This is a genomic window from Mesorhizobium sp. B2-5-7 (genome assembly GCF_006440875.1).
In the GTDB taxonomy this organism is placed as follows: Bacteria; Pseudomonadota; Alphaproteobacteria; order Rhizobiales; family Rhizobiaceae; genus Mesorhizobium; species Mesorhizobium australicum.
In genome coordinates this window covers 164362-272754 of the sequence record NZ_VFUO01000004.1, presented here as the reverse complement: position 1 = coordinate 272754, position 108393 = coordinate 164362, and the positions used below count along the sequence as shown (strand labels likewise).

Here is a 108393-nt window from a genome sequence, read left to right as displayed (position 1 = left end):
GAGCGATAAACGCACAACCTGCCTTTGCACCGGCCGAGCCTCCGCCAAGTGTGGCAGCCGGAGCATAGCCCGGCCTGCTCGCAACGTGCCGAGCCCTCCGCCAAAGCAGGCCGGGCTCCTTTCTGAAAGGGTCACAAACGGACCGCGATTTCCACGGGCAGCGGTGAGCGCTGGTTGCGCAGCGAGGGCAAGGCCCGATCAGCGGGGTGGCGGAAAGCGCGCCGGTGCCGTCCGCCTTGCTCCACGGCGACAAAGGCGCGATTCTCCTCCCTTTGGCGGCTAGCCAGCATGGTCAGATTGGGCCAGCATGGTCAGGTTGGGATTGTATGGACGGATCTGTTGTCCCATGGCCTCAACTCGACCCCACGATTGGCGGTAAAGGCAGCAGGGCTGCTACCAGTTCAAAGTAAGGCTGACGAGCAGGACGGCGATCAAGGCCGACAACGGGACCGCCATCACCAGCGCCGCCTCCATAAGGCGGGTTTCCTTGTCGCTGAACATTAAACCTCCTCACTTATCGGCTGACGCCGAGGGTTTAGGGTTCGCTCACCGCCTGAAGCAGTGAGCGAACCCTATTGGCGCAGGAAGGGACGTAGCTGCGCCAATTCGCAAAAGACACACCCGCAGTGCCCGACATCCGTCAGGTATCCGCGATGAACTTGCAGCGAACAACGAGCGCGAAAGACGGCCGTTCCCGGCGGCGGCGCCGGCAGGACTATTGCGTTTTTCGATGGGACCTAAGTCCGGTGCTGGCCGGACCGAAGCCCAAGCCTGGAACATTCAATCATGCCTGAAGTTCGATCCGGCAGCGCGGTGACAATGTTGTGCTGTGCAGGTTTCAGATGGAGGTACTCATGAAAAAAGATCTTGCCGCCGTAGCCGCCGTTCTCTTGCTCGCAGGTGTCGGCGCAGCCGCTGCCGAGGACGTCGTCATCCAGCCCGAGCAGGAAACAGTGATCAAGGAGTATGTGCATAAGCAGCCCCTGGCTTCGGTCAAGGTTCCCGGCGTGGAACTCAACGTCGGCACGGCCTTGCCCGATACCGTCGAGCTTCACGAAGTCCCCAACGTCAAGTATCGCTACACCGTCGTCGACGACCGGACCGTGATCGTGGATCCAAGCACCCGCAAGATCGTCAAGATCATCCAGTAGCGGCGCCTGGCCCGCTGCCGGCTGGCGGCGGGCCAACCGTGCAAATGCGTTGCCTGACAATCAGAATTTGTGTGAGTGGATGCCGGCCTTGCGCAAGCTGAACGGGTGTGCGAACGCCGCCTTGAATGGGATCCAGAGTCAACGCGACAGGTCCAGCTCTCGCTCCTGGTGCCGCCGGGCGAGATCGCGGATCCGATCGGCGACCTTGCTGTCCACCGGATTGTAGACGGTCAGGCTCAGATCCGGCCGGCCATCCACCGCGAAGGCTGAATATTCCAGCTCGATGTCGCCGAGTTCGGGATGCTTCAGGCGCTTTGTCCCGTCGCCATGGCTGAGCACGTCGTTTTCCCGCCACAGCGCGTCGAATTCCGGGCTGGCGCTGCAAAGCTCCTCCACCAGTTGGGCGACCTCTGACACCGCGCCGGCGCGCGCCGCATCGGCCCGGAACGCGCCGACCACGAAACGGGCGAGGTTCTCCCAATCGTGCTGCTTGGCGCGGATGGTGGGGCTCAGGAACATAAACCGCAGGATGTTGCGCTGGCCAGCGGGCAAGGTGCTGTAATCGGTCATCACGACTTGCGCGGCGCGGTTCCAGGCGACGACATCCCAGGTCGCCGTCTTGATCAGGGCCGGGCTTGCCTCGAGCGTGTCGATAAGGCGCTGCAGCCTGGGGCTGACGCCGTCGGCGCCGATGTAGCGGACCTCGGGCGGGCGCCCGAGCCCCAGCATGAAAAGATGTTCGCGCTCGGCCTCGGTCAGCAGCAGGCCCTTGGCGATCCGGTTCAGCACGTCGGCCGAAGGCGCGCCGCCGCGTCCCTGTTCCAGCCATGTGTACCAGGTCGGGCTGATGTTGGCGCGTTGCGCGACCTCTTCCCGGCGCAGTCCCGGCGTGCGCCTGCGCCCGGAAAAGCCGAACGATGAGGGGTCGAGCCGGGTGCGTCTGTCTTTCAGGAATGCTGCGAGCGAACCGGCGGAAGTGTTGGACATCCTGTTAGCCATTATACCATGATAAGATCACTACTTTAATGGAATAATAGAGCAGCGATAGTACGCAGGCAACTGTGCAGGAGATTTTGCATGCGTATCTTTTTAACCGGCGCGACCGGTTTCATCGGTTCGGCCATCGTTCCCGAACTTCTTCAGGCCGGCCATCAGGTCGTCGGCGTCACCCGCTCCGATGCCGGTGCCGAGGCGTTGGCCGCCGCCGGCGCCGAGGTGTATCGGGGAACCCTCGAGAATCCCCAAGGCCTGCGCGACGGCGCGGCGGAGGCGGAAGCCGTGATCCACACCGCGTTCGACCATGATTTTTCGCGGTTCGCCGAGAATTGCGAAAAGGACAGCCGTGTCATCGCCGCGCTCGGCCAGGCACTCGCCGGCTCCGACCGGCCGCTGGTGATCACCTCGGGCGTCGGCATGGGCAGTCCCGGCCACGGCCAACTGGCCGTCGAGGATGTCTTCAACCCCGATCACCCCAATCCGCGCATCGCCTCGGAACTCGCCGGGAATGCGTTGCTGGAGGCGGGCATCAACCTGTCGGTGATGCGCCTGCCGCAGGTCCACAACACGCTTAAGCAGGGGCTGATTTCGCCGCTCATCGAGATCGCGCGCCAGAAGGGCACCTCGGCCTATGTCGGCGAGGGCCGCAACCGCTATTCGGCCGGCCATGTCGCGGACGCCGCGCGTCTTTACCGGCTCGCGGTGGAGAAGCGGCAGCCCGGCGCGCGCTATCACGCCGTCGGCGAGGAAGGCGTCGAGGTACGCGCGATCGCCGAGGCGCTTGGCCGGGGACTGAACCTGCCGGTGGTTTCGATCGCGCCGGAAAAGGCGGCGGAGCATTTCGGCTGGATGGCGATGTTCGCCCCCATGGACCTGCCGGCCTCCAGCGCGCTGACCCAGGCGCGGCTCGGCTGGCGTCCGACCGGCCCGACGCTGATCGCCGATCTGGACGCGATGCGATACTGAGGCGCGCAAGACGCGGCCTTAGCCAGGGGTGACGGCATAGCGCAAATGGACGAGCCCATGCGCGAGGGCTTTGCAATCCTTGAGCGACAACCGCACCTTGTCGGCAAGGCCGCTTTCACCGAACTCGACAAAGCCCTGGTTTGCCGCCCGCGCGTCGAGCGCGGGGGCAATGAGAAGGCTGAGTTCATCGACCAGCCCCGCCGCCAAGAAGGAGCCGTTGATGCCGGCGCCGCCTTCGAGCAGCAGACGGCGGATGCCGAGCTCACGGGCAAGCACGTCCAGCATGGCGGCGAGATCGATGCCGGGCGTTTGCGACACGATATAAGACACGCCGTCAGTGGCGAGCTCGGCCAGATGGCTGTCGGCCACATCATACCCGAGCAGCACCACGACATGGTCGCCGCCGATATCGGGTTTGGCGAAGTGCAGCTTGCCCGAGGCATCGAGCGCCACGGCAAAGCTGCCCGCGTCGCGCCGCGCGAAATGATGCGGCCGATCGACCTTGCCCACATGCTCGGGCGGATGCGCGGCGGCCTTGCTCATCTCGGCCATGGTGACGCGGCCGACGATCCAGGCGTCACCTTCGAGGTCGTTGTGGATCTTTTCATAGAGGCCCGACCACTCCGCCCGGCTGCCGTCGGGGCTTTCAGTATAGCGGCTTGGATGAAGGCTGCCGTCGAGCGAGGCAAGCATGTGGCAGATGATGCGCGGCTTCATATGGTGTCTCCATTTCGTCGGCCTGGCCGTCCCAAAGGTAGTGGCGCACCGGGAAAATGGAAGCCGCTGCGGTGTGCCTTGAGGCTGCACGCCCCGGCAGGTAAAAAATGACTGGATCTGCGCGACCTAGGGGCCGGTGCATGACGGACATCATCCTGTTTCACTCGGTTCTTGGCCTTCGCCCGATCGAGCGTCATCTTGCGGAATGCCTTCGCGCCTGCGGCCATGCGGTCGCACTGCCAGACCTTTATCAGGGTGCGGCGACGGATGATCTGGATGAAGGTTTCGCGATCAAGGCGCGGATCGGCTGGGGTGCCATCTGCCTGAAGGCGCGAGAGGCTCTGGCCTCGACGCCGGGGGATGCGGTGCTGGCGGGTATCTCGATGGGAGCCGGCGTGGTGGCGGAATTCTGGGCGTCGCGGCCGCTGGCAGCGGGTGTTCTGCTGTTGCATGGTTTGGCGACCGTGCCTGCCAACACACGACCCGGCTTGCCCATCCAACTGCATGTCGCGGACACCGATCCACTGTTCCCCGAGCCCGACGTCACTGCCTGGCAGGAAAGCGCGGAGGCAGCGAGAGCGGATGTGCAGGTTTTCCGCTATCCAAACGCGGGACATTATTTTTCCGACCCGGCACTGTCCGATTACAATGCAACGGCGGCCGCGCAGCTCTGGAGCCGCTCCTTGGCGTTCCTGACGTAGAAGGCCTTCGGACCGAAGAGTCCAAAATTCAGACAATTCCGACAAGTTGCTGTCCTGGCTGTTATATCGATGTTGCACAAATGGTTGACCCTGGGTTAGCATCCTCTTGTTGACGCCGATCGGAGGAATTTAGGCGGCGGTCAGCTGGAGCGGCATGCGTTCTTGGCGCAAGGAGGATGCTCCAACACTTTAACCGGCGCATGATCCTTCCTGAAACCGGTCCCGGTTTTTAGGGGCCGTGCGCTTCTGTGGAGGAGGAACCCATGAACAGACGCGAATTCCTGATGACGTCCGTGGCCGCGGGCGCCATGATGCTCGCCGCACGCTCGGCTTTCGCCGAGGACAAACTCACCATACTGGGCTCGGTGCCCAGTCTCGGCTTTCCGTTCTTCGTGCACATGCTGAACGAGATCAAGGCCGAAGCGCAGGCGCAAGGCGTCAACCTGACCGAGAGCGACGGCCAGAACTCGGCCACCAAGCAGACCGCCGACATCGAGGCGGCGCTGGTGCAGAAGGTCAACGCCATCGTCATCTCGCCGCTCGACGTGAACGCGCTGGCGCCAGCCATCGAGGAAGCGGTCAAGGCCGGCGTTCCCGTGGTGACGATCGACCGCCGCGTCGACGGTGTCCAGGGCATTCTGGCCCATGTCGGCGCCGATAATGTCAAGGGCGGCGAGGCGGAAGCCCAGGCCGTGGTGGCGGCGTTCCCCAATGGCGCCAAGCTGTTCCACCTGCAGGGCCAGCCGGGCGCGGGTCCCGCGATCGACCGCAACAAGGGCGTGCACAATGTGCTCGATCCGCTGAAGGACAAGTACCAGATCGTCTACGAGCAGACCGCCAACTTCGCCCGCGCCGAGGCGCTGACGGTGACGGAAGCCGGCCTTGCCGCCAACGGCAAGCCGGACGCCATCATCTGCGCCAATGACGACATGGCGCTGGGCGCGCTCGAAGCGTGTGCCGCGCGCAATTTCAGCGACGTCAAGATCTACGGCTTCGACGCGCTGCCGGAAGCGCTGGTCGCCGTGCGTGACGGCAAGCTCGCCGGCACGGTCGAACAGTTCCCAGGCAAGCAGTCGCGCACCGCCGTGCAGATCGCGGTCGCCTACGCCAAGGACAAGACCGAGCCGAAGGAGAAGCTGGTGCTGCTGACGCCGATCGTCATCGGCAAGGACAATCTCGATAAGGCGGAGAGGTTGAGCGAGACGAAGTAGGGGCGGGTGGACATCGGCCGATTGGCGAGGCGGGCAGGACAGCACCCCCCTCTGTCCTGCCCGACATCTCCCCCGCAAGGGGGGAGATTGACTGTTCGTCTCCTTTCGCCAACCTCAAACGTGGCAGGAAAAGCGCGGTCAGAGACACTGGTGATCTCCCCCCTTGCGGGGGAGATGGCCGGCAGGCCAGAGGGGGGTGTTCAAGCACAGCCTGAACCGCATCAAGGAGCACTCCTTGTCTCCATCTGAAGCCGCATCCCCCGTCCTGCTTTCCGTCGAAGGCCTCACCAAGCATTTCGCCGGCGTCACCGCGCTGAGCGATGTCTCGCTCGATGTCCGCGCCGGCGAAATCCTTGGCCTGCTTGGCGAAAACGGCGCGGGGAAATCGACGCTTCTGAAAATCCTGTCGGGCGTCATGCCACCGTCCGGCGGCCGCATCACCTTCGACGGCGCCGACTACCAGCCGGCGAGCCCGCAGGAGGCCAAGCGGCTGGGCATCGTCACCATCTACCAGGAACTCAGCCTGATCCCGACGCTGACCGTGGCGGAGAACATTTTCATCGGCCGCGCGCCGATCGGCCGGCTTGGGCTGGTGAGTTGGCGCAAGATGGAACAGGATTCCCGCGCCATCATTGCCCGTGTAGGCCTTACCATCGATCCGATGACGCCGGTTTCGGCGCTGTCGGTGGCCGAGCAGCAGCTGGTCGAGATCGCCCGTGCGTTGTCCTTGAAAAGCCGGCTGATCATCATGGACGAGCCGACCTCGGCGCTGACCGAGACGGAGGTGCAGAGGCTGCTGTCGATCATGGACCGGCTGCGCAAGGACCATGTCGCGATCATGTTCGTCACCCACCGGCTGGAAGAGGCATCCGCCATCTGCGACCGCATGACGGTGCTGCGCGACGGCAGGCTGGCGGGACATCTCGAGCGTCAGGGTGGGCCGGTCAAATTGCCCGCCATCATCGAAAAGATGGTCGGCCGCGCCGCTTCCGAACTTTACGCCCGTCCGGCGCAACGCGCGGCGGCCGGCGATGTGGTGCTGTCGGTTCGGGGCTTGCGCACCGTGCGCGATCCCGAAGCGCCGCACGCCATCGTGCTCGACGGTGTCGATATCGACCTCAAGGCGGGCGAGATCCTCGGCGTTGCCGGCCTCGTCGGCTCTGGCCGCACGGAGCTGGCGCGCGCCATTTTCGGCGCCGACCGCATCGCGGCGGGAACGATCACGCTCGACGGCAAGCAGATCGCGCCCGCATCGCCGGCCGACGCCATCGCGCTCGGCATTGGGCTCGTGCCGGAAGACCGCAAGCACCAGGCGATCTTCGCGGCACTTGGTATCCTGCCGAATTTCTCCGTCGCCTCCCTCGGGCGCTTCAGCAACGGCTTCGGCTTCATGGCCGAGCGGCGCGAGCGCGACGCGCTGTCGGGGTTCAGGAAGATGCTGTCGATCCGCATGGCTTCGGCCGAGCAGGCGATCGAGGGCCTGTCGGGCGGCAACCAGCAGAAGGTGATCCTGGCGCGCTGGCTGGCGCGCGACCCGAAAGTGCTGATCGTCGACGAGCCGACGCGCGGCGTCGATGTCGGCGCCAAGGCGGAGGTGCACCAGATCCTTGTGCAACTGGCGGCGCGCGGCATCGCGGTGATGATGATCTCGTCCGAATTGCCCGAGGTGCTGGCGGTGTCGGACCGCATCGTCACCATGCGCAAGGGGCGCATCACCGGCGAAATGCCGGGCGTCGAGGCAAACGAGGAAAGATTGATGGAACTGATGGCGCTCGACAGGCAGGATACGCCGGCACAGGATGCGGAGGGGCAGGCACGATGAGCATCGCCGAGGAACAGAGCCAGCGCGGCGGCGTGACGATCGCGCGGCTTTTGATGAGCTTTGGGCCGCTGCTGTTCCTGGTGGCGCTGGTCATCGTCTTCACCGTGCTGAAGCCGAGCTTCATCGACCCGATCAACCTGTTCAACATCACCAGGCAGATCTCGATCACCGGGCTGATCGCGCTCGGCATGACCTTCGTCATCCTCACCGCCGGCATCGATCTTTCGGTCGGCTCGCTGCTCGCCTTCTGTGGCATGGTGGCGGCCGTGGTCGCCAAGGGCGGCACCGCCAACACGCTGTCGCTGTCGACGTCAGGCACGCAGGGTTTTGGCTGGTTCGCCGCCCTGCTGGCCGCTGTCGTGGTCGGTGCGCTCGCCGGCGGCGTGCAGGGGTTCGCCATCACAAGGCTGAAAGTGCCGCCCTTCGTCGTCACGCTGGGTGGGCTGACGGTGTTCCGCGGGCTGACGCTGACCATTTCCAATGGTGGCCCGATCTCCGGCTTCGACGCCTCGATGCGCTGGTTCGGCACCGGGCTGATCGGTCCGGTGCCGGTGCCGGCGATCATCTTCGCCATCGCCGCCATCCTGTGCCATATCGTGCTGCGCTACACCCGCTATGGCCGCGCCGTCTATGCCGTCGGCGGCAATGCCGAGGCGGCACGGCTGTCGGGCCTGCGCGTCGACCGTATCCTGGTCTCGGTCTATGTCATCGTCGGCTTCTTCGCCGGGCTCGCCGCCTTCGTGCTGTCGGCCAGGCTGAATTCTTCCGAAGCGGTCGCCGGCATCGGCTACGAATTGACTGTGATCTCCGCCGTCGTCATCGGCGGCACCTCGCTGTTCGGCGGCATCGGCTCGGTCGGCGGCACGGTGGTGGGTGCTGCCCTGATCGGCGTGCTGCAGAACGGCCTGCAGTTCAACAACGTCTCGTCCTACACGCAAAGCATCGTCATTGGGCTGATCCTGATCCTGGCGGTGGCGTTCGACCGCTGGCTGAAGTCGCGGGTGAGGCGATAGGAGCGAGAGGTTGTGCGCTCACCCCAGCCATTTGCCAGGAAGCTGCCCCATTTCTTGCAAAACATCCGCGCCTTGCTAGAAAGGCTTCGCGCGGGGCAGCGTGAAAGAATCTCATGGTTGCCGACATCATCGGGCCGATCAGCTTGAGTTTTTCGCTGCTGCGGCGCTTCTGGCCGCAGCTCGTGGCGCTGGTGCTGGCCGGGGTGCTGGCCGGCGATCTCCTGCTGCAGCTGGCTGCCAGGGTGGCGCTCGCCAACCATTTCGCCGGGCTTGCCATGCTGACGCTGGTGGCGCTGGGGCAGCTGGTGGTGACGGTTGCGATGTTCCATGTGCTGCGGCCAGGCCTGCCCAATGTGCTGGCCGCGCAGCGCGGCGCGGACAAGGCCGCGGCCTCCGAGAGCGAAGTCGCTGGCAAGGAGGCGAGAGGTACTGACCGGCGCGGCTCGCGGCTGGTGCGCATGATCACCATCGCGCTGCTGCCGTTCTTTGCCTATTACGCCGCCTGGGGGTTCCTCGGCGATATCGTGCGCCAATATTCGCGCGCCTCGCTCGAACAGGCCGATTTCGGCCAGAGCGGCAATGTGCTCGACGTGCTCGATTCGCGCTGGCTGCTGATTTCGGTCGCCGTGTCATGGCTGATCCGCCGGTTGGCCAAGTTCATGCAGACGAAGACGACGGCAACGTCGTTCTGGCAGATCGTGGTGGTGATCTGCGAGACCAACTGGATCTTCGTCGGTCTCTACGTCATCAGCCGCTGGAAGGACAGCGCGCTGCACTGGCTGATGAGCCGCAATCTCTGGTCCGTGCTGCAGGCGTCCATCGACGGGCTGGCGAGCCCGGTGACGGCGACGAGCGCCGCACCTGTGGTGACGGCGACGAGCGCCGCACCTGTGGTGACGGCGACGAGCGCCGCATCTGTGGTGCCGGTCGAGATCACCTCGATCGCGCCCTCGACGGTGGCGGTCAATCTGTTTTTCTACATGCTTTTGCCGCTGATCTGGCTGGTGATGGCGGCGCTGATCTATGGCTATGATGTGCGCGACGACGCGGCGTTGATGCGGGTCGACAGCCGCGTCGAGCGGTTCGGCCGGCGCTATGCCGGACTGCCGAAATTCCTGCGCGATTTCGTCGAGCATTTCATCGCCGGCTACCGTTCGCGCTACCTGCCGATCGCCAATGGCGTGCGGCTGACGGTGAGTTCCAGCCTGGTGCTTTTGTGCACGCTGATCGTCGGCTACCGCCTGCTCGACTGGGGCGCGGCCTGGCTGTGGCTTGGCGCGACGCGGCTGATTGGCCCGCACGAGCTCGATGTCTGGCAGATTTTCTCCCATGGACTGACGCTGCTGTTCGGCAGCCCGTTCCAGGATTCCTCCACCGGCATTTTGATCGAGCCGATCAGGATATGTTTTCTCGCCGCCGTGCTGGAGACGGCGTTCTCGCTGCCCAAGCGGGTGACCGGGACTGTCGAAGCGCGGAAGTAGAGGATTTGTTGGCGCCGGCCTTGCAGAGCCGAGCCTGGGGCGCTGTCACTTCGGCGGCCGCTGGAAACGCAGATACCACGGCCGTTCGCTGCCCAGCCCGACGGCGGGGCGAATGGTTTTCACCGCGTCCTCGGGCACGATGAAGGTGTCGCCGACGGTGATGACATCGCCTTTTTTGGCGCCGGAGAAGATGGCCGAAGCGCAATTCATCACGCCGTCGGGCAGGCTGACGCCGCTGATGAAATCGGGCAGCCATCGGCGCCCGGCGGCGTCGGTCAGCATCAGCTTGCAGCCCAGCCATTGTTTCTGCAGGTCTGGGTCGCCAATGGTCACGGTGAAGGTAGCGATGACGGCGAAGGCGTGGTTGGGCAGGCGGCCGGCCTTGCCGCCGCGCAAATCGGCCAGTTTCCAGCCGCTGCCGCCGAACGGCACGGATTGGCCGAACTCGACATCCCTGGCGATAAGGTCCTCGCCATGCAGCCATTCGCGGACGCTGTCATGGCTGGTCTCGGCCAGTGTCAGCGGCAGCAGGATGGCGAGCGCCATCAAGCCGCGCCGGCGCCATCGTCGCTCGGATTGCCGGTCCACGGTCGGGGTGTCTGTCGAAACGGCGCTCATGTCTTGCCCTGCGGTGTCTTGTCCTGCGGTGTCAGGCCCGGCGCCCCGTCGAGGTCGAATTCCGGCAGGATGTCGGCCGGCTGGCCGTCAGCGCCGGTCGGCAGCGCGTCGAGGCTGATGCGGGCCTGCGCGTCGAGCGGGCCGAACTGGCGCGCTGATATCAGCAGCCTGGCGCCGCGGATCTGGTCTGGTGGTACCTCGAAAACGAACAGGCTACGCTTGTCCAGGCCCGGATCGACGCCGTGCGGCGGCATGTCGGGGCGGTAGCCCAGCCGCTCCGTCTGGTGATAACGCAGCCCGGTCGGGCCTTGCCAGAAGCCGTCGGCGACCGCGGTGGAGGTGCTGGTCGCGGTGAGGTTTGTTGTTACCACCGCCCATAGGCCGCTGGTCGTCAAAAGCTTCTCCTGGCCGAACTGATTGGTCTTGAGCTGGCGCGCGAAGATCACCTTGTCCAAGCTGACAGCGAAGCTGCGCGCGCGCACCGTGTCATGCATCGAACCATCGATGGGGATAGGTGCGGTGAGGTCGGCATAATGCGGCTTCGTCATCTGCATGCCGTAGCTCAGCACCACGGTGGCGCAAAGGATCGCGAGATTGCCAAGCACGCGTATCCTCATGGGCCGCTTTCCGGCTGCCCACTCTGAGACTGCCCACTCTGCGACTGCCCGGCCGTCGGCAGGTCGGCGACCGGCAAGGTGACGGTGCCGAGCCGGTAGGGGTTGTACCAGCCTGGTGTGCCATAGAGATTGTCGCGCGGCTTGAAGATCTCGGCGGTGACGCCGAAGGCGAGGCTTGCCGGCACGGCGGCGTCCCCGGCAAGCGGCCAGACATAGGCCATGCGCTCGGTCATGCCGGGATGCAGTTCCGGCGTCATCGTGGGATCGCGTGTCAACACGATCATCGGCACGGGATCGGACAGGATGACGCCGTCCGGCGCGAAGACGTTGAAATAGCCCTTGTCGGATTGCGCGGTGCGGTTGGTCATGTCGACTTCCAGCACCAGCGCCTTCTGGCCCGGCTTCAGCGGCACGCCGTGGACCCTGGCATGGCCGACATAGGCGCGCACCGGCTGCAGGCGCCAGCGGCCGGCCTCGATGACGGCGTCTGGCGGCAATTGTGGTGGATCATGGGCGGGCAGGGCGCCGAATGCCCCCATCAGGCCGGCGACGAACAAGGCGGCAATGGTTCCCGCGCCGGCCGTTATCCAGGTCTGAACTTTTGAGCGGGCAGTCTTGAACATTCCAGATTATGCGCGTCGAACGAACAGCCACCCCAGGCGCAATCTAGAAAGAAAAATCAGGGATTGGAACCCGCAAATGGCTCGGTCCAGCCGTGCTCGGGCCTCAGGCTGCTTCGAGTACCCAAAGACGATGGCCGAAACGGCGGAAGAAGCGCGCCACGAGCCGCTGCTGCTTCGCCCTGGCGAGATCGGCCAGGCGCCGTTCCTGGCGCCAGCGCGGCATGTTGCGCCAGCCGGCGATGAAACGGGCTGCATCCTCGACGGCTTCGTGCGCCGACAGCGCCGGGCCGATCGCGGCCAGGAACAGCGGCTCGGCGCGCTTCAACTCGTCGATGGCGGCCTTGCGCCTGAAATGATCCAGGCGGGCCTGCGCGATGCCGGTGCGGCGGATCGCCTCGAAGGCTTCGAGCAAGGCGGGACTGTCGCCGGTGTAGCCGCAGGCGCGGGCGAAATCGGCGGCATCCATTCTTGCTCCCGGATCTGGCGCGAGGTGATCCCGCGCCGACTCACATTTGCAAGTGTGATATAAGCATAACTCAAACGTACATAGAAGGGAGACTTTTGGAGGAGTTTGGAAACTGCGACTCGACTCCTGCTTCGAAACACCGGAAGATAGGAACAAAGCACGAACAAAAGGACGGAGAAGTGATGGCGTTGCCAGGCAGGGAAGCAGTGATCGCGCAGGTCGCCTCGCTGTCGGTCGAGTGCGCCGATTGCGGCCGCAACAGGTGGTGGCGGCCCGATCAGTTGAAGCGCTTCGGTGTGAATGGGAGCACGCCGCTGGCCGCGCTGTCGGGCCGCATTGTCTGCTCGGCCTGCCGGGCCGACGGGCTGCCTGGCACGGCGATCTCGATCCAGGCCGCTTTCATCGACGAGCGCCAGCGCGTGCGCTCGGAAGCGCGCATGCTGAGCGGCCGCGACGTGCCGCTGGAGGGGTCGAGGCGGGCTTGAGGGCGCCGGCTGGCCAAGTCGTCAGCAGACGTCGTCTTCGTCGAAGAGGGCAACGTCTCGCCCTGCGTGAAAGGCTTGCAGATCGTCACGGTGTTGTCCCTGATGTTGAATGCTATCGTGGCTCGCGGGCGATAGCCCGCGGTACGCAGGCCCGGCCTAGTATCCCAGCAGTTCCTTCAGCGGAATCACCCGCCAGACGTGCTTGATGGCGTAGCGATTGAAGGTCAGCGTCTTGGGCGGATTGTACTGCTCGACCACCAGCTCACCCGCCGTGCGCCGGACCAGTTTCTTGATGAAGGCCTTGCCGTTCTTCTCGTTCTCGTCGGGAAAGGTCTCGATCACCACATGGTCGCCCGGCACCGCATCGCGGCCGCCGCAATAGATCATGTCGCCGGGTTCGTAGCGCGGCACCATGGAATCCGAGAGGACATGGAGCGCGAATACTCTCGGCAGGTTGCGGACCCCTGGCGGACGCTGCACGTATCCTGCCGGCTCGCCGTTGAAGGTGAAGTCGCCGTCGTCGCCGCCGACGGCGGCGCCCAGCACCGGAATGTCCATCGCTCCGGCCGGCAGCGGGCCGGCGTCGGTGACGATCTCGGCGTCCGCCACCGGGCCGGCATCGTCGAGGAAGACGACCTGCCCTTGGCCCAGCGCCACGGGGTCGACGCGCAGGAAGGCGGCGGTCTTCAGCAAGTTTTCGGTCTTGGGCAGGTTGCGCCCGGTTTCCCAGTTGCCGACGGCGGCGACATCGGTGTCGTTGTGCTCGGCGATGTGGCGCATGACCAGGCCACGCTGCTTGCGTGCCTGGCGGATCGCGGCCCCGACCCTGATCGACAGTTGCGTTTTCACCATGGCCTCATGTGACCGGCAAGTCCCGCTTTCGTCCATGAAAGAATGGCTTGCATCATTTTTTGAGTTATGCTTATATCAACTCATGCAAAAGCTCAACCCTCTCAGAGTCGACAGCACCTCCAGACCGGCCTTGCCGGCCTGCCCTCTCCCTTCCGCCCCGGCCGCCTCCTCCCCGGCCGGGGCGAAGCGCGAAGCCGATTGCCTTGGTGCATCGGCCTTGCGTCCGGTCCGCCCGTTCCCGGCGGCCGGAACGGCCGGAGCCGCCGCTCCCCGCGGCTCCGGCCCCCCATTCGACCCGGCCGCGGGTGTTGCCTGTCGCACGCAGAACGGCACCGTAGATCCTGTACGAGCCGATGACGGGCAGGGCTGGTTCGGCCCCCCGATAGAGACCTGGCGCGGGCGCGGCTTGCGCGCCTCGCCGCAGGTCGCCCGGCGAGGCTGAGAGCCGGCTCGTCCACAGCAATCCCAGCGGCCGACAGGCCGACCAGGCCCGACAGCGCCATGACGGCCGCGGGCAAACCGACGCTTGCCTGACGGCGCCGTCCACGGCGGCCGCTGGCCGCGCAATGGAGACGGACATGGCAAGCTACAGTGACAGCGAATTGCAGGCGATTGCCGCCTGGCTCGGGGATGGGCTTTCGGCCTCCAGGATCGCGGCGGCGTTCAGCGCACAGCGCGGCAGCCCAGTATCGCGCAACGCCATTATCGGCATCGTCCATCGCAATGCCATGCTGGGCGCGATCGGCTTCGCCAATGGCAAGGGCCCGTCGGCAGCCGGCACGGCGATGGCCAAGGCGGCGAGCCGAGCCGCCAAGGCGGAACCTCCAACGAGCCGTGCCGGCGCCATCCCGCAGCCGGGGAGCACACCGGCCGTGCGGCCGAAGCAGGCCCCTTCGCCCGTCCGGCCACGGCTTTTCCAACGCGAGGCGGGCGTGCTGATCGCTGATGGGCAAACCTACCGCTTCAAGGTGCCGGCGTCGCCGCGCGGTCCTATCGGCCGGCAGCCGCATGGCGTGGCCATGCGCTTCATCGATTGCCTGTTCACCCGCTGCCGCGCACCGCTCGACCTGGCGCTGGAGGAAGATGCTAAAAATGGTCAGCCCCGCGGACGGCCCGGCCAGGACATGCTGTGCTGCGGCATGCGCACCACGGCGTTGAAAAGCTACTGCAGCTATCATCAGGCGCGCTTTCACCGCCCTGTTTGCGAAGCCGGGTGAAGCTCGGTCCCTTCTCCCCGTTGAATGGAGGAAAAGGCGCTTCTCACGCCGCCGTCACCAGTTTCGATCGCCGCCGATACCGGGAGAATTACCGTGAACGCCTATCGCGCCGCACCGCTATTTCGGCATCTGGCGCCCTTGTTTGGGCGGCTGCACCGCCCGTCGCTCCAGCATCGTCGCCGGGCCGCCGCCGGCAACCAGAATGCCGGCAACCCGGGCAAAGCCGGTGAACACTTTCATCGCATCGGATTGCGAGATCTGCGCCGCGATGGCGGCGCTGCAGGCGTTGAGGGCGCTGCGATAGACGTGGCCCCGCCGCTCGATCGGCCAGCGCTGCAGGAAATCGGCGGCCTCGCTGACAGTCTCGATCTCCTCGACATGGCCGTCCAGGCAGACTTTGAGCGGCACTCCGGTCTTCATCGTACCCACGGCATTCACCTTCGGTGCGGGCGCGGCTTTCGAGCCGACGCTCATAAACGCACAAGGCCTGCCGCCGGTTGCATCGCGGCCGTCTCAGGGGCTCGCTGCCGCGTCGAGCCACTCATGTGCGCGGCTTCTTGGCTTGGCCACCAATATGCCTTGTTGCCTGGCCGCCTCGCGGAAGGCCTCGAAGGCGGGCCGCGGACAGCAAGTACCCTCGACCGCGAGCCGGACGAGCCGTGCCGCCTCGAGATAGCCCGGCGCGGTTTTGTCGGGCCATTGGTGACGAAGCGCTGTCGCCGCATCGGCCACCGAGCCGACCAGCATGGTCTTGTTGTCGCAGAAACGCAGGGTCACCGGCATGAAAGCCGTCATGGGCAATCCTCCCTTGGGCATGGACGCGTCACAACGTCCGGACCGGCGGCGGGTTCCATTAGCGCGGCTGTAAGAACGAGGTGGTGCACGGCATGAGCGAACGGCCCTTCATGCAGCTCTACGTCTCCGATTTCGTCGGCGACACGCTGCAACTCTCGACCGAGCAGATCGGCGCCTACATGCTGCTGCTGATGGCGATGTGGAATGCCGGGGGAAGCCTGCCCGATGATGACGCGAGGCTGGCGCGCGTGGCGCGCCTGCCGTTGAAGCGATGGCGCGCGATCAGTGCCGAGCTGCTCGCCTTCTTCGAGCGCGAGGGCGACGAGATCGGACACAAGAGACTGACGAAGGAGCTGCGCAAGGCGCGGCTCAAGAGCGAGGCGAGAGCGGCCGCCGGCGCGCGCGGCGGAGCCGCCACCGCCTTGAAAACAAAGGCGCATACCCAAGCAAATGCCGATGTTTTGACGCGGCATTCTCCAGAGTCCAGAAACCAGATGGAAAAAGCTTCGGCTTTTTCAGCGCGCGAAGGGCGCGAAAGACCGGGCCGGCTCAAAAAGCCGCCGGGCTGGACCAGGCCGAAAACCCACGGGGACGCCGCCAACGCCATCATCGAGGAGATCCGCGGATATGACCACGGCCGAACTGCAGCAGGCAACGAAGGCGCTGGCGGCAATGTTCTCCTGCTTCCCGCAATCCGCCCTGACTGACGTCGAGATGCAACTGCGCGGCTACCTCGGCGCGATCAGGGATGCCGAACTGGGCGACCTGCAGGCCGCCATCCAGCGCTTCGTGCGCGGCGAGGTGAGGAGTTGCAACGCGCAGTTCTGCCCTTCGAGCGCGCAGCTCTGCATCGAAGTGCGCGAGCGGCGGGTGATGCGGGAGTTGCTGGCGCGGAGGGGCGCCGGCCTGGTTTCCTCGCCTGTGCGAAGCGGGGGAGAGGCGGCCCGGCGAAGCCGGGACGGAGAGGGGGACGCCGTCGGCCACGCCAGAGCCGACTGAGAATTGGCCACCACTCGAACACAACCAAGGAGCCACCCATGCCCAAAAAAACCAAGGCCGCCAGGCCGCAAGCGCCGAAACTGCCGAGAGGCGAGGCCGAGCAGGTGCGCATCCGTCGCGAGGTCGGCCATGATTTCGCGCTGAAGGACGATGCCTTCGGCCGCAAGCGGCTGACACCGGGCACGGCCGAGGCGCGGCGCGTCTACGAGGTGTCGAATGACGGCCACACTTCCACCGGCGGCATCGTGCGGGTGCGCAATGTCGACCCGCTGCTGGGCATCACCTCGCTGACCCGCCAACAGCGCGAGGCCGGCATGCGCTACCGCGAGCACTTCCGGTGCAGCCAGCAGGCCGATATCAAGCCGATGCGCTGGACGGAGCGCGTCGACGGCGGCCGCATCGGCGGCGGCATCGCCGACAGCGTGCTCAACGCCGGCCGCACGCACGCCGCCGCGACACGGGCGCTCCGGCATTGGGACGTGGCGGCAATCGTGCGGAAGGTCGTCTGCCTGGAACAGCCGGTGAAGACCGTGGCCGAACAGGATGGCGAAGGCCGCGACGTGGTGACAAGGCTGTTGAAGGTAGGGCTCGACCTGCTGGCCGTGCACTATGGGATGATGATGGGGCGTTAGGGTTAGTTCAACCCCGACGATGCGGGCGCGCCGGCAGATGCTGGTGTTTTACGCAAGCCGGACGGCAATATTGATCCGGCCGGCTAACGCCGGCCGGGCCAAATCCCAAGGTCAGTAGCCGCAGACCCGCACTCTCTCGATTACACGGTGGTGGTGGCGCCAATGCTTCACCAGCTCGGTGTGGCAGCGGCGATGGTACATGCCGTAATAGCGCGGCCGGTAGCCGTCGTCGTACACGCCATAACGATAGTGGTGACGGCGGTAATAGGCACCATCATCGGAGTAGCCACCGTAATAGTCGCTATCGTCGGAGTAGTGACGGTAATAGTCGCGATGTCTGGGAACGTAGTAGTCGTCATCATAGCCGTTCCCGATGCCGAGCGTGATGCTGGCGGCATTTGCCGGAGCGATCACCGCCATCGCCGAAGCGACCGCGATCACGGATGCAAGCAAGAGCTTTTTCATGACAACCTCCTTCTTAAGGTGTGCCTAATAAACGCTGCAGCCGCGGCCCTGTTCCCATAAATCGGTGAATCGACGGTTAGAGCTGGTGCCGTGGCGGCAAAGGACCTGTCGGGCGATGCCGCCCTGGCCATACCTGTCAGCATGGTGAGGGGCGTTTTGAACCTTGGCCGCCGCCGTCCATTTCCCCTGGATGCAACGGGGCCGAGTAAGCGGGCGCGCTTCCTTTTCCCACAAGGGGAAAGGAACCCTCTAAAACAGCGCCTTTTCCAGCGGTCCTGCCAATGTCTCAGCAAAGGCCGTCGCCAGATGATGCCTGTCGCGGAAGGCGAGCTTGCCGTCGATGAAGACGTGGCATTCGGTCGGGCCGCAGAAGCGGTCGGTGAGGTCGACATAGAGCGTGTCGGGGATGCTTTTCACCACCGCGCGCTCGGCGGCGGCCACGTCGTCATTGGCGGCCTCGGCCCTCGGCGTGTCGCACAGCGACGGCGCCTCGCGCCACCACAGCGCGCGGGCGACGCAGGCGTTCGCGAAGCTGTCGCCGATCGGCGTGTCGCGGATGACGGCGGCCTCGACGCCAGCCTGGCTGAAGGCCTCCAAGGTGGAGCGCAGGCCAGCCTGCCAGCGAGCTATCTCGGCCTTGCGGCTGGCGGCGGACATGTCGCGTGTCAGATTGCCGATCGAGAACTCCGAGATCACCACCAGGCGCGGCTTGCTGCGGATAATGTCTGAAATCGCCTGTTCGCGCCAGGCGTCGCATTCGGTGTAGTCGCGCTTGAGCACGGCGTTGAAGGTCGACAGGCGTGAAGCGCGGCACGAGGATTTGAGGTAGGTGATCACTTTGGTGTCGTTGCGTTTTGCTGCCTCGACCAGCGGCGTCGACCAGTGGTCGGCATGCGAATCGCCGAACAGCACGATGGTGTGGGCGGCGTCGGCCGGCCCGAAGGTGCAAGGTTTCGGATCCACCGTGTGAAAATCGAGCAGGCAGTCCTTGTCGACGGCGCGCGCGATGGACGGCTGTTCGGCGGCCTCTTCGATGCCGCGCTGGGTGGGGTCGATGTTGCGCGTGGCCAGATGCGCGTTGGCGTAGGCCGCAGCCACGCCGGCGGCGGTCAGCACGAGGGCCGGGGCGAGGGCAAGCCCGGGGAAAAGCCGAAGCGGTCCTGCGGCCGGGCTGGCGTCGAAGCGAAAGGCTCTGGCTGTCGCCGCCAGCCAGTCGCCGCGCCGCGCGGGGTTTTCGATCAGCCGGTAGGTGGCCGCCGACAGCGCCAGCGCCAGCACGGCGCAGCCGATGCGCTGCGCCACGCCGAGGTCGGGCTGCAGCATGGTGGCATAGACGATGACGGGCCAATGCCAGAGATAGAGCGAATAGGAGAGCGTGCCGACCCACTGCAAGGGCGGCAGCGAGAGCATGGCGGCGGGCGCCAAGGCCCGCCAGCGAGTCCTGGCCGGGGCATCGCCCTGCTCGCCGGCGCCGTTCAACAGCACCAGCACGGAGCCGGCAACTGGCAGCAGCGCGTACCAGCCGGGGAAGGGCAGGTCTTCGCTCAAACAGAGATAGGCGACGGCGATTAGCGCCAAGCCCAACCATCCCTGTGCCGCCCGCAGCCAGGATTGATGCCGCCACAAGATTGGCGCGGCAAAGGTCGCCAGGCCGCCGGCGGCGAATTCCCAGGCCCGCAGCGGCGAGAAATAGAAAGCCCAGGCCGGCGAGAGACTGGTGAGCCAGAGGCACGCCGCGAAGGAGGCGAGGCCGACGGTACCGATCACGACCACCGTCATCCGCCGGCCCCGATGCAGCCAGGCGGCGAAGACAAGCAGTGCCGGCCAGACGAGATAGAACTGCTCCTCCACCGACAGCGACCAGAAGTGGATGAAGGGGTTGCTCAAGGCATCGGCGGCGAAATAGTCGAACGACCAGCGCAGCAGCCACAGATTGATGGTATAGGCCGCGGCATACATGGCGCCGCGCGAATAGAGCGCCTGTTCCTGCGGCGCCATGATGAAGGTGCCGATGGCGAGCGTGATCAGGATGACGAAGATGGCGGCCGGCAGAAGGCGCCGTGCGCGCCTGGCATAGAAGCGCCAGAGGTCGAGCCGGCCGGTCTCGGTGATCTCCTGCATCAGATGCGTGGTGATCAGCCAGCCGGAAATGACAAAGAAGATGTCGACCCCGGCAAAGCCGCCAGGCAGCGCCGTGAGGCCAAAATGGTAGGCGACGACGCCGCCAACCGCCAGCGCGCGCAAGCCCTGTATGTCAGGCCGAAACGATGCCGCCACGACAGCTCCTTCGTTTGCGCCCAGCCGTCACCTGTCCGGCCGGGTAGCCGATATTGCAATGCAGCATATATTTCGCAGTGCAACATGGCCAGAGCAAGGACGCTGTTTTTTCCTCTTCTTGAAAAAAGCGGGAAATGTGTTGATCGAGGCAAAAACTCGTGGGGTCAGGCACTTGGAGTGGGGGCCGAATGAGTAGCGGCAGGGCAAAGCACGGCGGTCACGAAAACAGCCCCGCGAACGGGGCTGTTTTCACGGCTGCGGCGCGTTATCAACTGCCGCCGTTCAATTTCACGCTGCTGCAGAACTCCGGATGCGTGTTGGTCGGGTTGGCGTTCTTGGCCTCGTCGGCGCAGGCGGTCTTCATGGCGGTCTGGTCCTCGGGCGTGAGGGCCTTCCAGGCTTTGACGAAGTCATCATTGCCGACCATCTTCTTCATGCCTGAGTCCGTGTAGAACGGCTTCATCTTGGCAGGATCGTCGAGAGCGGATGTTCCCGTGCTGCCTCCCGCGAGAGCCGAACCGGTGGCCATCGAAAGCGCCATCGCGCCAAGACAGATCATCTTGATGTTCATGACTGGATCCTTCCCTGTTGCTTTGTGATCGTCGAAGCAACGATCAAGGTTATAACGAAACAGGTTGCCCGAAAGTTCCGGTTTATCAGACCAAGATTCCCTAATTCCACCAAAATGTGTTCTGTCTAACCTTCCAAATATTTGCAATATTTGGAACGCGAGCCACGGCTCCAGGCGACTGCTTGGTTTTGAGCAATCTTCCCCGCTGCTGCTCATCGCCGTTGACGCTGGACGACCAGGCTTCAGGTCGTCTGGACAACTTCGCGGCTCGCGGATGGTTCCGGGTTCCGGCAGGACGGCCTTGTCGCCGCACAAAAAAGGCCTCGCGGGCGCAGCCAGCGAGGCATTGATTGGAGGGACTTGTCATCGCCTCAGGAAGCGATTGCGCAGCAACGAGGCCGGCTTGCGGAAAGTTTCAGCGCCCAGCGACCGTCAAGCGCCTCTGCTACGAAACCCAGCTTGCCGGCACCTTGCAGACTTCGTCTGAGCCTACAACTTCGCTCGAACCTAGGAGGAAGCCTCGCTATCCCGCTGGATCAGCGTGCGCGCCGCGTCTGCCCCTGCCGCCAGGATGCGTTCCGAGAGTTCCGTTCCGTCCACGGCGCGGGCCATCTGAAGGGCGCCGATAAGGGTCGCAAAGATGCCCAGCGCAACGCTTTCCCGATTCCGGGTCCGCGGCGGCAGTTCCGCCGCCACCTGGCGCACCTGGGTCAGCAAGCGCTCGGTATAGAGTTGACGTGTTTCGGAAGGCTCGCGTGCGATCTCCGGCAGCAATGCGGCGGACGCGCAGCCCTGTCCCGGATTGTCCCGGTGTGCCGTCGACAGATAAGCGTCGATGGCCATATCCAGGCCGCCGGCAGCCAAAGCTTCGCGGATCTGGTCCGACTGATCCTCCAAGGCCGCTGCCACGGTTTCACGGACAAGCGCCGCCTTGGATTGAAAGTGCGGATAGAAGGCCCCGTTGGTCAGGCCGGCGTCTTTCATGATGGTTGCGAGCCCGGACGCGGCGATACCGTCACCGCGAAAACGGTTGGCGGCAACCTCCATGATCCGGCTGCGCGAGGCGTCCTTCCGGCCTTTTTCATAGCGCATGGCTGCGATTCCTTTCTTCTATTGCATTATGAGTGTAATGTGATATTACGAGCATAATTCTAACGAGGCGAAAAAGCTAGCCCTCATGATTTTGGAGCACCAAATGAACAGGAATTCGGGAAAGACCGCGCTCGTCACGGGAGCCTCCTCGGGCATCGGCCGCGCCAGCGCGGAAGCGCTGGCGCGAGCGGGATTTACCGTGTTCGGTACAAGCCGCCGCAAGCTCGGCGACAGCCCGAACGGAGTAACCATGCTGGTTTGCGATGTGACCGACGACAAGGCCATCGATGCACTCGTTTCAACCATACACGCGCAGACCGGCCGCATCGATCTGCTGGTCAACAATGCCGGCGTCGGCATGTTTGGAGGAGCCGAAGAATCCTCGATCTCGCAGGTGCAGGCGCTGTTCGACGTCAATCTGTTCGGCGTCATGCGCGTGACCAATGCGGTGTTGCCGTCGATGCGGCGGCAGGGCGTAGGACGCATCATAAATATCGGCTCGATCCTGGGATTGGTACCCGCGCCATATTCGGCGCATTACTCCGCGGTCAAGCACGCGCTCGAAGGTTATTCGGAATCGCTCGATCATGAGATTCGTGCTTTCAATATTCGCGTCTCGGTCATCGAGCCGGCATTCGTGCGCACCGTCTTCGACCAGAATGGAATAGAACCGGATTCCGTGCTGAAGGAATACGATCGGGCGCGAGCCGGCTTCAAGGCGTTGCTTGCCGATGTGATGCCCAAAGCCGATCGGCCGGAAGTGGTGGCGGATGTGGTCGTCAAAGCGGCGACCGCCAGCCAGCCGCGCCGGCGCTACACCGCGGGCAAGGCGGCCCGGCAGGTCAGCCTGCTGCGTCGCTTCGCGCCCGCCGGGATGTTCGACAAGACCTTGCGCAAGCAGTTCCGCTTGCCTGCCTGAGCAAACGATTTTCAGAAAGTGACCATGATGAAAGCCTTTGTCGTCGACAAATATCAGAAGAAGGGCGCCCTGCGGCTGGCCGAAATGCCAGAGCCGGATCCGCGGGACGATGATGTCCTGGTCGAGATCCATGCCGCCGCCGTGAACCTCCTGGATGCCAAAGTCCGGGACGGAGAGTTCAAACCCATCCTGCCCTATCGCCCGCCCTTCATTCTGGGCCACGACGTGGCAGGGATCGTCGTGCGGGTCGGATCGAAAGTCCGCGGCTTCAAGCCAGGCGACGAAGTCTATGCCCGGCCGCGCGATGGCCGGATCGGGACATTCGCGCAATCCATAGCCATGAACGAAGCCGACGTGGCCCTGAAGCCAAAAAACCTCAGCATGGAAGAGGCCGCCTCGATCCCGCTCGTCGGCCTGACTGCCTGGCAGGTGCTGGTCGAGAAAGCCAAACTGAGGAAGGGGCAGAAAGTCTTCATCCAGGCCGGTTCCGGCGGGGTGGGGACCTTCGCCATCCAGCTGGCGAAGCATCTCGGCGCGACGGTCGCGACAACAGCGAGCGCGGCGAGCACCGATCTGGTCAAAAGTCTCGGCGCCGATATCGTCGTCGATTACAAGAAGGATGATTTCGAAAACGTCCTGCAGGGCTGCGACGTTGTCCTGAACAGCCAGGACGCCAAGATGCTCGAAAAATCGCTGCGCGTTCTGAAGCCGAGCGGCAAGCTGATCTCCATCTCCGGCCCCCCGGATTCCGACTTTGCCAGGAAACAAGGCCTCAACATCGTCCTGAGGCTGATCGTGGGCCTGCTCAGCCGTGGCATACGCCGCAAGGCAAAACGCGCCGGTGTCGACTATTCGTTCCTGTTCATGTGGGCGCAGGGCGACCAGCTGGGCAAGATCACGTCGCTCATCGAATCCGGCGCCGTACGCCCCGTCGTCGATCGGGTCTTCCCATTCGAACAGACCAACGAAGCATTGGCCTATGTCGGGACCGGACGGGCAAAAGGCAAGGTCGTCATCAAGGTCAGATAGAATGGCGCGGCAGCGGCGCGTCACCTGTACCCCGGCACTGTCCGTCATCATCCTTAGCCGGCGTCGCGGCCCACCGGTCCCATCTCGACCTCCCTGAGATAAAACGCCTTGCTCGGCTGCAGGTGGTCGACGCAAAGCTGCGCCAGCACCCAATTGTCGCTGCGCTTCAGCGCCTCGATCATCATCAGATGATGCTGGCGCGAGATTTCGAGCTTGTCCCGGTCGGCCAGCGAATTCGCCCGTACCGGCAGGCTGAGGCGCATATAGTGCTCGATCGAGGACACGAGATAGGCGTTGCCGCAGGCCGAGAACATGGTGAGGTGGAAGCGGTCGTTGGCCTCATGGATGCCTCTGAGGTAGCCGGCGTCGACATGGGTGCTGTAGACGCGGTGGATCTCGATCAGCTCGGCGATCAGCGCCTCGCTCGCCGGCAGCCGGATCATCAGCGCGGCCTGGCGCTGCAGCATCTCGCGCACCTCGTAGATCTGGCGGACTTCCTCGGGGGCGAGCCGGCGCACCGTGGCGCCCTTGTTGCGCTCGCGCGTGGCGACGCCAAGCCTTTCCAGCTGGTAGAGGGCCTGGCGGATGGTGTGGCGCGAGACCGGGAAGCGGGCCAGCAGCACGTCCTCGACCAACCGCGTGCCGGGCGCCAGCCGGCCAAAGATGATGTCTTCCTCCAGCGCATGGACGATATCGGCTTCCTTGCCGCCATAGTCGACCGTGTTGAGCATCGCGATCCTCTTGCTGGCCCGGCCAAATCGTCATTGGCCCCGACCACTCTAGCGTTCGCGCGCGAGGCTGGCCACAAGCTGGTCGAGGCGCGTGTCATCGAGGCTGACGACGCCGCACATCCGCATCGCGTGGCGCAGGCTGATCCTGCCGACTTGCTGGCGCATGATGACCGGCAGGCAGCCCGGCCCCGCTCCGGTCAGCACGAAGGCCTGGCCGACTAGGACCGGTTCGGAGAAGGGCGCCCACTGCACGGCCACGAATGGGACCTTCGGCCAATATCGCTGCTGGACATGGAAAGGCCCGCCACCGACGCGACTCGTGACGGGCCTTCCGAGTACGCCGGGCTTCCCACCGCCCGGCCATTTGCAAAACCAGCCGGCGGCGCGATCGTTCCATCAGGAAGCGCGGGCATCTCTGGGAGACGGGCTCACCGACCTTTGCGGGTCACTATTTGTGGATGAGCCATTCTATCAAGCCGGTCTCGGCCAGCTCGCAGCCGGTAAACTCGTGAACCAGGCTTTTGGCCAGATCGCGCCATTGACACTCGGGCACGTTCGCTTGCGAGACCAGATCTCGAAATACAGCGCGCAGAATGTCGGCATCGAACGCTGAGACGGCAACGGGAACCGGGTCTGTAGCTTCCCAGGCTTGACCGTTGTCATCGCGTTGGAAAAGGCGTTTCAGAAGCTCGCGCGATTGCGCGATCGCGCGCCTGGAATGGTCCATTTCGCGGCGAAAGGCGATGTTTCCAGCAATGGAACGATGTCGTAGCAGGAAGCTGGCTTCGATAGCTGCCCGCGCCACGTCTATATGGCTTCCAACCATCGCTACCTCCCTGAGGTTGTTTTTTACGCCTCCGAAGGTGCATCTCAAAGGGGATTCAGAGTACGGTTTGGTACAAAACCCGCCTATGCGGTTGAGCACACCCGCGCGGTTGCTCAATTCCTGTCGGACGGCTTCGAACGCATCCTCGACACCGTCTCGCGCTCGGCGCGTTTGGAGCGCAGCGGCGGCAGGCCACGGTCGATCAGGTCCATGTCCTCCAGCACCATGTCGCCCATGCGTTTGAAGGCGGTGTCGAGGGCGCCGGCGCGATGGGCGGAGCGCAGGAAGCCGGGCAGCGCGCGCACGGGATGGTCGACTGCCAGCGGCTCCTCGGGAAAGACATCGCTGGCGGCAAGGATGTGGCCGCTCTTCACAGCCGCCATCAAGGCGGGGAAATCGACCACGCCGGCACGGCTGAGCAGGATGAAGGCGGCTCCCTTGCGCATCCTGCCAAAAGCATCGGCGCCCAGAAACCCCTGGTTCTCGGAGGTTACCGAGGCGACGACGAAGACGAAGTCGCTTGATGACAGCACCTCGTCCAGCGAGGCCGGCTCGACGCCGTTTTCCCTCAGGATCGACGGCGGCAGCCAGGGGTCGAACACCTTCGTGTGGGTGCGGAAGCCCGACAGCAGGCGGTTGAGGGCGCGGCCGAGATCGCCGAAGCCGATGATGCCGACATCGGCTCCTGAAAGCAGCCGCGCCGTCTGGTTGCCGTCGCCGCCCCACAGTTCCTCGCCTTTGCGGAAAGCAAGGTCGGCATCGACGATGCCGCGGGCAAGGTTGAGCGCCATGGCCAGGCCGAGCTCGGCTACCGGCTCGGCGAAGACTAGGCCCGTCGTGACGACATGGACACCCCGTGCGAACAGTGTTTCGTAGGGCATGTTGTCGAGGAGGTTGCTCTCGACATTGAAGACGCAGCGCAGCGCCTTCATCGCTTCAAGCGTCCGCGGGGAGATCGGGGGCTGGCCGACGATGTAGCGGGCCTCGGCCAGCACCTGGGCCGGCAGCCGCGCCACGCCGTCGGGCGTCGTCTCGACGATGCGATAATGCGCCTTGAGGCGCGCCAGCTGCGGCGGCGTGAAGATCAGTTCGAGCGTGCGCGGCTCGGGCGCGCTGATCACCAGCGGCAAGGCGGTGTCTGACATTGGCAAGTCCTCCCACGCGCCTTGTGGCGCTTTCTCGATCCTAAATCTATCCCGTGCCGGCGGATTTGAAAGCACGGTAGACCAATTCACCCGGCGCGGGGCGTTTCGAACAATCACCACGGCCGTCCTGGTACGATTGACATTGGCGGCGAAGCCGGTCTTCTCTGCGGTTTCCAACAAGGGGAGATGGCTGGTGAAGAAATACGAGAAGCCAACCTGGCAGAAGCGCGAACGGCTTTCGGCCGTCACTGCTCTCGCTGGACCTTCAGGGTTACCGACCTGAACGCATTCGCCTGCTGAAACAAAGGCGCGATCGACCGATCGCGCCTTTTGCCTTTGCGAACGAGCAGGCCGTCACCCACGCCGCTTCGGCGGTGCGGGCTTCTGTCGCTCGCCGCTTGGCTCCGCGGACAGTCGCTGCTTGCGAAGGCGCTCGGTCTTTGCGTCGCGGGCCTGCCGTTCGGCGTCGAGGATGAGCCGCGACTCGCGATCGGCTCTCTCAAGCTTATGCTTGTCGACCAATCGGGCCACTTTGTCCTCCGGCAGCGTGTCGCATTCCATGAAACCAACGCCGTTCGGCAAGGTTCCGTTGGGTCCGAGCTTTGAGATCGCGTCAGGATTCTGCGTGGTCCGATCGCTCGGCGCGATGACCGGTCTGCCAACTGGTGAGTTGGCGCTCGGCCTCCGATATGGTCACGCTCATCAAGCCGTCAAATTCGGCCATGGCTTCCATATGCCCATGATCAATGATGGATTTGCGAAGAATGCGCATTGCCAGAATAGCATCCTGCAACGCGCGGTCGATATTCTTGACCATGACAGGATCTCCTGCGGGAATAACCTGTCGGCAAGCCGCTTGTTCCCACCGAACGGCACTGGATCTGCTTTTTGAGCGCGATGTCGCTGTCCCGGTGAAGCGCTCCAGCGGTTTCCTTCTCCGGGAGGGGTGGAGCCAGGTTAGAGGTACGGCCCTCAGGACAGAACCACGATGACGATAGAGGGTGGAAAGCCCCCTCACGCCATGCCCGGCTCCCGCCGCATTCCCAAATGGCGCACCTTGCGGCCGATGATCATCAGCCTGCGTGCCGTGTTGTTGCGCAGGCGCCGCGCGCGCCATTCCAGCCCGGTTTCGGTGGTGATCCGCCTGGCATAGACACTCACACGCATGCCGGCCTCATCGGAGGCCAGCTTGACCGGATCGTCATAGAAAGCGGCGATCTTGTCCGCCGCCATGCCTGGCGTTTCCAGCCAGCGTGGAATGTGAACGGAATGGAGCTGATCGACGTCGATCATGACCCGCCCTATGCCGACGCCCGGCGTCGGGCATGTCGTCCAGAACGCGTCACCGATGAAGACGACCCCGTCGCGGCGATGGCCTTGCGTCGTGGTCAGGTTGATCTGCCGGACCTCGACGGGACTTGAGACAGCGAAGTTGCCGCATTGCGCCGATATTTCAGGCATCAATTCGCAAAGCATTTTCTGCGGATTGGCCCGAAAGTCCCTCGTCCATTGTTCGGCCACGGTGCGATAGACGAACATGTTGGCCCGCATCTTGTCGCCGAGAGGAAAGACGGTGATGTAGGCGACGCGGTCGCTGGCCCGCCTGCCGTAGCAGGTGACGGCCTGGTAGCCGCATTCGCGCGGCGGAATGGCGAGGTCGAAACCCATCGACAGCGAATGAGCTTTCGATTGCTCGACCCGCTCGACGCCGATGGCGCGCCGCACCGCTTCGCTGTGACCGGTGGCGACCACCAGCAGGCGAGCCGTGATGACCCTGCCGTCGTTCAGCACAAGGCGCTGCCGGTCCGGTCCGGTCGAGACCTCGGCGACCTTGCCGACCGTTATCGGCACTTGCGGGGGAAGGGCATCGCGCAGCCCGTTGATCAACGCTCCATAGGAAAATGCGTATTCGGGCCTGCGCTCACGCGCGAACAACTGGCCAAGGCGGAAGACATGAATGTCGTCAAACGGCGTGACGAGCCGCATGATCGTTTTGTCGAGGCCGAGCTTCTCGAACAGCCGTATCTGATCGGTACCGATTTTTTCGGCCCGGAACTCGTCGTGATGAACGCGGTGCGGATCGATCAGTGCCACCTTGCGGCCGGCTTTTGCCAACACGGTTGCCAGCGTGGTGCCGGCCATTCCGGCGCCAACGATCGCCACGTCGACTTCGATGGGGTCAGCGTCGGCGGGGGTGATTTCGCTGCCCTTCATGCTGGTCATCTTCTGTCTCCACAATCCGTGGTGGAAAATATCTTCCGGACCATAATCAACCTCAAGCAACCAGCGCGGGTGGCCGGTAGTAACAAACGTTTAGGTTAACCACCGCCACCTCTTTTCCAGCGCGGCGCGATCGCCGAGCCGTCGATGAACTCCAGGCCGCCCGCCTCGTTGAGCGTGTGCAGCTTACGCCCACTCCATAGCGCGCCGGGGGTTAAGATCGTCTCGACACGCTGCTCCATGCCGTTCAAATCAAGGTGAGTGACGCGTGCGATGCCAAGGGCGCCGCCGTAGCTCCTGCGGCAGTCCTGTACCGGACGCAGCAACTGGCCGTCACGTTCGACCATGCGTCCGGCCGGCCGCGCCGAGGCGATGTCGATCAGCACCGGATTCCTGGGATGCGGCGTCCAGGGGCCGCGAAAGTCAGGCGCCGACCACAGATGCAGCGCGTCCGAGAAGGCGCCGCCGCCGTCCCGGGCGCTGCCTTCACCGTCCCGGACGGTGGCGAACAGCCACCACGAGCCGCCATGCTCGACCAAGGTGGCGTCGCTGGCGACGATGTCGGACAGCAGCGTCGCTTCCTTGACCCATCCGCCCGGGAAGGCCGTGGCGCGGTAGAGATCCACCGTCCGGTTGGCGCAGCTTTCCGGCACCATCCAAACCTCGCCATCACGCTCGAAGACGAAGGGGTAGGAGAGATGGTAGGGCAGATCGAGCACCGGCTCCGGACGGCCGATCGGCCCCGACGGACCAAACGGCACGGCGGAAATGATGGCTCGGCCCAGGCGGTGGATATAGTCCTCGACGAACAGGGTTACCTGTCCCTGATGAAGGATCGGGAACGGATCGGCGTAGAAGCGGCTGCCGTCGTCGGGCAATTCTCGCCAGCCAGAGGCCGGATGCGCGCGCAGGTCGAACAGATCCCGCCCGCCGGTCTGGCGCCAGCCGACCTTCCAGTGCGGGGCGTTGTAGCAGAGATGGTAGATCTTCTGGACGACGCGGCGCGCCAATGCCTTGCCCGCCCTGACGCCGAGCTTGCCGGCCGAGGGCAGCGATGGCGGCCCCCTGCCGTCCTCCGGCTCGGGCAGGGCGGGCAGGGCGCCCCGCGCCGCGCCCGTCACCGCCGCCAGGATCAGGCTTGCCGTGCGCGCCAGCATGTCTTGGAACGAGGCGAGCGCGATGCCGCCATATTCGGTGCCCAGGCGTCCTTCGGCGACGACGGCGCCGTTCTCCTCGATGCAGGCCCGCGGGGTCCGGCCATCGAGGATCGACGCCAGCAGGGCCGCTTCGCCGCCGGCGCCGTCATAGGTCACATGCCAGACGCGTGTTCCTTCCATTCGCACATCGCCGCAGAGGTCGAGCACGAGGTCGGGCGCGGCGGCGGGCTGCGTGCGGTAGGGTGCCAGCGCCGACAACGGCAGGCGCTTGGCCAGTCCGTCCGCGGGCAAGCCATGGATGACCGTTTCAAGCTGGAACAGTGCCGCGACGCTGCCTGGAATGCCGCTCCCGGCTGGGCGTGCGTCGACGCTGACCGCGACCTCGGCGAGCGCGGCCAGGCGCTGCAGCAGCAGCAGGTGAAAGGCACGGAGGCAGTCGCTGTCCAGGCGCAGGCTCACCTGCATGTCGCACCCCTAGAATTCTGATATTCGGTATTGGCCGGTGTTCGATTTTTAGGCACGATCGGTGGGCGACGGTCGGACTGGAGGAAGATGTTGCTCCATTCCATTCGTTTCCCGCTCGCTCGCGCCCTGTCAACACGGCCCATGCCTCTGCTACGCAAACTCCGTGCCAAAAATCAGAAGAGCTCCCAACATAATTAACAGTGTTTTAACAGTTGGAGTAGTAGCTAAGCTTAAGCCGCAATTTAAGCTTTTGGGGCACATGGAGTGTTGTCGGAGCGACCTTTGCAATCATCCCTGCTCTCGTTGCCGCAACAACACGCTCCAGAGGTGATGCAATATGCGCCGGAGCCACCGCCGGCCGCGTCCTATCCGTCCTCGACCGTCGAGCTGGGTGACCTGAAGCGCATTCTGGTGCGCCGCCGTTTCCTGATCCTCGCCACCGCCGCGCTGCTGACCCTCGGGGCGCTGCTCTATGGACTGTTCACGCCGGCGCTTTACAGCTCGGTGGCGGAGATCATCGTCGATCCGCAGGACCTGCAGGTGGTCACCAACGACGTCAATCCGAGCCGCGTTCCGCCTGATGGCGGCATCACCATGGTGGAAAGCCAGGTTGCCGTCGTCCAGTCGAGCGGCGTGCTGCTCAGGGCAATCGCGGCGACCAACCTGACCGAGGACCCGGAATTCAACGGGCAGGGCGGGTTGTTGAGCCGCCTGCTCGGCGGCGTGCTGGGCTCGGGCTCGGCCGAAACCGACAAGGCGGGCAAGACGCTCGATGCGCTGCGCCGGCGGCTTGCGGTCAAGCGGGCCGACAAGGTGCTGGTCCTCGACGTGATCGTTACCGCCAAGAGCGCCGACAAGGCGGCGAAGCTCGCCAATGCCATCGCGCAGGCTTACCTGGCGGATCAGGCGAGCGCGCGCGCGAAGATGGCCACGGATGCTTCCGACTCGATCACGGCGCGGCTGGACGAGCAGCGCAAGCGCGTCCAGCGGGCCGAGAATGCGGTCGAGGCCTACAGGTCGGCCAACAACATGGTCATGGCCGCCGGCAATCTGGTCAGCGACCAGGAACTGACCGAGATCAACACGCAGCTCGCCGCCGCGCAGAGCCGCACCGCGACGCTGAAGGCGCAGGTCGACCAGTTGCGCCGGTCCGGCGGCGCGCCGGACGCGACCTCGGAAGCGATGCGCTCGGCGGTGATTTCGAGCCTGCGGGCGCAGGAGGCGACACTTGTCGACCAGGTTTCGCAGCTCGGCACGGAGCTCGGGCCGCGCCATCCTTCGATGATGGCGGCCCAGCAGCAATTGCGCGACACGCGCGCGCTCATCGCGCGCGAACTCGGTCGAATCGCCGCCGCCGCCGAAACCGACTACGAGCGCGCGCTGGCCAACCAGCAGGCGCTGGAAGCGAAGGTCGCGGGCATGAAGAGCAAGTCGCTCGACACCGACCAGGCCTCGGTCAAGCTGCGCGAACTGCAACGCGATCTCGAGGCGGTGCGCTCCGTCTATGCCACTTATCTGCAACGGGCGCAGGAAACGCGCGAGCAGGTCAATGTCGACAGCACCAATGCGCGCATCATCTCCGACGCCATGCCGGCCCTGAAGAAGAGCTGGCCGCCGCTGTTGCTGCTGGTGTTCGGCGCGTTCTTCGGCGGGCTGGGGCTCGGCACCGGCATGGCGCTGATCGCGGAATATTCATCGCCGACGGTGCTTTCCAGCGCGCAGATGCAATCGGCCATCGACGCGCCCGTGGTGGGCGTGCTGCCGGCAAAATCAGCGCGCCGCCGCTGGTGGCCTTTCGGCGGCGCCGCCGCGCCGGCCGGACAGAAGATGGACGCCGTCGCCGGCCTGGCGTTGAGACGCCTGTTCTCCTCCAGCCGGCGCCCGCCGAACTGGCCACTGGTACCGTCGATCCTGGTGACGTCGGCGCCAGAGGACGCGGCGCAGCGGGGCCGGGTGGCGCGCCTGCTGGCCAACGCGGCGGCTGCCAGGGGCAGCCGTGTCCTGTTCATCGACACCAACAATACCGGCGGCAGCCAGAAGGAGCCGCAGCCAGGTCTCCTCGACGTGCTGCGCGGCGAATACGCCTTCGAAGCGCTCAGCCAATACGCGCCCGGCAGCAACGTCGCGCTTCTGGGCAAGGGTCGGCCGAAGGCTGCTTTTTCCGAGGCGCAGGGCGTCTATTTCACACAGCATATGCTGGCCCAGGCGAGCCGCAATTTCGAACTCGTCGTCGTCGACGGCGGCGCGCTGGCCGACAATCTCAACGCCTCACCGCTGGTCGCCATGGTCGACGAGATTGTGCTCGTCGCCACGCTGAACGCAACGCCGATGCGCGACGTCACGGCGGCCTCGCAAGCCATTTCGGTCATGGGGCGGTTGCCGACCGGCGCCTTGCTGGTCGACGAGGCGGCCTGACATGGCTGCCATCCGGGGCGCCGCCCGGTCCGCCACCCCGGCGGCCGGCTGGGCCGGCCAGGGTCAAGCCCCGACCGCGCCCCGCACCGGCAATTCCGTGGACTGGGTGACCGGCTACGGCCTTGTGGCGGTGGTGGCGCTGCTGTTCAGCATTTCGGGTGGCATGCTGTGGCTGGTGGGCTACAATTACGACGGCCTGACCGGCAATCCGGCGACCAAGATCCATCCTTCCACCTATCTGCTCGTGCTGATGTTTGCCTGGCGCGCCTGCACGTTCGGCAACCCGGTAGGCTATACGCTGGCCATCGCCGACAGGCGGCCTGCCAGCGCGCTGCTAGCCGTCATGTCGATCATGCTGCTGGTCGTCGTCATCGTCAGGCAGCGCCCCGGCATGGCCGGCATGATCGACACGTTCGTGGCGGCGGCGCTGCTGGCGATGATGCTGGCCGAGGCCGACGAAAAGACGTTCGCCCGCATGCAAACCGTGGTGCACGCGGTGATGACGGTCAACGCGCTGCTGGCGCTGTTCGAGTTCGCCACCAAGACGCTGGTCTTTCCCTACCGGCTCGACGGCGAGGTGTTCATGAACGACCTGCGCTCGACGGCGCTCCAGGGCCATCCTCTGTCCAACGCCACGATCACCTCGATCTATGTGCTGGCGCTGCTCTCCGGTTCGAAATCCCTGTCCATGCCGCTGCGGCTCGGGCTGATCGGCCTGCAATGCGCGGCGCTGGTGGTATTTGGCGGGCGCTCGGCGATGGTGACGACGATCGCGCTCGGCGGCATCTATCTGCTTTTCAGTGGCGTGGCTTATCTGCGGCGAGGACGCATCAGCCTGCCGGGTGCCGCCCTTGCCGTCATGCTCGCCTCGCTGCTGCCGGTCGTGGTGGTCATGCTGTTCTCCTACGGCTTCTTCGACGCGCTGCTGGAGCGCTTCGTGTCCGACAGCGGCAGCGCCAATGCCCGCGTCGAAATGTTCGAGTTGTTCAAGCATTTCGAACTGCGCGACTTGATTGTGGGGCCCGACATCGATCTCATCGAAAGCCTGCGCCGCATCAACGGCCTCGAACAGGGTATCGAGAACCCGATCATCCGCCTGCTCCTCTATCAGGGCGCCTTCTTCACCCTGCTGTTGTTTTTCGGCTTCGCGCTGTTCATGCACGAAGTGGCACGCCGCTGCCATCCCGGCATCTGGCTGCCGATGCTGGGCTGGCTGATCCTGCTCAACACCTCCGAAAGCCTGGCGTCCAAGACGACGCTGATGACCAAGTTCGTGGTGATCGCGCTGGCGCTTTACAGGCCGGTGAAGGTGGCGGGGCGTCCGGGCGCACAAGGGGTGCCGAGGTAGCGCTGCTCTACGGCGACAAGGAACTCGGCCGCATTTGGAAGGCGGTTATTCCGGCATCCTCAACCCGAGTGCATCCACCATCGCCGGGTCGAGCGAGCGGGTTTTGTCGTCCATCATGCCCATGCCGTCGAACAGGTCCCAGAAGGCCCAGGGGAAGCCGGATGCCTCGGCGCTCTGCCTGACATCGGCGATGTAGCGGGCGCGGTCGGGATTGGGGGCGGCGACGTAGCGGGCGTCGGTGCGCAGCGCGCCGAATTCGCCCATGATGACGCGCGTCGGGGCGATGCCGTGGCTGTCGGCCCAATCGCGCGCCTGGCCGATATATTTGTCGACCAACCAGCGATCTGGCCTGGCGTCGAAATAGACCTTCAGCACGCGTTCGGTTTCAGCATAGGCGGCCTGCTTGTCCGCTTCCGAGGTTTCGGTGTCCCCGGCCATGCGGGCCCTGACCGAGGCCAGCGTCCGTTCGAGCGAACCGGCGGAGGCTGGCCATGGCACGTTGTTTAGCGCGCGGTAGACCGGCTCGCGCATCCAGGGTGCGCCCTGATGGCTGAACAGATAGGGTTCGTAGAAATGGAAGGTGAACAGGATCGGCTCGAAGGCCACCAGCGGTTCCGGATCGAGCGCGGCAAGCCCGCTCACCATCGAGCCGCAGCCGCCGGTGACGACCAACGGCAACGTCTGGGATGACGCCCTGGCCGCCGTCAGGAGGGCCGCCTGGACGTTCGACCAGACGTTGGAGGAGCAGGATTGCGGCGGTTCGTTGACCGGCTCCAGTGCTACCATGCCCGAAGGGAACCGCTGCAGCCTGCCGGCAAGCGTGCCGACCACCGCGCGATAGGCTTCGAATTCGGGCGCGGCCGTGCTGGAGACCATGCGGTCGGGATTCCAGTAATGAGTGGCGCCGTTGGCCTGCACGTTGACGATGATGCCGAGATCCGCATCGATGACTGCCGCGACGGCATCGTCCAGCATCGCCAGCAATTTTGTGCGCGTGGCGGCATCGGCGGCCAGGAACGGGCCGGGATCGACCGGCAGGCGGACGAAGTCGAGCCCGGTCCGGCGCAGCCGGCGAAGGTCGTCCGGTGTCGGCACCGGCCGCTGCGACTGGAAGGGCGGCCAGTCATAGTCGGTGCGCGGCGCGGGAAACTCACGCGTCAGCGCGAACCAGGGCCAGGCGTTGACGCCGCGGTGAAAACGCCATTCGCCGGTGGCGGCCAGCGCGGGCGATGCGGACGAGAGTGCTGCCGTGGCGGGCACCAGCGCCGTCGACAGCGCGGTCCTCAGCAGCCGCCGTCGCGACCAGCCCGTCATACGGCGCCGGGCGAGGGACGGTCGACGGGCTGGGCTGCGGCGGCGCTCACGCCCAGAAGCCGGTAAGCTTCGGTTTCATAGGCAAGCAGGACATCGTCCCAGCGGAAAGCTTCGTTGGCGCGGGCTCTCGCGGCCGCGCCGCAGGTCCTGACCAGCGCGTCATCCTCCATCGCCTGCCGCATCCGCTCGGCGCAACTCCGCGCATCGGTGAAATAGATGGCGGCCGCGCCGGCGGTCCATCTGTTATAGGGATTGTCGTGAGCGATCACCATGTTGCCGGCGGCCAGCGCCTCGACCAGCGACGGGTTGGTGCCGCCGACGGTGTGGCCATGCAGATAGGCGCGCGCGTGAAAACGCAGCGCCTTCACCGCCGCCTGGTCGTAGATGGCGCCGGGCAGCACCACCGAGGCGTTCGCCGCCTTGCGGACGGCGGCATGGTAAGGGATATCGGGGGAAAGCGTGCCCAGCACCACCAGCCTCATGTCGCGCTTCTGGCTGCAGAAGGCCTCGACCATGGGCAGGATGTTGTTGTCGGGCTCGATGCGCGCGATCGAGATCAGGTAGTTGCCAGGCTCAAGGCCGAGCGCGCGCACCGGCGCCTCCGGGGCCGATGTCACCGGGTCGGCGCCATAGGTGATGGTGGCGATGGCGCTGCGCGGCCGGCGCGTCGCCAGGTGATCCGCGATCACCGGATGGTCGGCGACCAGGCGGTGTGAGGCCCAGGCGCCGATCCATTCGTTTAGCCAGAACCATGTGCGCGCAGCCATACCCCATTTTGGCCGGCGCCACTCGATGCCGTCCATGTTGGTGATGATCTTGCGCCGCATCAGCCTCAGCCAGGTCAGGAAGACCGCGCCATTATAGCCGAGCACCAGGCAGATGCCGGGCCGCCGGGCGGCGTCGAGCACGCATTGCCAGTCGAATTCCAGCGTCGCGCGGGGACCTTTCGAGGCGACCTGGACATGGATGAGATCGATGCCGTTCCAGGTGTCGACACGCACCCTTTGGTCGACCCGCTCGACCTCCTCCTGGCAATAGACGCCGACCTTCCAGCCGCGCCCGGCAAGAAACAGCGCCAGCCTCTCGGCGAAGGTTTCAAAGCCACCATGGGCCGCTGGAATGCCGCGCGTCCCGAGGATCAGGATGGTGGGAATTTCAGGTTTCATGGCTGCTGGCGCTTTCAAGTCCGCTCGATTCCGCAATGCGCGGCCGTCCCTCTGGAAACACAGCCCAGCGAATATCCGTGCCAGACTCAGTTCCAGCCATCATCGCACCGGGGTGTAAAATATTTCTTCCAGCGGCCGGAGTTGTTTCACTATCGGTCAACTATCCCAGCGTATGTGTATCGAAACAAGGCAATGCCGCGACCGGGCGACCTGCAGACGGAGAAATCAGGGCCGGCATGATCCTTGCTCGTGGACTTCTGTGCGCCACACCGGCGGAGGACGTGCAGCATTTGGTATGGTGATCCGGGTTCTACATCCGCTCGTCACCATGCCGGCAACAAGTGAAGTCCAAAGGGGTGTTGGGCTTGAAGTCTCCAGTCGCCTGTTCTGTCAGGCGGCGGGATCGTCAAACTACCCCTGGCAGAAAGATGCATGGGAATATGCGGATTGCATGCGTCCATCAGGGCTATGAACTCTATGGTTCCGATCGCAGCTTCGCGGAGAGCGTCGCCGCGTTGCGCGCCGCGTTTCCTTCAGCCGATATCGAGGTCGTCCTGCCGCGCAGCGGACCGATCTTGCGGATCCTCGAACCGCATGCGACCCGGATCGTCTTCGAGCCGCTCTGGGTGCTGAGGCGCCAGGCGATTGCGCGCCTTGCCACCATCGAGATGGCGCGGCTGCCGGTCGCGGTGCTGAGGGCCTGGCGGCGGCTCCGGGATTGCGATCTCACCTATGTCAACACCTCGATCGTGGCCGACTATGCGCTTGCCGCGCGCCTGCTGCCGCACAAGGCCGTGCTGCACATCCACGAAATTCCCGAAGGCGCCATGCGCAGGATCCTAGTCGGCCTGATGCACTGGAGCCATGCCGATCTCATCTTCAACTCGCGCGCCACACGCGCCGCGTTCGGCGAGCCCAGATACGCGCGCTCCCATGTGGTCTATAACGGCGTTGCCGGCCCGGCCGCGGCCGAAGCGACGACCTATGACGGCAAGCGGCCGCTCAAGGTGCTGCTGCTTGGCCGCATCAACAGGATCAAGGGCCAGGAAGTGCTTTTGGAGGCGATCGCCTCGTTGCCGGCGGAACTCAAGTCGAGGATCGAGGTGCGGCTGGTCGGCGGCGCCTTCGAAAGTACCGAGCGCGAACGCGCGCTCGCCGAACTGGTCGGCAGCATGGGGCTCGGCGGACGCGTCAGCGTGCTGCCCTTCATCCCCGATCCCTCCGAGCATTATCGCTGGGCCGATATCGTCACCGTGCCCTCGCGGCGTCCCGAATCGCTCGGCCGCGTCGCCATCGAGGCGATGGCCTACGGCCGGCCGCCGCTGGTGTCGGCGATCGGCGGGCTGGTCGAGGTGGTGAGCGACGGTGAGACCGGCTGGCATGTTCCGCCCGGCGATGCCGCCGCCCTTGCAGCCAAACTCGAGGAGATCATCCTGCGGCCCGAGGCCTGGCGCTCCTTTGTCGCTGCCGGGCGGGCGCGCTACGAGGCGGTCTTCAGCGAACCGGTCGCGGCGGCGGCGATCGCGGCGATAGCCGCCGACAAGCTGAAGACAGCCATCGCCAGGCCGGGGCGGACGGCAACCGCCCGCCAGGCGGAGACACGGCCGTGAAACTTCCTGGCCATCTGGTGCGGCGTCTCGTGCTGATGATCGGCGGCGAGGCGATGCAGAGCGGCTTCCACTTCGCCCTCAACATCGCGCTGCTGCATATGCTTTCGGCGCAAGGCTACGGCCTCTTTGCCATCGGCATGGTGATGGGCGGCGTCGGCCTGTCCTACATCAGGTCGCTCACCGCCGTTCCGGCCTCGATATGGATGGGCAAGAGCACCAACAGCGCCGGCGTCGATGCCTATGACGTTGCCTTCGGGACGGCGGCGCTGGTTGTTGCCTTGCTGATGGCCGTCGGCACGGCGATCGTGATGCGTCTCTTGGGCGACCCCAGCGGAATTGCCGCGGGCTGTTTCGTCGGCGCATGGTCGCTGCGCAGCCACATGCGCACGGCCTTCTTCGCGCGCCGCCAGCAGGTGATCGTTTCCGTCAGCGATGCCGCCTTCACGATCGCCGGCACGGTCATGGCCGGCCTGGCGATCTGGCTGGCCAAGGACGCGCTGCAGACCGTGTTCTATGCGCTCGCGGCGGCCAATGTGTTTGGCATCTTCGTCCTGGTCAGGCTGGCGCGCCGCACGATGCGCATCAGCTTCCGCATGCCGACACGGCGGCGCTATGCGAGGCTGTGGTCCCAGCTCTGCTGGTCGGCATTCAGCGCCACCACCACCAACATCCAGGGGCAATGCCTGGCGCTGCTGGTCGCGGGGATTGCCGGGCCGGCCGCCTATGCGCCGCTGGCGGCGGTGCTGGTGCTGTTCGCGCCGCTGCGCATCAGCAGTCTTGCCTTCGTGAACATGACGCAGCCCGAACTCGCCAAGCTGATGCGCAACAACGAAACGCGCCGTGTCTGGGCGCAGGCAAAGCTGTGGGCCGTTGTCATGGGCCTTGGCGCGGTTGTCTATGGATGCGCCATCCTGTTCGTCCTGCCGATGATAAAGTCCCAGGCTCTCCAGGACGCGTCGGTGGGATTTATCGGGTTTTTCGTCATCGCGAATTTCGTTCCGATCATGCTCTACATCATGCCCCGCATCGTGCTCGAGATAATGGGTGACTTCCGCATCGTCGCGTTCATCACACTGGGCGGCGCCATCGTCGGGCTGGCGTTGATCGCCATCCTGCTGTCGATCGCCTCCCCGCCATGGGCGCTGCTGGGTTCGGCGGTGTCCGAGATCTTCGTGCTCGTGGCATCATGGTATTTCGTGCATCACCGCATGTGGAACATCGAACACCCGGACCAGCAGCGCGACAGCCGCCTGGGCTCCTGGCGACGGGCGGTTTCGTTCGCCGCGGTCAAGCGATAGGAGAAGGATGTGACAGGCCACGCAGTGCAAATTGCCGCGATGACCGACTTGCCTGGCGGGCAGGTCTCGCATCCCACCTCCGTCGCGGCGAACGACGCCTATACGGCAAAACTGCACACCAGCCTCGAGGCGGTCAGGCCACTCTGGCTGCGCCTCCAGGAAAGCGGTGTGTGCACCGGCCACCAGAATTACGCCTGGGCGGAAGGGATCGCCACGCGGCTGCTGCCGGAAGGCGCCGAACTCCTCATCGTCGAGGTGGGCGACGCCACGACTGGCGAACCCAGGATGCTGGTGCCGCTGATGCGGCGCAGGGCCTTCCATCATTGGGTGGTCGAATGGTTGAGCTGTGGCGTCTGCGACTATTCGGCACCGCTGCTGGCCGATGCCAGCCCGTGGACGCGACAATCCGCGCAGGCTGCGTGGGCGGCGGTGCGCTCGGCGCTGCCGCCGGCGGACCGCGTCCACATCGTGGGGATTCCCCGACAGATTCAGGGCGTCGCCAATCCGCTGGCCTTGCTGTCGGCCACACGCGATTCCATCCAGACCACTTTCGGCCTCGCCATCGACGGCGATCCCGAAACAGTGCTCAAGCGTCTCTGCAGGCCATCCTTCGTCAAGGAATTCGGCAAGGACTGGCGCCGCCTCGAACGGCTTGGCAGCGTGGAACTGGTCGAGGCCGGGGCGCCGGCCGAGGTTGACCGTATCTTCGGCGAACTGGTGCGGATGCGGCTCGACCGCTTTCGCGAGCTTGGTCGCTTCGATCTGCTGACCCAGGAGAACATCGTCGAATTTTACCGGAACGCGGCTGTTCAGGGCCTGTTGGACGGTTCGGTGCGGCTTTTCGGGCTGCTCGTCGGCGAGGCTCTGATCGCGGTTCAATATCTGCTCGTGCATCAAGGGACTGTTCATGCTCTGCTGATAGCAATGGACCAGGGCGTCGTGCCCAATGTCTCGCCGGGGCTTGCAATCATGGGCAGGTTGATCGGCTGGGCGCGCGAACGAGGCTTTGGATATTTCGACCTGTCGGTCGGCAACCAGAGCTACAAGGAACATATGGGCGCCAAGGGTTCGGTATTGGTCGAACTCTGCCATGGGTTCACGATGCGGGGCAGTGTGGCGACCACCGCCATCGAGTTCCGCAGGCGGGTCGAGGCTTTCGTACGCTCCAGCCCAAGGCTGCTCAACGCGGTCCAGGGAACAATGCGGGGTTTTCGGCGCTTGCGTGGATAATGCCCATGCGCCCCAGAACGAATGGGAGAGGCATGTGGCAAGCCAGGCAGTGCGGTTGGTCGCGACAGCGGATGCACCGGTTCAACCGATTTCGCCGGTTAGAGCAGGCATGGGCGCCACCGCGCACTATACGGCGCGGCTGCACACCAGCTTCGACACCGTAAGGCAGCTCTGGCAGCGTCTTGAGGAGACCGGTTTGTGCACCGGCCACCAGGGCCTTGCCTGGGTGGAAGGGATCGCCGGGCGGCTGATGCCCAAAAGCGCCGCGCTGCTCGTCGTCGAGGTCAATGATGCCGCCACGGGCGCGCATGTCATGCTGCTGCCGCTGATGCGGCGCCGGGCGCTCGGCCACTCCGTGATCGAATGGCTGAGCTGCGGCGTGTGCGATTATTCGGCGCCGCTGCTGGCCGATGCCAGGCCTTGGACCAGGCAAAACGCCGACGCCGCCTGGGCCGCGGTCCGCGCCGTGCTGCCGCCGGCCGACCGCATCCATATTGCGGGGATTCCGCGGGAAATCCACGGCGTGGCCAATCCGCTGGCGCTGCTTTCGGCGGCGCGCGACTCCATTCAGATCGCCTCGGGTCTGGTCATGGATGGCGAGCCGGAGACGCTGGTCAAGCGTATCTGCAAATCCTCCTTCACCAAGAATTTCAACAAGCACTGCCGCCGCTTCGAACAACTCGGAGGCCTCGCACTGGTCGAAGCCGAGACGCCTGAGATGATCGAGGAGCAGTTCGGCAGGCTGCTCGACCTCAGGCTCAACCGCTTTCGCGAACTCGGGCGCTTCGACCTTTTGACGCAGGCGCCGATCGTGGAGTTCTACCGCAACGCCGCGCTGCAGGGGCTTTCCGACGGCTCGGTGCGGCTGTTCGGGCTGCGCGTCGGCCAGGCCTATCTCGCTGTCATGTACGTGCTGGTCATGAAGGGCACCTTGCACGCCCTGCTGCTCGGGATCGACCAGGACGCGGTGGCCAACGTCGCGCCGGGCCTGACGATGATCGGCAAGCTGATGGTGTGGGCACGGGCGCAAGGGCTCGGCTATTTCGACCTCTCGGTCGGCGGACAGGGATACAAGCAGCATATCGGCGCCTCGAACTCGGTGCTGGCCGAACTGTGCGAGGCGATGACGCTGAAGGGCAGGGGCTCGACCGCCTATATCAGGCTGCGCTGCAAGGCCGAGCTGTTCGTGCGCTCCAAGCCGCGGCTTTACAAGGCCGTGCAGGGCGTGATGCGCCGTTTGCGGCGGTTTAAGACCTGAAGGACGCCGCCCGCGAAATTGACAGGCGCGCGTGTCTCGGCCATCCTTGGGGCCAGTCGCCGGGCCGCCAAAGGCGGCCGAGTTCCGTGTCAGGCGACCGAGGGCGAAGCGCATGTCCACTGCCGTGAACGGCCAGAACTCCAAGCGCGCCGCGGTGCGCAAGGCACTTGACCGCCACAAGGTCTACGTCACCGCGCAGCGTTTCTCAGGCGGCACCTACAGTGCGCGCGTGCTGGTCGACGGCGAGGCCTACTGGGTGGATGAGTTTCGGCTGAGCCAGTTGCAGCAGGGTTTGTCGCCGGCCGAGCTGGAGCTGACGCCGGCGACGGACGACTGAGACCACGTGATAAATCGCGAGCGGTGCCAAGATAGCGCCCCACGGCGCGAAGGAACGAGGCGGTTGTTGGTTTCCGCCAGGCTCGGCTTTTGACATGCCGCCCGCCAAGCTCGGATCCTATCGCGCCAAGCGCGAATTCTCGAAGACGCCGGAGCCGGCCGGCGGGCTGATGACTGGGGGCGGCAACCGCTTCGTCATCCATAAGCATCACGCCACGGCGGACCACTACGATCTGCGCCTGCAGGTTGGCGATGTCTTGAAAAGCTGGGCGGTGCCGCGCGGGCCATCGCTCAACCCAGCCGACAAAAGGCTGGCGGTGGAGACCGAGGACCATCCGCTCGAATACATCGATTTCGAGGGCGTCATTCCCGAAGGCGAATATGGCGGCGGGCCGATGATCGTCTGGGACACCGGCAGCTGGGCGCCGATGGACGACGTCGACAAAAGCCTGCGCACCGGCGCCTTCAAGTTCCGGCTGGCCGGCGAAAAGCTCAATGGCGGCTGGATGTTGACCCGGCTGAAGCCAAAGCCCGGCGAAGACGAGAACAAGAAGAACTGGCTGCTGTTCAAGGAGCGCGACCTCGCCGCCGACACGGGGCTGAATATCCTCGAAGCGCGGCCGGAAAGCGTGAAATCCGGCTTGCGCATCGAGGAGCTGGCAGCGCCACCTAAGCCGGCCGCGAAGTCCGCGCCAAAGCCCGGTTCGCTGAAGCCGGGCGACCTGCCGGGCGCGGCCAAGGCGCCAGCGCTGAGCCGCATCGAGCCGCAACTGGCGAGCCAGGTGCCGAAGCCGCCGGGCGGCGAAGGCCTTGCCGAGAATACGAACGAGCTCTGGCTGCACGAGATCAAATTCGACGGCTACCGCACCATGGCGCATATCTCCGACGGGCAGGTGCGGCTGATCACGCGCGGTGGCATCGACTGGACGAGACGCTATGGCGACTTGCCAGATGCGTTCGCCAAGCTGCCGTGCCGCGAGACGATCATCGACGGTGAGATCGTCGTGCTCGATGCCAAGGGCATTTCCCGCTTTGCGCTGTTGCAGGACGCGCTGGCAGCGGGCGCCGGCAGCAAGCTGCATTTCTACGCCTTCGACCTACTGCATCTCGACGGCTGGGACCTGATCAAGGTGCCGCTCATCCGGCGCAAGGCGCTGTTGGCCGAACTGCTTGGCGGGCTTGGCGCCAACTCCGCCATCCAATTCTCCGACCATGTCGAAGGTTCCGGGCAAGCGCTTTACGACCAGGTGACGGAACTCGGCCTGGAGGGCGTGGTCTCCAAGCGCGCCACCGCGATCTATCAGAGCGGCCGCACCAAGAGCTGGACCAAGACCAAGGCACTCGAAAAGGACGATTTCGTCATCGCCGGCTACACCATTTCGGACGCGGCCGAGGGGCTGGCCGCGCTCGGCATGGCCGAGTGGGTGGACGGCGAACTGCACTATCGCGGCAAGGTCGGCACCGGCTTCGATGCCGGGACCGCGGCCGACCTGCTGGCCCGGCTTGGGCCGCTCACATCCGGCGCCACGCCGCCGGAAGGCGTGCCGCGTGAAATCATGCGCGAGATGCATTGGGTCAAGCCGCTGTTTTCGGCGCGCATCCACTACGCCAATCGAACCGCGGACAATTCGTTGCGCCACGGTGTGTTCCGGGGCCTCAGGGATGTCGGCCTGTCGACGCCGGTCTCCTCGACGCGCAAGCGCCTGATCGCCGAAGCCGATCTCGCCACCATCTGGGTGACAAACCCGACGCGGCGGCTGTTCGGCAAGACCGGCCCGACCAAGCTCGACATCGCCGTCTATTACGCGCTGGTCGGCGACTTCATGCTGCCGCACATCCTTGGCCGCCCGGTGTCGCTGGTGCGCTGCCCGACCGGCCTGCCCAAGGACTGCTTCTTCCAGCGTCATGCGTTCACCGGCATGCCGCCTTCGGTGGTGACATTCCAGGCGACCAATTCCGAGGGCGAGACCAAGTCCTATCTCTCGGTCGAGGGCGCGAAAGGATACCTGGCGCTGGCGCAGTTCGGCGTCGTCGAGTTCCACACCTGGGGCACGCATCGCTCGAGCCTCGACAAGCCCGACCAGATCGTCCTCGACCTCGACCCGGGCGAGGGGATTTCCTGGCGCGAGGTGGTGGAGGCCGCCGTGCACATCAAGGGCGAGCTGGAGGGGCTTGGCCTGGTGCCGTTCGCAAAAACCTCCGGCGGCAGCGGTATCCACATCACCGTGCCGGTGACGCAAAAGCAGAACTGGAAGAAGCTGCATCAGGCAACCAGCGCCATATCAACGCATCTAGCGGCCACCGCGCCCGACACCTTCACCACCACAATGGGCAAGGAAAACCGCAAGCGGCGCATCTTCATCGACTATCACCGCAACGCGCGCGGCCACACCTCGGCCGCGCCCTATTCGCTGCGCGCCCGAACCAACCTGCCGGCCTCGACACCGGTGAGCTGGGCCGATCTGGAGGCGATCGATGCACCGCAGGATTTAAATTATGCGTCGCTGCCGGGGTTGCTGGAGACGTCGGGCGATCCGTGGGCTGAGATCGACGACTTCGCCAGGGATCTGCCGGTGGTCTCGGGAAAGGTAAACGGGCTTTGAGGCGCCCTTCGACGACCAGGGCTCCTGAACTTCGTCATCCTAGGGCGAAGCAGGAGCGAAGCTCCGTCGCGAAGACCCTAGGATGACGAAGCGTGGAGCGTTCGCTGTGGTCGCCGGCGTGTCGGCTCAAACGCCATCGACGCTTTCGACAATTTGAATTATCTTGTCGCCGGTCCTCTCGCAGCCCCGGCGGGAGGATTTCGTCAGGGATTTGTCGGTATTGTGCGGGGTCGGTGTAGGATTTGCGCAGCCTTGTTCGTCCTTCGGACGAAGCGCTGCGAAGTAACAGTCAGTGCATGGCCGCGTAGGAGTTCATCATGGCGCCCAGGGCAAGTTGGAAGGGTTACCTCAAACTCAGTCTCGTCAGCTGTCCGGTGCGGCTATATCCCGCCACCAGCGCCAGCGAGCGCATCTCGTTCAACCAGCTGCACAAGAAGACCCACAACCGCATCAACATGAAGCCGGTCGACCCTGAACTGGGGCTCGTCGAGCGGGCGGATCTGGTCAAGGGCTACGAGTACGAGGACAAGCAGTACATCATCATCGACGATGCCGACCTCGACGCGGTGCGCATCGAATCCAACCACACGATGAACATCGAGGCTTTCGTCGATGAGGACGAGGTCGACGTCATCTACCAGGACGCGCCCTATTACATGGCGCCGGACGGGGCGATGGCGGAAGAGACTTTCGCCGTGCTGCGCGAAGCGATGCGCAAATCCGGCAAGCTCGCCATCGCCAGGCTGGTGCTGTCCAGCCGCGAGCGCGTGGTGACGATCGGCGCGCGCGAGAACGGGATGTTCGTGTGCACGTTGAGGAACCCGAACGAAGTGCGTGGCACGGCTGAATATTTCGGCAACATTCCAGCCGGCAAGCCTGACCCGGAAATGCTGCAGCTTGCCGAAGCGCTGATCAAGCAGAAGGAAACCACCTTCGATCCGAAGAATTACGAGGACCGCTACGAGGTCGCGCTGATGACGATGATCCGCGAGAAGCTGAAGGGCCACAAGCCGATCATCGCGGCGGCACCGGAGCGCGGCAACGTCATCAACCTGATGGATGCGCTGAAGGCCAGCCTGTCTCAGTCGAAGCCGCCGGCCAAGTCGAAGAGCAAGGCCGACGAGCCCGCCAAGCCCGCCGCGAAGAAGGCGGCTGCGGGTGGTGCGCCTGAAAATCCGCTCAAGGCCAACCTGCTCAAGGCGGTCGGCAAGAGCAAGAAATGACGGCTCCGGCCGTTCCGGGCGCTGTCTTCGGCACGATCGGCGCACTGGCGGCGTTTCCGCTCAGGCTTGCCGCACGCGAGGTGGAGCGCCAGCACGGCCAGCTCAGGCGCGGCGTCACCCGCCGCACCACGCATGTCGTGTTCGGACGCGCATTGTTGGTCAAGGCGGGGCTGACCAAGGCCGGACTAACCAAAAATAGCGATAGCGAGATCGAACGCCGCGTTGGCGCCGAGCGCGCGGCCGGGCGCATTCTCATGAGCGAGAACGGTTTCCTGCGGCTGCTCGGGCTGATGAAGGCGCCCGAGGCGTCTTCGCTGTCGCGCCAATCGCTGATCGACCAGTCAAGGCTGTCCGGCGCCGATCTCGACAGGCTCAGCCTGTTCGACGCCTTCGAGCATGATGGCGAGCCCCATTCCTTCCGCGACCTGATCCTGGCGCGCAAATATGCCGGGCTGATCGCCGGGGGTGCGACATGGGGTGCGATCGCGCGCTCCGTCCACCGCTCCGGCCCGGTGGCCTCGCTCACCGCCAAGTCGCTCAATGTCGGCTCGCGGCACGGGCGGCCCGACGCGATCTACCTCGAAGGCGGCCAGAGCGAGCTCGACGGGCAGCTGCTGTTCGATCTCGGCGCCGCGGCAGAAGGCGACGACACGCTGGAAGATTTGTTCGCCGAGGCGGAAGCCGCCGAGGAGGGCGGGGACCATGACGGGGCCGCCGCACTCTATCAGCGCTGCCTCGCCATCGATCCCACTGACGCCATCGCCGCCTTCAACCGCGCCAACTGTTTGCGCGGGTCCGGGCGCGTGGCGGAAGCCGCGCATGATTATGCCAGGGCGATCAAGCTCGATCCGGCCTTCGTCGAAGCCTGGTTCAACCTGGCCGGGCTGATGAGCGAGCAAGGGCGCGACGCTTCGGCGCGAAGGCATTTGCAGAAGGCGATCGCACTCGACAAGACTTATGCCGACCCGGTGTTCAATCTGGCGCGGCTGGAGTTTGACGCCGGCAATCTGCTCGAGGCGCGGCGGTTGTGGATGCGGTACCTGGAGCTCGACGCGGTCTCGGAATGGGCAGGGGTGGCTGCCAGGGGTGTGCAGTTCGTGGACATGCAGCTGGCGAAGTCGGCGGGGTGACGATGGTGGGCGAAGGCCGCGATGACAGCCGATCTCTCGCTTCGTGGGGGGAGATCGGCAGCTTCGCCGTCGCGCGGGGTGTCACATCATGACCAGCTTCCTCTTCGACGGCCACGAGACCGCTCCCGTCACCATCCTGCTTGCCCATGGCGCCAGCGCTTCAATGGACTCTCCCTCCATGACAGCCACCGCAAAGGCGCTGGCCGCCGCTGGCTTCCAGGTCGTGCGCTTCGAGTTCCACTATATGGCCGCGCGCCGCTACGGCCAGCGCAAGCCGCCGCCGCGTGCCGAGACGGTGAACCCGGAATACATCAAGGCGATCGCCGACCTCAGGGCGAAGGGCGTGACGGGCAAGCTCATCATCGGCGGCAAGTCGATGGGCGGGCGGGTCGCCTCGATGATCGCCGACGAGATGTTTTCCAAGGGCGAAATATTAGGACTGGTCTGCCTCGGCTATCCCTTCCATCCGCCTGGCAAGCCCGAGCAATTGCGGACAAAACATCTCGCCGGGCTGAAGACGCCGACGCTGATCTTCCAAGGCACGCGCGACGAGTTCGGCACGAAGGACGAGGTTGCGACCTACAACCTTTCCAATGCAATCGAAGTGATCTGGCTGGAGGACGGCGACCATGATTTGAAGCCGCGCAAGAGTATTTCGGGTTTCTCGATCGCGGATCATCTGACGACGCTGGCGGAGACGGTGAGGGCTTGGATGGGCAGGATCGCGCCCTGATCCCAATGAAGATCGCCAGCTTCAACATCAACAACATCAACAGCAGGCTGGACAACCTGCTGTCGTGGCTCGGCTCCGCAAAACCCGATGTGGTCTGCCTGCAGGAACTGAAGGCGCGCGACACGCAGTTTCCGCGTACCGCGCTTGCCGATGCCGGCTATGGCGCGGTGTGGAAAGGCGAGCCGACCTGGAACGGCGTCGCCATACTCGCGCGCGGTGCCGAGCCGGTGCTGACCCGCGATGTGTTGCCCGGCGACGATGCCGACCGGCAGAGCCGCTACATCGAGGCGGCGGTGAACGGCATCGTCATCGCCTGTCTCTATGCGCCCAACGGCAACCCGCAACCGGGGCCGAAATTCACCTACAAGCTCGCCTGGCACGCAAGGCTCGAAGCGCATGCCGAACAGCTCATCGACACCGGCCTGCCGGTGGTGCTGGCCGGCGACTACAACATCGTGCCCGAACCGCGCGACATCTACGCCACACGCTCCTATGACGACAACGCGCTGGTGCAGCCGGAAAGCCGCGCTGCCTTCGCCGCGCTGCTCGAACAAGGCTGGACCGATGCGTTGCGCAAGAAATACCCGAAGGAGACGCTCTACACCTTCTGGGATTACCGACGGAACCGCTGGCCACGCAACGCGGGCCTGCGGCTCGACCACATCCTGTTGTCGACGACGCTGGTGCGCAAGCTCAGGGCGGCAGGCATCGATCGTGACGTGCGCGGACAGGACGGCGCCAGCGACCACGCGCCGGTCTGGGTGGAATTGGGGTGAAGGCCGTCGCGACAGTCGTCGCGTAAACCACGCGACGGCAACGCTGTCACGGCCTCAAGAAAGACAGAGCATCCCTGCCTGCCGATCGGACAGTGCCCCCAACATTATTGGCGGATATGTTCCCGGGTACTGAAATCAGCCTGGCAGTATCGGCGCCGAGGGCCCGGCCGTGACCGACTTCAGATTACCCTTCTTGACCAGGACGGGTCGTTCATAAATCTTCTTCATAGTGCAAGCTCTCCACTATATCCCGTCACGATAGTGACACATCACGGTCATCTGTCAATGTTGTGAGGGCGATAGTCGAGGTTAGCCCACCGAAGCATTGCGGACTCTGGGCTCCAGGAGGCCGGGTGCCCTGGCGCAAATCCGAATACTGCGATCGGTGTACATCAGGGCAGGAAACAAGAGCGGCGCTTTGCGGCATCCACCGGCGCTGATAATCTTGTCCAAATCGGCGGGCGGAGGGCGCGATGAACAGGTTGGCTGACAAGGTGCTGGCGCTTGTCCTGGCTGTGGTCGCGGCCGCCTGTCTGGCCCATGTCTATCCGCTGATCGACATCCTCGCCGGGCGTGGCCTTGCCGGGCTCGACGCTGCCACGCTGCGGCCGGCGGCATATTCGGCGGCGGCACTTGCCTGTTTCATCGGCGCGTTGCTGTTCCTGGCGGGCCAATTGCCCGGCCGGCCCGTACACGCGGCCGGGGTGCCGCTGTTCGGCAGGGACGCCGAATTGGAGCCTGCGGGCCGCCCACGCCTGCGCCGGACTTTCCTGGTGCTGCCAGTGGTTGTCTTGCTGGCGCTGCTTGGCGACGGGTTCGGCTCGTGGTGGCCGCATGAGGGTGGCGAGCATGTCGCCAGCGCGCCGCCCATGGAATCCGTGCCAAAGCCGGAATCGCCGTCGCCGGTTGCTCGGACACCGCCCTTGCCGCCGGCCCTGCCGTCCGAGCAGGCGGCCACGCCGCCAGCCGCTGCAAACCCGCCGGCTTTGCCGGTGCAACCAGCTCCGCCGGTGGCCGAGCCTGCTGTTCCGCCGGCGTCTACGGCCCCGATGCCGCCGGAGGTCGCGGTCATTCCGCCGCCGACGGTGGCGCCGTTGCCGCCGTCGCCGCCGGCGGCACCAACGCAGCCCGACGGCCATCGCGATGCGGTCGTCTGGCTGGCGGTGGCGCCGGATGGGCGTTCGATCATGAGCGCCAGCACTGACCATACGATCAAGCTCTGGGACATGGGCGGCAAGCACCTGATGCGCAATCTCGGCGTTCACAAGGACATGGCGCGCACCGCGCTCTACATGCCCGACGGCACCAGCGCGCTGACGGCCGGCGACGATGGTGAGATCGTGCAGCGAAAACTCGCCGACGGCGCGGTGCTGCACGTCTTCCAATCCGGCCAGAACGGTGGCGTCAACAAGCTGGCGATCAGCCCGGACGGCAGGCGCGCCGTCAGCGGGCACGACACCGGCAACGTCATCATCTGGGACCTCGTCAACGGGTCCGTGCTGCATGTGCTGACCGGCCACGACTGGTCGATCAGCGCGGTCGCCGTCTCGCCCGATGGCAAGCAGGCCCTCTCGGGCAGCATCGACGGGACGCTGAAACTCTGGGACATCGACAGCGGCAAGCAGTTGCGCAGCTGGCACGGCCATGAGCAAGGCACCTATGGCGCCGTGTTCACCGCCGACGGGCATCATCTGATCACCGGCAGCGGCGACCTGACGATCAAGGTCTGGGATGTCGACAGCGGCCGCGAGGTGAAGCGCTTCGAGGGCCACGAGGGCACGGTTTACGCACTGGTGCTATCGGCCGACGGCAAACGCCTGCTGTCCGGATCACTCGACGGCACCGCAAGGCTGTGGGACATGGCGAGTGGGAATCAGATCGCCATGTTCGACAGCCAGACCGGACCGATCTACGCCGTCGCCTTCGCCGCCGATGGCACGGTGCTGACCGGCGGCTCCGACCGCACCATCAGGGATTGGCCGGCGGCCGGTGGTGACGGCGTCGTGCTGTTTGCAGGGGCGCCGGGGTGAGTGCCTGGAGAGGCTGGGCCGGGGCATGGACGCTGGTCAAGTAATCGGGGCGCTTGCCATGGTCGACGCGGACGGGGGGGCGCATTGTTGGGGTGTGCTCGGCGCCCGCGCCAACCAGGGCGGCTCGTACCGCCGCAACAACACCATCGCACATCGCCCACACGTCGGAAACTTCCGCGAAAGCGGAATAGGCAGGGGCTGCAAGACCCGGCATTCTAGCCGGGCATGATCGGCCAACCCCAGGCGGCTGGCGAGGCGGTAACGCAGTATGGCAAAGTGCTGGTCCATGGATTGACCGGGGACGTTGCGTTGCTATCTGACTCGATGGGCTGCGGCCTGCGGATCGAACTGATCGGTTTTCCTTGTAGGACCAAGGTCTTGTTTCGTGCGCCCGAAAGTCCGAGAGGCCCCGTTCGGTTCCGGCAATGTCCATTGGACGTTCCGCTATTTTATCCAATCGAGATATGATCACCCGGCCTCGCCGCCAGGTTCAAGAATGGTAGCCTGCTCGGACAGGCATGGGCTGGTGACCGCCCGGCAGGGGAAGACAAGCGCAAAAGTTCCGGCGAGAGCCGCTGCCAGCCAGCCTACCCGCGTGAAAGCGGGTAGCTCTTGAGGTCGTTTGTTTCGGAGCGAAAAACTTGACCGCTCCATGCAGGCAAGGGATCGAACTGCCTGGGCTTGCCGTTACCCCAGCCACCACCACAATGCCGCGATCACCGCCGCGATGGCGGCCATCGTCAGCCCCAGCATGATGTAGGAGCCTTTGATGATGTCGCGGATGATCTTCTTGATCGTTTCGCGGTCGTTCAGGTTGGGGAAAGTTTCGTTTGGCTGGGCGACGTCGAGGAAATGGCAGAGCGGCCCCCAGCCTTCGCTGACGTTGAACACCAGCAGCTTTTCCGGCGGCACGGCTGCTTTCACTTCGTCGACATAGCTGGCGTAGCGGGCAACCGCCTTGTCGCGGTCACCCATGACGCCGGCCAACGTGCGGCCCCAGATGAGCTTGCGCGACATGTCGCCGAACTTGCGGCCGAACGGTGTGAGCCATTCCAGGATCTTGAACTGCCACAGGTTCTCGGTGAAGTAGATCGTGTCGATGGTGCTTTCATACCAGGCCTCGGCGCCGCGTGGGTGTAGTGTCAGGAGCACCTTGGCGTCGGGGTAGGCAGCCATCAATTCCTTCCAGACGCAGCAGCCTGGATTGTCGACGGTGGCCGTATAGTTTGCGAACACGCGGTTCCAGTCGTGCTGGGTGCCGGGCGGGCTGTTGGCCACCGCGCGCCAGAAATCAAGATGGCCCTTATTGGCCTTGTTCATGATCACTTCCTGCATGTGATAGCAGGGCAGGCCGAGCCTGTTAAGCGCTGCAAAGGTCGACCATGTGCCGGTGCGGCCGAAACCGGCGCCGATAAGCTTGAGCGTCATTTCCAATCCCCACCGGACTTCTTTTCCCTGATATCGCGGTCCGTGAGCATCAAACTGCTCCTGCCGGGGCCGCCCCGCAACAAACTTCTACATGGATGCCTAGGTGGACGCCATACTTGCGTAGTTGCTAAAATAATGAAAGCCTGTGCGCGGGTATGGAGATGGGCAGGGAGTCGCCGGACCGGAATCGGTTCGGCGATCTTGATGGTCGATGTATTTTGGGTCTTTTCTCGTCGGGATGTCGGCGACCACGATCGTTGTCGCAGTGTGGACCTATATTGCTACCGGTTCGTTCTGGGTGGCGCTTGGCTGGACAGTGGTGGTCCTGGTCGTCCTGCAGGTCGGCTATTTCGTGCTCGTCGTGGGGCTGATCTACAGGCGCGCGCAAAACGTCGCGATGAGCCCGGATGCAGTCAACCCGGTGCCGCCGCTCCATCGGGACGGCGTCCGATTCTGACGAAGAGCTCCCGCTCCGGTATCGAGCGTTGCGCACCTTCCGCCAAATCGCGGCGGCCGGTGGAACGAAGCTGTGATGCGTGGGTTTTTCCTGCCGCGATCGGTGAGGCGCCACCTCCACCGGTCCGTTGAAGGCCCGTTCTGCTCCCGGCAGGGCGGGCCTTTTTTGGAGGCCCGGTAGAGTATTTGGAACGACACTCTTCGCTATACGTTAGTTGTTCCTAAGGAGCGGGCAATCCGAGAAAGAGGCGACATTGCTTGCGCTGCAACGCGCGATGCTTTTGCTATTTCCGCAAATTGGAAGAAGTTTCTTCAGAAAAGCAAAGCATATCAGTGCCTATCTTCACATGTGTGCATAATAAAATGTGGCATGTTTCTGGTTGCGCGCCACATTTATTTCATAAACAAGGATGGAACCTCCCAGTTGCGTGAGAGTTTTCCCTGAGGCGGAGCGAAATACCCAATCATGGAGGTTGTTATGAAGCATTATCTTACGAGCGCCGCGGCTGCCATCGTCCTGCTGGGCGGCGTCGGAGCGGCCCTGGCGGACACGATCGTGGTCCAGCCGGAACAGGAGACGGTGGTTCGCGAATACATCAAGAAGGAGCCGCTGGCGTCGGTGAACCTTCTGGGCGTCGAGCTCAAGCTCGGCTCGTCCGTGCCGGACAAGGTCGAACTGCGCGAGGTCCCCAATGTCAAGTATCGCGTTGCGGTGATCAACGATCAGACCGTGCTGGTCGACCCGGACACCCGTCAGATCGTGGAAGTTCTTCACTGATCCGTCTCATGCATCAAGCAAAAAGCCCATCACCGATTTAATCCGGTGATGGGCTTTTTGCTTGTCGCCCGCCAGTTCTCCAGAATTTACTCGGCGGCCAGCTTGTCCTGCGTCCTGGTGTCGAAGTCGCTGGCGTCATGGCGTTCGTGCAGTTGCATGGACGGTTCGCCAAAGGCGCGGTTGACCATGCGGCCACGCTGGACAGCCGGCCGTTCGTCGATCGCCTTTGCCCAGCGCTGAACGTGCTTGTAATCCTGAACCGACAGGAATTCGGCGGAATCATTGTACATCCGGCCGAGCGCCAACCCGCCATACCAGGGCCAGACCGCCATATCGGCGACCGAATAATCCTTGCCACCGAGATACTCGACCTCGGCCAACCGGCGGTCGAGTACGTCCATCTGCCGCTTCACCTCCATCGAGAAGCGGTCGATGGCGTATTCGAACTTCTCCGGCGCATAGGCGTAGAAATGGCCAAAACCGCCGCCGAGGTAGGGCGCAGAACCCATCTGCCAAAACAGCCAGGACAGCACTTCCGCCCGGGCCGGTTGTTCGGTGGGCAGGAATTCACCGAATTTTTCGGCGAGATAGACCAGGATCGAGCCGGATTCGAACACGCGGAGCGGGGTCTTGCCGCTGCGATCCATCAGGGCGGGGATCTTGGAATTGGGATTGACCTCGACAAAGCCGCTGCCGAACTGGTCGCCATCGTTGATCCGGATCAGCCAGGCGTCGTATTCGGCGCCCTTGTGGCCAAGCGCCAGAAGCTCCTCCAGCATCACCGTTACCTTGACGCCGTTCGGCGTCGCCAGCGAATAAAGCTGCAGCGGGTGCTTGCCGACGGGCAGGTCCTTGTCATGCGTCGGACCGGCGATCGGCCGGTTGATGCTGGCAAAGGTGCCGCCATTGGCCTTGTTCCAGGTCCATACTTTCGGCGGGGTGTATTCGGTCATTGCGCGGCCTCGTGTCGTGGGAAGGATGGATAGGCGTTTATAGGTAGGGCTGTGGAGGGGGAAGTTCAACTTGTGTTGAACTATGTTAATCTTGGGCCGCCGCATTGTCCTGCCGGGCGTTCGAACCTCGAAAGGCCAAGTGATTGGCTTCGTGGTCCATGGCCACCGTTCTCACCCCTTGCGCCTTCTCCCGCGTGGCATACCTATACAGCAAGCCGCCAGGCATTCGCATCGCAGGACAAAATCATGACCATCAATCCCAATCCGCGCTCCGTGGTTGCCGTGCGGGCGACCGTTCCGGAGGATGCCTTCACGGCCGGGGCCCTCGGCACGCTCAGGGAAGGCAGCGGCGTCGTCATCCGCGATGACGGGCTGGTGCTGACCATCGGCTATCTCATCACCGAGGCGGAAGAGGTCTGGCTGACCTCGCATGACGGCCGTGTCATTCCCGCGCATGCGCTGGCCTACGACCAGGAATCAGGCTTTGGCCTCGTCCAGGCGCTGGCGCCGACCGGCCTGCCGGCCGTGGCGCTGGGCGATGCCGGCAAGGCCAGGATCGGCGACGCGGTGGTGCTTGCCGACGGCATCGGCCGGGCAGTCGAGGCCAAGATCGTCACCAAGCAGGAATTCGCCGGCTATTGGGAGTATCTGCTCGACGAGGCGATCTTCATAGCGCCGGCGCATCCGTCCTGGGGCGGCGCGCCCTTGTTCAGCGCCGAGGGCGCACTGCTCGGCATCGGTTCGCTGCGCCTGCAGATGAGCCGCGCCGGCGAGGTGGCCGATATCAACATGGTGGTGCCGATCGACCTGTTGCCGCCGATCCTCGACGACCTGCTGACGCGTGGCCAGGTGGCTAAGCCGCCGCGCCCGTGGCTCGGGGCGCTGTCGGCCGAAAGCGACGGCAAGGTGGTGGTGATGAGCGTGACCGAGGGCGGCCCGGCCGCCAAGGCCGGCCTGCGCGAAGGCGACGTCATCTCCGAGGTTCGCGACGGCGCGGTCGACGGGCTCGCCGATTTCTATCGCAAGCTGTGGGAAAGCGGTTCGGCCGGTGCCGAGATCCCGATGCGGGTGGTGCGCGACGGCCGCGAAACGTGGCTGCGTGTGAAATCCGCCGACCGCGGCAGTTTCCTGAAAAAGCCGCAGCTGCAGTAGGCCGGGCGATTTCGGCCAGCCGATGCATCCAAGACTGCTCAAGACCTTCCTCGCGGTGGCGCGCTGCCGTACCGTCACGCGCGCCGCCGAGACGGTTCATCTCGCCCAGTCGAGTGTGAGCGACCAGGTCCAGTCGCTGGAGGCCGAGCTTGGCGCTGTCTTGTTCACGCGCTCGAAGTCGGGCCTGGAACTGACGCCGGCGGGACTGGTGTTGAAGCCTATCGCCGAGGAATTGCTGCGGCTCGATGCCGAAGCGCGGGCGGCGGTGCTCGCTGTGGCGGGACAGACCAGCGGAGCGCTGACCATCGGCGCGCTGGAGACGATCGCCTCGGCCCGGCTGGCGCCCTGGCTGCCGGGGTTCCAGGCCAGTTATCCTGATATCGCCGTGCGCATGAAAGTGACTGATAGCGGCGCGCTGCTGCGCCTGCTGGAGGAGGGCGACATCGATGTCGCCTTCTGTTTCGAGCGCCGCGATATGTCCAACGGCGGCGCCAATCAGCGCTTCGCCAGGCGCACGATTTTGGCCGAACCGCTGGCGCTGGTCACCGCGCCGGGGCAGAAGCCGGTTCCGTGCGACCTGGCCGCCCTTGCCGCGCTGCGCTTCGTGGCAACGGAGCCTGGATGCATCTACCGGCACATGTTCGACACCGCCTTTGGAGAGGCGGGCACTGGTACGCCTGAACTTGCCGCCGAAGTCGGCAGCATCGGTGCCATTGCCCGGCTGGTGGCGGCCGGCGCGGGGCTGGGCCTCATTCCACGTCTGGCGGTCAGCGACGCGCTCAAGCGTCGTGAGCTGATCGAACTGCCTTGGCCTGGCCCGGAACAGGCGGCGCCGCTGACGATGATCTGGCGGCGCCGGCGCGTCCAGCCGCCGGCATTGCGCCGACTGCTCGCCGCCGCGCGCGACATGCAGGCGCCGGCATCCTCGAAAGCCAGTTCAGACGCTGAATCCTCAAGCCGCTCCAAGGTCCTGCTTTAAAAGCATTTCGCAGAGCCGTCCGTTTTAGACGAGACGATGTCCGCCCTCGACGTGGAGCGTCGTGCCGGTGGCAAAGCCATTGCCGATGAGGAAGGCGATCGCGTCGGCGATGTCCTCGGGCTGGCCGATCCTGCCGACCGGCAGCCGCTCGGCCATCACCGCAAGCGTGTCTGCCTTCCTGTCGCCCGCCACTTGCGCCCAAATTTCGGTATCGACCCAGCCGGGTGACACCGCGTTGACGCGGAGCGGCGCGAGTTCTATGGCCAACGCCCGCACCAGCCCTTCGAGCGCGGCATTGACGGCGGCGACGACCGAGCCGCGCGCGGCCGGCCGGTAGGCGGCGATGCCGGAGACGAAGGTCATCGATCCAGCCACTGCCAACCGTGGCGCACCATGCTTGGCAAGCAGCAGCGGGCCGAAGAGCTTGCTGTCGACCACGCGTTGCGCCGCCTCGAGACCGAGCTCCGGCAGCAGCCGGTAGGCGCCTTCGATGTCGGCGGCGGTGCTGACGATATGGTCGAGGCCGCCGATCCCGGCGAACAACGCCCCGACCTGGTCTTCCCGCGCAATATCGACAGTGGCCATCCCCAGCCCTGCGGGATTGCCCAGCGCCTCACGCGCCTGCCGCAGCCTGTCCTCGCCACGCCCGGCGATGATGACTTCGGCCCCGGCTTCGAGGCAGCGCCTTGCAAGCGCGAGGCCCATGCCGGATCCGCCGCCGACGATCAGGATTCTCTGGTTCGAAATGCTCATTCCGCTCTGCCTTCGTTGGTTGGACAAGAGCAGGGAATTGGCAGCTCGATGCGGTGAGGGGAAACGGAAGAAACCGATGGTGCTATCGGAGATGCCGATTGGTCCCGACGCGGTGCGGTTTGGAAACCCGATTGCCTCGATGGCCGGAGCTTGCTCAACGGGCCAGCGGGCTATCCCAGACTGCGAACAAGAGCGCTTTAAGTTCGGCGAAGCGCTTCGGCCCAAGTTCGGTGCGCCAGTCCTCCTCGATGTCGCGCAATATGTCGACCATTTTCCAGAAAGCGGCGTGGCCGCGCTCGGTGGACCGCACCACGCGCGCGCTGCCTTCGCCGTCGGAGCGGACGAGATAACCGTAGCCTTCCAGACTGGTGAGCAGCTGGTTGATGGCCTGCTTGCTCATGCCGGCACGCTCGGCGATCGTGCCGGGCCGCGCGCCGTCCGGGCCGGGAAACTGCAGCACGGCCATATGCGGCAGACGCAGTTCGTCGAAGCCGGCGGCATTGAGCTCCCTGATCAGCCGGCGCTGGATCGCCTGGGCTGGCACGCGCAGCAGGGCGCCGATCAAAAGATCCTCGGTCTTGGTCTGCAGAACTTCGGTGGAGGTGGCCATTGACGATCCGGTAAATTGAGTTTACTGATGACTAGTAAATGTAATTTACCGGAGGGGTTTGCGCAATGTCATCCATGAATCCTGGGGTCAACCCAGCCGATGAAACCATCGGCACCAAGGGGCTGTCGGTCCGTTTCCTTGTGTCAGGCGAAAATTCGAACGGCAGCGTCGCCGCTTTCGAACTGATGGTGCCAAGCGCGCAGCGCTTGCCCGCGCCGGCGCACAGCCACGACCATTACGAGGAAACGATCTACGGCATTGACGGGGTTTTGACCTGGACCGTGAACGGCAAGCCGATCGAGGTTGGGCCGGGGGAGGCGCTGTGCATTCCACGCGGCGCCGTCCACCGCTTCGACAATAACGGCACCCGGGATGCCAAGACGCTGTGCGTCATCACGCCGGCGGCAATTGGTCCGGACTATTTCCGCGAGATATTCGGTCTGCTTAACGCCGCTGCCGGCGGGCCGCCCGACAAAGCTGCCATGATGGAGATCATGCGCCGCCATGGCCTGACGCCGGCAATGCCGCCACCGGCCTGATGCCGGCCGAAGCCCAGCGAGCCATTATTCCTGGCAAGCAGCGAAGGCGTCGCCCGAGTTCCAGTCCCGGAATGCGATGGTCTTGCCTTCCGCCGACACGGTCTTGTGCTTCGTGCTGCCGTCCGGCTGCTGCTTCGAGCTGGTGCCCTTGCCGGTCAGCACATTGTAGTCACAGGCGCTGGCGGCATTCTCCTGCAGGTAATCATCGGAATCGTAGGCGAAGCCGGCAACGATGAAGGCGCCGTTGCGGTAGGCCACGGTCAGCGTCTGGTTGGTGCGCTCGCTGCCGATCTCCGGCGCCGGCAGATGGAATTTGATCGACCCGTTGGGCAGCATTGTCAGCTCCGGCTCGGCGTCGGAGTTTTCGTAGCCCGCCCGGTCGTAGCCGTTCCACTCGCCACCGATCTGTTCGCGCACGATCTCGACAGGCTTGAGGTAATTGTGCTCCTTGTCCCCGAGGAAGAAATGGATGTCCATCGGGTCGGTCGGGCCGGTCTCGACCACCATGGCAAGGTCGGGAGCGCCGTCGCCGTTGAAGTCGCCGGTCAGCGCGGTGATGATCTTGCGGGTTTCGATCGGTTCGGCCAGCGCCACGCCCGGCAGCAACAAGGCAAGGCCGAAGAGCAGAGATTTCATTGCGGCATATCCCCCCGCGTGGCATTTGTGGTCCTATAGCACGGTGGGGAAGCGTCGTGCTCCTCCATCTGGTCGGGCGCGCTTCAGCCGCAACGCGGCAATCCATGGTGTGTTTCCAACTTCATGACAGCGTCTCCACTGCTGACGGGAATTGACAGTGGGCGATGCCATGATGCCGAGACCGCAGGATGACGGAGGCAAGATGACAGGGGCCCCAGCGACAACAATTCTGAGCCGGCAGGCCCGCTGATGGCTCCGGTCAAGGTCGATCCCGAAAAGGTCAGGGAATTTCCCGACGCGGCCAGTTTCCATACCTGGCTCGGCCAGCACCACGCCACGGAAACCGAAGTGTGGATCAAGGTTCACAAGGTGGGCTCGGGACTGAAGTCGATCACACCGAAGGAAGCCATCGACGTCGCGCTGTGCTTCGGCTGGATCGACGCCGTGCGCAAGGGGCTGGACGAGAACAGTTTCCTGCAGCGCTACACGCCGCGCGGCAAAAAAAGCATCTGGAGCAAGATCAACATCGACAATGTCGCGCGGCTCATCGAGGAGGGCCGCATGACCGAGCACGGGCTGAAACAGGTCGAGGCGGCCAAGGCCGACGGGCGCTGGGCACGTGCCTATGGCAGCGGCAAGGAGATGAAAATCCCCGATGATTTGCAAGCGGCGATCGATGCCGAGCCGGCGGCCAAGGCGATGTTGGAAAAGCTCAGCGCGCAGAACCGCTTCTCGCTCGCCTTCCGCACCCACAACATGAAGACCGAAGCCGGGCGCAAGAAGAAGATCGAAGCCTTCGTGGCGATGCTGAAGCGCGGCGAGACGATCTATCCGCAGGGAAAGAAATAGCAGCCTTCAGACGCGGTAGTGTGGGTCAAGGGTCCGGGAATTGTCCGCACGGGCGCCGACGCCATCAAGACATCGCCGCGGACGGCCTGGATAAGAAAGTCGAGCACCGTTGTCACACGCAGCGGGATATTCCGGCGGGACGGGTAGACGACATTGATCGGCAGGCGCGTCGGCGGAAAATCCGGCATCAGCTTGACCAGCCTGCCCGCTTCGATGTCCGATCCGGCGAGGATGTGGGAAAGCACCGCAAGCCCGGCTCCCGCCAGGGTCGCGCGATGGACGGCCATCGAATTGTTGGCGACGAGGCGGGGCTCAATCCGCAGAACCACTTCCTCCGCTCCACTGGAGAACGACCACGACCGGCCGTCCCCGCCACGGCTGTAGCAAATGCAGGAGTGATCCTTGATGTCTTGCGGCGTTCGCGGTGTGTCGCGCCCCTCGATGTAGGCTGGCGAGGCCACGAGAAAGGCTGTTGTCCAGCCGATCCGGCGGCAGATCAGGCTGCTGTCACAGACCGGCCCGAGGCGTACCTCTAGATCGATCGCATTCGCGACCACGTCCGACGGTTCATCCCGAAGGAGCAGTTCGACCTGAAGTGCCGGATGGCGCTCCAACAGCCCTGCCAGACGGTCGCTGAGGAAGAAGCCGAGGGGCGTCGGCAGGCTGAGCCTAACCTTTCCGGATATGGCTGCCGCTTCGGCGCCGCTGGCTTCGCCGAGCGCTTCGACCGCTTCGATGACGCGCAGCGCCATCGGCAGCATCCGTTCACCCTCCGCCGTCAAGGCGAGCGCGCTCGTCGTGCGATGCAGGAGGCGCGTCTTGAGATGCGATTCTAGCGCGGAGACCTGCCGGGATACAGCCGGCTGCGTCAGATTGAGGTCGATGGCGGCCGCTGAGAAGGATTTTGTCTGCGCCACCCGCAGGAACGTTCGCAACGCCGATACGACGTCCATCCTCGCCCTCATACTTTTCGACATAAGCCTTATGTTCGCATCGTAGGCGGGTGGCGCTTTACTGTCCAGTCATTATGGATATTAATTGTCCTTAAGGACACAAGATATCCAAAAAAAGGAAAAGCCATGACGCAGCGCCTGAACGCCGCCCAGCAATCGCCTGAACTCTTCAAGAAGCTCCTCGATTTCAGCATGGCCGAGACACATGGCGCGATCGAAGAGAAGCTCCGCGATCTGGTCCACGTCAGGGCATCCCAGATCAATGGCTGCGCCTTCTGCCTCGACATGCACGTCAAGGAAGCAAAGATCCACGGCGAGAGCGAGCTGCGGCTGTACCATCTCGCCGTCTGGCGCGAATCGATCCTATTCATTCCCCGAGAACGTGCCGCCCTTGCCTGGACCGAAGCCGTCACCAAACTCCCCGAAGGCGGTATCCCGGACGAGCTCTATGAACGCGTGCGCGGGCAGCTTTCGGAGAAGGAAATCTCCGACCTCACCTTCTCGATCATGGCCATCAACGCCTGGAACCGTGTCAGCGTCGCCTTCAAGACCGTGCCCGGCTCCGCGGACAAGCTCTACGGCCTCGACAAGGCCGGCCTGAACTGACCTCTCCCTCAACGAAACCAGCAACGACGCGGCGCGACCGCGAACGGAGACTATCATGAAAATCGTCATCATCGGGGGCACCGGGCTTATCGGCTCCAAGACGGTCGAACGGCTGCGCAAGCAGGGCTGCGAGGTGGTTGCCGCCGCCCCGAATACCGGCGTCAACACCATCACGGGCGAAGGCCTGGAGGCGGCGCTGGCTGGCGCCGAGGTCGTCATCGACCTCGCCAATTCACCTTCGTTCGAGGACCAGCCCGCCATGGATTTCTTCACCACTTCGGGCCGCAACCTGCTCGCCGCGGGCAAAGTTGCCGGGGTCAGGCACCACATCGCGCTCTCGGTTGTCGGGACCGAACGCCTGCAGGACTGCGGCTATTTTCGCGCCAAGCTCGTCCAGGAAGAGCTGATCAAGGCCTCCGGCATCCCCTACACCATCGTTCATTCGACGCAGTTCATGGAATTCCTGGCCAGCATCGCCAAGTCCGGCACGGTCGGCGAGGCCGTGCACCTGTCGCCGGCCTATGTGCAGCCTATCGCATCGGACGACGTCGCCGATGCGATGGCCGGGATCGCGCTCGGCGCGCCGATCAACGGCATGATCGAGATTTCCGGTCCGGAGCGTGCGCGCATGAGCGAACTCGTCGCCCGCTACCTCAAGGCTGTCGGCGATCCCCGCGAGGTCGTGGCTGATCCGGAGGCGCTCTACTTCGGCGCGAGGCTGAACGACACTTCGCTCGTCTCCGACAACAATCCGCGCCTTGGCCGCATCACCTTCGAGCAATGGTTCGCCACCGCGGCGCGGAAATGACCGCCAGGATGCGCCGTAGCTCAACACAAAAAGGAGTTTTCGAATGATCAAGTCAATCGCCATCGCGCTCGCCCTGACGGCGGCACTGGCCGGCCCGGTTGGAGCCAAGGAGGCCCATCGCGCCGGCGAGAAGGCCGCCAAGGTCACCCTCGTCTATGAGCATGAACTGCCGAATGCCCCCGGCAAGAGCATCAAGGGCATCCTCGTCGAATATGGCCCGGGCGGCTATTCGGAGGCGCATACGCATCCAAGCTCCGCCTTCATCTATGCCACCGTTCTGGAAGGCTCCATCCGCAGCCAGGTCAACGACGACCCGGTCAAGGTCTACAAGGCCGGCGAGAGCTTTTCGGAGATGCCGGGTGATCGCCACAGTGTTAGCGAAAACGGCAGCGAGACGAAGCCCGCGAAGCTGCTGGCGGTGTTCGTGGTCGATAGCGCCCAGAAGGAAATGACCTATCCGGCCAAGAAATAGGGGCGTAAGGCCGGTCGCCCTTCCTCGCGTCCGGCCCTGCCGCCAGCCAAAATACTGTCGGTGAGCCCATGTTCGGCGATTATCATTTCTTGGCTCTGGTCTTGATCAACCTTCTCGGGCTTGCCGGCATCGTCGTCTGGTATTTCCAGGGCCGTGGGCGTCCCATGGCACGCCTGAGGCCGCGAGAAGCGCGCCTGCTCCAGGACCTGGTGGTCGCCGCCATCTATCTCGGCGTGGCGCTGTCGATAACGGGCGCCCGGAACGATGCGGGCATGGCTAGCCGCCTGCATGCCGGCGACGGGAGACCGGCCGCCCGCGACGGTCATGCGGCCACGTTCATCCGGCGCGCTCTAGCACCCATTCGAAGCTGTTTTTCCAAAGCTCCGCGGGGATGTCGAGCGCCAACGCTTCGGTGAGGTCGGAAAGCCTGACGGCGCGCAATTTTGCGCGCCAGGCCTCATCGGCCTCCCACATGATGCGCGCCACCGGGCAAGGATTGCTTTCGCAATAGCCCTGGGGACGACACGGATTGTTCTCGCGGATATTGTTGCAGACAAACGTCCGCGCCTTGCCCTCAACCGCCTCCACGATGTCGAGGAAGGTCAGCTCTGCCGGCGTCCGCGCCAACCGGTATCCACCCGACGGCCCCAGCGTCGTGTGCACCAGTCCCGCCTGCGACAGGCTTTGCAGTGCCTTGGAGAGATATTCCTTGGGAAGGCCGTGGAACTCGGCAAGCGCTTTTGTGGAGAGATACCGCCCCTCGGGCAGACCGGCGAGAATGGCGCAGCAGTGCAGTGCCCATTCGACTTGGCTTTTCAGGATCATCCACGGGTTCCCGGGCCGGTACCGACCGACCTATTAAGGATAAAAAGTATCCCTATTCCACCGCGGTGTAAACAGAGACGGATTCTGGCGGGAGCCAAATCCGTCAGCGCATGCGCTCAGGCTCCGGAATGCGGATCGATACCGTAGGGATGGACGGGGTAGCCGGGTCCGATGGCATCGCGCACGCGCTCCGTCCATGCGGCGAACGCCGGATAGTCCGCGAGCGAAAAGCCGCAATCCCCGGCGCGATGGCTGTAGGCATAGACGGCGATGTCGGCGACGGTGAAGTCGCTGCCGGCGAGGCAAGGGGCGGCCGGCATCGTCTGGGCCGCGACCTTGCCGGACGACGGCCCGACCGGCGGCTTTTTTCGCGATGGCAAGAGATTGCCGTGGTGACGGCGGGACTGCCGTGGTGATGGCGTGCAGAATTCCTCGACCGCGTTCTACCCGGATTCCATCTAGATCCGTCATCAGGACTTTGCCGCCATCCAGCAAAGGCAAGACACGCTGTGCGAGGGCGGACCGCTCGCGGCATTGCCCGTGGGAAAAAGCCGCCCTTTTCGTGACGGGTTTCAAGGATGATGACTGCTCGTCACTGGTTGAGGTCGACCGGTGTCACACCGAGGAGCTTCAGGGCGTTGGCGTAGGTCCGGATGCCTTGCGCCTGCTTGCTTTCGGCACAGAACCGGTTCGCCTTGTCCTGCAGTGCCGTTGCCTGCGCGATCTGGCTCGCACTGGCACCGGGCCTGGCCTTGGTCTGGATGGCGCCGTCGAGTTGAAGACCGAGCCGGCTGCAATATTCGCTACGGGTGATCGCCGCCTCCGCACCCGACTGTGCGCCCGCGAGCATGGCCAGCGAAATGCCTGCTAGGGCACTCATCCATCCGGTCGAATGTCGTTGCATCGCGGGCAGCATCCCTTTGCATTGGTGGCGACCGCTGTCCGGTTGCCACGAACATGTTATGCCCGACGATGTTTTCCTCAGTTTTTCCCGGATGTTGAATCTTGTTTCTGGAGTGTTTCTGGCGGTCGGGATCACACCTCGTCGGCGTCGAACAACAGCATCGTCAGATCGTCGTCGCCCGGAGCCAGTATCCGCCGGTCGGCGGCGCAGGCGACGCCGACTTCCGAGGCGAAGGCGGCGCGGATGTCTTCGAGGCTGTCGAAATACAATGTTCCCACCAGATAAGGCATCTCGCCCGCCGAGAGCTTGACGATGGGCCGCCTGCTGACATCATAGCGCCGCAGCCCGGGAAGCTTCTTGGCAAGCGGTATGTGAACGTCGAAATAGTGGCGGTCGAAGGCGGCCGGATCGGCCGGGGTTTTGTAGATCACGAGCATCTTGGCCATTGCCATGGTCCTGTCCTGTTGGCGTTTCTGGTCTGGCCGTGCAGGCCACCGCGCCAAAGTCGTTCGAGAAGGGCGGATTTCGACCGCCCGCCGATTTTTCATGGACGCCGGCAGGCAGGAGCAGCCATGCAAACCGCCGATTTCCGCCAGTTGAGGAAATCGGCGCCTCGTGCTCCGCCAGGCATCTGCGGCGCTTCTGCCTCTTCCCCTGGCATCTTCATTCGCGTAAGGGCGCGGGCAAATCCTCCAATCTCCTTTGAGCCTCCCGGATCACCATGATCAGACTTGAAAACATCGGCAAGCAGAACGGCCGTCAGCTTGTCTTCATCGAGGCGTCGGCCACGCTGCAGAAGGGCGAGAAGATCGGCCTCGTCGGGCCGAACGGCGCCGGCAAGACGACCTTGTTTCGCATGATCACGGGCCAGGAGCAGCCTGACGAGGGCCAGGTGCAGGTCGATCGTGGCGTCACCATCGGCTATTTCAGCCAGGATGTCGGCGACATGGCGGGCCACAGCGCGGTCGCGGAAGTGATGAACGGCGCTGGGCCGGTGAGCGACGTGGCGGCCGAAATGGCGGAACTCGAGGCTGCGATGGCCGACCCCGACCAGGCCGACCGGATGGATGAGATCATCGAAAAGTATGGCGAGGCGCAGCATCGCTTCGAGGAACTCGACGGTTATGCGCTGGACGGGCGTGCCCGCGAGGTGCTGGACGGTCTGGGCTTCAGCCAGGAGATGATGGACGGCGACGTCGGCAAACTCTCGGGCGGCTGGAAGATGCGCGTGGCGCTGGCCCGCATCCTGCTGATGCGGCCCGACGCCATGCTGCTCGACGAACCGTCGAACCATCTCGACCTGGAAAGCCTGATCTGGCTTGAGCAGTTCCTGAAAGGCTATGACGGCGCGCTGCTGATGACCTCGCACGACCGCGAGTTCATGAACCGCATCGTCAACAAGATCGTCGAGATCGATGCGGGATCGCTCACCGCCTATTCCGGCAATTACGAATTCTACCAGCAGCAGCGGGCGATCGCCGACAAGCAGCAGCAGGCTCAGTTCGAACGTCAGCAGGCGATGCTGGCCAAGGAGATCGCCTTCATCGAGCGCTTCAAGGCGCGTGCCTCGCATGCCGCGCAGGTGCAGAGCCGGGTGAAGAAGTTAGACAAAATCGACCGCGTCGAGCCGCCAAAGCGCCGCCAGGTGGTGAATTTCGAGTTCCAGCCGGCGCCGCGCTGCGGCGAGGACGTCGTCACCTTGAAGAACGTGCACAAGGCCTATGGCAGCCGCACCATCTATGAAGGGCTCGACTTCCAGGTCCGCCGCCGCGAGCGTTGGTGCATCATGGGCGTCAATGGCGCGGGAAAATCGACGCTGCTGAAGCTGGTGGCCGGTGCTTCCGATCCCGATACCGGTACGGTGGCGCGGGGACCGAGTGTGAAAATGGGCTATTTCGCCCAGCACGCCATGGAGTTGCTCGAAGGCGAGCGCACCGTGTTCCAGACGCTGGAGGATAATTTTCCGCAGGCCGGCCAGGCGCCGCTTCGGGCACTTGCCGGCTGTTTCGGCTTTTCCGGCGACGAGATCGAGAAGAAATGCCGGGTGCTGTCAGGCGGCGAGAAGGCAAGGCTGGTGATGGCGCTGATGCTGTTCGAGCCGCCCAACCTCCTGGTGCTGGACGAACCGACCAACCATCTGGACATCACCACCAAGCAGATGCTGATCGAGGCGCTGTCGCAGTATGAAGGCACGATGCTGTTCGTCTCGCACGACCGGCATTTCCTGGCCGCGCTGTCGAACCGCGTGCTCGAACTGACGCCGGAAGGCATCCACACCTATGGTGGCGGCTATACGGAATATGTCGAGCGCACTGGACAGGAAGCACCCGGGCTGAGGAGCTGATTTCCAGTTTCAAAATGTGCGCCGGAGCGCGTCGCACGGTCATGGCGACGCGCTTCACGCCACGAGGCTTATCTCAGCGAGATGGCGAGCCCACTCAGATCGGCGTTGACCTGCAGGCCAACCTGTCGGCCCGTGAGTTCAAGCTGGGCGCCCTTGTCGTTGGTCATCACGATCACCTGGGCGCCTTTGCCGAGCGTGCCGCCGCCGCCGGCGGCGCCGTATACGCCAGTCACATCCCGGACGCGCTTGATGTGGCGCACGGTGCCCTGGAAATAGGTCTTGGAGACCCCGAAGGCGAGGCCGCCCGAGACGCCGCCGATCGAGATCGGGTATTTGCGGCCATGGAAAGTCAGCGTGCCCTCGCCACCGGAGCCGCCGACAAAGAAGGCCGCCTTGTAGACGGAGAAGCGGATTTTACCGCTGTCGGCATGCGCGGCGCTGGCCAGGCTGACGCCCGCCGCGGCGATCGCGGCAATGGCGATTGAACGAAATCCGGACGAAATAGTCATGATGGGAACTCCTGAAGATGTCCGCCTTGCCCGCCGGCAAGAATGTCAGCGTCGTATCAAGTTACAACTGAACAGTCTCGCCCATCATTGGTTCCCAGCTGCGGTCCAAATCTGGCGACGGGCGGGCCCCAGGAAACGAGGCCGGGCTCTCTGGTCGCAACGCTTCCCTTGTGAGATGAAGGCGTCCATGTACTCTCCACGGTGGTTGGCAAAGGGCTTCTGGATGAAAATTGCGGTGGGGCTTGCAATGTCCGCATTGGCCGCGACGATGGCCGGATGCGCGACCTCTCCAGTCGATTACGGAGCCTCTCTTTCGCAGCAGGACCAGAAATGGGCGTCGCCGCAATGCCAGCAAGCTCGAGCGGCGGCTTCGGACTACGCGGTCCGCGAAAAAACGCATCCGGGTTGGGAATTCGTTGCACTTGGCCCGTACGGATTGGGGATCATAGCGGCCACCAAGGAGCACGAGCAGAAGCAGCGAAAGCTGCTCGCCCGCGACGTCCATCTGCAATGTTCGAGCCTTCCCCTGCCCAAGGAATTGCAGGGCGATCTCGGCGCTTCCGGTCCCGGTAAGGCGCAATATCCGTAGACGGGAATGGGGCGCGAGCGCGATCCTCGCCGGAAAATCGTTTTCCTGGGGTTGCTCTACCGCAGCAATCCTTCCGCCTCGAACGTGTCCCAGCCCTCGAGCTTTGGCGCATCGTCTTTTCCCGAATTCCTGGTCTTGCGGGCGTTGCCCGTCCGCTTGCCTGCTCGCGTCAGCGCGGCCTTGCCAGCTCCGCGCCTCCTGTTTTCGGATGTTTCCCGCGCGTCCTCCTCCCGCCAGGCGGTCGCCAGGTCACGATCAAGAACGTCCTCGATGTGGCGTGGATCGAAGACATGGAAGGTCACGGCCTTGGATCGCCCGCGCATCTTTACGGTGCGCGTGCCGATGCTTTTCAGGCGACCGTCCCTGAGCCACTTGTGCCGCTCGCGCGACGAGATGGTGAGAATGTCCTCCGCTTCTCGCGGAAGCACGGCCAGCGCTTCGATCCCCTCCAGCGTCCTGGAGATGGTCGCCGAGGCGGCCCGGAACGCATCCGCGTCGGCTTGCAGCATGCGCAAGACGATGCGGCCGGTCTCGGCCTTGGCAAATTTCCTCACTGTCCAGGGCAGCCTGGCTCGTACTTCGCGTTCGATCCCTTTCAGGCGCAAGGAGGAGCCAAGCGTCGCCGACGGCGGCAGCGGCCATTCGGCAACCATTGACGCGGTGCTCGCGCCTTGCTCGGCCCTCCGGTCAGGGGTGGTCGCAATCGCCGCTGCGATGCCACCTAGGACCTTCCGCAGGGAACCGCGCCGCTTGGCTGCAGGTTTCATATTTTATCTTCGCTCGTCAGGTGCCTGCCGTGCAACGATCGTTCGCACAACAGACAACCGAAATCAGGCTCGATCAGTTCCCCTAGCATGGGACCCGGCGGGTGTTCGGCTTCATCGGCGGGGCAGTTGGATTCGCCGCCCGATGGACACGCTTCATTCGCGTTCGCCAAACCACCGCGCCGCGGCCTTGGCAACTCCCTCCAGGTCCGGATCAGCGTCGGTGGGGCCGCCACCGCAGCCAATCAGCCAGCGCGCGCGAAGTGTCTCGCCGCCGGCGCGGACGGTCGTGCTCATCCGACTGCTCGAAGTCCTCGACTCCGAGGCCGCGCCTGATCTCGGCGCTGATCGCGCTTGCCCGCGCGGCGAGAAGGGTTGCGATCGCCTTCATGTCGGACGCGACGGGCGCTTGAGCAGCGTCCGATGTTCGTCGCGGGGATCTCGTGCACGAAGCCGAAGACCAGAACTTTCCCGGCGAAAGGAATTCGCTGGCGAAAGGAGTTGGGCTTGCCAAACCAACTCTGCCTTTTCCGACACGGGCTATATAAGGGGGTGGCGATTGATGCGCAGCAGGGTGCAATCAGAGGGCACGAGGACGGTTCCGAACAACAATGGCCAGGCGTTTTGCGTTTCTCCTCGTTCGCGACTTCACGCTGTCGCCGCTATCGTTGTTCATCGACACGCTGCGGCTGGCGGGCGATGAGGGCGACCGCAGCCGCAGGATAGAGTTCGACTGGGAGATCGTCGGCGAACGCGGCCTGCCGATCCGGGCAAGTTGCGGCGTCGAATTGCTGCCGACCGGGGGGATCGGCAACCCCGAGGATTTCGATAACGTGGTCGTGGTCGGCGGCCTGCTCGACACAAACCGCAGCCTGAGTTCCGAGAAGGAGGCGTTTCTTTTGCGTGCCGCCGGCAAGGGCGTGCCGCTGACGTCGCTCTGCACGGGAAGCTTCGTGCTGGCGCGCTACGGGTTGCTCGATGGCTACAGCGCCGCCGTCAGTTGGTTCCACATCAAGGATTTCCGCAGCCGGTTCCCGGAGGTCAACGCCCATGCCGACAGCCTTTTTACCGTCGACCGGGGCCGCGCGACATGCGCGGGCGGCACGGGTGCCGCCGACCTCGCGGGCCATTTCGTGTCCCAGTTCATCGGCCAGAAGGCGGCCGAGAAGGCCGCCAAGATCCTGGTGCTCGACCGGATCAGGAGCAGCCGCGACGTGCAGCCCGTCGGCGACCTGTTTCCGGCAGCGTCGAGCCGGGCGGTGAAGCGGGCCTTGCTGTTGATGGAGAGCAACCTGCAGGAGACGCTGTCGGTGGCCGAGATCGCAAGCCGCCTGAACTGCTCGCGGCGCCAGCTCGAACGGCTCTTCGGGTTGGAACTGGGCATCGGCCCGATGGCGGCATATCTGACGCTCAGGGTGCATCATGCGAAGTCGCTGCTGGAAGGCAGCGACTTGCAGATCGGCGACATCGCCTACCGCTGCGGCTTCACCAATGCCGGCCATTTCAGCCGTGTGTTCCGCCAGCAGACCGGCATCACGCCAACCCACCTCAGGCATCCGAACCGGGCAGTGGCGGCGGGAGGATAATGGTCAGTGACGGCCTGGTCGTGTCGCATACTCCGCCTGGCCGATTGCGTCGGTGCAGAAGCTGGTCATAGCATTGCGACGAGCGGCGGTGCCGCCGCTGCCTTGACGGTCAAATTCGCCAGCGAGAGCCATGCCGCATTATCCTGACGCCATGCCTGGATCAAAGAGCCTCTTCGAGCGCGCCAAGAGGGTGATGCCGGGCGGCAATACGCGCACCACCGTCTTTGTCGATCCGTTTCCGATCTATGCCGCGCGCGGCGAGGGGTGCAGGGTCTGGGATGTCGACGGCAACGTCTACTATGACTGCATCAACAATTTCACCTCGATGATCCATGGCTACACACATCCCGACGTCGCTGCCGCCGTGGTCGAGCAACTGCCGTTCGGCACGGCCTTCGGCGCCCCGACGCTCAGCGAGATCGAGCTTGCCGAGCTTCTCGTCGACCGGCTGCCCTCCGTCGACCGGATCCGCTTCACCAACTCTGGCACGGAGGGGGTGATGATGGCCATCAAGGCCGCGCGCGCCTTCACCGGGCGGCCGAAGATCGTCAAGATCGAAGGCGCCTACCATGGGTCGTATGATTTCGCCGAGGTGAGCCTGGACAGTTCCCCGTCCAATTGGGGCGACATGCCAAGCTCGACGCCTTACGCAAAGGGAACGCCGCGCGGGGTGCTGGACGATGTGATTGCCGTGCCCTTCAACGATGTCGAGGCGCTTCGCGCCGTCTTCGCCACCCAGGGCGACAGCATAGCAGGCGTGCTGATCGATCCTATACCCAATCGTGCCGGCCTCATCCCGGCACGCCGGGACTATCTGCACGCGATGGTCGAGATCGCCTGGGCGGCCGGGGCCCTGATTGTCTTCGACGAAGTCATCTCGTTTCGCCTTGGCTGGTCGGGCGCGCAGGGGTTGTGGGGCATCGAGCCCGACCTGACCGCGCTCGGAAAGATCATCGGCGGCGGCTTCCCCGTGGGCGCCGTTGGCGGGCGCGCCGATGTCATGGCGGTGTTCGATCCGACCAGGGGCAAGCCCGCTCTTCCCCATGGCGGCACGTTCACCGCCAATCCGGTGACCATGCGGGCCGGGCTCGCCTCGATGCGGGCGCTGACGAAGGAGAGCTTTGCCCATCTCGATACACTGGGCGCATTCCTGCGCGAAGGGGTGTCCGCCTCGTTCGACAGGCATGGCCTTGCCGGCCAATGCGTGGGCCTCGGTTCGCTGTTCAAGGTTCATTTTACCTCGCATCCGGTTACGGACTATAGATCCGTCTATCCGGACCAGGCCGAGCACCGGAGGTTCGAGACATTCCACAAGGGCTTGCTCGGCCGCGGCGTCCTGTCTGCCAGCTACGGCCTGTTCGCGCTCTCGACGCCCATGACACAGGCGGACGCGCGCAGCATTCTGCATGCGATCGACGACACCTTGGGCGAGATCGCCGCGCAGCGTGGATCAGGATGACGTTTGGTCGATTCGCCTCCCTATCCCTTGTCGAAGCATGATCTCTGGACAGACGGAAACCGTTAGTCCGAGAAAACCGGTTCCCACGTCTGGGATCATGCCTGAAAGCAGGTGACCCTATATGACAGCTTCCCTCCATGTCGTGGTGATCGGTGCGGGCACGCTGGGCCTATGCACGGCGCTCAACCTCCTCGAACAGGGCGCACGCGTGACGGTGCTGGAAGCGCAGTCGATCGCTTCAGGCTCGAGCGGCAGGTCGGTCGGCGTTGTCGGGTCGCAATTTACCGATCCGTTCGAGATCATGCTTCGCGTTCATTCGTTCCGCCGGTTTCGCCAGTGGGAGGGGCAGGGGCTTCAATTCAACCACATCGGTTATCTTCGGCTCGCGCGCACGCCCGCGCAGATGGAGCTGTTCGCGAAATCAGTCGAGATTCAGGGCGGGGCCGGCCTGAAGTCGCGCCTGATCCGTGCGAACGAACTCAGGGACCTTGTTCCCCACCTCAGCCCCGACGGGCTCGAAGGCGGTTTGTTCGGACCCGACAACGGCTTTCTCGATCCCTATGACATGTGCAATTTCCTGGCGCGGATCGTCCGCGAAAAGGCCGGCGACATCCACCAGTACCGCAAGGTCCTCGGGGTGGGAAGGCGGCCAGGCGGCTACAGGCTGGAGACCAATGGCGATCCGGTCGAATGCGATGCCGTGGTCAACGCAGGCGGCGCATGGGCGCCGCGGGTCGCCGAGCTCTTCGGCCAGCGCCTGCACATTTGGCCCGAGCGCCATGAGGCGGTCGTGATCCATCTGGACAGGCCGCTCGACTATACGATGCCGATGGTCATGGACCTCGTGGACGGCGAGGGCAGCGGCCTTAATTTCCGCCACGACAAGCCTGGCGCGCTGATTGCCGAGATCCACAAGGTGACGTCCATCGCTCCCGAGGATCCGGACAATTACAACGATCAGTGCGAGGAGCAATCGAAGGTCCACCTGGCCGAACTGCTGCTGGAACGGCTGCCCGATCTGCCGGGCGCGCGGCTTGGCCGTGGCTGGGCCGGCCTTTATCCTGTCACGGCCGATCATCGGCCGCTTGTCGGACCGATCGATGCCTCGGAACCGGCATTGGTCACCGCCGCCGGCGCCGGCGGCTATGGCATCCAGCTGGCGCCGGTGATCGGGCAGATCGCGGCGGATTGGGTTCTTCAAGGCGCGCCGGCTTCAGTGCCCGGAGCCGGGAGCCTTGCACCCACGGCCGAGCGCAACATCCGCAAAGTCGATCACTGACCGGTGCGAGTTGAAACCAGACCGGCGCTGCCGGAATTGCGCAAAACAAGCGTTTAGAGCCCCGATGGGAATCTGCAGACCCCACGCCTTCAGGCGGCTGGGATCTGGGCTGTTGCGCGAGACGGCACGGGCGCGTCAAATGGTGGCTGAACCGCACCAAGCGCCCGCGACCTTCAGGAAATCCGCTTCCCGGCCCCGTCCAGCAGCACGCAGCCGTCCGGGGCAAAACCCAACTCGATCGTCTCGCCTTCGCGAAGCACGCGGCCAGTGATCGGTGTATTGGCGCGGAGGCTGGTCTTGCCGCCGATGTCGATCTCGTAGATCGCGCTGCCGCCCAGATAGGAGGCCGAGATCACGCGGCCGGACAGCCGATTGGCGCTCGTTCCAGCACCGACCGAAAATTTCTGCGGCCGCACCACGACGGTGACCTTGCTGCCGTCGGCAAGCGGCCTTGGACAAGCCACGCTGACCGTCTGGCTGGTGCCAAGCACCACCGTTACCGTTCCTTGGCCGGACCGGCTCACGGTCCCTGCAAGCATGTTGGCCTTGCCGAGGAAGTCGGCGACGAAGGCTGTCGCCGGCGCCTCGTAGACCTCCTCCGGAGTGCCGATCTGCTCCACCGCGCCCGCGTTCATCACCACGATACGATCCGACATGGAAAGGGCTTCTTCCTGGTCGTGCGTGACGAAGATGGCGGTGATGCCGGTTTCCTTCTGAATCTTCTTGATCTCGACGCGCATCTCCTCGCGCATGTTGGCGTCCAGCGCCGACAACGGCTCATCCAGCAGCAACACCTGCGGCTCGAAGACGATGGCGCGGGCGAGCGCGATGCGCTGCTGCTGCCCGCCTGACAGTTGCGACGGCAGCTTCTTCTCGCTGCCCGGCAGCCGCACCATTTCGAGCGCCTTGCCGACCTTGCGCACGATCTCGGGCTTCGGCACGTTGCGGTACTTCAGGCCGAAGGCGACGTTGTCGAATACGTTCTTGTGCGGGAAGAGCGCGTAGCTCTGGAAGACCAGCCCGATGTTGCGCTTGTAGATCGGGACGTCGTCGACGCGCCGCCCGTCGATCATGATTTGGCCGCCCGAAATATCGACCAGGCCGGCGATGGAGCGCAGGATCGTGGTCTTGCCGCAACCCGAAGGCCCGAGCAAGGTGACGAAGCTGCCCTTGCGGATCGAGAGCGAGAAATCGCGCACCGCGACGAACTTGCCGTAGGCGATGTCGATGTCGCGGAACTCGACCGCCGGGCTGTTCGCCTCGGCGGCCGCGCTCGCGCCGGCTACCCCGGCCTGAACAGGCCGGGGATGGAGTGTCGTTTCCTGGCTGTCAGGCACCCTTCGAGATCCTGTTCCACTGCTTGGTCCAGGCGTCCTCGTTGGTCGCCCAGTAGGTCGGATCGGCAAAGGTCAGCGACTTCATCGTGCCCGTCTTGTCGAATGCCGGCAGCTTCTCGATCTTCTCGGTCAGCTTGACCTTGTTAGGATCGAGCGACGGCGGATAGCTCTGGCCTTCGGCCACCGCGATCGAGGTCGCCGGGTCGAGCATGAAGTTGATGAGTTCCTCGCATTCGGCCATGGGCGAACCCTTCAGGATCAGCATGTCCTCCATCCAGGCGTAGGAGCCGGCCGGATCGAGATAGCCGATAGGATGGCCCTGGTCCTGCAGCGCGGCGACGCGGCCCGACCAGGCATCGGTCACCACGATCTCACCCTTGGAAAGCAGGTCCATCAGCTCCGCGCCGGAACTCCAGAACTTCTTGGCGAGGTCGCGCGTTTCGCGCACCTTGGCCCAGATGGCGTCCATGTCCTTGAGGTTGTTGGGGTCCTGCCCGGTGGCGAGCGCCGCATACCAGACGCGCGTCGTCATGTCGGAATAGCCGCCGACCTTGCCGGCATATTTCTTGTCGAGCAGGAGCCCGGCGCCCTTCTCCTTGGCTTCCTCCGGCGAGATCACCTTGGTGTTGTAGGCGATGCCGGTCGTGCCGTAGTCGTAGGGCACGGCGGAGAGCTTCGGCGTCAGCTTGCGGAATGGCTCGATCATCGGCTGCAGCACGTTCGCCATGTTGGGAATGTTGGCCTCGTTGATTTCCGAGGTCAGGCCGGCGTTCACATATTTGATGTAGTAGTTGACGCCGGAGGAATGGATGACCTGGTAGTCGCCGGGCTTGGCGGTCTTGATCTTGGTGATGATCTCGTCCTCGTCGCCGAACGTGCCCTGGACCACCTTGATCTTGGTCTTGGTCGTGTAGGGCTGGAAGGCGAACTTGTCGATCGCATCCTGCACCGTGCCGCCCCAACCGTCGAAGCGAACCTCCTGGACCGCGGCGAGCGCCCGGCCCATCCAGGGCATGGAAAGGCCCGCCGATGCTGCCGCGGCTGCGGTCAGCGTCAGGAACGTGCGGCGGCTCAGGTCGCCATTGGCGTATCGATCGTGCAGCCGTTCCAGCCGCTTGGTGGTGGTGAGTTTCATTGTATTTCCTCCTTTGGTTCGCCACGTCTTCTCAGTTTTGTCAGGCTTTGCAGGATCAGGCCACCGATCAGCGGGATGCCGACGGTCACCAGGATCATCACGGTGCCGAGCGCGTTGATCTCCGGGCTGATCGAAATCTTGAGCATGGAAAGGATCTGGGTCGGCATGGTCTCGACGCCGGCCGGCCGCCAGAACAGGCTGGCCGAGGTGTTGTCGAACGAAATGGTGAAGGCGAGCAGGGCGCCGCCGACAACGGCCGGGATGAGCAGCGGCAGCGTGATCTCGCGGAAGGACGAGAAGCGAGAGGCGCCAAGCGACAGTGCGGCCTCCTCGTAGACGCGGCGGATGCCGATCATGCGCGCCTGGGCGATCAGCACCACATAGGGCACGGCGAGCAGGATATGGCCAAGCACCAGGAGCAGCATGGTCCTCGGCTGGTCGACGGCCTTGATCAGCACCAGCAGGCCGACGCCGAGGATGGTTTCCGGCACCAATGCCGGCAGGATCACCAGCGTGCTCAGCGCCTGCTTGCCGCGAAATTCGAAGCGGACCAAGGCAAACGCCGTGGTGACGCCGATGGCGGTGGTGACGATGGCGGTGACCAATGCGATCCACAAGGATGTTCGAAAGGCAGCCAGCACCGCCTCGTTGGCCATCAGCTTGCCGTACCATTGCAGGCTGAAGCCGGTCATCGGGAAGCCGCCGAACATCGAGGCGTTGAACGACAGGACCACTGTCGCCACGATCGGCGCGAACATGAAGATGTAGACGCAGACCGTGACAAAGCCGGTCAGCCGCCAGGCCCATCTGCCTTCCTGCCTGCGCCGTGTTCCCCTCATCCTGCAAGCCCCGTCATCCGCCAAGCCCTTTGACGATCTGCGACATGCCCATGTAGCGCGTGTAGACGGCGGCGAAGAAGCCGAGCACGATGAACAGTACGATCGAAAGCGTGGCCCCCATCGGCCAGTTCAACTCGCCCATGATGGTGTCGTAGATCAGGTTGCCGAACAGCGCGTCGCGGCCCGAGCCGAGAAGCTGCGGCGTGACATAGCTGCCGGCGGCCAGCACGAAGCAAAGCAGCAGGCCCGCCGCCAGGCCGGGCAGCGACAGCGGCAGCGTGACCTCGCGGAACGCCTGCGCGCTCGTGCAGCCCATCGAGCGGGCCGCCGAAATCAACGTGCGATCAATGCTCTCCAGGCTGACATAGACGTTGAGGATCATGTAGGGCAGCAGGAAGTGCAGCATGCCCAGAATGACCGCGCCTTCATTGTAGAGCATCTGCAGCGGCTCATGGATGATGCCCATTTTGAGCAGCGCGACGTTGATGACGCCCTGTTCCCCCAGGATGTTGATCCAGGAGAAGGTGCGGATGGTGAAACTGATCCAGAACGGCACGATCAGCAAAAGCAGCAACAGCCATTTGTGCTTGAAGGTCGTGGCCCAGATGAAATAGGCGGGGAAGTAGCCGAGCACGCCGCACAGCAGCGCCGTCATGGCTCCGACCCTCAGCGTCTTCAGGAGGAAGCCGTGATAGTAGCTGTCGGTGAGGAATTCGTGCCAGTTCGCGGTCGTCAGCGCGCTCGTTTCCACGCCGGCGGTGACAAAGGTGAAGAAGGTATAGCCGGCCATCACGGCGATCGGCAGCACCAGGAAAAAGGTTAGCAGCAAGAGCACCGGCGCGACCAGCATCCAGGCCAGCCGTGGATCATACAATGTCCATCGTCGTTCCATGAGCACCCGGAAGTCCGCGCCTTCTTTGAAGGCCTGTTTTGTTCCCGGGCCAAGATTGGGTGATTGGCGGCCCGATGTCTACAGTCGGCGATTGAGCCAGCGGACTTCAGCGCGTTGCCGGGTGCGAGAGATGCCGAAATTTGTCGGGAGACGGGGTCGCCACGCAACCCCGTTCGACCACACGTCGGGAACGGCTGGCCGGCGTCTCCTCAGCCCTTCGAAATACCGCGCGCGATCAGCCGGGCGAGGCGCTCCGAAAACGCCCTTGCGTCGGCCGGCTTGTCGCCGTCGAGGACGCGCGCCTCGTCGTAGAGAAGGTGGGCGGCATCCTCCTTGAAGGCTTGCTCGTCTTCGCCGAGGTTGGCGAGTGCCAGGACGCGCTCGTGGCGGGGGTTGATCTCGAGGATCGGTTTGGCCGTCTTGTCGAGGCGGCCGGCGGCGTTGAGCAGCCGCTCGAACTGCCGGTCGGGACCGTGTTCGGGCGCCACCAGGCAGACCGCGCTTTCGGTCAGGCGGTCGGAGGCCTTCACGTCCGACACGGCATCGCCAAGCGCCGCCTTGACGAAGGCCAGGAAGCCATCGACCTCGGGCGCCGCCGCCGCATCCGGCTTGTTCGCCTCGTCGAGCAGCGGGATCTCGGAAAGTTCAGCCACGCCCTGCGTCACCGACCTGAACGGCTTGCCGTCGAATTCGGGCGCCATCGACGTCCAGAAACTGTCGACCGCGTCGGTGAGCAGCAGCACCTCGATACCGCGTGCCTTGAAACCTTCGAGCTGCGGCGAGGCTTCGAGCCGTGCACGGTCGTCGCCGGCCATGAAGAAGATCGCCTTCTGGCCTTCCTTCATCGCCGAGACGTAGTCGGCAAGGCCGCGCCAGCCTTCGCCGGAGGCGGTTGAGCGGAAGCGGGCGAGCTTCAAGAGCTGCTCGCGCCGCTCATGGTCCTCGTAGAGCCCTTCCTTGAGGACGACGCCGAAGTTTTCCCAGATCTTCGCATAGGCCTCGGTCTCGTTCTCCGCCAGCTTGGCGAGATCGCCAAGCACGCGGTTGGTCAGGCCCTTGCGGATCGCGGCAAGCAGCGGGCTTTCCTGGATCATCTCGCGCGAGACGTTGAGCGGCAGGTCGGCGGAATCGACCAGCCCGCGCATGAAGCGCAGGTAGCGCGGCAACAGATCGGCATCGTCGGTGATGAAGACGCGGCGCACATAGAGCTTCATGCGGCCCTTCCGGTCCTGGTCGAAGAGATCGAAGGGACGCGAGCCGGGCACGAAGGCCAGCACGCTATATTCCTGCCGGCCCTCGGCGCGGAAATGGATGGTGGCGGCCGGCTCGTCATACTGGCCGGAGACGCCGCGGTAAAAGTCGGTGTATTCCTCGGGCTTGATCTCGCTCTTCGGCCTGACCCAAAGGGCCGTGCCATCGGCAATGTCGCGCGCCTCGGCACCGGGCCTCTCGATGAGCGTGATCGGCACCGGCACATGGCCCGACTGCGACTTGGCCAGTTGCTCGAGCCGATAGGATCCGGTGTAGGACACGGCGTCGTCCATCAGATGCAGCACGACGCGGGTGCCGCGCTTGGGGGCGGCTTCGAGCGGGGCGGGCGCGATCTCGTAGGAACCCTTGCCGTCGGACGACCAGCGCCAGGCTTCTTCGCTTCCCGCCAGGCGGCTGATGACGTCGACACGGGTCGCGACCATGAAGGCGGAGTAGAAGCCGACGCCGAACTGGCCGATGAGCTGCGTGTCCTCGCTCGAATTGCCGGCGCCGACGCGCTCGATGAAAGCGCGCGTGCCCGAGCGCGCGATCGTGCCCAGCGCCTCCGTCATGTCGTCGCGGCTCATGCCGATGCCGTTGTCCTCGACGGTGATCAGCTTGCCGTCGGGATCGGCTGAAATCGAGATGCGGGGCTTCGGATCGTCGGCCAGCAATTCGGGGCGACTGACGGCCTCGAAGCGCAGCTTCTCGCAGGCGTCGGCGGCGTTGGAAATCAGTTCGCGCAGGAAGACGTCCTTATCGGAATAGACCGAATGCACCATCATGTGCAGCAGCCGCGAAACATCCGCCTCGAATGCCTTGGTTTCCGTCGCTTTCGTGTCTGTCGTCATTCCGGGTTTCCCACGCTTTCCTCCGCCCGCCGCGCCATGCGCGATCAGGACTTCCTTTCACCAATTTTCAACTGTGCTGGCAACTGCCGTCAGCAAGGCCAACGCGCCGACAATATCGTGATGGGATGCTGGGGCCGCAAGGGGGTGGAAACGGTGCTGACGACGAAACAGCCAATCTCCCCCGCGAAGGGGGAGATTGGCAGCGTCGGCGCCGCGCCGGTCCTGCGCGCCCTACTTCCCCGCCATCTGGTCGGCAAGCGCCTGCGCCTGGGCAAGCAGCGTGGGGAAGGCCGGGTTGTCGCGCAGGTTCTTGCCCATGCAGGCGCGGAAGTCGCTGTCGCCTTTTGCCCAGGCGGCGTCGGCGGCATCGGATGTATTTTCGTCGCTGTCGTCGGTGGCCTGCTTGACCAGTTTCTGGGCGGCGGCGTCAGCCGCGGTCCACACCGCGTCGCAGGCCGCCATCCTTGGGACGGGCGGTGTCGCGGGCGCCTCGGCGATCATGACACTGTTGCCCTTGACCAGCGTGACGACGATTTCCTGGTCGTAGTTAGGTCCGACATCCTGTGCCCAGCCGCCGAGGCGGGCGATCGCCATGTCGGCGCCGTCGGGCGTCTTCAGGTTGAAGTCGAGCGTGCCGGTGAAAGCGGCGTCGCTGCCGATCGCCTGGGTGTAGAACGCATCGAGCTTCAGCGCCGCGTCGAAGCTGGTGGGCAGTTTGAGGTCGGCGTCCGTCTCGGCCGCACGCGATTGCAGCCAGCGCTCGACCAGCCCGCGTGTCGACGCCACGATGCTGGGGCCGTCCTCGGTGCCGTGACGCAGCCCGTCCAGCATGCCGAAGCCGACATCGGAGGAACTGAGGCTTTCGATATTGATCCTGCCGGCCGCCGGAAAACCCTTGACCGTGAAAGGTCCAAGAAGCGTCGAAAGGCGCTGTTCGAGATCGGCGCGGGCCTTCTCATTGGCCGCATCGAGCGTTTCCACGGGAGCGTTCGCGCTTTCCATCGCGGCGATGGCCGCGATCGCCTTGTCGCGCGCGGCGATGTAGTCGTCCTCCGGCGAAGCCGCATACGCCGCACCGCTCGCCAGCGCGAACACCAAAGTCCAGACCAGACGCATCGTGAAAACCTCCGTTTTACAAGCTCTTCGCGTGGCTTGGTGGCGATTGTGCGGCGGTGAACTCATGGCGAGACGTGGCGGATATCGGGGCACCAGGACAGCCCTGGCAAGGTCGCAAGCCCTCATGATGAAACCTTCCGATACCCAGGCCGTTATGGCCGTTGTGGCAGACATCAAACCCAAACAGAGGCCGGCCGGCGGCGCCAAGCCAAACGGTGCCAGGAAGCCCCGCCGGGAGAAGGTACCCGATGTCGAGGCCGCATCCGAGGTCGTCGGCGAGGCGGCGCCGCCGCCAGCGGCGGTGGAACCTGATCCGCAGCTGAGCCCCGAACAGGCCGAACAGGCGCGCAAGAAATACCTGCTGAAGCGCTTCTGGATCAGCGCGCGCGGCTATTGGAGCCGGCGGGGCGACAAGCTCGCCTGGCCATGCACGATCGCGCTCCTGATCCTGATCTGCGTCAATGTCGGCTTCCAGTACGGGATCAATGTCTGGAACCGCTCGATCTTCGACGCCATCGAGCAGCGCAATGCGCCGACCGTCTATTTCCTGAGCGCCGTGTTCGTGCCGCTGGTGCTTGGAAGCGTCAGCCTTGTCGTTGCGCAGGTCTATCTGCGCATGACGATCCAGCGCCGCTGGCGCTCGTGGCTCACTACATCCATCATCGGCCGCTGGCTCACCAACGGCCGCTACTACCAGCTCAATCTCGTCAGCGGCGATCACCAGAACCCGGAAGCCCGCATCGCCGACGATTTGCGGATCGCCACCGAATCGCCTGTTGATTTCGTCTCCGGCGTGCTCAACGCGTTCCTGGCGGCCTCGACCTTCATCGTCGTCTTGTGGACCATCGGCGGCGCGCTGACGCTGCCGATCGGCTCCTCGACCGTCACCATTCCGGGCTTTCTCGTCATCACCGCGGTCATCTATGCCGGCATCACCTCCACCTCGATGGTGGTCATCGGCCGGCATTTCGTCGAACTCTCCGAGCAGAAGAACCAGGCGGAAGCGGAATTTCGCTACACGCTGATGCGCGTGCGCGAAAACGGCGAGAGCATCGCCCTGCTCGGCGGCGAGGAGGAGGAGCGCAGCGGCATCGACAGGACCTTCGCCGGCGTGCTGGGGAAGTGGGCGATGCTTGCTGGCCAGCACATGCGCACGGCGCTGGTCTCGCAGGGATCGAGCCTGTTCGCGCCGGTGGTGCCGGTGCTTTTGTGCGCGCCAAAATTCCTCGACGGCTCGATGTCGCTTGGGCAGGTCATGCAGGCGGCATCCGCCTTTGCCATCGTGCAGGGCGCGTTCGGATGGCTGGTCGACAATTACCCGCGCCTGGCCGACTGGAACGCCTCGGCACGGCGCATCGCCTCGCTGATGATGTCGCTGGATGGGCTCGAGCGCGCGGAAGAGAGCGACGCGCTCGGACGCATCAATCGCGGCGAGACCAAGGACGACACGATGCTCAGCCTCAACAATCTGTCCGTGTCGCTCGATGACGGCACCGCCGTGGTCAAGGAAACCGAGGTCGTGATCCAGCCGGGTGAGCGGCTGCTGGTGGCCGGCGAATCCGGTTCGGGCAAGAGCACGCTGGTGCGGGCGATAGCGGGCTTGTGGCCGTGGGGCGGCGGCAGCGTCGATTTCCACCCGGGCAAGCGCATGTTCATGCTGCCGCAGCGCCCCTACATCCCCTCGGGCACGCTGCGCCGGGCCGCTGCCTATCCAGGCGCCGCCGAGGATTGGACGATCCCGCAGATCAGGGCTGCCCTCGACAAGGTTGGGCTCGGTCATCTTGGCGACCGGATCGAGGAAGACGCGCCGTGGGACCAGACCCTGTCGGGCGGCGAGAAGCAGCGCCTGGCCTTCGCGCGGCTGCTCCTGCACGCGCCCGATATCATCGTGCTGGACGAGGCGACGGCGGCACTCGACGAGAAGAGCCAGGACAGGATGATGGAGACCATCATCCACGAATTGCCTAATGTGACCATCTTGAGCGTGGCGCACCGCGCCGAGCTGGAGGCCTTCCACAGCCGCAAGATCACGCTCGAGCGGCGCAAGGGTGGCGCCAAGCTGGTCAGCGATATCGACCTCGCCCCGCGCAAACGCAGGGGCTTGCTCGGCCGCGCCCTGTGGGGTTCCGGCACTTCCGCCGAAAAGCGCGGCGCCGCCCGTAAAAAGAGTTGATGGCGCTCAGGCGAGTTCTGGTTTCAGCTCAAGGGATGGCCTTCTATCAGCCGCCCAATTCTTCCCGATGCGCCTTGGCGAGGTCGGCCATGCTGTCGAAGCGGAAGTCCACCTTCGGCATCTCGCCGGGATCCATCGTGGCGCCGAAACCCTGATCGGCATGCCGGCGGTGGATCCAGCACGATTTAAGGCCCAGGCGGTTGGTCACGGCATGGTCATGAAACAGGCTTTCGGCCGTGTGCAGGACTTGCTTGTCGCCGATCCCGAGCGTCGCCAGTTTTTCCAGCATATAGTCGAAATTCCGGGGCGACGGCTTGTAGGAGCCGATGTCCTCCGCCGTGTAGATCGCATCGAAATCGACGCCGAGCTTCCTGTTGCTGAAGGAGAAGCTGGTGTTGTCGACGTTGGAGAGGATGACGAGCTTGTAGTGCTGCTTGAGGTATTGCAAGGCGGCGGCTGTATCGGCAAAGGCCGGCCAGTCCTTCACGCTTTGGCCATAGGCGATGCATTCCTCCGGCGTGGTCACGACGCCCCATTCCTCGGCGAGCCGCTTGTAGACGACAGCCAGAAGGTCGCAGTAGCGCTTTTGCGGCGTCCAGTCCTGCTGGCTGGATTCGTGCCTGGCATGCGCCTGCAGGATCTCGTCGCGGCCGAGGCCGCGGCCAACCCGCCCGGTCAGCGGCTTCAGGGCGTCGATCATGCCGGATTCCCAATCGATTAGCGTGCCGTAGCAATCGAAGGTCAAGGCCTTGAAATCAGTCAGCTTCATGGTTCACTCCCTTGAGTTGGATAATTGGCTGGCGTTTGCGTGGATCGCGATCAATCGGCCGGCTGCCCGGCTGGGCGCAAACCTGCCTCGCCCTTCGATATGGTGCCACGCGACGATGTCAGCCAGACGCCGAACAGCGTCACCGCGAGGCCGAGGACCATCGCCGCCGAAAGCGGCTCGCCGAAGAGCAGCCAGGCCCAAAGCATCGTCACCGGCGGGCTGAGATAGATCACGCTGCTGACCTGCGCGGCGCTGTGGAGGCGCAGGCTCGCATAATAGACGCCGTAGCAGAAGAAGGTCGAAAACAGCACCAGCCAGGCGATGCCGAACTCGAACCGGCCATCAAGGGGCGGCATCAGCCCGCCTTTCCATTCGGCGCAAGCGGCAAAAAACAGCGCCGCCGTCAGGCATTGGATGCACAGGCTCTGGTGGATGGGCATGTTGATCGTCCCCATCCGCTTCTGCAGCACGGTCGCCAGCGCGAAGCCCATCATGGAAGCGATCGTGACCACGTACGCCCAGGCCGGCGCGGTGCCGAGACTGAGGCTGTTCAGCGAGACGACCAGCACGCCGAGCACGCCGAGAGCCGTTCCGGTCCACTGCCTCGATGTCAGCCGGTGGCCGAGAACGGGCTGCGACAGTGCCGCGATGGCGAGGGGGACGAGGTCCGAGATCAGCGCGACAAGGCCGGTCGGCACGCGCTGGCCGATGGCAAGCGCGAAGCCGCCGAGATAGAGGAACATCATCGCCACGCCGAACGCCATCTGCTGGAGCAGCGCCCGGACGCCGATGCGCGGCCCGACCATGAGCGCGAAGGGCAGGAGGACCAGCCCTGACATCAGGGTTCGCCAGAACAGCACCAGCATGACGTCGGCGCTCTCGCTGGCGTAACGGATGCCGACAAAGCCCGAGCTCCAGCTTACGACCAGGGCTGCCGCCAGAAGCGGCCAGGCCAGGCGACGGGACGGAGGTTTCGGGAGCGTCATGCAGTCTCTTCGTCGAAGCGGGTTCGCCAGCGGATCACGGCCGATCTCGAATGCGGGATTTATGGCGGCGCGCAAGCGCCTTTGCACATGACAAATTTCGATATATCCATGAAATAGGCGCGAGATGTGGCATATATGATTGACCTCAAAGCCCGTTCTCTGCCGAAACCTTGAAGCGCTGCTTTCGTTTCAAACGAGGATTGTCATGACTGGAGTGATGAGCCGCCGCCTGGATGTCGATGCCTTGCGGGCGATGGTGGCGATCGAGAAACATGGCGGCGTTACCCGGGCAGCCGAGATGCTCGGCCTGTCGCAATCGGCCGTCAGCCACAAGATCAGGCGGCTGGAAGCGAGTCTCGACTGCGAAATCCTCAGTCGCAAGGCGAATGCGCCGATGTTCACCAGTTCAGGGCAGGATCTGCTGGGCTATGCCAGGCGCATCCTGGGCATCCATGACGAGGCGATCCTGAGCCTGTCGAAGAGCACGCTGCAAGGCAAGATCGCTTTGGGGATGACCGAGGATACGACCTGCACGGACCTTTCGCGCATCCTTGGCCGATTTCGTCGGCTATACCCCGAGGTGAGCGTGCGCACGCAGGTGCGCATGAGCCTGGCCTTGCAGAAGCTGTTGGGCGAGGGCGCGCTCGACGCGGCCATCATCCAGGTGTTCCAGCACGACGTCCGCCCCACCGATGTCCCGCTGTTCCGCGAGACCCTGCATTGGGTGAAGTCGCCCGAGCTGACCCTTGGGAAAGGCGACCCGGTGCCGTTCCTATCCTTCGACGAGAACTGCTTCTATCGCCGTTGGGGCCTCGATCTCGGCCAGGACGAGGGAACGGTGTTCGAGATCGTGTTCGAATGTTCGAGCGCGGCCGGCATCATCGCCGGCGTGACCTCCGGCCTCGGCGTCGCGCTGCTCAGCCAGCGGCATCTGCGGCCCGGCATGGAGATCGTCGACAAGTCGTTCCCCAAGCCTCCGGACCTCGCCTACGTCATTCGCCGCGCCCGCAACGTCCGCAATCCCGCGCTGGAGACGCTGGTGCGGGAGATAGAGGCTGAGGTGAAGCGCCACGGGACGCTGCAGATCGCGGTGTGAGGGGTGTGATTAGCGCTTGCGCCCGTGCGCCCGGTTGATGATATCGCGCGCTCGAGCCTCATTTCCGGAGTATCTTCTCCATCGCTTTCCCCTTCGCAAGCTCGTCGATCAGCTTATCGAGGTAGCGAATTTCCTTCATCCGTGGATCCTCAATATCTTCCACGCGGACGCCGCAGACCACCCCTGTAATCAAATTCCGCAAAGGATTCAGTCGAGGGGCCTGACCAAAGAACTCCTCGAAGCTGGTTTTCGTCTCCAGTTCGGCGTCGAGTTCCTTCTCGGTGTAGCCCGTCAGCCAGCAGATGATCTCATCGACCTCGGCTCTGGTGCGTCCTTTCCTTTGCGCCTTGGCGACATAGTGCGGATAGACGCTGGCAAAGCTTGTGGAATAGATTCGATGCTCCGATATGACGTGCCCTTACCGGTGGCGCCTATCGCCCGCACTCGACTTTGCTTCCAATGCGCAGGTCTCAGCAATTGGCGCAGGACCGACTCCAATCTTCCCGCCGCCCTTCACCCGTTCCTTTTCTCCACCTCAGCCTTGCGCAACAAGAACCGTTGGATCTTGCCGCTAGGGGTCTTCGGCAATTCCCCGACGAAGTCGATCTCGCGCGGATAGGCATGGGCCGAGAGGCGTTTGCGGACATGCTGCGCCAATTCTTCGGCGAGTTCCGGGCTGCCCTCGTAGGCGGGCGCCAGGATGACGAAGGCCTTGACGATCTCGGTGCGCTGCGGGTCGGGCACGCCGACCACCGCCGCCTCGTTGACGGCGGGATGTTCGATCAGCGCGCTTTCGACGTCGAAGGGGCCGATGCGGTAGCCTGACGAGGTGATGACGTCGTCGGCGCGGCCGATGAAGGAGACCGAGCCGTCCGGCTCGTATTCCACCGTGTCGCCGGTGCGGTAGTAGCCGCCCGATATGGCCGGCGTTTCGGCCTGGTGGTAGCCGTCGAACCAGCGCAACGGCGAGTTGGCGATGTCGACGGCGAGGATGCCGGGCTGGTTGGGGCCGAGCTCGTTGCCGGCCTCGTCCAGCGCCACCATGCGATAGCCCGGCATGGCAAAGCCCGCCGAGCCGGCGCGGACAGGGTGCGCCAGGCCGTGATGGTTGTTGACCATCATGCCGTTCTCGGTCTGGCCGTAATGGTCGTGGATGGGCGCGGCGAGATGGGCGTCGAACCAGCGGATCACTTCCGGGTTGAGCGGCTCGCCGGCGCTGCTCACCACACGCAGCCGGCCTTTTGCACGCGCGGCGGCGTCGGGACCTTCGGCGAGCAGCAGGCGGAAGGCGGTGGGCGAGCCGGCAAGGCTGGTGACGCCAAGCCGCTCGATGACATCATAGGTGTTTTTGGCGGTGAAGGCGCCCTCGTTGAAGGTCGTGGCGATGCCGAGCAGCAGGGGTCCCGTGATGGCGTAGTAGAGGCCATAGGCCCAACCCGGATCGGCGATGTTCCAGAAGATGTCGTCTGGGCGCAGGCCGATCGCGTCGCGCATATAGGCGCCGAAGGCGAGCAGCGCGTTGAGCGGCACCGGCACGCCCTTCGGCAGGCCGGTGGTGCCCGAGGTCGACATCATCATGAACAGGTCTTCGCCTTTGCGCATCACCGGGTCGCAGTTGGGTGAGGCGGCGGCAAGCGCGGCACGGAAATCGATGTCGCCCGGGGACAGGGCGTCGCCAGCACCGAGGATGGTGGCGATTTGCGGAGGGTTCGCGACCTCGTCGAGCTTGCCGCGATTGGCCGGATTGGTCACCACCAGCCTGGCGCCGCTGTAGCCGAGCCGGTGTTCGATCGCCTTCGGGCCGAAGGCAGTGAACAGCGGCTGGTAGACCGCGCCGATGCGCCAGGCGCCGAGGATCAGCGCCACCAGTTCGGGGATGCGCGGCAGCATGCCGGCCACGACATCGCCCGGGCCGACGCCCAATTCCTTCAGCAGAGTGCCGACGCGGCCGGACATGTCGGCGAGATCCTCGAAGCTGAATTCGCTGAGTTCGCCGCCGGCAGAGATGGCGCGCAGCGCCAGGCGGTTTCCGCCGGTGTGCCGGCCGCAGCATTCGACATAGGCGTTGATGCCGGTCGCGGGGTCGCCCTGCAGTCTCGCGATCTCATCCTCAATACGAAAGCTTGCAACGGCATCGTCATAGCGCGGCAAGCCGGCTTGCTGCTTGGTCATGAAAATCCTCCCTGGCGGTGCGCCATCTCCCCATGGCGCGCTGTCGGGGCGACATTGACATCAGATGGCGCCGATGGGCAACGGCGAGTGCCTGTTCCTTTGTATTGACGCAACTCCGGACGAAAAACCGCTACACACTTTTCCCGGAATTGCGCTTACAGGTTCGCCTCGGCGAAGATGCGTGCCGCCCAGTCGAGAAAGACGCGCAGGCGCGGCGAAAGCTGCCGGTTCTGCGGATAGAGCGCCGAGAGCGGTGTCGGCGAGGGCGGATACCCGGCCAGCACCTCGACCAGTGTTCCCTCTGCCAAATCCTTCTCGAAGCGATAGCGCGGCGCCTGGATGAGGCCGAGGCCAAGCCGGGCGAGGTCGGCGGCGGTGTCGGAATTGTTGGCGGCGACGCGGCCGGGCAGCCTGACCTCGCGCGTCTTGCCGCCGACGGTGAATTCGAAGGGCAGCACTTCGCCGGTGCGGGAGGAGACGAAGCCGATCGCCTGATGGCCGTCCAGCGCATCGGGGGAGGCCGGCGTGCCGTGGCGAGAGAGATAGGCGGGGCTGGCGCAGGTCATCTCGCGGATCATGCCAAGCCGGCGCATGATCATGCCGCTGTCAGGCGGCTCGCCGACGCGGATGACGCAGTCGACACCCTCGCGCACTAGGTCGACCAGCCGGTCGCTCTGTCCGATCTGCAGGTCGATGCGAGGAAAGCGGGCGAGTAATTCCGGCAGGCGCGGCAACAGGAAGGTGCGGGTGAGCAGCGTGCTGGCGTCGATGCGCAGCAGGCCATACGGCTCGGCATTGCGGAAGGCGGCCTCGGCATCCTCGATCTCGGCCAGGATGGACAGGCAGCGTCCGTAATAGGCCTCGCCATCCTGCGTGGCGTTCACCTGGCGCGTGGTGCGCTCGAGCAGCCTTGCGCCGAGATGTTCTTCCAGCCGCCGGACCGCTTCCGTCGCGGTCGAGCGCGGCAGGCCGAGATCGGCGGCGGCAGCGGTGAAGCTGCGCCGCTCCAGCACGCGAACGAAGAGCCGCATCGTGTCCAGGCGATCCATGGTCTTTGTTCGCAGTTTCCGAATAGTGATGTCAAGACAAGGCTGATTATCCGGAAGTTGGTTCGGCCTATATCCGTCTCACCAACAAGAAGGAGAGACTTCCATGACTTCAGGCCAAACGAGCACGGGCCAAACTAAAGCGGCGATCGTGACCGGCGCCTCCAAGGGCATCGGCGCGGCGATCGCGCGGAGGCTGGCCCGCGACGGCATCGCCGTCGTCGTCAATTACGCGCGGGGACAGGCCGAGGCCGAGGCGCTGGTGCGCGCCATCGAAGCCGATGGCGGCAAGGCGATCGCCGTGCAAGCCGATATCGCGGTTCCGGCCGGTATCGCCAGCCTCTTCGACGCCGGCGAGAAGGCGTTCGGAGGCATCGATATACTGGTCAACAATGCCGGCATCATGAAGCTTTCGCCGATCGCGCAGGCCGATGATGCCTTCTTCGACACCCAGGTCGCGATCAATCTCGGCGGCGTGTTCCGTGGCATGCGCGAAGGCGCAAAACGCATTCGCGATGGCGGCCGCATCGTCAATTTTTCGAGCAGCGTGGTCGGCCTCTACCAGCCGGGTTACGGCGTCTATGCCGCCACCAAGGCGGCGGTCGAGGCGATGACGCACATCTTGGCCAAGGAGCTTGGCGCGCGCGGCATCACCGTCAACGCGGTGGCGCCCGGACCGGTCGAGACGGCGCTGTTCACCGATGGCAAGAGCGCGGCGCAGATCGAGGCCACGGCCAAGATGATCCCGCTCGGCAGGCTCGGCCAGCCCGACGACATTGCCGGCGTGGTCTCGTTCCTGGCAGGGCCGGACAGTGGCTGGGTCAACGGGCAAATCATCCGCGCCAATGGCGGCGTGATCTGAAGGAGGCTGGCCGCTGCTGCTGTGGCGGTCTGCCTCCCGTTCCATTCGAAACCTAGCCTAAATGATTGAGAAGACAAGGAAAACACCATGCCATTCGCCAACATCAAGATGCCGCAGGCGGCGCTCTCCAAGGCACAGAAAGAAGACCTCATCCATCGCACGACCGCCATGTTCGTCGACTTTTTCGGCGAGGGCGTGCGGCCCTACACGATGGTGCTTGTGGAGGAAGTCGCCGATGGCGGCTATGGCCGCGCCGACGAAGTGTTCGTGGTGCCGGACGCTTTTCGCGCCAAGGACTAAGGTTGCCGATGTCCGGCCGGCCTGCACATGGCTCACGCCCGCGCTTCCGGTACTCACATGCTCAAAAGCACCCTCCGTTAGCCGCAGCATGGCCCGGCGGAGGGGCCACAGCAGGCCTTGGCCTTCTTTTCCTCCTCCAGCCAGCGGTCGTGCGGCTTGCAACTCGCTGGCCGTGGCGCAAGCGCGACATGCACGGCGCCGTCGGCCAGCCGGGGCAGGGCGGCCCGGTAGAGCTGCATCGGGCGCACGCCGTCGCTGACCTCGAAGGTCAGCTTGGCCGCCTGGTCGAGACCGACATGCTCGGTCACTTTCCGGATGATCGCCGCGAATTTTCCAGCCGGCATATGGGTGCGGTCCTCATTGACGTCCCATAGCTGCACGAAGATCTCCGACCATGATTCCGGATTCCCGCCGCAGTCGAGCGCGTCGAAGCGGCCGGCCTTGACCTCGGTGACATGGTAGCCCGGCAACACCGGCCCGCCTTCATGGAAAAACACCAGTGGCTTTTCCCTGTGATCCGCCAGAAAGCCCAGCAAGCCGGCCATGGTGATGTCCCGCGGGTCGGCCGTGATCACGGGATCAATTCCCGATTGTCAGAGGCGAGCATGTGCGATAATCCTTGCTTCAATATTCATAGGATTGTTGAAATATGAATGAACGTCAAGCCCTGTCGGCCTTCGCGGCGCTGTCGCAGGAAACACGGCTGCGCGTGCTGCGCCATCTGGTGATCGCCGGCCCCGACGGCATCGCCGCCGGGGCGATCGCCGAAAAGGTCGAGGTTTCGGCGTCCAACGTCAGCTTCCACCTTAAGGAGCTTGAACGCGCGGGGCTGGTGAGCGTGCGCCGCGATTCCCGCTCCATGGTCTACAGCGCGGAGTATGACATGCTGAGCGGTCTTATCCGCTTCCTGATGGAGGATTGTTGCTCCGGCCGGCCGGAAATCTGCGCGCCGGCGGTGTTGCCGGGCTGCTGTGCGGCCGACACGCGGGAGCCTGCCCGATGAGTGGCGGCCACACTGTGCCTGGCGCATCCTCCATCAGGGACACGGCCGGTTTTGATTTGCCGCGCCGGCTCACGGCGGAAGCTCTCGGCACCGGCTTGCTGGTGGCCACGGTGGTCGGTTCCGGTATCATGGCGCAGTCGCTGACGCCCGATCGCGCGCTGGCGCTGCTTGGCAACACCTTGCCGACGGGGGCAATCCTCGTGGTGCTCATCACCATACTGGGGCCGGTCTCGGGCGCCCATTTCAATCCGGCCGTTTCAATGGCCCTGGCGCTGTCGCGCCGGCTGCCGGCGAGCGACTGCGCCTGGTATGTGCTCGCCCAATTCTCGGGCGGCGTCGCCGGCACGGTCGGCGCGCACCTGATGTTCGGGCTTTCGCCGCTCGCCTTGTCGACGCATGACCGAACGGGACCCGCGCTCTGGCTTTCGGAAGGGATTGCGACCTTCGGGTTGCTGGCGGTCATTCTCGCCGGCCTGCGTTTCAAGCGCTCGGCCATCCCCTGGCTAGTCGGCCTCTATATCACCGCCGCCTACTGGTTCACCGCATCGACATCGTTCGCCAACCCAGCGGTCGCGGCCGCACGGTCACTGACGGACAGTTTTTCCGGAATCAGTCCGGCAAGCCTGCCGGGCTTCATCGCCGCCGAACTGGCCGGCGCGGGCATTGCCCTGGCGCTGACGACATGGCTGCTGCAGCCGCACGTTCAACCGTTCCCCATCGAGGCCAGGCCATGACGATCACCATCTACCACAATCCGGACTGCGGCACCTCGCGCAACACGCTCGCCATGATCAGGGCGAGCGGCGAGGAGCCGACCATCGTCGAATATCTGAAACATCCGCCGCCACGTGCGCGGCTGGAGCAGTTGATAGCGACGCTCGAAATACCCGTGCGCGCCCTGCTGCGTGAAAAGGGCACCCCCTACGCCGAACTGGGCCTGGCCGATCCAAAATGGTCCGACGGCCAACTGCTCGATGCCATGCTCGAGCATCCGATCCTGATCAACCGGCCGATCGTCGAAACGCCGAGAGGGACACGGCTGTGCCGTCCGTCCGAGCTTGTGCTGGATCTGCTCGACCACCCGGTGAGCCGGTTCACCAAGGAAGACGGCGAGGTGGTGAGCCATGACCGCGGTGGGCAATGATGGAAGCCTTGCAAAAGCCGAAACCGCGGAGCGTGCGCCGATAGCGGCTGTCGCCGCGCTCGGGATCACCCAGATTATCGGCTACGGCACGCTCTATTACAGTTTCAGCATCCTTGCCGGCGACATGGCGAAGGATATGGGCTGGCCAACCGAATGGATATCCGGCGCGCTATCGGCCGCGCTGCTGGCCGGCGGGCTGACCGCACCCTTGCTCGGCGGCTGGATCGACCGTTTTGGCGCGGGACGGATCATGACCGCCGGCTCGGCCGTTGCTGCCGCTGCGCTTGCCGCCTGTGCCTATGCGCCCAACGGTCCAGCCTTCGTCGCCGCGCTGATTGCCCTGGAGGCAGCATCGAACCTTGTCCAATACGGCGCGGCCTTCGCGCTGCTGGTCCAGATCCGGCCGCGTGCCGCGCAGCGCAGCATAACCTATCTCACCCTCATCGCCGGTTTCGCATCGACCGTCTTCTGGCCGATCACATCGGCCATGCATGCGCATTTGCCTTGGCGAGACGTTTACCTCGTCTTTGCCGGGCTGAACCTTCTGGTCTGCCTGCCGCTGCACGCTTGGCTATCGCAGGGACTGGCCAGAAGCAGGCGCGCGGCGATCGAGCCGCCACGGCACGTCGCGGGATCGCTGCCGGCCCCGGCGCGGCCGCTCGGCTTTGCCTTGATGGTTGTCGCTTTCTCGCTCCAGAACCTGGTCAGCGCCGCGGTGTTGGTCCATATGGTGCCGCTGCTGTCCGGGCTCGGTCTGGGTGCCGTCGCCGCCATCGTTGGAACGCTGTTCGGGCCGTCGCAGGTGCTCAGCCGTTTCATCAATATGGTCTTCGGGATCAACCTGCCGCCGCTGCGGCTCGCCATCATCTCAGCCGTGCTGATGACGGCGGGCGTGGTCATCCTGCTCGGCACCGCACCTTCGATCGCCGGTGCGATGGCGTTCGCCGTCATCTTCGGAATGGGCAACGGGCTGTTCAGCATCGTCACCGGGGCACTGCCGCTGACGCTGTTCGGCAGCGAAGGCTATGGCCGGCTGCAGGGACGCGCCATGTCCGCCCGCCTGATCGTCTCGGCGGTCGCGCCGTTCGCCCTGGCATTGGCCATGGCCCATATCGGCATTTCCTGGTCGTTGGGCCTGATGGCGCTTGTTGGCTGTCTGGCTTTGCTGGTGCTGGCGGCGATCGCGAAAGTGTCGAGTGCCACCTGAAACCGGGCAGGGATGTCCAGAGGCGGCTTGCCCCACTCGGCCGGCTCAATTTCCCTCTCGCAACCGTCGTGGATCGGCTTGTGGTGCCTCAAATCATCCGCCGCAGCAGCGGATGTCGTTTCAAAACCGGCCCGCCGAACAGTGACTACGGGCCTTTGTCACGACGGCAGGTTCATCTGTTTTCGGAGGCTTTTGTCGAAAGCATGCGCCGGAACAAACCGTCGCAGCAGGTACAGGCGCCGCGCCTGCTTGCTGGCGGGATAGCGCAACTTCGGCGATGTCGCGGTGGCCGCGGTGACGACCGCCTGGCCGACGACCTCGGGAGCATCGCCGGTTTCGATCGCCCTGTTCCAGACCGCGGTCGCCGTTGCCCGCGCCTGGTCATAGACACTCATCATCCTGTCCGGCTTCGTCGCATTGTGATCGAGAGCCGTACGGGTGAAGGCCGGTTCGACCAGCAGGACGCGAATACCGAAGGGGCGGACCTCATGGTCCAGCGACTCGGAGTAGCCCTCGACGGCATGTTTCGTGGATGTGTAGAGCGCGCTGAACGGGCTGGGGACAAAGCCGACAACCGAGCTGATGTTGACGATCCGGCCGCCGCCCTGACGTCGCATGATCGGCAGCACCTCGTTTGTGACGCGGATGAGACCGAAGACGTTGACGTCGAAAAGGGTCTTTGCCTGTTCAACGGACGATTCTTCCGCACCCGCGATCAGTGCATTGCCAGCATTGTTGACCAGCAGGTCGATGCGCCCGGCCTGGCTTATCACTTGCGACACCATGCTTGCGACGGAGTCCGCGTCGGTCACGTCGCAGCTCAGCATCGTGATCCCGGGCGGTGACCCGGTCGCGGCTTTCCGGCTCGTGCCGAAGACGCGGTAGCCGGCCGACTGAAGGGCTTTGGCTGTCGCAAGCCCGATGCCGCCCGCTGCTCCGGTGACGACGGCGACGCCGCGATTTTTGTTGTTCATTTCAATATCCTTCGAGATGCATGATCATGACGCTTTGTGCCGACGGACTTGTCAGCCGTGTACGCTCAGATGAAGCATGGGGTGATGTTCGTAATGGCCGGCGCCATTTCTCACGATGGGGTCTTGTGAGGTTATCGCCTGGATGTCCTGGTCGTCGGCGATCCGGTATAGTGACAAGCCATAGCCGCCGCCTGGATCCATCACCGGACCGTGGGCGACGATCAGTCCGCGGTCGAGCAACTCGTCCAAGAAGGCGCCATGCTGCCTCATCCATTCCCGCTCGTCGCCGGTCATGGATGCAAGAAAGTCGGCACGGGGCGGGATGTACTTGCACAGATAGAATTTCATTTGGGACTCCCAGCGGCGCGATGACCGGCCGTCACCATCATTTTTCGGTGGAACGGCCTCGCGAGATCAGATACTATCAAATTAATAGTAAGTCACTATCAAAATGGTATCGACGTGAAGAATCTTTCCAACCAGCCCTGTTTGATCGCCCGCAGCCTCGGCACGGTGGGCGACACGTGGAGCATGCTGATCATGCGCGATGCCCATGCGGGGCTCAGCCGTTTCGACGAATTTCGCAAGAACCTCGGCATCGCTCCGACGATGCTGACTAGCCGGTTGGCGACCTTGACGCAGGAAGGGCTGCTGGAGAAACGGCGATATTCGGAGCGGCCGCCACGGGATGAATATGTGCTGACCGAGGCCGGTCGGGATTTGCTTCCGGTGCTGTTCTCGCTCGCCGCCTGGGGCAGCAAGCACCGGGGCGGTGGCAATTTCACTCGGTTCTTCGACGCCGAGACAGGAACCGAAATCGACCCAGTCAGCATCGATCGCGGGACCGGAACGCCGATCGGGAGCCGTCCCATACGGATCGTGATGCCCAAGCTGCCTGACGGCCCGTCGGACTGACTGGATGCGCCGGAGCGAAAGGCGATAGCTGGCCGGCAAGAGAGGGAATTCAGGTGGGCGTTCCTCGGATCAGCCGCTCTTCTTCGCACCAATCCAGTCGGCGGCCACTTCGGCGAACAGCCAGTCACGGAACGCCCTGATCTTTTTCTGGCGCAGCGCGCCTTCGGGATAGACGACGTAGTAGCTGGCCGCCGATTTCAGCGCGAGATCGAAGGGCCGGACCAGCCGGCCTGCCGCGAGGTCGGCCGAGACCAGCGCGCTGCGGCCGAGCAGCACGCCTTCGCCATGCACGGCGGCCTCGACGGCGAAGGTGGCGGAATCGAAGCGCACGCCGCGTGTGGGGTCGATGCCTTCGACACCGGCCTGCTCAAGCCATGTCGCCCAGTCGATGCGAAAGGCGTCGTGGATCAGTTTGTGGTGCCTGAGGTCCGCTGGCAGATGCAGCGGATGCTCGCCTTGCAGCAGTTCCGGGCTGCAGACGGGGAAAACCTCCTCGTCGGCGAGGAATTCCGCCGTCACCCCGCTATAGCCGCCGCGGCCGTAGCGGATGGATATGTCGATGCCGTCGCTGACGAAATCGGCCAGCACGCCCGAAGTCGCCAGCCGCACGTCGATGTCGGGATTGGCGCGATGGAAACGATGCAGCCTCGGCACCAGCCAGCGGCCGGCGAAACCGTCGGACGTGCTGACATTGAGGATGCGCGTCGAGCGGTCGGGTGTGGCGGCGATGGTGGCGGCGGCGATCTGGTCGAGCGCCTTGCCGACCTCCGTCGCATAGGCCGCGCCGACGCCCGTAAGGCGCACGGAGCGTGTGCCGCGATCGAAGAGCTGGATGCCCAGCCTGTCCTCGATGTTGCGGATGGCGCGGCTGACCGCGCCATGGGTGAGGTTGAGCTCCTCCGCGGCCTTGGAGAAACTCAAATGCCTGGCCGCCGCGTCGAAGGCGGGCAAAGCGGTGAGGGGCGGCAGTCTGCGCGGCATTGGATCGACCTGTGAGTGTTACTCACAAATCCTGCACAAGGAGTCGTTTGTCGTCCAGCCCTTAATGGCCCAATATCCAGGCGTACCAAGCATCCACACCGGCTTTCCGGTTCATCGATGCGCTGAATTGACCAGACAAGTGTGAGCAATCGTCATGCTCGCCCCACTCGGGCGACATCGGCAGGCTTGCGCCCAGTGAAACACAGGAGACGGATTATGACCTTGACCCTTCGACCCATCGGCGCCGCGATGAGCGGCCTTGCCATGCGAAGCGCGGCAGCGTTCGAGCGCCGCCGCACATTGCGCCAGATCTCCCGGCTTTCCGATCGCCGTTTGCATGACATCGGCCTGGAACGCGACTGGGATGGTTCGATCCTTGCTAACGAAATTCTGGGCAATGGGAGGGCGATATGACCAGCACCCTGATCATTGGCGCGACCGGACTGCTCGGCAGCGAGATGGCCAAGGCCAGCGCGCGCAATGGCGACAGCCTCCATGTTCTGGTCCGGCAGGCAACGTCGGCCAATGAAGCGCGGATGCGCCCGCTGAAAGACCTCGGCGCCACCGTGCATGTCGGCGATCTCGACGGCTATGACAGCCTCGTGCGCGCCGTCGGCAAGGTCGACCGCGTCGTTAGCTCGGTGCATGTGGGGTCGGCCAGCGAGATGACGCTGGTGCGCGCCATCAGGGATGCCGGTATCTCCCGCTATGTGCCGTCCGCCGGTTTCGGCCTCGACTTTGCCGCCGCCGCACCCGGCTCGATCGAACCGCTCGACATCAAGCGGGCCGTCTTCGACGCGGTCCGTGAGGCCGACCTGCCCTATACGGTGATCTACACCAACGGCTTCTTCTCGACCTGGGTGGCGACGCTGGGCGACCTGACGCGCTTCGGCTCGACGCCGCTGCCACCCGACGAGGTGACGCTCTATGGCGAGGGCAACGTGCCGGCGACCTTCGTCAGCGAGAAGGATATCGCTGCGGTCACCATACGCGCGCTTGAGGATCCCAATGCTGTTCGCAGCGAGATACGGATCGCACAGAACAAGATCACCCAAAGTGAAATGATCGAGCTGTGGCGGCAAGTGAGCGGCCGTTCGCCCCGCGTCAAGCAGATGAGCGCCGAGGAGCTGGAGGCGCTGATCGCGGCGGTTCCCGGCCTTGGATTGCTGCGCGCATTCTGGATCCGCGGCGAGACCGCGCTCGAGACGGCCACCCCGGAAGCCGGGACGCTTTATCCGGAGTTGAGGTTCGAGACGATTGAAAGCGCTTTTGTGGCGATGGCTGGCGCGGATGGACATAGGTTGTGAAGGCGGCGGACATGGTTGGCGTTGCGACAGCGGTTGACCGCGCTGTTCATCCGGCCGATAGGTCCGCGCAAACAGCCGAGACGCCGATGCCCAATCTCAAAGATGCGACCCGCGCCGCCGACACCGCCTGGCAGGACGATGTCCGCGCCGGCGTGCGCCATGTGCGCGACCTCGCTTCCCTGCCGCTCTCGCCGGCCGAGCGCGAAGCCGCGCACGCCGCCGCGGCGCTTCACAAGGTGCGGGCGCCAAAGGCCTATCTCGACTTGATCGACTGGAACGATCCCGCCGATCCGATCCGGGCGCAGGTGATCCCGTCGCCTGGGGAATTGGACGAGGCGGAGGGTGAGCTTGGCGACCCGATCGCCGATCACGAATTCAGCCCGGTGCCGCGGCTGACGCATCGCCATGCCGATAGGGTGCTGTTGTTCCCGACCTATCAATGCGCGGTCTATTGCCGATTCTGCTTCCGCAAGGAATCGCTGACGTCGATCGGCCGTGGTTATACGCGCGAGGCGCTGGAGCCGGCGCTGGCCTACATATCGGACCATCCCGAAATCCGCGAAGTGATCCTGACCGGCGGCGATCCGCTGTCGCTGCCCGACAAGGCACTGGCCGAGATCCGGGCGCGCATCGAGGACATCGCCCATGTGCGATTGCTGCGCCTCCACACGCGCGTGCCGGTGGCACTGCCGTCGCGCATCACGCCAGGGCTGGTCGCGGCGCTGCAGGGTCGGCTGATGGTGACGGTGGTCACCCACTTCAACCACGCGCGCGAGATCACCGACGCCACCGAAGTGGCCTGCCGCGCCTTGCGACAGGCCGGCTTCGTGATGCTCAACCAGAGCGTTCTGCTGAAGGGCGTCAACGATACGGTCGAAGCGCTGGAAGAGCTCTGCCGCGAGCTGATGTACCGGCTGGGGATAAAACCCTACTACCTCCACCATGGCGATCTCGCACGCGGCATGGCACACAGGCGCACCACGATCGCGCAGGGGCAGGCGCTGGTGGAAGCGCTGCGCGCGCGCCTGTCGGGCATCTGCAACCCTGTCTATGTGCTCGACCTGCCCGACGGGGGAGGGAAAGTGCCGCTTGGACCTTGCCATGTCGAGGAACAGGACGGGCAGCGCTGGCGCATACGTGGGCTGGATGGTGCGGTGAGGGCCTATCGAGAGGTGGTTGGCGAATAGGCCAACGCCTATCTGGCAACAAACGCCAGCACGACCACGCGCGGGGCGATACAGTGTGCGAGGCTGACCTTGCGGCCCGTCCTCGTTGTCGCGTGGCCGGTTTCGAGGTCCACGGCGATATCCTCATAGCCCAGCACCTCGCGATCCAGCGGATAGGCGGCCTTGTAGACCGCTTCCTTGGCGGCGAAAAGGATGCGGCCGGCAAGCTGCCGGTCGGCGGCGTCGATCCGGTCTTCGGGAATTGCCACGAGCGAGAAAATCTCATCGGGCAGGGGCAGCGCCGGCTCGACGTCGATGCCGAGCGAGGCGATGCGGCCAACAGGCGCGACCGCCGCCACGGCCATGTCGTCGTCATGCGCGAGCGAGCCCGTTATCCCGTCCGGCCATGCGGGTGCACCGGACGGCGTGCGCAAGAGGGCGAAACCGTCGAAGCCGGCATCCGTCAGCAGTCGGTGCGCGAGCAATCGCGCCGCGCCGCTGGCCCGCCGCATGGACGGCTGGCGAGCGGGGATGGAGCGTGCTTCCGCCGGCAACAGATGGGTCTCGTCGCCTTCGCGGATGATCCGGCAACCGGTGCGGACCCCGGCAGGAGCCATGGCGGCCATGGCGCGCGCCATGGCGATTTCCTCGGACGGATCGGCGGGCGGCGTCATCGGTCGCCGGTGGGCAGAATGAGATCCGCGATCATTTCGCCGTCCTCGTCGAGCCCCTGTTCGACGAAACCGGCACTGCGATAGAGCTGCCGTGCCGCCTCGTTCTCCGGTTCGTAGCAGATCGACACGTGCCTGATGTGGCCGAGCCCGTCGATTTCCTCCAGCACTTCACGCAACGCGGCCTTGCCGTAACCCCGGCCTTGCGAGGCACGGTCGATCATGAAGCGGTAGATGCGCGCCTCGTCATCGTCCCGCGGCGCCTCGTACATCAGGAACCCGACGATCTGGTCGCCTGCCATGACGGCGCGTGGCCGCGCGTCCCGATCGGATCTGGCCTCACGCAGGGAGGCTGCATTGCTGGCGACGAAATCCATCTGCTCCGGCGCCAGCTGCAATGCGGTGACCAAAGCGCGATTGGCTGGGGTCACCGGGCCGATCCGGATGTCCGCGGTGCTTCCGGATCGCTCTGCCACGTGGCCCTCCGACGATTTCGGGATCGAGCGTCAGGACGACGCCCTGGAGCCGTCTTCCATGACCGGCTCGACGAACCGGTGCAGCTTGGCCGGATTGCCGCGCCAGATCGAGTTGGGCTCCAACTCCTCGCCCTTCATCACGAAGGAATCGGCATCGACCATCGATCCCTTGCCCATCACCACGCCGTAATGGACAAAGGCGGAAGGTCCGAGCGTGCAGCCATCGCCGATACGGATGAAGTCGGACTTGAACGCACCTTCTTCCAGCGAGTGGGCCTGGATGACGCAGCCTTCATTGAGCGTGACGTCATCGCCGATCACCACGAGGGAACGCTCGGTCAGGTTGGCGCCGCCGTCATAGACGCGCTTGCCCACCTTGACCCCAAGCATGCGCAGGATCATCGGCCGGAACGGGGTGCCGGCGAACAGGCGCACAACAGGCGAATCCGCGAGCTTCCAGTGGCGCTCGTGGCGCCAGAATGTGACGTCGTAGATCGTCGTTATCTGCGGCTTCAGCTTGCGAAAACCGAGGCTTGCCCGCTCGACGAAGATGTAGAACGGAATGGTGATCGCCGAGGTCAAAAGCACCGCCACGAAGAGGGCGATCTCAGCCCATTCGGTGTAGTAGTTCAGTGCCCGGTCCCAGATCGCCAGCGTGGCGAACAGCATGATCCATTGCGTCGCCATGAACAGGAGGATCGTCACCAGGTTGTGACGGTTCTTGAGCGGGATGCGCTGGCGTCGGTCTTGCTCGTCGATGCCGGCGATGAGTTCCTTGTCGCGGTTCACCATGCGCGGGATTTCAAAGGGCGGCGAGCCGAGAAGGCCGACATTCTCGCGCAATGGCCCGTCGATGGGGACCATCACCTTGGTGCCGAGCAGGACGTTGTCGCCCGTGCGTCCATCCGGCGGATAGTAGATGTTGTTGCCGAGATAGTTGCGCTCGCCGATCCGGGTCGACTCGAGCCGGAACGCGGAAGCGGACTTGTGCATGTTGATCATGAAAAGCCCGTCCGACACCATGGTCTGGGTGCCGATCTCGCACAGGAGCGGGTTTTCGTGCTGCTGGTTGGAGCCGAAATTGGAGCCCGTCTGCACCACCTTGTTGAGGTTCCAGCCGATGGCGCTCATGTAATGGACGATGGCCGAGCTGTCACCGAACAGCAGCCCGAGCACGCGGGAGTTGCTCGAGAACTCGGCAACCGTCTGCAGCCAGTAGCGGAAGCCATAAAGCGTGTAGGTACGGCCGGGTTTCAGGATCAGGCTGAACAGGCGCGGCACCACCGTGGCCGCGAAAAAGGCCGCGGCGATGTAGCCGAACAGCGTGACCGTGGTGCCGATCGCCACAATGCCGATCGTCTCCTGATAGTCGTCGCCGATATTCTCCCAATAGCTGTGGAACAAAAGCGGCAGCGGGGTGACGATGGCAAACAGGCCTATCAGCTGCACGGCCTCGTAGAGGAAGCGCCGGATGAGGGGAGGATTGACGTTGCGCACCTTGCAATAGTCCGCCGTGGTCGGCACCGCGGGCGATCCATGCCAGTGTTCGCCGTCGGGGATGCTTTGCCCGCGCTGCAGCGAGGAGGAATGACCGAGCTGGCCGCCATCGCCGATCGCGGTGTCGGTGTCGAGCGTGCAGCCGACGCCGACGAAGGCGTCGCGGCCGATGGTCAGCGGCCCGGTGTGGATATAGCCGGCCTGGGCGCGATAGCCGAGGATCAATGATTCCTTGCGCAGGATCGTTCGGTCGCCGATCGAAATCAGGTCCGTGCACACCGGCACGGCCCGGGATTCGATGACCACGTTCTTGCCGATCCTGGTTCCCAGAAGCTGCAGGTAGAGGCTGTAGAGCGGGCTTCCGCGGAACAGCACGACGGGTGCCGTGCGGATCAAGGTTTTGACCACCCAGAAGCGATAGTAGCGCAGGCCCCAGATCGGGAACGCTTCCGCCTTCCAGCGGCCGACCAGCAGCCATTTGGCGGCAATGGCGAAGCCCGACATGCCGAAGAACACGCCGGCCGAGAGCACCACGCACCTCACATAAAGCTGCAGCGGGTCGTCGAGCGTGTCATAGACCCAGTTGAGGCCGTCATTGATCGCCCACAAGGCCACGTAGCTGTAGAGCGCGTAAAACAGCAACTGCGCCGCGCCGCAGGTCCAGTAGACGAAATTGGACGCCTGGCGGGTGAGAACGGGCTCGTTGGTGGCCGTCGTCATCTCTTCCGCGACGCTCAGGTGCTTGGCCAGGCGCGCCACCGTCGGATAGAGATAGATGTCGCGCATCGACGTCGTCGCCCATTCCTTGCGGGTGCGCACACGCGCGCAAAAATGCGCCATCAGCAACGAGTTGGCGCCGAGATCGTCGAAGAAATTGTCCTCGACGGACACGTCGTCGAACTTCAGCACGGCGCATAGCGCGTCGGCCAGGAAACGCTCGTCGTCATTGCCGGGCGGCACCATGGCGCGATCGGCCGAGAGCCGGACGCTGGTTGGTTTGGGCAACTGGCGAAGGTCGACCTTGTTGGAGACCGTCATCGGGATCGCCGGCAGTTCCTCCAGATAGGAGGGCACCATGTAGTCGGGCAGCCGCCGCTTCATCGTCTGGGCAATGTCGGCGCGCGAGAGCGCCGGCTGGCCGACCTTGGGCGCGTAATAGGCAACGAGTTCGACGCGGCCGGGCTCGATCTCCCAGGTGGTGACGGCGGCCTGCGCGATCTCGGGCTGGTCGAGCAGCACGGCCTCGATCTCGCCGAGTTCAATGCGATAGCCGCGGATCTTCACTTGGGTATCGATGCGCCCGGCATACTCGATCTCGCCGGCGTCACTGATCCGGCCAAGGTCGCCGGTGCGGTAGATGCGCTTCGACGGGTTGTTCGGCAGGCCGAGGAAATCGGCGATGAACTTCTGTTCGGTCAGGTCCGGCCGGTTGAGATAGCCGGCCGCCAGCCCGATGCCTGCAATGCCGATCTCGCCCAGTTCGCCAGGTTCGGCGAGCCGCGGCAGCGAAGGGTCGAGAATGACGATCGAGTAGGTGGGCAGCGGCGCGCCGATCGTCACCGGCCGGTCCGGCGTCAATGCACCCATGGTTGCCGTGACGGTCGCCTCGGTGGGGCCATAGGTGTTGAGGATCTGCCGGCCGGGCTTCGACCAGCGCACCACCAGATTGTGCGGGCAGGCCTCGCCGCCGACCAGCAGCGTGCGCAGGCTGGGCACGTCCGATGTCATGGACGACAGAAGCGTCGGGCTGCAGGCCATGCAGGTGATGTCGTGATGGCGCAGGAAATCGCCGAGCTCTTCGCCCACGAGAGGCATCTGGCCTGGTGCCGGCACGACCGTCGCGCCGGCGACGAACGGCACCCAGATCTCCTCGGAGGAAAAATCGAAGGCGATGGTCATGCCCTGGTAGACGCGATCGCCCGGCCGGTAGCCGTAGGATGCGGCGGCGACGCGGATGAAGTTGACGAAGCTCTGGTGGCGGATGGCCACGCCCTTCGGCCTGCCAGTCGTGCCGGACGTATAGAGGATGTAACAGATGTCTTCGACCGCCGTGGGGGCCGGCGCCTTGTGCGTCTTCAGCGGCGCGTCGGATTGGGCTGATATTTCGGCGGCGGCGCTGTCGATCAACAGGTGCGGAACCGGCAGCTGGTCGGCCCGCGAAGCGTAGGTGGCGATGGTGACGACCAGGCTGACGCTGGCGTCTTCGATGATGAGCGCCATGCGCTCTTGCGGAAAGGCGGTGGCCAGCGGCACGAAGGCGGCACCCGCCTTCACCACGGCGAGCAGGGCCACATAGGTTTCCGCGGACCGGTCGAGGATGAGCCCGACACGGTGACCCGGCCGCACGCCGCGCTTGACCAGCAGGCGAGCAAATTGGTTGGCGCGCTTGTCCAGCTCCCGATAGGTCCAGGTGCGGCCCTCGGAGATCACCGCCGGCAGCGTGGCGAATGTCTCGGCGAGTTGCTCGAAGACCTTGTCGAGTCGCTCGTCCGGTTGACCCGCCCGGGCAAAATCGGCGCCCGCCAGGACCTGGCCGTGTGCTCCGGAGGCAATTCCCGCAAGTGCATCGACGCTGTCGGAGCTGGTCTCGGGTCCTGCGCCCGATCTTGCCGCTTCCCTGTCCAGTTCGGCGATATCGATACCGTGGTCCATTTCCAAACTTTCTCGTCCTGGCAAGCCGTTACAGGCACATCTCGGTCACGCCGCCGCGCCGGCGGGCATTGCCGGCTGTGCCGTCGCTGCAATTTGATCGTTGTTCATGGAGGGGGAATGACTGAAGCTTCCAGAACGGAAGATTCCGGAATTCAGACCGGCGATCGCCGGCCGCACCCTCTTTGGCCGGGCGGTTATCACGGAATCGACCGCCCCGTCTTCACAGTTTCGGGAGCATGGGCGTAGGGCGCAAGCGCGCGCATTGCCTGGGCGCTGCCGGCGGCGAGCGACATGCCAGGTAGGGCACCCATCGATCCGTTCGAACCTCGTTGCATTGCCGTACCCAATTCCGTGCCCCTGTGTCCGTGCGCCTGCATCGTGCACTTGTGCGGCGGCCAGATTTCCGGCCGTTGAGGGATGCTTATGCCATCCGATCTTTTCGCCAGTTTTTCCGAACTGTTGAATCTTGTTTCTGAATTGTGTCTGGGCAGCCTTCCGTAGGGCCGCTTCCTGCAGTTTCAGCCCTTCCAGAAAAAATCTCATAGCGCCCAGGAATAAAGCGCGGCCCTTGCGGGTCTTCTCTGCAAGCGGGGCAATTTTGCGGTCCGCGACCCTAGAAAACGAAACAAGGATTTACCGAAATGACCAAGCTCGCTCTCAGCGTGGCTGCGATGTTGCTTGCCTCGACTTCTGCCTTTGCCGGCAGCGACCATTTCAACGCCAATGCCTCCAACCAGCCGGGCGTCGCCGTCGACACCAATGCCACCGCCTCGATCCCCTACGCGGCACGTCCTCATGGCGTCGATACCAAGGTGACGACCGGGCCGAGCCGGCCGGTGACCAAATCCGATGCGGACGAACCCGGCCAGGGCATCTGGGGCAACTGAGTTCACGGGTCGGCGCCGGATCCCGGCGGCGCCGATCCGATCCGCGATCAGCGACGGAGGGCCAGGGCTTGGCGCTCCGTCATTCCATTCGATCTTTCGCCTTAGCCTTAGCCACCACTCAACAGAGGAGATCACCATGTTCAGCATGTCACGCCGCACAGTGCTTCAATCCGCCGCCGCCGCTGCCGCCTTCGGCCTTGCCGGCAAGCTGGAATTCACCCGTCCCGCTTTCGCGCAGACGCCGTTGGAACCCACCGTCGGCTTCTACAAATACACGGTCGGCGATATCGAGGTAACCGCCGTCTATGACGGCATCTGGAAGAAGCCGCACGACCCGGCCTTCATCAAGGATGTTTCGGTCGACGATACCAAGGCAGCGCTCGCCAAGGCGGGGCTGACGACCGACTTCATGCCCATTCCGCTCACCGTAGCCGTGCTCAAGATGGGCGGCAGGCTGATCATGATGGATGCCGGCTCGGGCGTCGGCCAGTGGCAGGCCAACGCCACGCACCTGCCGGCCAACATGGCCGCCGCCGGCATCGACTACAAGGCGATCGACACCATCATGATCTCGCATTTCCACCCCGACCATGTCTGGGGCCTCATGGAGAAGGGCACCAACACGCCGGTGTTCCCCAATGCCGAGCTGATCGTCAACGCCACCGAATACAAGTGGTGGACCGATCCGAGCAGGCTGGCGAAGCTGCCCGAGGGCCGCAAGCCGGCGGGCAAGCGCATCGCGGAGAATTTCCCGAAATGGAAGAACTGGAAGCTGGTCGAGGACGGCGCCGAGGTCGCGCCCGGCATCCAGATCATCGCCGCCCCCGGCCACACGCCCGGCCATTCGGTGTACCTCGCCAATTCCGGCAAGGAACAACTGATGATCTCGGCCGACACAATGTATGTGCCGGCGCTTCTCGCACCGCATCCGGAATGGCAGGGCGCCTATGACCAGGACGGGCCGACGGCGATCGCCACGCGCCACAAGATCATCGACCGGGTGATCGCGGACAACATCCGCATTTCCGGTTCGCACTTCCCGTTCCCGGGCACCGGCGTCTTCGTCAAGGACGGCAATGCCTACGGCTTCACGCCTGTCGAAATCTGAGCGCGAGCTCCCAACCCAAGCGAGACAGACAATGAAACAATCCTTTTTGGGCAAGCACGCCCTGTTCGGCCTGCTCGGCGCCATTGCCGTGCTGACCGTGGTTCCCGTCGCAACCATCATCCCGGCCTATGCGGTCGACGACATCGAGGGCGCCGACGCGCCCGACCTCACCGCGGTCAAGGCCAAGATCGACGCAAAAGATTACAAGGGCGCGCTGGCGGACCTGCGCGACCTCGCGCAGGACAACCAGCAGGCCGACGTCTACAATTTGCTCGGCTTCACGCTGCGCAAGACCGGCGACTTCACCACCGCGCTGACCTACTACAACAAGGCGCTGGAGCTGAAACCCGACCACAAGGCCGCCCGCGAATATCTGGGCGAGCTCTATGTCGAAACCGGCGACATGGCCAAGGCCGATGAGCAACTGGCCTCGCTGCAGAAACTGTGCCCGACCGGCTGCGACGAGCTTTCCGACCTGCGGAAAGCCATCGATACCAAGGTGACGAAGTAAGTTCTCCCCCCGAATTGCCCCCACTTGCGAAGGGCAATTCAGGGCATCCGACCTCTCCCCCCAGGGAGGGTGGACACGAAGCGGCCGGATGAGGGGGGCTTGCGCCAACCCCGATGGATCGCAAAGTTCGGGCGCTCGTGGCTGGCGCCCATTGCCGGAGCCGGCGCCTCTCCCTCGAGCCGGCTCCGGCCCTTTCAAGCATCACATTCGGCAGGCGCTGTCCTCGCGCGGCGCCTGCACGGTGTCAAAATATCGGAGGCTGACCATGATCCTGAACGAACGCGCCGCGAAGCTGCACGCCCTCGCCACCAAACTCTATGTCAGGGATCTGACCCTGCTTGTCGGGCGCCTGCTCATGTCCTTCATCTTCCTGCATGAGGGGGTGACACTGGCCACCCATTTCGACGGCGCCGCCAAGGCGGTGGCCGCGCAAGGCGTCGGTCTGCCGCTGTTTGTCGCCACCATCGCGTTGCAACTGGGGGCAGGGCTCTCGGTGGCAACGGGCGTGCTGACGCGGCTGGGGGCGATCGGCCTCGGCCTCTTCTGCCTGGCAACGGCCACACTGTTCCACACCAACTTCGCCAGCCAGAGCGAGCTGCTGAATTTCGAAAAGGATCTGGCGATCGCCGGCGGCATGTTCGTTCTGGCCGTAGCCGGCGCCGGCCGGATCTCGCTGGATTGGCTGCTGGCCTGCACTCTGCAGCAGCGCCAGCGCGATCGGGAAACGGTGGCGTCGCTGCTGGCGGTCGAGAACCAGTTTTCCCAGAGGTGAGGCTGCCGGTCTGAGGAGGAGCTGAGCGCGCGCGACCCTTTCAAGCGCCTGCGACACGTACTTTGCTGGAACCAGCCTTGATGCTCCGCATTCTATAAGCAGGGGCTGAAGGAGCGTGACGTGAAAGCGATTTTGGCATTGGTCGGCGGCTTTGTCTTGACCCTTGCGGTCTTCGGCAGCGGGCTGGGCTTTGCCGCCTGGTTGCTCGCCGCCAAGCCCGCGCATGAGGCAAGGCCGACCGTCAGCGTGGCGGAACTGTGGACCAGGGACGCGCGGCCGGTGAACAAGGCGGCGCAAAATCTGCAACGCTTGCCGGCCGACCAGCCCGCGCCGCCCGATATCGCCGTCAAGCCGCGGGCACCCGATCCGGCCGCGACCGGATCGATCGCGCCGGCGGCTGGAGCCGACGCGCTGCCGGCGTCCCATGTCAGTTGGTGCGCGAACCGCTACCGCTCCTACAATCCGGATGACAACAGCTACATGTCCTATAGCGGGCAGCAGCGCCCCTGCGTCTCGCCCTATCTCGACGCCGGCGACGACCAGGGCGCGCAGCCATCGGCAGCCGTCAGCTATGTCGAGGGCGGTGTCGCCCCGGCGGTCGCGACGACGGCGCTTTCCGCCGACCATGTCGATTCCTGCTTCAGCCGCTACCGCTCCTACAGGCCCGACGACAACAGCTATCAGCCATATTCCGGCGGACCCAGGCGCCAGTGCGAGTAGCCGCCGTTGCCGTGCAGGCCTGGCTGAAGGGTTGCATCTTGTCGTCCCGACGATCACGCAGATTTTTTGGATCGTTCGCACCGGCGCGGCGTTCATGCCTCACATGAGTGGAGGAATGACATGAGCGACGACCGCGACGACAAGATCAGGAACCGCGCCTACGAGATCTGGCAACGCGAAGGCGGCGGCCATGGCGACCATGAGCGGCACTGGAGCCGGGCCGAGATGGAGATCGACAGGGAAGCCGCCCTGCCGCTGACGGCGGATGACGCGCTGCCACAAACCGGCGAGATCGCGAGCTCCGACGTTCTGACGGTGGAGGAACTGGCGATCCGCGCGGGCATATCGGGCGAGGAGGCGCAGGAGCTGATCGACCGTCTCGGCACCGACCGCGCCGCGATCGAGCAAGCCGCGCGCAGCCTCAAGCCAAAGCGCGGGCGCTGAACGCGCGAGCCTTTCGAAACAACGCGTTGGTGCAACTCGATGACAAGATGATTCATCGAGCCACCGAGCGCAAAACCATGATCGCCCCGAAGCCGGCGCTCTCTTGGAGCACTATCCCTGGTCATCTCCGACAATGTCGGAACCCTTGGCCGCCTCGGAGGTTCACCCTGTCC

General features: G+C 64.5%; 113 protein-coding genes and 2 pseudogenes. 60 read left to right on the top strand and 55 right to left on the bottom strand.

What is annotated here, in order from left to right:
* Positions 1–854: 854 nt before the first annotated feature.
* A complete protein-coding gene (locus FJ543_RS19290; protein ID WP_015316803.1) occupies positions 855–1151 on the top strand; it encodes a DUF1236 domain-containing protein in 297 nt (98 codons plus the stop codon).
* Between the two features lie 138 nt (positions 1152–1289).
* Here the strand turns inward: FJ543_RS19290 and FJ543_RS19285 are convergent, their stop codons facing one another.
* Complete coding sequence (locus FJ543_RS19285; RefSeq protein WP_224527304.1) at positions 1290–2138, bottom strand: helix-turn-helix transcriptional regulator; 849 nt, start codon at positions 2136–2138, stop codon at positions 1290–1292.
* Positions 2139–2228: 90 nt separating this feature from the next.
* On the opposite strand from FJ543_RS19285, the gene FJ543_RS19280 reads away from it, so the two are divergent.
* Positions 2229–3113: an SDR family oxidoreductase gene (locus tag FJ543_RS19280; RefSeq protein ID WP_140663534.1), complete on the top strand. Its 885-nt coding sequence runs from the start codon at positions 2229–2231 to the stop codon at positions 3111–3113.
* Positions 3114–3131: 18 nt separating this feature from the next.
* Here the strand turns inward: FJ543_RS19280 and FJ543_RS19275 are convergent, their stop codons facing one another.
* On the bottom strand, positions 3132–3830 hold the full coding sequence (locus tag FJ543_RS19275; protein ID WP_140725018.1) for a RibD family protein: 699 nt from the start codon (positions 3828–3830) through the stop codon (positions 3132–3134).
* Positions 3831–3970: 140 nt separating this feature from the next.
* Between FJ543_RS19275 and FJ543_RS19270 the strand changes: the two genes are divergently transcribed.
* The 5 genes from FJ543_RS19270 to FJ543_RS19245 all read left to right on the top strand — a co-directional run bounded on the left by FJ543_RS19270 (position 3971) and on the right by FJ543_RS19245 (position 10058).
* Positions 3971–4531: a dienelactone hydrolase family protein gene (locus tag FJ543_RS19270; RefSeq protein WP_140876490.1), complete on the top strand. Its 561-nt coding sequence runs from the start codon at positions 3971–3973 to the stop codon at positions 4529–4531.
* A gap of 263 nt (positions 4532–4794) precedes the next feature.
* A complete protein-coding gene (locus tag FJ543_RS19265) occupies positions 4795–5742 on the top strand; it encodes a substrate-binding domain-containing protein (protein WP_015316808.1) in 948 nt (315 codons plus the stop codon).
* 220 nt (positions 5743–5962) lie between these two features.
* Positions 5963–7564: a sugar ABC transporter ATP-binding protein gene (locus FJ543_RS19255; RefSeq protein WP_181174026.1), complete on the top strand. Its 1602-nt coding sequence runs from the start codon at positions 5963–5965 to the stop codon at positions 7562–7564.
* Positions 7561–8577: an ABC transporter permease gene (locus FJ543_RS19250; protein WP_140876484.1), complete on the top strand. Its 1017-nt coding sequence runs from the start codon at positions 7561–7563 to the stop codon at positions 8575–8577. The genes FJ543_RS19255 and FJ543_RS19250 overlap by 4 nt, the downstream gene beginning before the upstream one ends.
* Before the next feature lie 113 nt (positions 8578–8690).
* Positions 8691–10058, top strand: a complete 1368-nt coding sequence (locus FJ543_RS19245) for a hypothetical protein (protein WP_140876482.1) — start codon at positions 8691–8693, stop codon at positions 10056–10058.
* Between the two features lie 45 nt (positions 10059–10103).
* On the opposite strand, the gene FJ543_RS19240 is transcribed toward FJ543_RS19245, so the two are convergent.
* The 4 genes from FJ543_RS19240 to FJ543_RS19225 form a co-directional block, all read right to left on the bottom strand.
* Positions 10104–10676 (bottom strand): hypothetical protein, encoded by a 573-nt coding sequence (locus FJ543_RS19240; protein WP_015316812.1) that lies wholly within the window; start codon positions 10674–10676, stop codon positions 10104–10106.
* Positions 10673–11293 (bottom strand): hypothetical protein, encoded by a 621-nt coding sequence (locus tag FJ543_RS19235; protein ID WP_140876480.1) that lies wholly within the window; start codon positions 11291–11293, stop codon positions 10673–10675. The genes FJ543_RS19240 and FJ543_RS19235 overlap by 4 nt, the downstream gene beginning before the upstream one ends.
* Positions 11290–11916, bottom strand: coding sequence for a hypothetical protein (locus FJ543_RS19230; RefSeq protein ID WP_140876478.1), 627 nt, complete (start codon positions 11914–11916; stop codon positions 11290–11292). Before FJ543_RS19230 ends, FJ543_RS19235 begins: the two co-directional genes overlap by 4 nt.
* Before the next feature lie 103 nt (positions 11917–12019).
* Positions 12020–12382: a hypothetical protein gene (locus FJ543_RS19225; protein ID WP_140876476.1), complete on the bottom strand. Its 363-nt coding sequence runs from the start codon at positions 12380–12382 to the stop codon at positions 12020–12022.
* Positions 12383–12564: 182 nt separating this feature from the next.
* Between FJ543_RS19225 and FJ543_RS19220 the strand changes: the two genes are divergently transcribed.
* The gene (locus FJ543_RS19220) at positions 12565–12867 is read left to right on the top strand and encodes a hypothetical protein (protein WP_015316815.1); all 303 of its coding nucleotides are present in this window, start codon (positions 12565–12567) and stop codon (positions 12865–12867) included.
* Positions 12868–13023: 156 nt separating this feature from the next.
* Here FJ543_RS19220 and FJ543_RS19215 read toward each other — a convergent pair whose 3' ends face one another.
* Positions 13024–13719, bottom strand: coding sequence for a helix-turn-helix transcriptional regulator (locus FJ543_RS19215; protein WP_181166485.1), 696 nt, complete (start codon positions 13717–13719; stop codon positions 13024–13026).
* A 578-nt stretch (positions 13720–14297) separates the two neighbouring features.
* Here FJ543_RS19215 and FJ543_RS19205 point away from each other — a divergent pair.
* A complete protein-coding gene (locus tag FJ543_RS19205) occupies positions 14298–14936 on the top strand; it encodes a GcrA family cell cycle regulator (protein ID WP_140663620.1) in 639 nt (212 codons plus the stop codon).
* A gap of 117 nt (positions 14937–15053) precedes the next feature.
* On the opposite strand, the gene FJ543_RS19200 is transcribed toward FJ543_RS19205, so the two are convergent.
* On the bottom strand, positions 15054–15356 hold the full coding sequence (locus FJ543_RS19200; protein WP_041163778.1) for a DUF982 domain-containing protein: 303 nt from the start codon (positions 15354–15356) through the stop codon (positions 15054–15056).
* A gap of 93 nt (positions 15357–15449) precedes the next feature.
* Complete coding sequence (locus FJ543_RS19195) at positions 15450–15731, bottom strand: DUF982 domain-containing protein (protein WP_140617911.1); 282 nt, start codon at positions 15729–15731, stop codon at positions 15450–15452.
* A gap of 92 nt (positions 15732–15823) precedes the next feature.
* Between FJ543_RS19195 and FJ543_RS19190 the strand changes: the two genes are divergently transcribed.
* Genes FJ543_RS19190 through FJ543_RS19180 form a run of 3 tightly spaced genes read left to right on the top strand, consistent with a single transcriptional unit; the run spans position 15824 to position 17362 of the window.
* Positions 15824–16438 (top strand): DUF1376 domain-containing protein, encoded by a 615-nt coding sequence (locus FJ543_RS19190; RefSeq protein ID WP_140716485.1) that lies wholly within the window; start codon positions 15824–15826, stop codon positions 16436–16438.
* Entirely contained in the window at positions 16359–16730 is a 372-nt protein-coding gene (locus tag FJ543_RS19185) for a hypothetical protein (RefSeq protein WP_140876472.1), read from the top strand. The genes FJ543_RS19190 and FJ543_RS19185 overlap by 80 nt, the downstream gene beginning before the upstream one ends.
* A 38-nt stretch (positions 16731–16768) precedes the next feature.
* On the top strand, positions 16769–17362 hold the full coding sequence (locus FJ543_RS19180; protein ID WP_140876470.1) for a DUF6456 domain-containing protein: 594 nt from the start codon (positions 16769–16771) through the stop codon (positions 17360–17362).
* A gap of 111 nt (positions 17363–17473) precedes the next feature.
* On the opposite strand, the gene FJ543_RS19175 is transcribed toward FJ543_RS19180, so the two are convergent.
* From FJ543_RS19175 to FJ543_RS19160, 4 genes are all read right to left on the bottom strand, one after another.
* On the bottom strand, positions 17474–17827 hold the full coding sequence (locus tag FJ543_RS19175) for a hypothetical protein (RefSeq protein WP_140788398.1): 354 nt from the start codon (positions 17825–17827) through the stop codon (positions 17474–17476).
* Positions 17828–18076: 249 nt separating this feature from the next.
* Positions 18077–20104 (bottom strand): acyltransferase family protein, encoded by a 2028-nt coding sequence (locus tag FJ543_RS19170; protein WP_140876468.1) that lies wholly within the window; start codon positions 20102–20104, stop codon positions 18077–18079.
* A gap of 268 nt (positions 20105–20372) precedes the next feature.
* Positions 20373–20675, bottom strand: a complete 303-nt coding sequence (locus FJ543_RS19165) for a hypothetical protein (protein ID WP_015316825.1) — start codon at positions 20673–20675, stop codon at positions 20373–20375.
* Between the two features lie 507 nt (positions 20676–21182).
* A complete protein-coding gene (locus tag FJ543_RS19160; protein WP_140663505.1) occupies positions 21183–21767 on the bottom strand; it encodes a TetR/AcrR family transcriptional regulator in 585 nt (194 codons plus the stop codon).
* Between the two features lie 103 nt (positions 21768–21870).
* Between FJ543_RS19160 and FJ543_RS19155 the strand changes: the two genes are divergently transcribed.
* Both FJ543_RS19155 and FJ543_RS19150 read left to right on the top strand, forming a co-directional pair.
* Positions 21871–22686 carry an oxidoreductase gene (locus FJ543_RS19155; protein ID WP_015316827.1) on the top strand — a complete coding sequence of 272 codons (816 nt, stop codon included), beginning with the start codon at positions 21871–21873 and terminating at the stop codon, positions 22684–22686.
* Between the two features lie 27 nt (positions 22687–22713).
* Positions 22714–23715, top strand: coding sequence for an NADP-dependent oxidoreductase (locus tag FJ543_RS19150; RefSeq protein ID WP_140876829.1), 1002 nt, complete (start codon positions 22714–22716; stop codon positions 23713–23715).
* 53 nt (positions 23716–23768) lie between these two features.
* Here the strand turns inward: FJ543_RS19150 and FJ543_RS19145 are convergent, their stop codons facing one another.
* The 8 genes from FJ543_RS19145 to FJ543_RS19110 form a co-directional block, all read right to left on the bottom strand.
* Positions 23769–24446, bottom strand: a complete 678-nt coding sequence (locus FJ543_RS19145) for a GntR family transcriptional regulator (RefSeq protein ID WP_015316829.1) — start codon at positions 24444–24446, stop codon at positions 23769–23771.
* Positions 24447–24494: 48 nt separating this feature from the next.
* The gene (locus FJ543_RS19140) at positions 24495–24704 is read right to left on the bottom strand and encodes a hypothetical protein (RefSeq protein ID WP_224622569.1); all 210 of its coding nucleotides are present in this window, start codon (positions 24702–24704) and stop codon (positions 24495–24497) included.
* Positions 24705–24894: 190 nt separating this feature from the next.
* Positions 24895–25272, bottom strand: a complete 378-nt coding sequence (locus FJ543_RS19135; RefSeq protein WP_140876466.1) for a hypothetical protein — start codon at positions 25270–25272, stop codon at positions 24895–24897.
* A 113-nt stretch (positions 25273–25385) separates the two neighbouring features.
* Positions 25386–26417: a hydroxyacid dehydrogenase gene (locus FJ543_RS19130; RefSeq protein WP_140824363.1), complete on the bottom strand. Its 1032-nt coding sequence runs from the start codon at positions 26415–26417 to the stop codon at positions 25386–25388.
* 354 nt (positions 26418–26771) lie between these two features.
* Positions 26772–26999: a hypothetical protein gene (locus FJ543_RS19125; protein WP_015316832.1), complete on the bottom strand. Its 228-nt coding sequence runs from the start codon at positions 26997–26999 to the stop codon at positions 26772–26774.
* A 31-nt stretch (positions 27000–27030) separates the two neighbouring features.
* Positions 27031–27234, bottom strand: a complete 204-nt coding sequence (locus FJ543_RS19120; RefSeq protein WP_140617918.1) for a hypothetical protein — start codon at positions 27232–27234, stop codon at positions 27031–27033.
* Between the two features lie 197 nt (positions 27235–27431).
* A complete protein-coding gene (locus FJ543_RS19115; protein WP_181166486.1) occupies positions 27432–28640 on the bottom strand; it encodes an NAD(P)/FAD-dependent oxidoreductase in 1209 nt (402 codons plus the stop codon).
* Positions 28641–28735: 95 nt separating this feature from the next.
* Positions 28736–30259: a formyl transferase gene (locus FJ543_RS19110; protein ID WP_140824364.1), complete on the bottom strand. Its 1524-nt coding sequence runs from the start codon at positions 30257–30259 to the stop codon at positions 28736–28738.
* Between the two features lie 282 nt (positions 30260–30541).
* Between FJ543_RS19110 and FJ543_RS19105 the strand changes: the two genes are divergently transcribed.
* Both FJ543_RS19105 and FJ543_RS19100 read left to right on the top strand, forming a co-directional pair.
* A complete protein-coding gene (locus FJ543_RS19105; protein WP_140716467.1) occupies positions 30542–32674 on the top strand; it encodes a Wzz/FepE/Etk N-terminal domain-containing protein in 2133 nt (710 codons plus the stop codon).
* 1 nt (position 32675) lies between these two features.
* Positions 32676–34022, top strand: coding sequence for a VpsF family polysaccharide biosynthesis protein (locus FJ543_RS19100; RefSeq protein ID WP_181174016.1), 1347 nt, complete (start codon positions 32676–32678; stop codon positions 34020–34022).
* Between the two features lie 45 nt (positions 34023–34067).
* On the opposite strand, the gene FJ543_RS19095 is transcribed toward FJ543_RS19100, so the two are convergent.
* The gene (locus FJ543_RS19095) at positions 34068–35336 is read right to left on the bottom strand and encodes a cellulase family glycosylhydrolase (RefSeq protein ID WP_140876464.1); all 1269 of its coding nucleotides are present in this window, start codon (positions 35334–35336) and stop codon (positions 34068–34070) included.
* Positions 35333–36502 (bottom strand): DUF1972 domain-containing protein, encoded by a 1170-nt coding sequence (locus FJ543_RS19090; RefSeq protein WP_140876462.1) that lies wholly within the window; start codon positions 36500–36502, stop codon positions 35333–35335. Before FJ543_RS19090 ends, FJ543_RS19095 begins: the two co-directional genes overlap by 4 nt.
* Before the next feature lie 440 nt (positions 36503–36942).
* Here FJ543_RS19090 and FJ543_RS19085 point away from each other — a divergent pair, with 440 nt between their 5' ends.
* The 10 genes from FJ543_RS19085 (at position 36943) to FJ543_RS19040 (ending at position 48699) form a co-directional block, all read left to right on the top strand.
* On the top strand, positions 36943–38112 hold the full coding sequence (locus tag FJ543_RS19085; RefSeq protein WP_140876460.1) for a glycosyltransferase family 4 protein: 1170 nt from the start codon (positions 36943–36945) through the stop codon (positions 38110–38112).
* Complete coding sequence (locus tag FJ543_RS19080) at positions 38109–39410, top strand: hypothetical protein (protein WP_015316841.1); 1302 nt, start codon at positions 38109–38111, stop codon at positions 39408–39410. The genes FJ543_RS19085 and FJ543_RS19080 overlap by 4 nt, the downstream gene beginning before the upstream one ends.
* 9 nt (positions 39411–39419) lie before the next feature.
* The gene (locus FJ543_RS19075; protein ID WP_140716459.1) at positions 39420–40640 is read left to right on the top strand and encodes a GNAT family N-acetyltransferase; all 1221 of its coding nucleotides are present in this window, start codon (positions 39420–39422) and stop codon (positions 40638–40640) included.
* A gap of 109 nt (positions 40641–40749) precedes the next feature.
* The gene (locus FJ543_RS19070) at positions 40750–41898 is read left to right on the top strand and encodes a GNAT family N-acetyltransferase (protein ID WP_246678840.1); all 1149 of its coding nucleotides are present in this window, start codon (positions 40750–40752) and stop codon (positions 41896–41898) included.
* A 112-nt stretch (positions 41899–42010) separates the two neighbouring features.
* Positions 42011–42235 carry a hypothetical protein gene (locus FJ543_RS19065; protein WP_015316844.1) on the top strand — a complete coding sequence of 75 codons (225 nt, stop codon included), beginning with the start codon at positions 42011–42013 and terminating at the stop codon, positions 42233–42235.
* Positions 42236–42329: 94 nt separating this feature from the next.
* Positions 42330–44837 (top strand): DNA ligase D, encoded by a 2508-nt coding sequence (gene ligD / locus FJ543_RS19060; RefSeq protein ID WP_140876456.1) that lies wholly within the window; start codon positions 42330–42332, stop codon positions 44835–44837.
* A gap of 317 nt (positions 44838–45154) precedes the next feature.
* Complete coding sequence (locus FJ543_RS19055) at positions 45155–46060, top strand: Ku protein (RefSeq protein ID WP_015316846.1); 906 nt, start codon at positions 45155–45157, stop codon at positions 46058–46060.
* The gene (locus tag FJ543_RS19050) at positions 46057–47190 is read left to right on the top strand and encodes a tetratricopeptide repeat protein (RefSeq protein WP_140876454.1); all 1134 of its coding nucleotides are present in this window, start codon (positions 46057–46059) and stop codon (positions 47188–47190) included. Before FJ543_RS19055 ends, FJ543_RS19050 begins: the two co-directional genes overlap by 4 nt.
* 88 nt (positions 47191–47278) lie before the next feature.
* Entirely contained in the window at positions 47279–47923 is a 645-nt protein-coding gene (locus FJ543_RS19045) for an alpha/beta family hydrolase (RefSeq protein ID WP_140876452.1), read from the top strand.
* A 5-nt stretch (positions 47924–47928) separates the two neighbouring features.
* Positions 47929–48699 carry an exodeoxyribonuclease III gene (locus FJ543_RS19040; RefSeq protein WP_140876450.1) on the top strand — a complete coding sequence of 257 codons (771 nt, stop codon included), beginning with the start codon at positions 47929–47931 and terminating at the stop codon, positions 48697–48699.
* Positions 48700–48834: 135 nt separating this feature from the next.
* Here the strand turns inward: FJ543_RS19040 and FJ543_RS19035 are convergent, their stop codons facing one another.
* Positions 48835–48927, bottom strand: coding sequence for a lasso RiPP family leader peptide-containing protein (locus FJ543_RS19035; protein WP_140617931.1), 93 nt, complete (start codon positions 48925–48927; stop codon positions 48835–48837).
* A 245-nt stretch (positions 48928–49172) separates the two neighbouring features.
* Here FJ543_RS19035 and FJ543_RS19030 point away from each other — a divergent pair, with 245 nt between their 5' ends.
* Positions 49173–50729, top strand: a complete 1557-nt coding sequence (locus tag FJ543_RS19030) for a WD40 repeat domain-containing protein (protein ID WP_140876448.1) — start codon at positions 49173–49175, stop codon at positions 50727–50729.
* A gap of 687 nt (positions 50730–51416) precedes the next feature.
* Here the strand turns inward: FJ543_RS19030 and FJ543_RS19025 are convergent.
* Positions 51417–52157 carry a sulfotransferase family protein gene (locus tag FJ543_RS19025; protein ID WP_140716443.1) on the bottom strand — a complete coding sequence of 247 codons (741 nt, stop codon included), beginning with the start codon at positions 52155–52157 and terminating at the stop codon, positions 51417–51419.
* A gap of 211 nt (positions 52158–52368) precedes the next feature.
* On the opposite strand from FJ543_RS19025, the gene FJ543_RS19020 reads away from it, so the two are divergent.
* Positions 52369–52614, top strand: a complete 246-nt coding sequence (locus FJ543_RS19020; RefSeq protein ID WP_015316854.1) for a hypothetical protein — start codon at positions 52369–52371, stop codon at positions 52612–52614.
* Positions 52615–53091: 477 nt separating this feature from the next.
* On the top strand, positions 53092–53391 hold the full coding sequence (locus FJ543_RS19015; protein WP_015316855.1) for a DUF1236 domain-containing protein: 300 nt from the start codon (positions 53092–53094) through the stop codon (positions 53389–53391).
* Between the two features lie 86 nt (positions 53392–53477).
* Here FJ543_RS19015 and yghU read toward each other — a convergent pair whose 3' ends face one another.
* Positions 53478–54344 (bottom strand): glutathione-dependent disulfide-bond oxidoreductase, encoded by an 867-nt coding sequence (gene yghU, locus FJ543_RS19010; RefSeq protein ID WP_015316856.1) that lies wholly within the window; start codon positions 54342–54344, stop codon positions 53478–53480.
* Positions 54345–54590: 246 nt separating this feature from the next.
* On the opposite strand from yghU, the gene FJ543_RS19005 reads away from it, so the two are divergent.
* Together FJ543_RS19005 and FJ543_RS19000 are read left to right on the top strand one after the other, a co-directional pair.
* The gene (locus FJ543_RS19005) at positions 54591–55496 is read left to right on the top strand and encodes a S1C family serine protease (RefSeq protein WP_023775064.1); all 906 of its coding nucleotides are present in this window, start codon (positions 54591–54593) and stop codon (positions 55494–55496) included.
* A 22-nt stretch (positions 55497–55518) separates the two neighbouring features.
* On the top strand, positions 55519–56475 hold the full coding sequence (locus FJ543_RS19000) for a LysR family transcriptional regulator (protein ID WP_140876446.1): 957 nt from the start codon (positions 55519–55521) through the stop codon (positions 56473–56475).
* A 24-nt stretch (positions 56476–56499) separates the two neighbouring features.
* Here FJ543_RS19000 and FJ543_RS18995 read toward each other — a convergent pair whose 3' ends face one another.
* Together FJ543_RS18995 and FJ543_RS18990 are read right to left on the bottom strand one after the other, a co-directional pair.
* Entirely contained in the window at positions 56500–57228 is a 729-nt protein-coding gene (locus tag FJ543_RS18995; RefSeq protein WP_140876444.1) for an SDR family oxidoreductase, read from the bottom strand.
* 154 nt (positions 57229–57382) lie between these two features.
* On the bottom strand, positions 57383–57838 hold the full coding sequence (locus FJ543_RS18990; protein WP_015316860.1) for a MarR family winged helix-turn-helix transcriptional regulator: 456 nt from the start codon (positions 57836–57838) through the stop codon (positions 57383–57385).
* 65 nt (positions 57839–57903) lie between these two features.
* On the opposite strand from FJ543_RS18990, the gene FJ543_RS18985 reads away from it, so the two are divergent.
* Complete coding sequence (locus tag FJ543_RS18985; protein ID WP_140876442.1) at positions 57904–58377, top strand: cupin domain-containing protein; 474 nt, start codon at positions 57904–57906, stop codon at positions 58375–58377.
* 24 nt (positions 58378–58401) lie between these two features.
* On the opposite strand, the gene FJ543_RS18980 is transcribed toward FJ543_RS18985, so the two are convergent.
* Positions 58402–59013, bottom strand: a complete 612-nt coding sequence (locus FJ543_RS18980) for a hypothetical protein (protein WP_015316862.1) — start codon at positions 59011–59013, stop codon at positions 58402–58404.
* Between the two features lie 249 nt (positions 59014–59262).
* Between FJ543_RS18980 and FJ543_RS18975 the strand changes: the two genes are divergently transcribed.
* Entirely contained in the window at positions 59263–59862 is a 600-nt protein-coding gene (locus FJ543_RS18975; RefSeq protein ID WP_140725121.1) for a YdeI family protein, read from the top strand.
* Here the strand turns inward: FJ543_RS18975 and FJ543_RS18970 are convergent.
* A complete protein-coding gene (locus FJ543_RS18970; RefSeq protein ID WP_140876440.1) occupies positions 59841–60815 on the bottom strand; it encodes a LysR family transcriptional regulator in 975 nt (324 codons plus the stop codon). The genes FJ543_RS18975 and FJ543_RS18970 overlap by 22 nt on opposite strands.
* A gap of 126 nt (positions 60816–60941) precedes the next feature.
* On the opposite strand from FJ543_RS18970, the gene FJ543_RS18965 reads away from it, so the two are divergent.
* From FJ543_RS18965 to FJ543_RS31850, 4 genes and pseudogenes are all read left to right on the top strand, one after another.
* Positions 60942–61421, top strand: a complete 480-nt coding sequence (locus tag FJ543_RS18965; RefSeq protein ID WP_015316865.1) for a carboxymuconolactone decarboxylase family protein — start codon at positions 60942–60944, stop codon at positions 61419–61421.
* Positions 61422–61476: 55 nt separating this feature from the next.
* Positions 61477–62229 (top strand): SDR family oxidoreductase, encoded by a 753-nt coding sequence (locus FJ543_RS18960; protein WP_140788450.1) that lies wholly within the window; start codon positions 61477–61479, stop codon positions 62227–62229.
* Positions 62230–62272: 43 nt separating this feature from the next.
* Positions 62273–62701 (top strand): cupin domain-containing protein, encoded by a 429-nt coding sequence (locus FJ543_RS18955; protein ID WP_140725130.1) that lies wholly within the window; start codon positions 62273–62275, stop codon positions 62699–62701.
* 68 nt (positions 62702–62769) lie between these two features.
* Positions 62770–62955, top strand: a pseudogene (locus FJ543_RS31850) (hypothetical protein); the annotation flags it as partial.
* A gap of 82 nt (positions 62956–63037) precedes the next feature.
* Here the strand turns inward: FJ543_RS31850 and FJ543_RS18945 are convergent.
* From FJ543_RS18945 to FJ543_RS18925, 4 genes and pseudogenes are all read right to left on the bottom strand, one after another.
* On the bottom strand, positions 63038–63526 hold the full coding sequence (locus FJ543_RS18945; RefSeq protein WP_015316869.1) for an Rrf2 family transcriptional regulator: 489 nt from the start codon (positions 63524–63526) through the stop codon (positions 63038–63040).
* 116 nt (positions 63527–63642) lie between these two features.
* Positions 63643–63810 (bottom strand): annotated as a pseudogene (locus tag FJ543_RS32300) (glutathione S-transferase family protein); the annotation flags it as partial.
* A 308-nt stretch (positions 63811–64118) separates the two neighbouring features.
* A complete protein-coding gene (locus tag FJ543_RS18930) occupies positions 64119–64406 on the bottom strand; it encodes a hypothetical protein (RefSeq protein WP_140876438.1) in 288 nt (95 codons plus the stop codon).
* A 155-nt stretch (positions 64407–64561) separates the two neighbouring features.
* Entirely contained in the window at positions 64562–64876 is a 315-nt protein-coding gene (locus tag FJ543_RS18925; RefSeq protein ID WP_140663456.1) for an EthD family reductase, read from the bottom strand.
* Between the two features lie 275 nt (positions 64877–65151).
* On the opposite strand from FJ543_RS18925, the gene FJ543_RS18920 reads away from it, so the two are divergent.
* The gene (locus FJ543_RS18920) at positions 65152–66774 is read left to right on the top strand and encodes an ABC-F family ATP-binding cassette domain-containing protein (RefSeq protein WP_140876436.1); all 1623 of its coding nucleotides are present in this window, start codon (positions 65152–65154) and stop codon (positions 66772–66774) included.
* Positions 66775–66842: 68 nt separating this feature from the next.
* Here FJ543_RS18920 and FJ543_RS18915 read toward each other — a convergent pair whose 3' ends face one another.
* Positions 66843–67283: a hypothetical protein gene (locus tag FJ543_RS18915; RefSeq protein ID WP_140663452.1), complete on the bottom strand. Its 441-nt coding sequence runs from the start codon at positions 67281–67283 to the stop codon at positions 66843–66845.
* Positions 67284–67506: 223 nt separating this feature from the next.
* Between FJ543_RS18915 and FJ543_RS18910 the strand changes: the two genes are divergently transcribed.
* Positions 67507–67872 (top strand): hypothetical protein, encoded by a 366-nt coding sequence (locus FJ543_RS18910; RefSeq protein WP_140876434.1) that lies wholly within the window; start codon positions 67507–67509, stop codon positions 67870–67872.
* Between the two features lie 56 nt (positions 67873–67928).
* Here FJ543_RS18910 and FJ543_RS18905 read toward each other — a convergent pair whose 3' ends face one another.
* Both FJ543_RS18905 and FJ543_RS31485 read right to left on the bottom strand, forming a co-directional pair.
* Positions 67929–68639 (bottom strand): hypothetical protein, encoded by a 711-nt coding sequence (locus tag FJ543_RS18905; RefSeq protein WP_140876432.1) that lies wholly within the window; start codon positions 68637–68639, stop codon positions 67929–67931.
* 153 nt (positions 68640–68792) lie between these two features.
* The gene (locus FJ543_RS31485) at positions 68793–68933 is read right to left on the bottom strand and encodes a hypothetical protein (RefSeq protein ID WP_181174012.1); all 141 of its coding nucleotides are present in this window, start codon (positions 68931–68933) and stop codon (positions 68793–68795) included.
* Positions 68934–69247: 314 nt separating this feature from the next.
* Between FJ543_RS31485 and FJ543_RS18900 the strand changes: the two genes are divergently transcribed.
* The 3 genes from FJ543_RS18900 (at position 69248) to FJ543_RS18890 (ending at position 72960) form a co-directional block, all read left to right on the top strand.
* Positions 69248–70222 (top strand): GlxA family transcriptional regulator, encoded by a 975-nt coding sequence (locus FJ543_RS18900; RefSeq protein ID WP_140876430.1) that lies wholly within the window; start codon positions 69248–69250, stop codon positions 70220–70222.
* Between the two features lie 130 nt (positions 70223–70352).
* Positions 70353–71681 (top strand): aspartate aminotransferase family protein, encoded by a 1329-nt coding sequence (locus FJ543_RS18895; protein ID WP_140876428.1) that lies wholly within the window; start codon positions 70353–70355, stop codon positions 71679–71681.
* Positions 71682–71802: 121 nt separating this feature from the next.
* Positions 71803–72960 carry an FAD-dependent oxidoreductase gene (locus FJ543_RS18890; protein ID WP_140876426.1) on the top strand — a complete coding sequence of 386 codons (1158 nt, stop codon included), beginning with the start codon at positions 71803–71805 and terminating at the stop codon, positions 72958–72960.
* 173 nt (positions 72961–73133) lie between these two features.
* On the opposite strand, the gene FJ543_RS18885 is transcribed toward FJ543_RS18890, so the two are convergent.
* The 6 genes from FJ543_RS18885 to FJ543_RS18860 form a co-directional block, all read right to left on the bottom strand.
* On the bottom strand, positions 73134–74297 hold the full coding sequence (locus FJ543_RS18885) for an ABC transporter ATP-binding protein (protein WP_140876424.1): 1164 nt from the start codon (positions 74295–74297) through the stop codon (positions 73134–73136).
* Positions 74290–75432 carry an ABC transporter substrate-binding protein gene (locus tag FJ543_RS18880; protein WP_140617953.1) on the bottom strand — a complete coding sequence of 381 codons (1143 nt, stop codon included), beginning with the start codon at positions 75430–75432 and terminating at the stop codon, positions 74290–74292. Before FJ543_RS18880 ends, FJ543_RS18885 begins: the two co-directional genes overlap by 8 nt.
* Complete coding sequence (locus FJ543_RS18875) at positions 75429–76271, bottom strand: ABC transporter permease (RefSeq protein ID WP_140617954.1); 843 nt, start codon at positions 76269–76271, stop codon at positions 75429–75431. The genes FJ543_RS18880 and FJ543_RS18875 overlap by 4 nt, the downstream gene beginning before the upstream one ends.
* A 13-nt stretch (positions 76272–76284) precedes the next feature.
* Complete coding sequence (locus tag FJ543_RS18870; RefSeq protein WP_140876422.1) at positions 76285–77163, bottom strand: ABC transporter permease; 879 nt, start codon at positions 77161–77163, stop codon at positions 76285–76287.
* 209 nt (positions 77164–77372) lie between these two features.
* The gene (gene htpG / locus FJ543_RS18865) at positions 77373–79265 is read right to left on the bottom strand and encodes a molecular chaperone HtpG (RefSeq protein ID WP_140876420.1); all 1893 of its coding nucleotides are present in this window, start codon (positions 79263–79265) and stop codon (positions 77373–77375) included.
* A gap of 231 nt (positions 79266–79496) precedes the next feature.
* Entirely contained in the window at positions 79497–80381 is an 885-nt protein-coding gene (locus FJ543_RS18860) for a hypothetical protein (RefSeq protein WP_140876418.1), read from the bottom strand.
* Positions 80382–80505: 124 nt separating this feature from the next.
* Between FJ543_RS18860 and FJ543_RS18855 the strand changes: the two genes are divergently transcribed.
* Positions 80506–82554, top strand: coding sequence for an ABC transporter ATP-binding protein/permease (locus FJ543_RS18855; protein WP_246678839.1), 2049 nt, complete (start codon positions 80506–80508; stop codon positions 82552–82554).
* A 46-nt stretch (positions 82555–82600) separates the two neighbouring features.
* On the opposite strand, the gene FJ543_RS18850 is transcribed toward FJ543_RS18855, so the two are convergent.
* Together FJ543_RS18850 and FJ543_RS18845 are read right to left on the bottom strand one after the other, a co-directional pair.
* Positions 82601–83323, bottom strand: a complete 723-nt coding sequence (locus tag FJ543_RS18850) for a haloacid dehalogenase type II (protein ID WP_140876416.1) — start codon at positions 83321–83323, stop codon at positions 82601–82603.
* A 50-nt stretch (positions 83324–83373) separates the two neighbouring features.
* Positions 83374–84309 carry a DMT family transporter gene (locus FJ543_RS18845; protein WP_140876414.1) on the bottom strand — a complete coding sequence of 312 codons (936 nt, stop codon included), beginning with the start codon at positions 84307–84309 and terminating at the stop codon, positions 83374–83376.
* A 205-nt stretch (positions 84310–84514) separates the two neighbouring features.
* Between FJ543_RS18845 and FJ543_RS18840 the strand changes: the two genes are divergently transcribed.
* Positions 84515–85405 (top strand): LysR family transcriptional regulator, encoded by an 891-nt coding sequence (locus FJ543_RS18840; protein ID WP_140876412.1) that lies wholly within the window; start codon positions 84515–84517, stop codon positions 85403–85405.
* A 58-nt stretch (positions 85406–85463) separates the two neighbouring features.
* Here the strand turns inward: FJ543_RS18840 and FJ543_RS18835 are convergent, their stop codons facing one another.
* From FJ543_RS18835 to FJ543_RS18825, 3 genes are all read right to left on the bottom strand, one after another.
* Positions 85464–85814 carry a DUF2200 domain-containing protein gene (locus FJ543_RS18835; protein WP_140876823.1) on the bottom strand — a complete coding sequence of 117 codons (351 nt, stop codon included), beginning with the start codon at positions 85812–85814 and terminating at the stop codon, positions 85464–85466.
* Between the two features lie 104 nt (positions 85815–85918).
* A complete protein-coding gene (locus tag FJ543_RS18830) occupies positions 85919–87577 on the bottom strand; it encodes an acyl-CoA synthetase (RefSeq protein WP_140876410.1) in 1659 nt (552 codons plus the stop codon).
* A 155-nt stretch (positions 87578–87732) separates the two neighbouring features.
* Positions 87733–88626: a LysR family transcriptional regulator gene (locus FJ543_RS18825; protein ID WP_140876408.1), complete on the bottom strand. Its 894-nt coding sequence runs from the start codon at positions 88624–88626 to the stop codon at positions 87733–87735.
* Between the two features lie 103 nt (positions 88627–88729).
* Here FJ543_RS18825 and FJ543_RS18820 point away from each other — a divergent pair, with 103 nt between their 5' ends.
* On the top strand, positions 88730–89485 hold the full coding sequence (locus FJ543_RS18820) for an SDR family oxidoreductase (RefSeq protein ID WP_140876406.1): 756 nt from the start codon (positions 88730–88732) through the stop codon (positions 89483–89485).
* 87 nt (positions 89486–89572) lie between these two features.
* Positions 89573–89785: a 4-oxalocrotonate tautomerase family protein gene (locus FJ543_RS18815; protein WP_015316894.1), complete on the top strand. Its 213-nt coding sequence runs from the start codon at positions 89573–89575 to the stop codon at positions 89783–89785.
* A gap of 77 nt (positions 89786–89862) precedes the next feature.
* On the opposite strand, the gene FJ543_RS18810 is transcribed toward FJ543_RS18815, so the two are convergent.
* The gene (locus FJ543_RS18810; RefSeq protein WP_140876821.1) at positions 89863–90330 is read right to left on the bottom strand and encodes a DUF6428 family protein; all 468 of its coding nucleotides are present in this window, start codon (positions 90328–90330) and stop codon (positions 89863–89865) included.
* Positions 90331–90434: 104 nt separating this feature from the next.
* Between FJ543_RS18810 and FJ543_RS18805 the strand changes: the two genes are divergently transcribed.
* The 4 genes from FJ543_RS18805 to arsK are packed head-to-tail and all read left to right on the top strand — an operon-like array spanning position 90435 to position 93139.
* Positions 90435–90788: a metalloregulator ArsR/SmtB family transcription factor gene (locus FJ543_RS18805; RefSeq protein ID WP_140663420.1), complete on the top strand. Its 354-nt coding sequence runs from the start codon at positions 90435–90437 to the stop codon at positions 90786–90788.
* The gene (locus FJ543_RS18800; protein ID WP_140876404.1) at positions 90785–91522 is read left to right on the top strand and encodes an MIP/aquaporin family protein; all 738 of its coding nucleotides are present in this window, start codon (positions 90785–90787) and stop codon (positions 91520–91522) included. The genes FJ543_RS18805 and FJ543_RS18800 overlap by 4 nt, the downstream gene beginning before the upstream one ends.
* A complete protein-coding gene (gene arsC, locus FJ543_RS18795) occupies positions 91519–91932 on the top strand; it encodes an arsenate reductase (glutaredoxin) (protein WP_140617965.1) in 414 nt (137 codons plus the stop codon). Before FJ543_RS18800 ends, arsC begins: the two co-directional genes overlap by 4 nt.
* Positions 91913–93139, top strand: coding sequence for an arsenite efflux MFS transporter ArsK (gene arsK / locus FJ543_RS18790; protein ID WP_140876402.1), 1227 nt, complete (start codon positions 91913–91915; stop codon positions 93137–93139). Before arsC ends, arsK begins: the two co-directional genes overlap by 20 nt.
* Before the next feature lie 158 nt (positions 93140–93297).
* Here the strand turns inward: arsK and FJ543_RS18785 are convergent, their stop codons facing one another.
* Positions 93298–94113 (bottom strand): oxidoreductase, encoded by an 816-nt coding sequence (locus FJ543_RS18785; RefSeq protein ID WP_140824056.1) that lies wholly within the window; start codon positions 94111–94113, stop codon positions 93298–93300.
* Positions 94114–94164: 51 nt separating this feature from the next.
* Entirely contained in the window at positions 94165–94461 is a 297-nt protein-coding gene (locus FJ543_RS18780) for a YciI family protein (RefSeq protein ID WP_015316901.1), read from the bottom strand.
* Positions 94462–94575: 114 nt separating this feature from the next.
* Between FJ543_RS18780 and FJ543_RS18775 the strand changes: the two genes are divergently transcribed.
* A complete protein-coding gene (locus tag FJ543_RS18775) occupies positions 94576–95028 on the top strand; it encodes a helix-turn-helix domain-containing protein (protein ID WP_140876400.1) in 453 nt (150 codons plus the stop codon).
* Between the two features lie 69 nt (positions 95029–95097).
* Here the strand turns inward: FJ543_RS18775 and FJ543_RS18770 are convergent, their stop codons facing one another.
* On the bottom strand, positions 95098–96009 hold the full coding sequence (locus FJ543_RS18770; protein ID WP_140876398.1) for a transcriptional regulator GcvA: 912 nt from the start codon (positions 96007–96009) through the stop codon (positions 95098–95100).
* A gap of 216 nt (positions 96010–96225) precedes the next feature.
* On the opposite strand from FJ543_RS18770, the gene FJ543_RS18765 reads away from it, so the two are divergent.
* The 3 genes from FJ543_RS18765 (at position 96226) to FJ543_RS18755 (ending at position 98503) form a co-directional block, all read left to right on the top strand.
* The gene (locus tag FJ543_RS18765) at positions 96226–96423 is read left to right on the top strand and encodes a DUF1127 domain-containing protein (protein WP_140788497.1); all 198 of its coding nucleotides are present in this window, start codon (positions 96226–96228) and stop codon (positions 96421–96423) included.
* On the top strand, positions 96420–97316 hold the full coding sequence (locus FJ543_RS18760; RefSeq protein WP_140876396.1) for an NmrA family NAD(P)-binding protein: 897 nt from the start codon (positions 96420–96422) through the stop codon (positions 97314–97316). The genes FJ543_RS18765 and FJ543_RS18760 overlap by 4 nt, the downstream gene beginning before the upstream one ends.
* Positions 97317–97402: 86 nt before the next feature.
* Positions 97403–98503: a KamA family radical SAM protein gene (locus FJ543_RS18755; protein WP_181174011.1), complete on the top strand. Its 1101-nt coding sequence runs from the start codon at positions 97403–97405 to the stop codon at positions 98501–98503.
* Between the two features lie 8 nt (positions 98504–98511).
* On the opposite strand, the gene FJ543_RS18750 is transcribed toward FJ543_RS18755, so the two are convergent.
* From FJ543_RS18750 to FJ543_RS18740, 3 genes are read right to left on the bottom strand one after another with little or no spacing between them, the layout of a single operon-like run.
* Positions 98512–99156 (bottom strand): 4'-phosphopantetheinyl transferase superfamily protein, encoded by a 645-nt coding sequence (locus tag FJ543_RS18750; protein WP_140663406.1) that lies wholly within the window; start codon positions 99154–99156, stop codon positions 98512–98514.
* Positions 99153–99629, bottom strand: a complete 477-nt coding sequence (locus tag FJ543_RS18745) for a GNAT family N-acetyltransferase (RefSeq protein WP_140663404.1) — start codon at positions 99627–99629, stop codon at positions 99153–99155. Before FJ543_RS18745 ends, FJ543_RS18750 begins: the two co-directional genes overlap by 4 nt.
* A 30-nt stretch (positions 99630–99659) precedes the next feature.
* On the bottom strand, positions 99660–103778 hold the full coding sequence (locus FJ543_RS18740) for a Pls/PosA family non-ribosomal peptide synthetase (RefSeq protein WP_181174010.1): 4119 nt from the start codon (positions 103776–103778) through the stop codon (positions 99660–99662).
* Positions 103779–104419: 641 nt separating this feature from the next.
* Here FJ543_RS18740 and FJ543_RS18735 point away from each other — a divergent pair.
* The 6 genes from FJ543_RS18735 (at position 104420) to FJ543_RS18710 (ending at position 108220) form a co-directional block, all read left to right on the top strand.
* Entirely contained in the window at positions 104420–104665 is a 246-nt protein-coding gene (locus FJ543_RS18735; protein ID WP_140876390.1) for a DUF680 domain-containing protein, read from the top strand.
* A gap of 136 nt (positions 104666–104801) precedes the next feature.
* Positions 104802–105773: an MBL fold metallo-hydrolase gene (locus tag FJ543_RS18730; protein WP_140876388.1), complete on the top strand. Its 972-nt coding sequence runs from the start codon at positions 104802–104804 to the stop codon at positions 105771–105773.
* Positions 105774–105804: 31 nt separating this feature from the next.
* Complete coding sequence (locus FJ543_RS18725) at positions 105805–106284, top strand: tetratricopeptide repeat protein (RefSeq protein WP_140617977.1); 480 nt, start codon at positions 105805–105807, stop codon at positions 106282–106284.
* A 265-nt stretch (positions 106285–106549) separates the two neighbouring features.
* Complete coding sequence (locus tag FJ543_RS18720) at positions 106550–107056, top strand: DoxX family protein (RefSeq protein ID WP_015316913.1); 507 nt, start codon at positions 106550–106552, stop codon at positions 107054–107056.
* Positions 107057–107176: 120 nt separating this feature from the next.
* On the top strand, positions 107177–107776 hold the full coding sequence (locus FJ543_RS18715) for a BA14K family protein (RefSeq protein ID WP_140663394.1): 600 nt from the start codon (positions 107177–107179) through the stop codon (positions 107774–107776).
* Positions 107777–107896: 120 nt separating this feature from the next.
* Positions 107897–108220, top strand: coding sequence for a DUF2934 domain-containing protein (locus FJ543_RS18710; RefSeq protein ID WP_015316915.1), 324 nt, complete (start codon positions 107897–107899; stop codon positions 108218–108220).
* Positions 108221–108393 lie beyond the last annotated feature (173 nt).

Excerpts from the sequence above, each read along its gene's own strand:
- FJ543_RS19290 (WP_015316803.1), top strand. The coding sequence starts at position 855 with ATGAAAAAAGATCTTGCCGCCGTAGCCGCCGTTCTCTTGCTCGCAGGT.
- FJ543_RS19285 (WP_224527304.1), bottom strand. The coding sequence starts at position 2,138 with ATGTCCAACACTTCCGCCGGTTCGCTCGCAGCATTCCTGAAAGACAGA.
- FJ543_RS19280 (WP_140663534.1), top strand. The coding sequence starts at position 2,229 with ATGCGTATCTTTTTAACCGGCGCGACCGGTTTCATCGGTTCGGCCATC.
- FJ543_RS19275 (WP_140725018.1), bottom strand. The coding sequence starts at position 3,830 with ATGAAGCCGCGCATCATCTGCCACATGCTTGCCTCGCTCGACGGCAGC.
- FJ543_RS19270 (WP_140876490.1), top strand. The coding sequence starts at position 3,971 with ATGACGGACATCATCCTGTTTCACTCGGTTCTTGGCCTTCGCCCGATC.
- FJ543_RS19265 (WP_015316808.1), top strand. The coding sequence starts at position 4,795 with ATGAACAGACGCGAATTCCTGATGACGTCCGTGGCCGCGGGCGCCATG.
- FJ543_RS19250 (WP_140876484.1), top strand. The coding sequence starts at position 7,561 with ATGAGCATCGCCGAGGAACAGAGCCAGCGCGGCGGCGTGACGATCGCG.
- FJ543_RS19245 (WP_140876482.1), top strand. The coding sequence starts at position 8,691 with ATGGTTGCCGACATCATCGGGCCGATCAGCTTGAGTTTTTCGCTGCTG.
- FJ543_RS19240 (WP_015316812.1), bottom strand. The coding sequence starts at position 10,676 with ATGAGCGCCGTTTCGACAGACACCCCGACCGTGGACCGGCAATCCGAG.
- FJ543_RS19235 (WP_140876480.1), bottom strand. The coding sequence starts at position 11,293 with ATGAGGATACGCGTGCTTGGCAATCTCGCGATCCTTTGCGCCACCGTG.
- FJ543_RS19230 (WP_140876478.1), bottom strand. The coding sequence starts at position 11,916 with ATGTTCAAGACTGCCCGCTCAAAAGTTCAGACCTGGATAACGGCCGGC.
- FJ543_RS19225 (WP_140876476.1), bottom strand. The coding sequence starts at position 12,382 with ATGGATGCCGCCGATTTCGCCCGCGCCTGCGGCTACACCGGCGACAGT.
- FJ543_RS19220 (WP_015316815.1), top strand. The coding sequence starts at position 12,565 with ATGGCGTTGCCAGGCAGGGAAGCAGTGATCGCGCAGGTCGCCTCGCTG.
- FJ543_RS19215 (WP_181166485.1), bottom strand. The coding sequence starts at position 13,719 with ATGGTGAAAACGCAACTGTCGATCAGGGTCGGGGCCGCGATCCGCCAG.
- FJ543_RS19205 (WP_140663620.1), top strand. The coding sequence starts at position 14,298 with ATGGCAAGCTACAGTGACAGCGAATTGCAGGCGATTGCCGCCTGGCTC.
- FJ543_RS19200 (WP_041163778.1), bottom strand. The coding sequence starts at position 15,356 with ATGAAGACCGGAGTGCCGCTCAAAGTCTGCCTGGACGGCCATGTCGAG.
- FJ543_RS19195 (WP_140617911.1), bottom strand. The coding sequence starts at position 15,731 with ATGACGGCTTTCATGCCGGTGACCCTGCGTTTCTGCGACAACAAGACC.
- FJ543_RS19190 (WP_140716485.1), top strand. The coding sequence starts at position 15,824 with ATGAGCGAACGGCCCTTCATGCAGCTCTACGTCTCCGATTTCGTCGGC.
- FJ543_RS19185 (WP_140876472.1), top strand. The coding sequence starts at position 16,359 with ATGACCACGGCCGAACTGCAGCAGGCAACGAAGGCGCTGGCGGCAATG.
- FJ543_RS19180 (WP_140876470.1), top strand. The coding sequence starts at position 16,769 with ATGCCCAAAAAAACCAAGGCCGCCAGGCCGCAAGCGCCGAAACTGCCG.
- FJ543_RS19175 (WP_140788398.1), bottom strand. The coding sequence starts at position 17,827 with ATGAAAAAGCTCTTGCTTGCATCCGTGATCGCGGTCGCTTCGGCGATG.
- FJ543_RS19165 (WP_015316825.1), bottom strand. The coding sequence starts at position 20,675 with ATGAACATCAAGATGATCTGTCTTGGCGCGATGGCGCTTTCGATGGCC.
- FJ543_RS19160 (WP_140663505.1), bottom strand. The coding sequence starts at position 21,767 with ATGCGCTATGAAAAAGGCCGGAAGGACGCCTCGCGCAGCCGGATCATG.
- FJ543_RS19155 (WP_015316827.1), top strand. The coding sequence starts at position 21,871 with ATGAACAGGAATTCGGGAAAGACCGCGCTCGTCACGGGAGCCTCCTCG.
- FJ543_RS19150 (WP_140876829.1), top strand. The coding sequence starts at position 22,714 with ATGAAAGCCTTTGTCGTCGACAAATATCAGAAGAAGGGCGCCCTGCGG.
- FJ543_RS19145 (WP_015316829.1), bottom strand. The coding sequence starts at position 24,446 with ATGCTCAACACGGTCGACTATGGCGGCAAGGAAGCCGATATCGTCCAT.
- FJ543_RS19135 (WP_140876466.1), bottom strand. The coding sequence starts at position 25,272 with ATGGTTGGAAGCCATATAGACGTGGCGCGGGCAGCTATCGAAGCCAGC.
- FJ543_RS19130 (WP_140824363.1), bottom strand. The coding sequence starts at position 26,417 with ATGTCAGACACCGCCTTGCCGCTGGTGATCAGCGCGCCCGAGCCGCGC.
- FJ543_RS19120 (WP_140617918.1), bottom strand. The coding sequence starts at position 27,234 with ATGGTCAAGAATATCGACCGCGCGTTGCAGGATGCTATTCTGGCAATG.
- FJ543_RS19115 (WP_181166486.1), bottom strand. The coding sequence starts at position 28,640 with ATGACCAGCATGAAGGGCAGCGAAATCACCCCCGCCGACGCTGACCCC.
- FJ543_RS19110 (WP_140824364.1), bottom strand. The coding sequence starts at position 30,259 with ATGCAGGTGAGCCTGCGCCTGGACAGCGACTGCCTCCGTGCCTTTCAC.
- FJ543_RS19100 (WP_181174016.1), top strand. The coding sequence starts at position 32,676 with ATGGCTGCCATCCGGGGCGCCGCCCGGTCCGCCACCCCGGCGGCCGGC.
- FJ543_RS19095 (WP_140876464.1), bottom strand. The coding sequence starts at position 35,336 with ATGACGGGCTGGTCGCGACGGCGGCTGCTGAGGACCGCGCTGTCGACG.
- FJ543_RS19090 (WP_140876462.1), bottom strand. The coding sequence starts at position 36,502 with ATGAAACCTGAAATTCCCACCATCCTGATCCTCGGGACGCGCGGCATT.
- FJ543_RS19085 (WP_140876460.1), top strand. The coding sequence starts at position 36,943 with ATGCGGATTGCATGCGTCCATCAGGGCTATGAACTCTATGGTTCCGAT.
- FJ543_RS19070 (WP_246678840.1), top strand. The coding sequence starts at position 40,750 with ATGGGCGCCACCGCGCACTATACGGCGCGGCTGCACACCAGCTTCGAC.
- FJ543_RS19065 (WP_015316844.1), top strand. The coding sequence starts at position 42,011 with ATGTCCACTGCCGTGAACGGCCAGAACTCCAAGCGCGCCGCGGTGCGC.
- ligD (WP_140876456.1), top strand. The coding sequence starts at position 42,330 with ATGCCGCCCGCCAAGCTCGGATCCTATCGCGCCAAGCGCGAATTCTCG.
- FJ543_RS19055 (WP_015316846.1), top strand. The coding sequence starts at position 45,155 with ATGGCGCCCAGGGCAAGTTGGAAGGGTTACCTCAAACTCAGTCTCGTC.
- FJ543_RS19050 (WP_140876454.1), top strand. The coding sequence starts at position 46,057 with ATGACGGCTCCGGCCGTTCCGGGCGCTGTCTTCGGCACGATCGGCGCA.
- FJ543_RS19045 (WP_140876452.1), top strand. The coding sequence starts at position 47,279 with ATGACCAGCTTCCTCTTCGACGGCCACGAGACCGCTCCCGTCACCATC.
- FJ543_RS19040 (WP_140876450.1), top strand. The coding sequence starts at position 47,929 with ATGAAGATCGCCAGCTTCAACATCAACAACATCAACAGCAGGCTGGAC.
- FJ543_RS19035 (WP_140617931.1), bottom strand. The coding sequence starts at position 48,927 with ATGAAGAAGATTTATGAACGACCCGTCCTGGTCAAGAAGGGTAATCTG.
- FJ543_RS19030 (WP_140876448.1), top strand. The coding sequence starts at position 49,173 with ATGAACAGGTTGGCTGACAAGGTGCTGGCGCTTGTCCTGGCTGTGGTC.
- FJ543_RS19025 (WP_140716443.1), bottom strand. The coding sequence starts at position 52,157 with ATGACGCTCAAGCTTATCGGCGCCGGTTTCGGCCGCACCGGCACATGG.
- FJ543_RS19020 (WP_015316854.1), top strand. The coding sequence starts at position 52,369 with ATGTATTTTGGGTCTTTTCTCGTCGGGATGTCGGCGACCACGATCGTT.
- FJ543_RS19015 (WP_015316855.1), top strand. The coding sequence starts at position 53,092 with ATGAAGCATTATCTTACGAGCGCCGCGGCTGCCATCGTCCTGCTGGGC.
- yghU (WP_015316856.1), bottom strand. The coding sequence starts at position 54,344 with ATGACCGAATACACCCCGCCGAAAGTATGGACCTGGAACAAGGCCAAT.
- FJ543_RS19005 (WP_023775064.1), top strand. The coding sequence starts at position 54,591 with ATGACCATCAATCCCAATCCGCGCTCCGTGGTTGCCGTGCGGGCGACC.
- FJ543_RS19000 (WP_140876446.1), top strand. The coding sequence starts at position 55,519 with ATGCATCCAAGACTGCTCAAGACCTTCCTCGCGGTGGCGCGCTGCCGT.
- FJ543_RS18995 (WP_140876444.1), bottom strand. The coding sequence starts at position 57,228 with ATGAGCATTTCGAACCAGAGAATCCTGATCGTCGGCGGCGGATCCGGC.
- FJ543_RS18990 (WP_015316860.1), bottom strand. The coding sequence starts at position 57,838 with ATGGCCACCTCCACCGAAGTTCTGCAGACCAAGACCGAGGATCTTTTG.
- FJ543_RS18985 (WP_140876442.1), top strand. The coding sequence starts at position 57,904 with ATGTCATCCATGAATCCTGGGGTCAACCCAGCCGATGAAACCATCGGC.
- FJ543_RS18980 (WP_015316862.1), bottom strand. The coding sequence starts at position 59,013 with ATGAAATCTCTGCTCTTCGGCCTTGCCTTGTTGCTGCCGGGCGTGGCG.
- FJ543_RS18975 (WP_140725121.1), top strand. The coding sequence starts at position 59,263 with ATGGCTCCGGTCAAGGTCGATCCCGAAAAGGTCAGGGAATTTCCCGAC.
- FJ543_RS18970 (WP_140876440.1), bottom strand. The coding sequence starts at position 60,815 with ATGGACGTCGTATCGGCGTTGCGAACGTTCCTGCGGGTGGCGCAGACA.
- FJ543_RS18965 (WP_015316865.1), top strand. The coding sequence starts at position 60,942 with ATGACGCAGCGCCTGAACGCCGCCCAGCAATCGCCTGAACTCTTCAAG.
- FJ543_RS18960 (WP_140788450.1), top strand. The coding sequence starts at position 61,477 with ATGAAAATCGTCATCATCGGGGGCACCGGGCTTATCGGCTCCAAGACG.
- FJ543_RS18955 (WP_140725130.1), top strand. The coding sequence starts at position 62,273 with ATGATCAAGTCAATCGCCATCGCGCTCGCCCTGACGGCGGCACTGGCC.
- FJ543_RS18945 (WP_015316869.1), bottom strand. The coding sequence starts at position 63,526 with ATGATCCTGAAAAGCCAAGTCGAATGGGCACTGCACTGCTGCGCCATT.
- FJ543_RS18930 (WP_140876438.1), bottom strand. The coding sequence starts at position 64,406 with ATGAGTGCCCTAGCAGGCATTTCGCTGGCCATGCTCGCGGGCGCACAG.
- FJ543_RS18925 (WP_140663456.1), bottom strand. The coding sequence starts at position 64,876 with ATGGCCAAGATGCTCGTGATCTACAAAACCCCGGCCGATCCGGCCGCC.
- FJ543_RS18920 (WP_140876436.1), top strand. The coding sequence starts at position 65,152 with ATGATCAGACTTGAAAACATCGGCAAGCAGAACGGCCGTCAGCTTGTC.
- FJ543_RS18915 (WP_140663452.1), bottom strand. The coding sequence starts at position 67,283 with ATGACTATTTCGTCCGGATTTCGTTCAATCGCCATTGCCGCGATCGCC.
- FJ543_RS18910 (WP_140876434.1), top strand. The coding sequence starts at position 67,507 with ATGAAAATTGCGGTGGGGCTTGCAATGTCCGCATTGGCCGCGACGATG.
- FJ543_RS18905 (WP_140876432.1), bottom strand. The coding sequence starts at position 68,639 with ATGAAACCTGCAGCCAAGCGGCGCGGTTCCCTGCGGAAGGTCCTAGGT.
- FJ543_RS31485 (WP_181174012.1), bottom strand. The coding sequence starts at position 68,933 with ATGAGCACGACCGTCCGCGCCGGCGGCGAGACACTTCGCGCGCGCTGG.
- FJ543_RS18900 (WP_140876430.1), top strand. The coding sequence starts at position 69,248 with ATGGCCAGGCGTTTTGCGTTTCTCCTCGTTCGCGACTTCACGCTGTCG.
- FJ543_RS18895 (WP_140876428.1), top strand. The coding sequence starts at position 70,353 with ATGCCGCATTATCCTGACGCCATGCCTGGATCAAAGAGCCTCTTCGAG.
- FJ543_RS18890 (WP_140876426.1), top strand. The coding sequence starts at position 71,803 with ATGACAGCTTCCCTCCATGTCGTGGTGATCGGTGCGGGCACGCTGGGC.
- FJ543_RS18880 (WP_140617953.1), bottom strand. The coding sequence starts at position 75,432 with ATGAAACTCACCACCACCAAGCGGCTGGAACGGCTGCACGATCGATAC.
- FJ543_RS18875 (WP_140617954.1), bottom strand. The coding sequence starts at position 76,271 with ATGAGGGGAACACGGCGCAGGCAGGAAGGCAGATGGGCCTGGCGGCTG.
- FJ543_RS18870 (WP_140876422.1), bottom strand. The coding sequence starts at position 77,163 with ATGGAACGACGATGGACATTGTATGATCCACGGCTGGCCTGGATGCTG.
- htpG (WP_140876420.1), bottom strand. The coding sequence starts at position 79,265 with ATGACGACAGACACGAAAGCGACGGAAACCAAGGCATTCGAGGCGGAT.
- FJ543_RS18860 (WP_140876418.1), bottom strand. The coding sequence starts at position 80,381 with ATGCGTCTGGTCTGGACTTTGGTGTTCGCGCTGGCGAGCGGTGCGGCG.
- FJ543_RS18855 (WP_246678839.1), top strand. The coding sequence starts at position 80,506 with ATGATGAAACCTTCCGATACCCAGGCCGTTATGGCCGTTGTGGCAGAC.
- FJ543_RS18850 (WP_140876416.1), bottom strand. The coding sequence starts at position 83,323 with ATGAAGCTGACTGATTTCAAGGCCTTGACCTTCGATTGCTACGGCACG.
- FJ543_RS18845 (WP_140876414.1), bottom strand. The coding sequence starts at position 84,309 with ATGACGCTCCCGAAACCTCCGTCCCGTCGCCTGGCCTGGCCGCTTCTG.
- FJ543_RS18840 (WP_140876412.1), top strand. The coding sequence starts at position 84,515 with ATGACTGGAGTGATGAGCCGCCGCCTGGATGTCGATGCCTTGCGGGCG.
- FJ543_RS18830 (WP_140876410.1), bottom strand. The coding sequence starts at position 87,577 with ATGACCAAGCAGCAAGCCGGCTTGCCGCGCTATGACGATGCCGTTGCA.
- FJ543_RS18825 (WP_140876408.1), bottom strand. The coding sequence starts at position 88,626 with ATGGATCGCCTGGACACGATGCGGCTCTTCGTTCGCGTGCTGGAGCGG.
- FJ543_RS18820 (WP_140876406.1), top strand. The coding sequence starts at position 88,730 with ATGACTTCAGGCCAAACGAGCACGGGCCAAACTAAAGCGGCGATCGTG.
- FJ543_RS18815 (WP_015316894.1), top strand. The coding sequence starts at position 89,573 with ATGCCATTCGCCAACATCAAGATGCCGCAGGCGGCGCTCTCCAAGGCA.
- FJ543_RS18810 (WP_140876821.1), bottom strand. The coding sequence starts at position 90,330 with ATGGCCGGCTTGCTGGGCTTTCTGGCGGATCACAGGGAAAAGCCACTG.
- FJ543_RS18805 (WP_140663420.1), top strand. The coding sequence starts at position 90,435 with ATGAATGAACGTCAAGCCCTGTCGGCCTTCGCGGCGCTGTCGCAGGAA.
- FJ543_RS18800 (WP_140876404.1), top strand. The coding sequence starts at position 90,785 with ATGAGTGGCGGCCACACTGTGCCTGGCGCATCCTCCATCAGGGACACG.
- arsC (WP_140617965.1), top strand. The coding sequence starts at position 91,519 with ATGACGATCACCATCTACCACAATCCGGACTGCGGCACCTCGCGCAAC.
- arsK (WP_140876402.1), top strand. The coding sequence starts at position 91,913 with ATGACCGCGGTGGGCAATGATGGAAGCCTTGCAAAAGCCGAAACCGCG.
- FJ543_RS18785 (WP_140824056.1), bottom strand. The coding sequence starts at position 94,113 with ATGAACAACAAAAATCGCGGCGTCGCCGTCGTCACCGGAGCAGCGGGC.
- FJ543_RS18780 (WP_015316901.1), bottom strand. The coding sequence starts at position 94,461 with ATGAAATTCTATCTGTGCAAGTACATCCCGCCCCGTGCCGACTTTCTT.
- FJ543_RS18770 (WP_140876398.1), bottom strand. The coding sequence starts at position 96,009 with ATGCCGCGCAGACTGCCGCCCCTCACCGCTTTGCCCGCCTTCGACGCG.
- FJ543_RS18765 (WP_140788497.1), top strand. The coding sequence starts at position 96,226 with ATGACCTTGACCCTTCGACCCATCGGCGCCGCGATGAGCGGCCTTGCC.
- FJ543_RS18760 (WP_140876396.1), top strand. The coding sequence starts at position 96,420 with ATGACCAGCACCCTGATCATTGGCGCGACCGGACTGCTCGGCAGCGAG.
- FJ543_RS18755 (WP_181174011.1), top strand. The coding sequence starts at position 97,403 with ATGCCCAATCTCAAAGATGCGACCCGCGCCGCCGACACCGCCTGGCAG.
- FJ543_RS18750 (WP_140663406.1), bottom strand. The coding sequence starts at position 99,156 with ATGACGCCGCCCGCCGATCCGTCCGAGGAAATCGCCATGGCGCGCGCC.
- FJ543_RS18740 (WP_181174010.1), bottom strand. The coding sequence starts at position 103,778 with ATGGACCACGGTATCGATATCGCCGAACTGGACAGGGAAGCGGCAAGA.
- FJ543_RS18735 (WP_140876390.1), top strand. The coding sequence starts at position 104,420 with ATGACCAAGCTCGCTCTCAGCGTGGCTGCGATGTTGCTTGCCTCGACT.
- FJ543_RS18730 (WP_140876388.1), top strand. The coding sequence starts at position 104,802 with ATGTTCAGCATGTCACGCCGCACAGTGCTTCAATCCGCCGCCGCCGCT.
- FJ543_RS18725 (WP_140617977.1), top strand. The coding sequence starts at position 105,805 with ATGAAACAATCCTTTTTGGGCAAGCACGCCCTGTTCGGCCTGCTCGGC.
- FJ543_RS18720 (WP_015316913.1), top strand. The coding sequence starts at position 106,550 with ATGATCCTGAACGAACGCGCCGCGAAGCTGCACGCCCTCGCCACCAAA.
- FJ543_RS18710 (WP_015316915.1), top strand. The coding sequence starts at position 107,897 with ATGAGCGACGACCGCGACGACAAGATCAGGAACCGCGCCTACGAGATC.